The following is a 113,392-nucleotide window of genomic DNA, read 5'->3' on the forward strand; positions in this document are numbered from 1 at the left end:
GAGAATTGCTGAACCGCCGCGCGCGCAACCTGCCTCAATGATCAACGCTCCGCTCGGGGCGGTACGACGCACTACCTCAAGCAATTGATGAAGTTGACGATCAGTCGTGTAAGAAAGGTATTCGGCGCGCACCCTTGACCAAGCCTGTCGAACGGCCCTTGGGTAGGCGGTCCGACGGGCGCGTTCCAAAAGCGCGTTGAAGCGCCAACGCGCCCCACGCGCAACTCTATGTACTGCTTTCATAACGCATCTACCCGCAACAGCGTCCGCCTCGGCGAAGCCTTACTGAACTCCCTACGACGCCCCTTGGCGGGGGAATCGTGTCTTGCCCTTCTCATCGATGTACTCGTCGTTGGCAAAAGCTGATCTGTTTTCATGATACGATCATCTCTGATCCTCACTCGCATACCTTCAAAGCCTTGACGGATAACTCAGCGGTTCATCAGGACAAAGTAAGCCAAGAGGAGAGGTTTGCGGTCTTACATCCATTTCGGAAAAAAGATTGACCGTCATCTGCTGCGCGCGGCGTTTCGGGAGCCCATAATTTCAGAGCCTTCCGATGACGGTACGAAACCCGGCTTTCTGCAACGACCTATCGAGAAGCTTTATAGACCCTTAGTAGGTTTCCCTCAACGGCCAATTGGCCCGGCTTAGACCGCCTTTCGGCTACGTAGCGGGGCTATCACTGCCCGTTTGATTGCATCGGCGCGGCCATTCATCCTCCAATTGGGTCTGCTGATTGCTCTTCCTGTGAACTTCCCCCCATTTCGACCATACAGTCGGTATAAGCAGAAAGGCTCAAGCACAGGCTTGAGGACAGGCTTATGTCCAACAACACCTGTCGTCGGCAATTCCGAGAGTATATCCTACGACTTTCGCTCTACAGGCGGCATCCCTTGGACAAACGGGCGTGTTGCAGGGCCCAGGTGATGGCTGAGATGCGCGAGGTCGGCAAGATGCGCCGCATCCTGTACAAGGCTCGAAGCCGCAAGCGGTGGCTTTTTTCGACATCGCCGCATGGTGGTGCCAATGCTGGCCCCAAGCAGGAAGCCACGCACTGGACCGTTCGTGCAATGGCATAAGCCGCTGGGATCTCATGACCTGTTGATTTCCCAGGCGATGCCTCGGTGTCGCGCCGAAGATATGCTTCTGCTGGATTTAGGCTGAAGTACCCGCCCCACCTCATCAATAGTGATGAGGCAAAATAAACGATCTCCACCTTCCTCAAGGCGTCCCCAGACTGCACACTAGGGAAGCGGCTTCGGACTTGTCGTCCGGCGTGCGAACAGAATCAAGGCAGTTGGACCAGCATCCCTTTAAGGATGCTTTGCAGGCGAGATATATAAATGAATTCATCGCACCGCGCCCCCCACGTGTTCCTTCGCGCGACCTTTGTCATCGGTGCACTCGCATTTCTTGCCGGAGCTGCGTCGCCGGCTCTCGCCGATAGCGTCCCCTTGACTCCGCAAACGAAAATCCGCCTGACGATCGTCCAATGGATGCAGTCCAAAGGCCAATATGAACGCTGGGATGCGCTTGGCGGCGAATACACGGTCTCCGATGACGGCGCAGTCTTTCTGCCGTTTCTTGGATCCCTTTCGGTCAGTAATCTCGATAACACCGACCTCACAAGCGAGATTGCCAAGCGCCTGCAGGAAAAAATCGGATTGGTTCAGGCACCTGCGGTCACCATCGAAATTCTCGAATACCCGCCAATCTACGTCGTGGGAGACGTAACCAAGCCCGGGGAATACAAATTCCGCCCTGGACTGACCGTCCTGCAATCACTGGCACTGGGCGGCGGCCCGTTCCGCGCTACAAGTCTGCAGCAATCGCAGACGATCAAACTCGCAGGCGAATTGCGGGAAATCGACCACTCCCTGCTGCGCAGCACTGCCAAATTAGCACGGCTCCAAGCAGAGATGACCGGGGTAAAGGAGATAACGTTCGATCGGACGCTCGGCGTCGATCAGCAATACGCCGCGGGAATATACAACGAGGAACGGGTCATTTTTCAGGCTCGTGCAAATGCGCTGGACAGGCAGTCGAAGGCGCTCACGGAATTGCGTGATCTTTTGAACAGTGAAGTCGGCATGCTGGGCGAGAAGGTGCAAGGCTCGGAAGACAATATCAAATCGATCGAGGACCAGCTGACCAGCGTCAAAACGCTGGTCACGAAAGGCCTCACCGTTTCGTCGCGTCAATTGGATCTGGAACGGTTGCTCACCACCTACCGCTCCAATCGGCTCGACCTTGTCACCGCCATCATGCGGGGCCGTCAGGCGATCAGTGAGACAACGCGAAATCTCGAGGGGCTTTATGACACGCGGCGAAGCGAAGTCGCTTCCGAATTGCAGTCGGAACAGGCAAGGCTCGACCAGCTCAAATTGAAGCGCGAGATGACGCAAAAACTGCTTCTCGATGACCTCGCGGCAGGGGGAGGCTCGAATATCACAGACGAGGCGCTCCCGCTGACGTTTACGGTGAGCCGGCGAAGCGAAGGCCAAATCAGGCAGTTCCAGGCCTCCGAAACGACGGCACTGATCCCGGGTGATGTTGTGAGGGTTGTTCGAACCCCCATTGCGGATCGCGTGTCTCAGGCCGCACCTGCCGACCTGCCGCGTGAAACTGAAACACGCGCCAGTCAGGCAAGCCAGTGACCCGCGAAAAGCATGTATTGCAATCGAACTCGCAGCGGACGATTGACCAGCGCGGAGGCGCTCCGACTACCTGCGCGGAGAAATCTCTTGATACAAGCTGCCATAGAGCCGACCGGGTCTTGAATTCGCTTCCTGCCCTAACAGGAATGCCTGTGCCGCGTATCCCCGAAGCGGCGTTGGGCCATATGTCGGCGACGCGCGCCACAGCATAGCGGCTAAGGATAGTTGATGACTTTGCGCATGATCCCAGCCAGTGGGCAGACTTATACCCAGATCCTCAAGTCGACTATGTTGATGGGCGGTTCCTCCTTCGTGAACGTCGCTCTAAGCGTCATTCGTAACAAGGCCCTGGCCGTTCTGCTGGGCCAGAAGGCGTGGGGCTCTTTGATCCTGGCGGAAAGATGCCCGGCCCTTCGGGTTGGCTGAAACGGGCCGCCTGATCGACCGGCCGGCTTGGCCGTAGAGCTGGGCTACGACGCGGCCGGCCGGTCGATCATCCGACTCCGTTTGAGCCAACAGAATGCTGCAATCTGACCAGGAAAGGCTCTAACAAAAAATGGCCCTGCGGCACAACGAAGATTGCATCACGCAATCAAGACATCACACAAGAGCGATGTCCCGATCGTGCTGTGCGGCGGCGGGTATGCCGGCAGCCTCAGCCAATGAGCTTCGAAGTGCTTCGACAACCCTGACGATGTCGAGATCCGTCATCTGGGCATAAAGCGGCAGGACTATCGTTTGCCGCTGCGCGGCCACGCTTCGCTTCAGGCTTGTCGCAGCACGATGAGAACTATGGTCGGAATAGGCACCTTCTAGATGAATGTTCATCACACCGCGTCGGGTCGAGATCCCTTGATCGAGCAGTGCCTGCATGACCGCCCTTTGGTCGACAGCATCAGGCAATCTCACGCAAAAGCTCTGCCAATTGCTACGAGCCCAATGCGGCTCGACCGGTGAGAGCCCAGGGATCGAAGACAGGCGCTCACAATATTGCTCGGCGAGCCGCCTGCGCTGCGCAATCAGCCCCGGCAGCCGCCGCAACTGTTCCCTTCCGACGGCAGCCTGAAGGTCGGTCATACGGTAGTTGTAGCCCAATTCGTCATAGTCTTCGAAAATCACCTGTTTCGAGCCATGGCGAACAGCATCGGTAACGCTCATGCCATGCTGACGCCACAGCCGGAATTTTCGATCATATTCGGGATTGGCGGTGGTCAACATGCCACCATCACCTGTCGTGACGACCTTCCGGGGATGGAAGGAGAAACAGGCAATGTCGCCATGCGGCTTGCCGATCTTTTCCCAACGCCCGTCCCACTGGATTTCGCTTCCCGTCGCGCATGCCGCATCTTCGATGACCGGCAGCTGATGGCGCTTGCCGATCTCCACGATCGAACGGAGATCGCAAGGCATGCCAAGCTGATGCACACATAGGATTGCCTTGGTGCGGGGCGTGATGGCTGCTTCGATCAGGCTGGGGTCGATATTGTAACCATCTGCTTCGATGTCGACGAAGACGGGCACCGCATTGCAGTATCGAACAGCGTTCGCGGTGGCGATGAACGAATGGCTGACCGTGATGACTTCATCGCCGGCACCGACATCGACCGCCATCAAGGCGAGATGCAGTGCGGTCGTGCAGTTTGAAACGGCGCAGGCATGTGCAGCGCCGACAAAGGCTGCGAATTCGCCCTCGAAGGCCGCGACTTCCGGTCCCTGCGTTACCCATCCTGACAGAATAACGCGGCGCGCGGCCTCAGCCTCCTCTTCTCCGAGGACGGGCTTGGCGACCGGAATCGTTGATAGAGACGGGCTCATGCAGCTTGCCCTCCTGCCGCAGCGGTCTTCATCTGCCACCAGGCGACAAGATCACGAAGCCCTTGTTCCATCGATATTTCCGCTTTGAAGCCCAGGAGTTTCTCGGCCTTGCTGATATCGGCAAGACGACGGGTTACGCCGTTGACCGTGCGGGCTTCTTTGTGCTGCGGTTCGAGTGAGACCCCCATGATGCTGCTCAGCATCTGCGCAAGTTGCAGGAGGCTTATTTCCTCGCCGCTCGCGACATTGAATACTTCATCGGTGACATCGCTCTTCGCAGCCAGCAGGTTTGCCCGGGCGATGTCACGTGCATCGACGAAGTCCATCGTCTGGCTGCCGTCTCCATAGATGAGGGGTGGCATTCCGGTCGCCAGACGCTCCATCCAGCGGATCAACACTTCGGTATAGGCGCCGTAAACGTCCATTCGTGGCCCGTAGACGTTGAAATAGCGCAGCGCAACATAGCGCAGGCCGTACATTTCCGCGAAGCTGCGCAGCAGCCCCTCGTTGAACGTTTTCGCCGCGCCATATATCGTCCTGTTATTGTAGGGATGATGCGCTTCGGTGGTCGGAAAGCTCTCGGCCAAACCCAGAACAGAGGCTGAAGAAGCAGCGACGACCTTCGACACACCGGCCTTTACGGCAGCTTCGAGAACGTTGAACGTGCCCTCGGCCAGCACATCGAAGGCAAGCCGTGGGTCTTCCGCGCATTGCGTGATGCGGATGGCCGCCTGGTGAAAGACGATGTCTACGCCCTCGAAGGTTTTCGCCAGCAACGCTCTATCACGGATATCTCCCTCGATGATGTTGACGGACCCGCCACCTATTGCCGTGCTGAGATTGTCCCGGCGCCCGCGCACGAAGTTGTCGAGGATGATAATCTCGCGCGGCTTCTCCAATGCGACGAGATCGGCGATATGCGACCCGATCAGGCCGGCTCCGCCGGTAATGAGTACCCGTTGATCTCTCACGATCTTCCTCCATGCGATATATCTAGCACAGCATCGGCTTCCGTGCGCCAGCGTATGAACTTCGCCGGCACGCCCGCCACGACTGAAAACGGTTCGACATCGGAAACAACGACTGCGCCCGCTCCGACGATCGCCCCCTTCCCGATGCTCACGCCGGGAAGAATTGTTGCGTTCGTTCCAATATCGGCCCATGCGCCGATGCGGACCGGCTTGATTTCGAGATCCGTGCGAATGATCGGCACATCCACCGGCAGTGCCGTATGGGTCGACCCAAGCACTTTGGCGCCAGGACCCCAGCCGACACAATCCTCGATAACCAGGTCGCGTGCGTCGAAATAGGCCATCGGGCCGATCCAGACATTGTCGCCGATCACGCAAGTGCCGTCGAAGCGTCCCTGGATATAGGCCTGGGCGCCGATGAACACGCCATTGCCGATTTCAAACGTTTCCGGATGTTTGAAACCGGCGCCGCCCGCAACCTGCAGTCCCGTGCCGCAGCTCCGCGCGATCGCTTGCCAAATGGCTTTCCGCATCAGAGTGTCGACGACCCCGTCGCCTGTGGCGAAACGACCGTAGAGGTCTATCAGGCCAGCGCGCCCGTATGATTGCCTGAGCTCTTCGACCAACCCAGTTTGGTAGTCAGGATCTGCCGGTCTTTCATGGCGACCATGGACGGCCTGCACCAGTCGAGCCTCGCCTGGGCGGTTAACTGACATAGGCGTACTCCAGCGCGGCGGCCACCTGGTCAACGTGTCGTACAGGCATCTCTGGATAGATCGGCAGCGAGAGGACCTCCCGTGCGGCGGCTTCCGAAACAGGGAAGTCCCCGGCCTGGTAACCAAGGTCGGCATGGGCTTTCTGCAGATGAACAGGGATGGGATAATGGAGCCCGGACGGAATGCCTTCCGCGCTGAGCAGGCGTTGAAGCCCATCGCGATCACGGCTTCTTATGGCATAGACATGATAGACGTGACGCCGGTCGGCTGCTTCGACAGGGATTGTCAAATCCGTCAATCCGGCAAGCAGCGAGGAGTAGCGGCGCGCAAGACTGCGACGCGCCTCGGTCCAGTCTTCAAGGTGCCCGAGCTTGACACGCAGGATCGCGCCTTGAAGGGCGTCCATGCGATAGTTAAAGCCTTTCAGCAGATGGTGATAGCGTTGCTCCTGACCCCAGTCTCGCAGCATGCGCATCGTCTTGGCCTGATCATCGTCATTGGTAACGACTATACCCCCCTCGCCGCAGGCGCCGAGGTTTTTGCCCGGATAGAAGCTGAAGCAGCCGGATACGCCGATACTGCCGGCGCGGTGGCCTTTGTATTGCGCCCCATGGGCCTGGCAGGCGTCTTCGATGACCGGTATCCCGTGGCGGTCGGCAATTGCCTTGATCGCGTCCATATCGGCCATTTGACCGTAGAGATGGACGGGAACAATGGCCTTGGTCCGGGGCGTAATCTTTGCCTCGACCTCAGCCGGATCCATCGTGAGTGTCACGGGCTCAACATCGACGAATACGGGTTGTGCGCCCGTGTAGCAGATCGCCGACACGGTTGCGACGAACGTGAATGGCACCGTCATGACCTCATCGCCAGGGCCAACGCCGGCCGCAAGGAGGGCAAGATGCAAGGCGCTCGTTCCGGTGTTGACGGCTATCGCATGCTTGACGTTGCAATAGTCTGCGAATTCCTGCTCGAAATGCGCGACCTCGTCGCCCAATACGTACTGTCCCGAGGCGAGGACGCCGAGCACGGCGGCGTCGATCTCACCCTTGATTGATTGATATTGTGCCTTAATGTCCAGGAACGGGATCATGCGATGCGCCTTGCCTCTTCGAGCTCGATGATGCGACCGCGCTGGGCTAACGACCGGCTTGCTGCTTCCAGAATGCGAACGACGCGCAGGCCGGCATGGCCGTCCGTAATGGGCCGCGAATTCTGCTCGATGCACTCGACGAACTGATCCAGTTCGCGTTTCAGTGCTTCGGTCATATCGAGCTTGGGCGCCCACATGTCGCCGCTGCGGTAGCCGACCATCATCTGATGCACTTTCTCGCCATAAGCCTGAGAATTGGGGTTCAGCGTGATGCCCTTGTCGTAGACCTTGATTTTTTCGCTGGGCTCCAGATCGTCGTAGACGATCATCTTGTTGCTGCCGCCGATCAGCGTGCGGCGCACCTTGACCGGCGCCAGCCAATTGACGTGGATGTGTGCGATGAGCTTGCTTTCGAAGAAGAGCGTCAGATAGGCGATGTTTTCCGGCTCGCCGAGTACATGGCTCATGCCTGTCGCTGAAACAGCCACCGGCCTTTCCTGCACAACATGGTCCAGGATGGAGAGATCATGCACCGCGAGGTCCCAGATGACGCTGACATCATGCTGAAAGAGCCCCAAATTGACCCGAACCGAGTCATAGTAATACATGTCGCCCAAGCCGTTCTCGACCAGTTCGCGCATCTTGCGGACGGCGCCGGTGTGGACGAAGGTATGATCCACCGCCAGCACAAGGCGTCGGCGTGTGGCCTCTTCGACCATCCGCGAGGCTTCCTCCGTCGTCGATGCCATCGGCTTTTCGACGAAGACATGCTTTCCGGCCATCATAGCCTGCATTGCGAGCTTGAAATGGGTGAAGACCGGCGTCGCGATAGCGATGGCATCCACTCTTGGATCACGCAGCACTTCCTCGAAATCATCGGTGATCGTCACTGCGGGGTAGCGGCTTTTGACAGCCGCCAACCGTTCGACATTGAGATCACAGACTGAAATGAGCTGCGCGCCGGCCGCTTCCGAGATGTTACGAACCAGATTCGGACCCCAGTACCCATACCCAACAACGGCGATACCGATCATTGCACTTCTCCCAGCGCTTGCATGTTGACTGATCGGTCATGAACGCGACCGATGATCCTGGCCGGAACGCCGACAACAATGGCGCCGTCGGGCACATCCTTGGTTACAACCGCGCCGGCGCCGACCTGTGCGGCTTCTCCGATGATGACGCCAGGCAGAATGGTGGCGTTGCTGCCAATCGACGCGTGGCGCTTGACCAGAGTAGGGATGACAGCCCAGTCGGCTTCGGTCTGAAGGCTGCTATCCGGATTGACGGCGCGCGGATATATGTCGTTCGTAAACATGACCCCGTGGCCAATGAAAACGCCGTCTTCCAGCGTCACGCCCTCGCAGAGGAAGGAATGGCTGGAGATCTTGCAGCTTTTTCCGACCAGGACGTTTTTCTGAATCTCGACGAAGGTGCCGATGCGCGTTCCCGCGCCGATCGTGCAGCCGTAAAGATTTACAAGGTCTGGATGGTGGATAATGGTGCCGTCATCCAGCGTGACGTTTGTTGCAATCATCCCTGCAAAACCCCCTACTCTTGAACAGGTCCAGACTTTCAGTTGAAACAAACAATCGCTTGATTGCGCCCAAGGTTTCACACCGACAGGACTAATATTTTTCTACAGTTCAAAGAGAATTGTTTTCTGTATCTGAGTAAAGAAACAAAACGTTTAAGGTTATTCACCTAAAGGCGTATCTACTTATGACGACTTACGCCTTTAATCATACGGCGACCAACGTTGGTGGCGGGCTCCCCTGCCGAATCCGTGGCCGGCCCTACGCCGGAGACTGCGATTGTTTCCATGCATTTAGTGGCTCGTCGCAAACTACGGTGTAACGATGTAGTTTATCCTGTAAACTATCTAGTAACGCGCAAGACTACTTCAGATTTATCTTTCTATTTCCGACTTATTACGGAAGTTGCGCGCTACTTAGCCTATATTAGCTACTGTAACGTTCCGCGAATTGTGGTATTCGATTCCTACTTTAGAGTTTCCTAAAACCCCCGAATTGAGAGGGGTTGGTACTCGGGTCGTAGTTGAGCGTAACGTGTTAGGGGAGGGTGAAGCTGTGAATTCAGCACTTGTACCGAATTTGGACCTCAGGCAGGAGAACGTAGCTCTTCCCCTCAGGATAGATAATCCGAACACATCTGCCGTGCCGGGAAGACACACGCATTCTCTTGTCATTCTCGATAATCGTGAGCTCGATCGTCAATGCCTGGCGCAATGCATGGCTGCCCAGAAAGCGGATTTGCAGATTCTGGCTTTTGGATCAATTGAGGAGTGGAAGCAGAAGCGCGATGAATATCCTCCGCTTTCGGCAATCCTCTTGAACGTCGGCGGCAAAAAGATCGATGAACCGACCGTTTCGGAGCAAATCCGGAAGCTTTCGTCGGAATTCGCATCGACGCCACTCATCGTATTGGCCGATAGCGACGATTTCGGTCAAATCGTTAGGGCACTTGAGTACGGAGCCAAAGGGTTCATACCCGCCTCAGTCAGCGTCAGCGTCTGTATGGAGCTGATCGCGCTGTCGGTGGCAGGAGGAATTTTTGTGCCTGCAAGCGCCCTGTTCGCCATGCGTCACTTGCTGGACTCGAGCAATTCGACCGCACGCCCCCTATCCGGCATATTCACGGATCGTCAGGTCGAAGTCGTGGAAGCGCTCCGACGCGGAAAGGCAAACAAAATTATCGCTTATGAGCTCAACCTGCGAGAAAGCACCGTAAAGGTGCATGTTCGCAATATTATGAAAAAGGTCAAAGCGACGAACCGAACGGAAGTCGTATTCAAGCTCAACGATCTTTTTCTTTCGGGCAGTTCTGCGGCAAGCAGCCTGTGCTGATGCGGTCGGCCGATCAGATCTTGCATCGCATCACAAGCGCATTCTCGCTCTAAACATCCTCGGTGGCTGCACGGCAAATACGCCACCGAGTCCGCGATTGCATCTTCAGCCTCACCCGGGAAGTTTGTCATGCACGCCTCTCCAGGTGAGGCGGTCTGCATGTGCGATTTTCCCACAGCTAATTGCCGGTGCCCATAGGAAGCCTGGAAAGCGCCGTTCGGATCCTGCGCAACGGGCCTCTCTGCGAATGGGGGACCAGACCGCGCGCAAGATGCCAGAAATATCGGAATTCAGGCAGCGGCGGTACATTCGGCCGCAGGCCATTCAGGCGCAGTCTGACCATCAGGCCATCGACGCCTGAATATAGTCGCAGACGCCAACCAGCATCACGTTTGAAGTGTAGAAATGTTACTTTCTCGCCGGCGCCGCTTCCGCCGAAGGGAGCGTGACGAAGAACATTTGCAAGATCTGGCTGCTGACAGCGCTCAAGAATATCGGAGAACCATGCAAGCCACTCGGAATCGCTCCGATCGGGAATCTGATGAATGCTTTTTCGATCCTTGCCATACCGTCCCGACACGACTTCATCGCCTGAGCGACCGAATTGCGCGATGACGAGGCGCGCGCGCCTGAATTCGTCGTGGGATAGAGATGGATAGAAATCTTGCAGCCTCCGCGCCCGCTCAAACTGGCCTCTGCAGATCAAAGCGAGAAGGAAGTACGCCCACTCGACCGGATCCGGGTTGAGTGCCCCATATTCGGTCATGGTCACCTTGACCAGGTCCACCAGGAGGTCATAAGCGCGCTCGGCGTCGCCCTCCTGCAATGCACAGATGGCAAGGCGGAATTTGGCTTCGGGCAGGTAGGATACATAGTCCAGGCAGCGCGCGTAGCACTGCTTGGCCTCCTCCACCCTGCCCTGCTCGAGAAGCAAGTCGCCCTGCTTCAGCAAAGCGCGATCGCTCGCTTCCCCCACGACATGGACGCTCTCTTGCTTGGAGATCCGCTGGACCTTTGTAAGATCGCCGAAGGGACCGGACTGGATGATCTTTTCGCCGAACTGCAGGCCCTTGTTCAGCATGAACCACTGATATATTTGCGGCCTGTGGCTCAGTGTATGACACGAATGGATCAAACTGTAACCGGCTGTCGTGATACGCCGTATTTCGTCGGGATGGGCAAAAAGGTAATCCAGTCGCTCGACCACGTTGTGGCCGTCAACAAAGACACAGTTTTCCATGTCGACAAAGCCGGCTGCCTCTACTGCCGCCGTGCGTTCGGTCACGAGGCAGGCATTTGCCCCGGGAATCTCGAAGTGCTTGCGTACGACCTCGCCGCCCATAGTGCCGCATGTGGGGACGATGAGGCTCGCGTTGAGCGCGCGCGCATAAGCCTCTCCAGACAGGAGCTGGGAAGCCAGCTTGCTCTCATAGGCGTGTTGCGGCGAGACCAGGCAGGGGTAACGGTCGCGGATCATCGGAAAGACCGTCTGTCGCCAGGGATAAAGGCCGTAGGCCTGACCTGTGAGCATGGCCGGGATGACCTTATGCTGGCGATAGTCGTGGTAGACTTCGGGATCGATGAAATTTGGCCAGACGAACAGATTCTCCTTCACCGCCGGCATATATTCCGGAGCCATCGTTGCGATCGCGAAATACGCCTCGATGCCCCACTGCTCCATATCGGAAAGGAAGCCCGCGCGTCGATCGCACCATGCGTCGGCGTTATGAAGGCCAAGCTTCGGAACGGCGACATGGGTATTGGTGTTGGTGATTTTTATCCGACGCGACCCATGCGACCGATAACCGCTTTCAAACAGCGTCAGATCCGGCTCGTACCTGTCGCATATCTCTGCATAGTCGCAGTCACGGTTAATGACGACGACATCGAAATGTGTTGCGAGGCATTTGACCTGCTGCTGCATGTGCAGCAGCAGGTAACCGGCCGCGGTCGCATTGGGCTGATGGTCCCATTGAAAAAAAACGAGCCGCGGCTTTCGATCATTAACGTTGCTATTCATGTCCCTATCGAATGGCTTCAGGAGCAGTGAGCTCGACGTTCGCGGCCGCCAGATGCGGATAAGCCTCTTGCGAGGACTTGGCGCTGGGCCAGTTCCTTGCGCCGCCGGAAAGCTTCCACTCGAAATAAGCGATCGTTCTCTCAAGCCCCTCACGAAGGTTCACCTTCGGCTGCCAGCCCAGTTGTTGCGTTGCGCGGCTGATATCGGGCTTGCGCTGTGTCGGATCGTCAACTGGCAGATCCTTGAAGACGATGCCGGACTTCGATCCGGTCATTTCGACCACCATTTCTGCCAATTCTCGGACCTGGAATTCTCCGGGGTTGCCGAGATTGATGGGGCCTGTGACCCCAGCGGGCGCGCCCATCAAACGGATAAAGCCGTCGATCAGGTCGTCCACATAGCAGAAGGAGCGCGTTTGCGTGCCGTTGCCGAAGATGGTGATCGGCTCGTTTCGAAGCGCCTGAACGATGAAATTGGAGACGACGCGGCCGTCATTGGTCTGCATGCGCGGCCCATATGTGTTGAAGATCCGCGCCACCCGGATTTCCACGTTATACTGACGATGATAGTCGAAGAACAACGTTTCGGCACACCGCTTGCCTTCGTCATAACATGCCCGCGGGCCTATGGGATTGACACTGCCCCGATACTCCTCCGGCTGCGGGTGGACTGCCGGATCGCCATAAACTTCGCTCGTGGATGCCTGGAAGATCTTCGCCTTGGTGCGTTTAGCCAGGCCGAGCATATTGATGGCCCCGTGCACATTGGTCTTCACGGTCTGCACTGGATCGAATTGATAGTGGACCGGAGATGCTGGGCAGGCGAGGTTGTAGATCTCGTCGACCTCCACATAAAGCGGGAAGGTGATGTCGTGGCGAAGAATCTCAAAGCGGGGATCGTCGAGAAGGTGCAGTACATTGTCGCGCGAACCGGTGTAGTAATTGTCCACGCAGAGAACGTCATTGCCCTCTCGCAAAAGCCTTTCACACAGGAATGATCCCAGAAATCCGGTGCCGCCGGTTACCATAACTCGCTTTTGTCCGTGCATTGGTGTGCTCCGTTGTTGACGGTTGCCTCGCGGAAGCGAGGATGGTTAGTAGGCTCCCCTGCGCTTGAAGAGCGCAGGGATTGTGCTGAGAAGAATTTGGCAGTCGAACCACAGGGACCGGTTGTCGATGTAGAACTCGTCGAGTTGCTGCTGCAGCTCGATATCCGCATTGCTTCGTTCGGATATTTGCCAAAGGCCCGTGAGCCCCGGCGTGACGGAACGGCGCTTGGCTCGAAATTCGCCGTCCATAGCCAGGAGGTGATATTCAGGAAACGGACGCGGTCCGACGATGGCCATCTCACCCGCAATGATGTTTGCCAATTGCGGCAGCTCATCGATGCTCGAAGAGCGCAGCATATGTCCTATAACCGGAAGGACGCGCGGATCGTCTCTGAGCTTGAAGTGGCTCAACCACTCGGCGCGCATAGTCGGGTTGTCTTGGAACAGTGCTTCAAGGCGCTGTTCCGCATCCTGATACATCGTCCTCAATTTCAGAACGTGCACAGGCTTGCCGGACCGCCCTTCCCTGGTGTGCCGGAAGAAGACGGGGCCTGGATCAATGGCATAGATTGCGGCCGCTGCAAACGCGATGAATGGCGCGACCACGATCATTGCAGGGATGGCGATTGCGAGATCGAGGATCCGGCGAACCAGATCCGAGTTCACTGAATTCTCACCAGTGGCGAGGCGAATACCGATCTCTCCGCCGACATCCGCAGGTCGCAGTCCGCTTACCTTGAGGCTCGGCGTGTCGGACAGCAAGATGACTTCGGCAAACTTCCGACGCATCACCGCCAAATCGGGTATAAGCGAGCCTGTTTCGGCCGCAACCACGGCAATGGAAGGCCTGCCATCGGGCAATGTCTCCAAAGTATCGGGGAAAAAGGGCTCCGGCCTGATGCCATACTGCCAGTGGTCCTTGAAGTGGGTCACGAGAGCGGGAGTAAGGTTGTGTGCCCCTATGACAACCGCGCGCTCGCCCCAGACTCCAAGCTTCCAGCACAGGCCCCGTGCAAGCCAATGCACAAATGGCTGAACAATCAGCCCGAGAGCGAGGAACCCAATGACGGCAAGCAGCAGTCCTTCCCCCTCCGGCAGGATAATTGCTCCAAACGCCGCCAGGACAGCCACCTTGACGGCAGCTACACTGCGCCGCCGCAGATGTTCATGGTCATGCAACCGGTATCCAGGATAGAGGCCGGCCGATGCGTAAAGAATAATCGCGGCAAGTGCTGCGATCGTGAACGTACGCTCCGCTAGCGTGCCTTCCAAACCACTGGGGAGAAAGGACAGGAGAACAAAATAGGCAATCAAATAGCCCGCAATGTCGCCGGCGACCAGAAAGGACGAGGTTGCGAGCCGAGGAAGCCGACGCCGTAGTGCGACGGGCATATTCGGCCCTGCCCGGTCAAAGGGATCGGCGGCCTTAGCTGCTATGGGTGGCACAGAACCTGCCGGAATCGCCCGCGCCGTCATATCATTTGATGTGGCTGCCTTCGACGGACGCGGTGTCATTTCTGTCGACGCAAATAAGGACATGATGGCTACACCTTTACAGCTGCTGCTTTTGGCGCGCTTGATCCAAAAACCGCGTCTTCGATCGGAAACTTCCGAAGCCCCAGTCTCTGGAATGCCGTCAGTGAGATGAAGGTCGGCACGACGAGCGCATAGCGCCGCCACAGCCGTCGTGGCTCGCATAAAAGACGAAACGCCCATTCGAAGCCGCTTCTTTGAATGATCCTTGGAGCCTGCCGCTTGAGGCCGGCGTGGAAATCGAATGCGGCTCCGACTCCGATGAGCATCGATGCTTCCAGACGATCACGCATGCGCGCCATCCAGAGTTCCTGCTTGGGACTGCTCAGCCCGACCCAGATGATATCGGCGCCCGATCGATTGAGCCGGTCAGCGATTTCCGTTTCCTCCCACGTCGACAGGTTGCGAAAAGGGGGCGCATAGGAGCCGACGATCCGTGCTTGCGGAAATTTTGCGAGAAGGCGCGCCTGCAGCTGTTCGAGCGTTTCGGCCGTTGCGCCATAAAGGAAGTGGCGCAAGCCCTTGGAGCTGCCGGAATCGAAAACGGATAACATGAGATCCGGTCCATAGACCCTGTCGCTTTCGGCATGACCAGCACGCTTCAAGGCCCATACCAACGGCATGCCATCAGGAGTTACGAGGAAAGCCCGGTTATGTATCGACCGGAGCTCGGGATCATTTTGACATCGGACAACGCCGTGTGCGTCGCGAACGCACACATATTCCTTCCTGCCGTCTTCGATCGCTTTTTGAATAAATCCAGTCGCGCTTTTGAGATTAACTGCCGAAATGCGAACACCAAGTACATTAATCCATTCCAAAGAACTCGTTTGATTGAGAACTGAATCTTGGCTGCCGTCTGCTGATTGCTTTCTCATGACCTGCGCTTTCGCGATCTAAACTGTCATAAGAATATGCCGCCAGGACGATTGCCTCCATACTTGCGTCTCCAACTGTTGGACGTAGAAGAGACTTCATGTTTCTACGTCTTACGCCGAGATAGGTTACATATTCGAAGTAAGGCTATGTACCCCACGGCTTGCCACGTTGCTCTTTTTGATGAGCGCTGTCCCGAAAGAGCGGTTTGACCTCGGCAAGGCCGGACGCAGGTCGTCATCCCGCCAGAGCGCAACCGAAAAGTCCAGCGCGCCTACGATGCAAACCTCTACAAGGAACGCAATCGCATCGAGCGCTTCTTTGGCAAGCTCAAACAGTCTCGACGCGTCGCAACCCGATACGACAACCTGCTCGTGAACTTCAGGGGGTTCGTCAGGCTCGCCGCAATCGCAATATGGCTAAAATCGTCGATATGCTTCTTTACAACGCGGCGAGAAAACCCTGCGGGGCGGCCCGCTTATGCGATGAATATGGCGCATGCATCTTGCACACCGGATCGATCCAAGCCGGGTCAGCCAACGGAGCAAGCTGCGTCCCGAGGTCTCGCACCAGCGGTCGAACTTGGTCGCCCCGCTCAAACACGGTCTGGAGCGAGACATCGATACCACGCTCGGCAAGCAGACCGTCGACATAAGGCAGGCTCAGCAGAAACGGAAAGCGTAGTCACATCGCATGCGCGATGATCTCCGCGGGAAAGCGGTGGCGCATGAAATGCTGAGCAATGGGTTGGTCGAATCGATACGGTGGACCTCCCATTACCATCTCGATCAGCACCAATCGTAAGGCAATGCTGCCCAAAATTGCCGAATTCAGAAAAAAATGTCGATTCCGCATTTGGCGGGAGCAATCCAGCCACGCCCACCAGGTTTTTCTAAAGTTTTCAATGGATGCATGTCGCCCTGGTTGCAGAAAGAATAACTCGCGGCAAGCGAGATATTAATACTGCCACATTTTTGGCGACTCGAAATTCACCAAATATTTCAAAACGTAACTTTGGATCGATCCGGATATTGTGGCAGCAATAAGGCTATGCTTCTCAAGCACTTACTGTTGCGTTGCTGTTGCGCCCTCAAAAATGTCGCCCTATAACCTGCCGCCGTAACGCTGGATTAACCACAGATATTAACGGGCGGGGGTTGAGGAACAAGACCATGACAACATACTACGTAGCGACGACTGGCAGCAACGGCGGTAACGGCAGTGCCTCCTCTCCCTTCCGCACGATCAGCGAGGCGATGTCGGCGAACCTTAGGCCCGGCGACGAGGTCGTGGTGAAGGCGGGGACCTACAACGAAGCTATTAACATCGACAAAGACGGCTCGGCGGCAGCCGACATCACGCTGCGCTCGGAAGTGCCCGGCGGGGCGCTGATCCGGCCGCCCGCGGGCTCGTGGAACGCGATCAGTGTCAACGCCAACTACGTGACAATCGACGGCTTTGACATCGGCGGCGCCAAAGGCGACGGCATCGAAGCGAACAATGTCCACCACGTCTCAGTTCTCAACAACAAGGTCCACGACAGCGGGGAGTCGGGCATTCAGTTCAACTGGTCGGATTTCATCCGCATTGAAGGGAACGAGACCTACAATAATGCGTCGTCAGGCTGGTTCTCGGGCATTTCGATCTACCAAAACCGGAACATCACCGGCGATACCTCGACCGACGGCTACCGGACGATTGTGCGGGACAACATCTCGCACGACAACGTCACCAAGTCGGGTGAGCACACCGATGGCAACGGCATCATCATCGACGATTTCCAGAGCACGCAGACGAGCGGTCATCCGAACTACACGTTCAAGACCCTGGTCGACAATAACCTCGTCTACGAGAACGGCGGCAAAGGCATCCAAGTTACCTGGAGCGACTCCGTCACGGTGAAAAACAACACCGCATACCACAACAATCAGGACCCGCAGAACAGCGGCACCTGGCGCGGTGAGCTCAGCAACTCGCAGTCGAGCAACAACACCTGGGTCAACAACATCGCCGTAGCGGACCCATCGGTTAACAAGAACAACACTGCGATCGATAACACGTCGACCGGCGGCTATACCAACGACAACGTCGTCTGGGCCAACAACATCACCTACAACGGCACGGCCGGCCAGGCATCGGTCAAGACCGACGGCGGCAACGCTATGCCGAGCGCGGCGAACGGCAACAAGCTCGGCGTCGACCCGAAATTCTCGGGGGCAGCGAGCGACAACTTCCACCTCGGCTCCGGCTCGGCGGCGATCGACAGCGGAACCGCCAAGTACGGCGTCGGGTCGGTCGATCTCGACGGCCACGCTCGCGTCGTTGGAACTGTCGACATGGGTGCCTACGAATCGAGCTCCAGCGCGGCACCGGGAACGCCAACCACGCCGACTAATCCGGGGACGCCAACCACACCGACACAACCGGGAACGCCAACCACGCCGACGAACGCATACATCGGCACCAACGGCAACGACATCCTGCCACACACCGGTCAGTCCAACGGCGGCAACGAAACCTTCAAGGGTCTCGGCGGTAGTGACGTGTTGAAGGGCGGCGCCGGCGCGGACGTGCTCGACGGCGGTAATGGTACCGACACGGCCAGCTATGCGGGCTCCGGGGCGGTCAGCGTCAATTTGGCGACCAAGGCCGCATCGGGCGGGCAGGCCACCGGTGACAAGATCGCCAGCATCGAAAACTTGACTGGCTCCAGCTACAACGACGTGCTGACCGGCGGCAATGGCGGCAGCAACGTTCTCAATGGCGGGGCTGGCGCGGACAAACTCAGCGGCGGCGCCGGCGGGGACGTCATCAATGGTGGTGCCGACAACGACACGGCCGGCTATGTGGGCTCCGGCGCGGTCAACGTCAACTTGGCGACTGGGGCCGCAACGGGCGGGCATGCCGCCGGTGACAAGTTCGTCAGCATCGAAAACTTGACTGGCTCCAGCTACAACGACGTGCTGACCGGAAATAGCGGCAGCAACGTTCTCGATGGCGGGGCCGGCGCGGACAAGCTGAACGGCGGACTCGGCAACGACAAGCTGTTCGGAAAAGCCGGCGCGGACATTCTGACCGGCGGCGGCGGCGGCGATACCTTCGTCTTCAATGTGAAGCCCGACAATATCAGCGTCGACAAGATCCGGGATTTTTCCTCCGCGGCGGGCGACAAGCTGATGCTCGATCATTCGATTTTCACCACGCTCAGCCTATCCAAATTTTCGGACGAGAATTTCGTTCTGGGAACAAAAGCGCTGGAGGCTGATGACAAGCTGATCTACGATCAGAAGAGCGGCATTCTATCCTATGACGCGGATGGGAGCGCAGCGGGCGCGGCCGTCCATGTCGCGGATCTCGATAATTCCGCAGCACTTCACTTCAAAGATTTCCTGCTTGTCTAACCAGGTCGGCCCGTCGCCTTTCAGGCGGCGGGCCTACAGCGTCACGGGCAGTCGTGTCTCTCCTCTTGCCGGCACGAAAAACCCGGCCACATTCTCTGTTGACGCCACTCAGGCCGCAACGGAGAAGCCTTTGCCCTGGATCGCCTATCATCCATTTCATCGCCGCGGCATTTCTGACCAACGGCATTCCGCATTTCGTCAACGGGGTCAGCGGCAGGCGCTTCCGCATCCCCTTCGCGCAAGGGGCAAAGCTCGCCTCGCCGACGGCGAATGTCGTCTGGGGCTGGGCCAATTTCCTCATCGCCTTCCCAAGCCGCTCGGGCAGATCTCGCCAGTGACCACCGGAACGCCCCGGGAACACTGCTCGTCGCGGCGCCCTTTTGTTACTCGGGCGGCGCGACTACGCTTTCGGTGTCCGCCCCAGCCTTCTGAAGATCCTGTAAACTGCCAAATTCTCCCGAAGGCATGACACTCGGATGTATTCGGAAGCTCTTGTCGTTCAAATTGCCGGCGTAGCGGTTATGCGCGAACTGCACGTATCCAGGCCCATGGTCAGGAGCGTAGACATAGGCTGCAAGCCCGTTGCTACTGTCGATCGACACGATATTGCTCTCGATACGATTAGGACGTGCCCATGACGGACGCCAACCCCTGCCCGTACCGTCATCAACGCGAAAAGCCGCGCCCGATCCGTGCGTGATAACGTTTCCCGTCACCAAGTTGCTCCAGCCGCCGTTGATGCCGATCGCCGATATATTGTCCGACAGCGTATTTCCTTCGATGCGCACACCACTGGCCTTGCCATCGGTGTAGATCGCCCAACTGATGGGAGTCGGCCATTCATTGATATTTTCATAGCCGAAAGGCCAAAACGTCCCATCGGCCCTGTTCATAAGTTGACCTGTCCCGGTGATCAGATTGTAGCGGATGCTGCTGTTCAGGAGGTCAGCCTGCTCGCCCATCAGCTTGATGGCACCGCCATCTGCCGTCTGCTGATTGGCATTGCGGATCTCGTTATGTTCGATGACTGCGTCGTGGACTGCGTCTTGTGCTCCCCACAGTGAGCCGCCGGCGATACCGAACTGCGCAGTATTTTCGACCAGGTTATGGGCGATCCTGATGCTGTCTGTCGCCTGGAACCATATCCCCGCGGTTTCAAAGTAGACCCTTCCGATGTCATGAATATGGTTCGACAGGATTCTGGCACCGTCGGATCTGCCGAAGCTGCCATAGGTCGTGCCAACGTAAATACCGTTGCCAGCCACATCTCCAATCACGTTGCCGGCAATCAAGACATCTTTGCTCTCGGAAACATGGATGCCGACGCCGACATTGTCGATGGAGTTGCCAAGCAGCCGAACACCGTCCGAGTGATCGAGCCGTATGGCCCCAAAGCTTCTGGTGTCGGTACCGAACTTGCCGCTGCCCTGCGGATCCCCATCCCGAAACCGGAGCCCGGATATAACCATACCGTCGGCTCCATCCAGCCTGAAGAAGGTCGGCAGGATGCCGGCCACAACCGTAGAACTGGTTGGTAGCCCATCGGTCGGGATATAATCGAGTTGACCCTTGGTGCGGTCATACCACCACTCCCCGGGCGCATCGAGCAGCGCCGCCGCCCCGGCCAGAAAATAGCGGCTGCCTTCTGCGGTGAAGAAATAGCCGGTGCCTCGGGTATTTATCGCCCGGTTCGCGGCGTCGATTGAAACCACTGGGAGGGTGTCACTGCCCCACTGGCTGCCGGGGTGAAAACCACCGACGATGTGGGCGACAAGGCCTGCTGCATTTTTTGAGATCGGAAGATCGCCGGCATGGAAGCAAAAACGCGTGTTACCATGCCATAAGTCGTCGTCCTGCGTGCACTTAGCCGCGAAAAGCCACCCTTTGCGCGGGTCTCCATCGGGTGGAGCGTTGGGAAAGCGAGCCTGCGTCTGGCGCGCGCCGCTGACGAAAAGATCGCCCACATCCCGGCCCGCAGGCAGCTTCAGTGACGCCTTCCAGCGACCATCAGCCTGCGCCGTCCAATTGCGAACGATCGGGCCACCGTGCAGAACCGGCGCCTCGTTGCATCTCGCCGCGATGACCAGTCCCGCATCGCGAGCATCGAAGACTATCGGTTCAGCAAGATAGTAATCCCCATTGCCCATTGCGATCGTATTCTGGCCGCCCTTCTGGCGCGCAGCATCCCGCGCTCTTTCAATACTTGCAAAAGGACCGTCTGTACGCCGAGAATTTGCTTTAGGAAGGTGCCCGCTCCAGGTGTCTTTGCCCTCGGGAGAGACATAGAATACTGCCCGGGCCGCGGATGTTCCGGTCAATATGTTGCTCAGTGAAGTCCCCTTCAGCTTTTCCGAAAAGGTCGCCGGCGAAGCTTCCGCGCAGGTTGCATCCCTGACCGCCGTCCGCAGCCTGTCGGGCGCATCTGCGTCCGGGCTCACCGGGGCGAGCTTGCTCGGCTGCGGAAAGAGCATCGCAAGCGAAATGCTCAAGATCAGTGCGAAGCGCAGCCTCATGAGATTTGCAGCTCCGCCGTTGGGCTGCGGGCCGGCGCTCGCAATTGCCGGCCGGGGGCCGTCGAAACAACAACAGGCTTGTATAGAGAGAACATGATGATGGCCGTTGTGAACAGAATGAAAATGGCATCGTTCTGGATCAGGAAGATTGTCTCGGTCAGGTTCATCACCAAAATCACAACCGTGAAGACGTTCAGCCAGAGCCAGCCATAACGCGGGTCCCCGCATTGGAGGGCCGCCCCTTGGCGGAGTGCCTGCAAGAGCATCAGAGCGAACAAAGTCATTCCGCTTATTCCGAAGCTCAGCAGCGTATCGCGGAAACCATTATGGGCGTGGGGAGCCATCCATTGGATCTTTGCCCAGATAATCCAGGCTTCGGGGTTCGCCTCTGTCCAAAACGCCTGGTAGCCGAAGCCGAGCAGCAGATGATCGGCGATCTGACCATCGACCAGTTCCCACAAGGGCACTCGGCCCGTCAAAGTGGCATCCTTGCCAAGAGCCTCAAGGAATGGGACCAGGAATTCGCGAAGCAAAAGGAGGATCCCGACGAACATTTGAACAAAAAACAAGATGAAGACGATGCGACTGATGCCACGGAGTCGCTGCAACACGGAGTAGAACCCGATCAGGCAATATGCCGATACCGTCGCAATTGTCGCGGTCATCGATCCGGAAAGGAAGAGACAAGCCCCGCCCGCCATCAGCAAGATCAAAGCGGTTCGCCGCAAGCCTCGGTTACCGTCCATTATTACGGCGGTCGACACCAGTATCATCATGCCGGCGTACCAACCAAGACTGTTCTTGTGGATGAATATGCCGCGCACCGCGCTGTCTGTGGGCATGCGAGCGAGCCCCGGTGACACTAGAAAAATCAACAGGCTGAGGACGATACATGCACCGAAGGTCGCAAATGCAATGAGAAGTAACTGCCTCGGTGTAAAGCGTATCGCCAACACATAAGCCAGAAGAACGGTGAAGAGCAGACCGATGGCACGCCTGAAAGTCGTCGACGGGCCAACCGACCAGAAGACAGACATGAAGGGCATGGCGACCATCAGCGGGACAAGCCAATTTCGCTTGAGCGCTGTGATGAATTGCGGAAAATTTCGTGCCAGCATCAGCAATGTAAACCCGTATACGGGTAAACAAAGCAGACGCAATATAGACCTGGCATGATCGCTAAGGCCTCCGTCGGCATCCGCCAGCATGAGCGGGAAAAGCGCGCCTGTCTGAAGAAAAAGGCATAGGCCGGCGCCCCAGCATTCTATTGCCCGCCAACTGACAGTCGGCCCATTTGCTGTTCTAAGCGTGTACGCTCTCATTACCCGTCCCGACTTGCTTGGACATATGAGAGGTTGTTGATCGCGGCAATTTGGAAAGACATGCGTCCCCTTTCATAGCTGCGCTGCTTACCAACGAACAATCATCCCGCCACATCCCCGGTCAACCAACACAAACGAAGGCGGGGCTAAGCCTAACGTCCATACCCACCATCCAAGGACGTTGTTTGGATTAAGCTTACGGTCTACCCCTCCTCCAAAAGTTGGTGCTGGGGCCCACGACATTGCCCATAAGAGGAGATGTAACCTGTGACCAATCATCGGTAGCTTGACGATGAAAGCATACCGCGAAGCACGTCGCGCTGAGCCGCAGTTTCCGGTGAAGTGAGGCAATAATTCTGGCGCAGCCGGCTGTTGGCAGGTGACGCTTAGAAGGGTTGGGATTGCAATGGTTCTGCGTCATGGTCCTGGTTTTGTACGTTGTATAAAGGGAGCGTCACGCGTTGCGGCGTTGTCGGCGGTGACCCTACCGGCTCAAGGCGAAATCCTGATCGAGCAGAACTCCTTCCATCAATTCGCGCTGCCAAACGCGCGAGCGTTCGCAACTCCGGCGCACCGACGTGTCGCCCAGCGACGCGCTTGAGGGGTGTCATGGAGCGACCGACAATCAGCGTCCTTATCAATAACTACAACTACGGTCGCTTCGTTGCCCGGGCAATTGACAGCGCCTTGAGCCAACAGGCGTCCAATGTCGAGATAGTCATCGTCGACGACGGCTCGAGCGACCAGTCGCGCTCTGTTCTCGACGGCTATGACAAGCGGGTGAAGGTGCTCTTCCAGGAGAACCAGGGACAGGCCGCCGCCATAAATGCAGCTGTGAAGTTAAGCAGTGGCGACATCCTCTGTTTTCTTGATGCCGATGACTGGTGGGCGCCAGGCAAGCTGTCGGCAACAGCCGCTGCTTTCCACTCCAATCCTCAGGCATCGCTTGTTTATCACCGACTTCAGCCAACGCAGACCGATGGCTCGCCGGCCTTCAAGCCAATCCCTCGGACCCTGTGTTCAGGAAATTTGTCGCCACGGCTCGCCAGATCGGCTGGTTGGTGGCCCTTCCCGATGACATCAGCCGTCGCTGTAAGACGTAGCGCGTGGGATGCTGCAGGGGATATTCCCGAGCAGTTCCGCATGTCTGCCGATGCCTGGCTCACAGGCATCTATCCATTTCTGGGGGGCGTTGTCGCCTTGTCGGATCCACTGGGGTTCTATCGGATTCACAACAATAATTGGTATCGGCCAGTCGATGACGCCGCCATGCTGCGAAAGCGGATGGCCCATTGGCAGGCGACCGTTGAAGCGACGAACCGGTTTCTTTCCGCGCACGATCTGGCCGGAAGGCTGCGTCTGACTGATCACTATCCGTACCGGGTCGCCTCAGCCAAGCTGCAGGGCGCCGACACACGCACCCGGTTCAGCCTTGCTGTGGAAGGGCTCTTTTTCGCCGGAGAACCAAACTTGCTGAGGCGGACGCGTGATGCATTGCGCACCGCCTACGACTTGCCTCGACTTGGTCAGGATGTCGGCGTGTCGGAGTCAGCGGGATGAAGGCACTGCTGCTGGTTTCCGAACTGGAAGACTACACCATCTCCTTCGCTAGCGGCGTTGCGCGACATGCGCACGTCGTCCTAGCGGTTCCGCGCCGGCGCTACGCACACCTTGCTTCATGGATCGATCCGGCTGTCGATCTGCACCTCATGGACTGGCCAAGGCACCGCTCGCTCTCCAATCCCTGGTTCCTGCACCAACTCACGCGTCTTATCCGGCAAGAGCGGCCGAACGTCATTCACCTTCTGAGCAACTCGACGCTCTGGTTGAATTTTGCCGCGCCGTTCTGGCGCCCGATCCCGATCGTGACCACCGTCCATGACGTGGAAGTGCATCCCGGCGATTCCGACACCCGCACGCTGCCAGCCTGGGCTCCTCAATTGATGGTGCGGCAATCGGGTCATGTCGTCGTCCATGGCGAAGGGCTGAAACGAATGGTCCTCGAGCGATATTCAAAATCGCCTGATTGTGTCCATGTCCTGTCGCATCCCGCCATTCATCGCTACGCGGAGCTCGCTCGACGGCACCAGATGGCGCGGCGCGGCGCAGATGGAACTTTGCGCGTTCTGCTTTTCGGACGGATTTTTGCTTACAAGGGATTGGAGCATCTGATCCGTGCCGAGGCGATGCTCAAGGACCTGCTCCCCAATCTACGCATCACGGTCGCTGGCCGCGGCGATGATCCGTGGATCTTCCAGCCCCTTATGGGGGACGCCGGCCGCTATGATATTCGCAACCGCTTTATCGAGGACATGGAGGTCGCCCAGCTCTTTCTGGATGCCGACATCGTTGTCCTTCCCTATACGGAAGCCTCTCAAAGCGGCGTTCTCAATCTTGCCGCGGCATTTGGCAAACCGGTTATCGTGACTGATGTCGGCGAATTGCGAGCCACCGTTCTGCCAAACGGACTGGGAATGGTGGTTCCACCGGGAGATGTGGAACAGCTCGCGAGAGCCATCTGGACATTGGCGGAAAATAACGAACTCAGAAGCAGTTTCGGGACCAGCGCGCTTGCGTGGGCTACAGGTCCGAATTCGCCTCAACAGGTGGGAGCACAGGCTGCGGCCGTTTATCGTAAGGTGGTCGGGACATGCTGATGAACGCGCTCACGGATGGGAATCGCGTCGCGACGCGCAACGCAACCGCATCCGTCCGCCACTACGTCCCGGGTGGTTGCGAAAACGGTGGCGGAATTGGCAGGCTTGTCGGCTATATATCGAACACCGCGAAGGAGGCCGGCGAAACACACCTCGTCACTGACACCAGAGGGCCTCGGTGGTCCTCAGTTGCGTCGCCTGTGCGCCTGCTCGGCGCCGTCTTGATGATGGCGAAGGACCGGATAATTGCTCCGGCACGCATTCACCATATTCATGTCGCGGGTCGCGGCAGCACCGCAAGAAAACTGATCCTGACCGAGGCTGCCCGTGTCCTCGGGTGCTCTCATATATTGCACCTGCACGACTACGACTACGCGAGCGACTTTGCCGCACGCTCGCCACGTCAGCAAATGCTTGTACGCCGCATGTTCCAACATGCCGACCAGGTCGTGGCACTGGGCCAGCGCGACCGCATGACGCTAACGACGCTTCTCGGCGTGGAAGAGCGCCGCGTCGTCGTCATCCGCAATTGTGTTCCCGACCCCGGGCCGCGCAATGTTCATGTCGGCGAGATGCCGTTGATCATATTTCTCGGCCGGCTGAGCGAACGCAAAGGCGTTCCGGAGCTTCTGCTTGCCTTGAGTCATCCGATCATGAAAGAGCTCCGGTGGCGAGCCGTGCTGGCAGGCGACGGACCTGTGGAAGACTACCGGCGCCAGGCTGCCGCCATGGGACTTTCAGATCTGGTGAAAATGCCGGGCTGGCTTGGCGCCGACGAGGCGCAAGCCTTGTGTACACGGGCAGATATCCTGGTCTTACCTTCGCATGCCGAGGGCTTGGCAATGGCTGTGGTCGAAGGGCTTGCCCATGGGCTCGCCGTCGTCACCACGCGCGTCGGCGCGCATGGCGAAGTCATCTCCGACGGTGAAACCGGCGTCTTCGTACCTGTCGGAGACAAGGATGCCCTGGCTGCGGCGCTGGCTAAGCTCGTCACCGACCCGGACGTCCGCAACTATCTGTCGGCCAAGGCCCGCGCTCATTATCTCAACAATTTCAGTATGAAGGCTTACATGCGATCGCTGGACAAACTCTATGACGCTATCTCCGCGCAACCTCAAACAACGGCTGGTGAACAATGACTATTTCGACTGTGCCGCCAGACCGCAACACCTCGCTCTCGTCGATGCGCTACGATCCCCGGCTACAGGTAGAGACTCGTTCGGACGACCTTGATCTGACTTCAGGCCTGCGCCTTATCCGGCGACGGATGGTCATGATAATGGCCATCGTCATGCTACTTATGGCGGTTGCCGCAACCGTGATTTCGGGATTGAAGCCGACTTATCATGCCGAGTCCCGGCTGATCATCCACACGCCTCTGGCGACAAAGCTCGGCACCGACGAGTCCGGCCGCAACGATCCGCTGGACGCCACATCTGAGACCGAACGGCTTCTTTCCAGAAGCATCGCAGAGCGGGTAATCCGCGACCTGCGGCTCAATGAATGGCCGGAATTCAATCCGGCGCTGCAAGAAATCTCGCCTATCGACAAGATCCGATCAATGCTGCGCGGTTGGGTCGATAGTGAAAAACCGTCCTTGCCTATCCGGGACAGCATCGAGCCGATAATCCCGAAATACTACAAGGCCCTCCGCGTTTGGCGCGATGGCCAGGGTGACGTCATTCAGATCGGTTTCGATGCGGGCGACCCCGAACTGGCCGCCTCGGTCCCGAACCGGCTCATCAGCATCTACCTCGAAGAGCGGAAGGACAGTCTGCGCGGTCGAGTGGACGCAGCAGAAGAATGGCTTCTGCTGCGCATCGATGAACAGATGGGGCGCGCCAAGGCAGCACGCGATGCCGCCGACCTGTACCAGAAAACTACCGACGTTGCATCAAAAGACGACGATCAGGTTGAACAGATCAAGTCGATAATGGAGCTGGGAGAGCGGCGGACAAAAATCGAACAAAGCCGCGCTGAAGCGAGAGCAACGATATCCGCACTCGAAGCGGCCGACGACGCCTCGCTCGTCCTGCAGAGTATGGTCATTCCCGACAGTATTGTTGCAATGCAACGCGAGCTTCGTACGCAGGAGCAAGATCTCGAGCGCCTTCTCGAGACATATGGCAACACGGCCGAAGCCGTGGTCGACGCGCGCGCCAAGATCCTTAAATCCCGCACCGATCTCAGTCTTGCAACCGATCGATATCTCCAATCGATACACGCCAAGCTTGCGGCGCTCGATCATGAGGACGACGCAATCCGGTCGGCATTGGCGGTCGCTCATGAGAAACGCACTCGCTCTGCCCTGGCGCAAACCGAGTTGGCCCGACTCCAGCGCATGGCTGACAAAGAGCAAACGGCGCTGGACAAGCTCGAGGAGCAGCGCCGTGGCCTGGCTGCGCAAGCCATGTTGCCGGGCGCGGAACTGGAAGTCTTGTCACCGGCCGCGGTGCCGCTGGCGCCGAAGGGACGCGGGCGGCTTTTCTATTTGATCGGCGCCCTTTTGGCTTCGATATCGATCGCGGTGACGGCCGCATTCGTGGTCGAGATGTTGGACAACTCAGTCCGCAGCTTCGACCAGATGGCCGGAATGTCGCGCATCGTACCCGCCGGATTCATCCCGCACCTGAAACGGAAAGACCGGAGAGAGCCGTCGATGCTCTTCGGGAGCATGCAAGACGGGATGTTTGACGAAGCAATTCGCTCCGTCATGACTTCGCTCAAACAATCCAACGGCGGAAAGTTACCTAACAGTATCGTTGTGACGTCGGCTCACAGCGGAGAGGGCAAGTCGCTTGTCGCCAGATCCCTGGCAATCGATCTCGCCGCCAACGGAATTCCGGTGCTGCTTGTCGATGGCGATCTCAGACTCGGAAATCTCGACTCGCTTTTCAAATCGGAGCTAAAGCAGGGGTTGAACGAATTCCTGTGTGGACAGGCCGGAATGCGGGACATCATCCATCACCATCCAAGCGGCATCGACTTCATTCCGGCTGGCAATGCCAGTCTCCATCGGCGCGTTCGTTTGGCTGATGCGGCGGACATCGTCGCGATGGCCGGCTCACTCGGCCAGATCGTCATCTTCGACAGCGCGCCGGTGCTCGCCTCGGCTGATACGATGCATCTGACAGCGTTAGCAGAACGAACGCTGGTGGTCGTAAAATGGGGAAAGACGAGCCGTCGGGCCGTAGAGTTTTGCCTACATCAGCTGAAGACCGCGCGCAACGCAGAGGTTGCCGTTGCCATAAATAACGTCAATCCGAACAAACACGCCATGTACAACTTCAGTGATTCAGAACTGTTTGTGAGCTCACTGAGGAAGTACCACGAGTACACATGAGTTCGAACAGCATGTCTGCCCGATTCCGAAATAAATTACGGAGACCGCATTGAAAAACGAAAATAAAGTCGCGCTGGTTACGGGTATAACGGGTCAGGACGGTGCGTATTTGGCCGAATTGCTGCTGGAGAAGGGCTATATTGTTCACGGCCTCAAACGACGCTCATCGTCCTTCAACACCAGTCGCATCGAACATCTATACGAGGATCCCCATGTCGAAAATCCTCGCTTTATTCTGCATTACGGGGACATGACCGATTCAACGAACCTCATCCGCGTCGTTCAGGAAACGCAGCCGGACGAGATCTATAATCTCGCCGCACAGAGCCACGTTCAAGTCTCTTTCGAGACGCCGGAATATACAGCTAACGCCGATGGTACCGGCACCCTTCGGCTCCTCGAAGCAATTCGCCTCCTGGGACTGACCAAGAAGACCCGCTTCTATCAAGCATCGACCTCCGAGCTCTACGGCAAAGTTCAGGAAGTCCCGCAGAGCGAAACAACTCCCTTCTATCCCCGCTCACCCTACGCGGCTGCCAAGCTCTATGCCTATTGGATCGTGGTCAATTATCGCGAGGCATATGGCATGCACGCCTCGAACGGCATTTTGTTCAATCATGAGAGCCCGATCCGCGGCGAAACATTCGTGACGCGCAAGATCACCCGGGCGGCGGCTGCGATCCATCTTGGCCTGCAGGACCGGCTTTATCTCGGCAATCTGGATGCCAAGCGCGACTGGGGTCATGCAAAAGAATATGTCCGCGGCATGTGGCTCATGCTGCAACAGGATGAACCGGAGGACTATGTCCTTGCGACCGGCGAAACGCACTCGGTCCGTTCCTTTGTCGACAGGGCCTTTGCCAAGGTGGGCATGCCGATTGATTGGCGTGGGCACGGAGTTGAGGAAAAGGGATACGATAAGACATCCGGTCAGTGTGTGGTGGAGATCGATCCGGCTTACTTCCGTCCGACTGAAGTTGATCTTCTGATCGGCGATCCGACGAAGGCGCATACGAAGCTTGGCTGGAAACATGAGACCAGTCTTGATCAGCTGGTTGCGGAGATGGTTCGCGAGGATCTGAAAGTCATGGCACGAAATGTTCCGTCGGTCGGTGTAACCAAAGGTTTTGCCTATGCCTGAAGTGATCTACAGTCTTGCCGGAAAAAGGGTCTATGTCGCGGGCCACCGCGGCATGGTGGGTTCTGCGATCGTGCGGCGTCTCGCTTCCGAGGGTTGCGAGATTTTGACGGCCACCCGCGCCGAGGTCGATCTCAGACGGCAGGACCAGGTGGAGGCATGGATGAGTAAGCATCGTCCCGACGCTGTCTTCCTGGCTGCTGCAAGGGTCGGCGGTATTCTCGCGAACGCGACCTATCCGGCCGACTTCCTTTACGACAACTTGATTCTCCAAGCGAACGTCATCCACGCCGCCCATAGAACTCAAGTCGAAAAACTGATGTTTCTGGGCTCGTCCTGCATCTATCCGAAATTCGCCAATCAGCCGATCGTTGAGGACTCACTTCTGGCTGGATCGCTTGAGCCCACGAATGAATGGTATGCGATCGCCAAAATTGCCGGATTAAAGCTCTGCCAAGCCTATCGCAAACAGCACGGTAGAGATTTCATCTCGGCCATGCCGACCAATCTTTACGGTCCAGGCGACAATTTTGACCTCGGGTCAAGCCATGTCTTGCCGGCGCTCATACGCAAGACACATGAGGCCAAGGTCAACCGGCAACAAGAGATATGCGTCTGGGGTACCGGCACGCCGCGGCGCGAATTCCTGCATGTTGACGATTGCGCCGACGCCTGCGTCCATCTCATGAAGACCTATTCCGCCGAAAGTCATGTGAACGTAGGTTGTGGCGAAGACATTACCATCCTCGAATTGGCATACCTCGTCTCCGAGATCGTTGGTTTCGAAGGCAAGATCACGCGCGACCTCACCAAGCCAGATGGCACGCCACGTAAACTCCTGAGCGTCGACAAGCTTCGCACTCTCGGCTGGTCTCCTAAGATAGGTCTGAAGCAGGGCATCGCAGATGCCTACCGCTCCTTCCTTGACGGCCACCATCTCGAACGCAGCAACAGAGCTGTGTCCAGTGACTTGATTGGTCAAAGCGACATCAGTTTTGAGAAAACCAAGACTTCGGTGACGCACGCGGCCACGCTGTCGACCGTTGCGCATCATCCCTCGCCATAGGGAATTTGCACGAGGGATAACAGGGTTTTGTCTCGGGGGGACGCATATGCTGGGACGGCGCAAATAATGCAACCTGTAGAAATCAGGATTGCAGCGCTCATTTTCCTGATAGTCGTGTGGGTGATGATTATCGGTGCGGCAATGAATTTGTTTTCGGTCGAAATGCCGATATCGCTTGTCGCGCTATTAGGCAGATAGTCCACATCGGATGGCTCCACCGGGCCTTACCTTCGGCTGGACTTTCGGACGACAATCGCTACAGTAAAGTCGACAGGCGAAGAGAAGAGCCGGACGGAACCCGCCTCAGTTGATTGGCGGTTCCGCATCGATGTGGCTGGGCGGCAAGCTTGGCTGACCGAGCCCGAAGAACGCGCGCGCGGTCAAGCATGCGTCATCCCCTGGGACGCAGGCGCGGCAGACGTCAGGCCGAAGATCGTACACTTGGCAGGATGTCTCTGAACCGACGCGACCGACCAATGCGGAGCAGCGCGCACCGTCGCAACGCATTCCTTGCTGGTTCGCGGCTACGAATTGCGCCGGCAGCAAATCGAGAGCAGCGTCTGTTTCGGTGGAAAATCTGGGCCAGGTCGGCGAAAAGGAGCAGCAGGCTCCGCAGCCTTGGCAATCGAAATCGATCAATGATGTCATGGCCCGCTCCTACCACACAGCCCGCCAAGAGCAAAGCCTTCGCACGATTTACCGCCGCCGTTGAGGATAGGGCGGCTGGCGTTCTCCTGCAAGCCAGTCGCCGCACTCGTCGACTTTCCTGACGAGGCCGGGAATGCGGCGCGGCATTTCCAACAGGAGGCGCGACCTGTCAGCTGGCCTCGAGAATCATGTTGAGGGGCGTCTGGGCCGCACGCCGGATATGAGTGAAACCGCCTGAGCGGATCACCTCGGCCAATCGCCGCTCTCCCGCTTGCGCACCGAGTGCCAGCCCTGTCTCCTGCGCAAGCGAGGTCGGAACGCAGATCATCGTCGAGGCTGAGTAGTAGAGCCGTCCAACCGGATTAATGTTCTCCTCCAGCGTATCTCCGGCCATTGGTTCGACCACCATCCAGACGCCGCCCTCTTTTAACGCCTTTCGGATATGAGCCGCAGCGGCTTTCGGGTCGCCCATATCGTGCAAGCAGTCGAAGCAGGTGATCAAATCGAAATCCCGGCCGTCGAAGTCCTGCGCCCGGCCGACCTCGAAGTGCAGGTTCGTCAACCCGTGTGCCTGGGCGTGCGCGGACGCAGCGGCAATCGAGCCTGGATGGAAGTCGTAGCCGACGAACCGGGAATTCGGAAACGCCTGCGCCATCAGGATCGTCGATAGCCCGTGCCCACATCCGACGTCGGCCACCTTCGCACCCGTTTTCAACCTATCGGCGACACCCTCGAGCGCCGGCAGCCAGTCCTGCACAAGGGCGTTGACATAACCCGGGCGGAATAGTCGCGCGACGGCGCAGAACATGCAGCCGGCCTGATCGCCCCAGGCAACGCCTCGGCCGGTTTTGAAGGCGGACTGCACCTTCGGCTGGTTCTCGACCATCGCAGCAGCGGTATCGAACGCGCCAATCAGATTGACCGGGCTGTCCGGCTCGGCAAATACGAAGGCCTGTTCGGGCGTCAGCGAGAACAATCCTCGCTCATGGTGCACATAACCCGAGGCAGCCTGTGCCGCCAGCCACTCGCGGACATAACGAGGTGCGCATCCCGAGGCATCGGCAAGTTCGTCGGCCTTCACCGGCCCGATCTCCTTCAGCGTCCTGTACAGCCCGAGAGCATCTCCGATCCGGACCAGCGGTACGCTGACCGCTCCGCCGAGGTCGCCAAGGACGCGGCCCACGAGTTCATTGAGCGTTGTTTCGTTGATTTCCGTCATGTGAATTCCTCCCGGTCCTCGGATGGCGTCCTGCCATCCGCGATGCCAAGGATGAAGCTTGCCGTCTCGGCGAGCATGAGGCGGTTGTCCCGCGTCTGCGAAGAAATCCCGCTCCTTCGAGGGACACATGTCCCATCGGCATCGGAGGAGGTGCCTATCCACCTGCAGAAGCGGGACTATCGGGAGAGCGCGACGACGATCGCTTGCGAGCGGCTATGCACGCCGAGTTTGCTGAAGATCACCGACAGCTGGTTTCGCACGGTCTTTGCACTCTTGCCAAGCCGTTCGGCGATCGCGCGGTTATCTAGGCCCTCCGCGACAAGGTCGAGAAGGGCGGCCTCGGCGGGTGTCAGACCGGCCTCACTGACCGCACGCGGCCGCACCGACCGATCCTGCCCGAGAAAGGCGGCAAGTTCCGTTTGAAATACATTCCAAGCGGGCTCGTCCGGCAAGAGCACATGGTTCTTGCTCTCAAGCGGCACAAAGCTCGCGCCCGGAATCGCGGCGGCGAGCTTGCAACCCTGGTCAAACGGCACGCGCATGTCACCGCGGCTGTGTGCGATCAACGTCGGGACGCGCAGCATCGCCGCAAGGTCCAGCACGTCGATCCCCTGCATCTGCCAGAGCAGTTGTGCGGCGACGTCGGCCGATGCCGTTTGCCGCTCAAGATCGCCCCACCAGCGATGCTGTTCAGGCGTGCCGTCGGGGATAAAGAGATTGGTGAAGAACCGGCAAAACGCCGGATTATCGCGTCCCCAGCCGACGCGAACGAAATTGACAAGGGTCTCGGCTTCCAGCCGCTCCGCCTCGGTCTGAGCTCTGGCGCGGGCACCCTGACCGTAGGCGTTCAGAAGCACCAGATGCGATACTCGCTCGGGATACTTGAGGGCATATGCGATAGCGAGCGCGCCGCCCTGCGAAAGACCGAGGAGGACGAAGCGCGGCTCCTCGATCGACGCTGCCACGGCAGCAAGGTCTGCGTGCCACGCTTCGACCGAAAGGTCAAAGACATGCCGGTCCGACAGACCGCAGCCGCGCGGATCGTAGCGCACAAACCGGTTGTGGGCGGATAGCGCCTGGAGCCACGGCCGCCACACCGGGCTTTCGAGATCGTAATCGACATGGCTCAGCCAGTGCGCCGCCCGCAGGATCACCTGACCCTGCCCGCAAGACGCCATGGCGATACGGGTGCCGTCCTCGGCGGTAGCGAACCGTATGGTCTGACTGAGTTTCATCGGTCGAGAATATCGCAGCCGAAGATCGCATAACAGACCTATCTCCTACGGGATGATTCTCCGGGAAGACAGTGCAGCCTGGGAGGCTCGCTACGAAGCCTTTCGATCAGTTTCGCCCGCTTCGGGCCATATACTCGACCAGCGACCCGAACCCTCCCGCTAGCGCTTTAGCCAAAGCGAAGTCGCCGCGACCTCTGTTGACTGTCACTGAGCTCACGGTCTAGTGGCAAGAGCGAGGAGGCCATCGTAAAGCACGGTGGCAAGCGGGTCGGCGTCCGGTGCCTCCTGGTGGAGGCGGAAGGTCGTCGCAACCAGCTTACCGCGGCCGAGCCGCTTTTCGATGATGAAGGCAGCGGGTTTGTGAACCCAGCCGATGACGACGCCGGCGTGCACGCGACCATGGAATTCCCAGGGACGGAGGCCGGCCATCACCTGGTGCGGCGCGACGCCAGTGAAGGACAGGTCGAACAGCGGACTGCCTGGCACATGGGCGAAGACACCATCCCGGCGCAACCAGGAGAAGTTGCCGACCCAATCCCCGCGCCAGATCGATTTGTGACGATTGACGAGATTGTAGCCGGGAAAACTGAAGAACGGCCCGGAAACCATGCCGCCGGCACCCGGATCGATTTCAATCGACATCGGGCCATCGCGCGGCGGCGCGTCATCGCGCAGGCGGCCGGGGTCCTTGTCGACGATCTGCAGCACCCGCTGGCCGGAATGGATTGCCTCGACGCGATCGGCATCGATGTCCTTGGTGACGAAGACATCCGCCTCGTGCAGCGACACGCTGACATGGCCAAGGGCTGACAACCTCTCGGAAATCCCGTCGTCGTGCGAAGCAAAGCGAATGGGGGGTAGCGCATCCCGTTTGCAGTAGACTGCGAGTGTCTCGGAATTCTGAGACAGCACGCTTCCATCAGGCGCCACGACCTGCAACCGTGCCATTTGGATCTCAGGCACCGGCACCGCACCTGCTGTCGCGGTGATCGGCGTATTACGAACCTGCATCGGCGCAATAGCCGGCAGCGGTATCTCGCCTTTTTCAGCGCCAAATTCCCAGACGAGGCGACTGCCTTCGGGCAATGCTGTTCCGCCGCTCGACACCTTGATGTCGAAGCTGGCCGTCTGCCCCTCATAGACGGCGTGGCGGGCCGCGCCCGGCGCAATGACGATGTCGGAATTGACGGCCGGCAGCGCTTTGGCGAAGACGCGCGGATTGCGTGCCATGTCCATCAGCCCGTTGCCTTCCCAATGGACATCGGTGAGTTCGGTGATGACATAACCTCCGATCGGCGCGTGCGTTCGGATAACCTCGATCTCGTATTTCAGGTTCATGTATTGATACCACTGCACCTGCTCGATGAACTGGCCGAGATCGCCAAACACTTTCTCAAGAGCGAGTTCGCGGAAACGGGCTTCGATGCCCTGCGGCAGTGCCGTGCCATCCGCCCAGGTGGCACCATAGGCCATCCACCAGGGGTCGCGGCCGTTCTTTTCGCGCAGACGGGCAGGATCGGGTAAACCCCAGACGCCGAACTCGGAGAGGACAAGCGGTTCCTTCCTCGTGCGCACGGCTTCATTTTCGGTTGAGAAGGTCCAGTCGGCATTACCTGCGAATTCGCGGCAGAGCGTGTCCCATTCCTCGCGCCGATCCACCGCCGTTCGGTAGAAGTGGTAGTCGTTGATGTCGGTCTTGACGTGGACGTTCGGGAAGCAGGCGGAATTGTCGACAACGAGCCGTAGCGGGTCTTCGACACGCAGCCAGTCGACCATATCGGAAATCCATTGCCGCTGTTCGGCCGCTTCGCGTAGCCGAGTGCCCCAATCTTCATTGATCAGGGTCCAGATTACGATGGAGGGGTGATTGCCGTCACGGGCGAGAATACCTTCCATGGTCGTGCGCAGGCGCTCGGCGGAGGCCGGGGTGAAGGTCTCGATATTTGGAATTTCGCTCCAGATCAGCATGCCCAGCCGGTCGGCGACCTCGTAATAGCGCGGGTCCGGCACTTTGATGTGGCAGCGCAGGCAATTCAGTCCCATTGCCTTAGCCTTGCGCAACTGGTCTTCGAGCAGGTCGAGCGAAGGCGGCGCGCCGAAACCATCGGGATAGTAATCCTGATCGAGCGCGGCGCGCAGATAAAGCGGCTTGCCGTTCAGATGGAGGAAGCCGTCCTTGGCTTCGAAGCGGCGAAAGCCGAAATTTTCCTGCCGGCTGTCGATCTCGACACCGTCGGCGCTGAGGATCGTTGTGATCGTATAGAGGTTCGGGCTGTCCGGCGACCATGGTGCGACCGCGTCGAGCTGGATCGAATGTTCGAGGGTATCTCCGGCGGCCGGAATGTTTCCGGTAAAGACGGGCATGCCCTGCGGGCCGATGATCTCGATTTTCAGCGAGCCTGCAACCATGCTCGCAAAGCGGGCTTTTAGATCGAGCCTGGCTTCCGGCCAAATCGGGTAGAGACGAAGCGATGAGATGTGAGCGGGATCGCGGGCCTCGATGAGGACGGACTGCCAAATGCCGCCTTGCGGGCCATACCAGCTCTGCTTGCCATGCGGGATCTCCGCAAAATCGGCGCCACTCTCGTTGCGATGAGCATCCGGCAGGCGGGCTACGACCTCGACAGTGTTCTCCGCCTTCAAGAGAGCGGGTGGGATCACGAATTCGAAAGGAAGATAACCGCCTTCATGACGGCCGATCTCAGTGCCGTTGATGAAGACAGTGGCCAGATCGCTGACGGCACCGAAGCGGATGGCGATTTCCCGAGCCGACCATTCTGCAGGGAGCGTGAAGGTCCTGCGATAGGTTGCCGATCCGAAGCTGACGGCGAGATCCTCGAAACAAGCCTGCCAGTGCGCCGGCACCTTTGCATGCCGCCAAGCACGATCGGTCTCGTGGCGGAACTCCCAGGTCCCATCAAGGGAAAGCGTTTCGCGGAGCGGCGTGTTCGCTGGGGCGAGCGACTGGGAATAGGCGTTCATCGGTTGTCCTTGGAAGTCGGCTTTTCGATTGGGGTTCCGGGATACGCACGGCGCGGCGCGTATCCCGGCGGGAGACCAACCCCTCAAGAGGGGTTGGAGGAACTAGCGATTGCGACGCAGGACGCGCTCGACGCCGGCCTGCATCGCTACAAGCGTTGCCTGCGGATCGGTGCCGGTCAGCCACATCGCGTTCAAGTCGGTAATCATCGCGTTGTAGACCGCACGTTGGTTCTGGATCTGCGGCAGTGACGTGGCATTTTTGGCAGTGTCGGCAAACTCGGCGCGATGCGGCAGGGCCTTGAACTCTTCGGAATTCAGAACCGACTGGCGGGTCGACAAATGGCCGGTACGCGACCATTGGAAGTTGTTGTCGTTCAGAAACTTCAGGAAGGCGAGAGCGGCTTTCGTCTTGTCTTCGCTGCGATTGTCATCCTTCGGGATGACCCACATATGGCTGTCGGCCCAGACCGACGGCTTGGCGTAGAGTTGCGGCACATTGGCCACGCGATAGTCCTTGAGGGCCACTTTGCCGCTCTTGGCCTGGGTATCATAGTTGTCGACGCCCCAGGTGCCATTGAGCAGAATCCCGGTTTCGCCGTTGAGGAACGCCTGTTCGGAGCCGGGATAATCCAGCGCCGGATTGGCAAGACCGTCCGAGAATATCGATGAGATCAGCTTGGCTGCGTTCAGCCCTTCCGCTGTGTTGATGCTGGCCGTCTTGCCGTCGGCGGAGAGGACATCGACGCCCTGCTGCCAGAGAAGCGTGTCGAACAGGCGCACCATCATGCCTTCCGAACTCTGGGCTTCCGAACCGATGTAGTACTTGCCGGTCGCTTCCTTGAACTTCTTGCCCTGCTCGAGCAGTTCCTCGGGCGACTTCGGCAAGATCGGCGAGCCGTCTGCGTTGACAAGGCCCGCCTTCTTCATCAGGTCCATGTTGATATGGAAGAGCAGCGCATGAAGGTCGTATGGGAGGGCGTAAATTTCATTCTTGGCGGTAGCGTTCTTCAGCGCCGCTGGTACGAAGTCGTTTGTCTGGATACCGAGATCGGCAATCGGCTTGGTCAGCGGCGTCAGGAGATCCCGGTCGGAAAAATTCGGCATCACCGAGGCGTGCATGACGGCGACGTCAGGGATGTTGCCGGTGGAATAAGTCGCGGTCAGCAGGTCATAATAGGCACCCCATTCGGCCGTCTGGGTGACGACCTTGGCGCCGATGGTGTTTTCTGCGTTGAACTTGTTGGTGAGCGCGGTGATGATGCCGCATTCGCCATTGGCCTTGGTCACGTCTGTCACCTCGCCGTATTCGCCTTGGCAATCGCCGAAGAAGCGGAAGAACGAGATGTCGACTGCTTGGGCTGCTCCTCCCCAGAGCGCGGTCATCAGTGTCGTGGCGAGCGCCAGACGTTGCAGCATTTTCGTCTTGTGCATCATATCCTCCTTGCGATGCCGTTGCGAAAAACCCCTCCCGGCATGGCCGGTCGGGCCGGTGCCTATTTGCCGGCGCTCATGGCAACACCTGCCACGATGAAGCGCTGGAAGATCAGGAACAGAAGAACGATGGGCAGGCTGGCAAAGACCGCCGATGCCATGACAGCGCCGATGCCTTCCGAGAAAGCGAAGTTGGTCTGGATCGAGGCAAGGCCGACCGTGACGGTGTACATGTCGGCCTTGGTCGCCGAGACGAGCGGCCAGAGAAAGTCGTTCCAGGCGAAGATGAAGGTGAACAGACCGAGCGTGGTCAGTGCAGGCACGGAGAGCGGCAACATTATCTTCAGAAAGATCGTCAGCCGTGAGGCGTGATCAATGGCGGCTGCTTCCTCCAGTTCTTTCGGAACGCTGCGGAAGAACTGCATCATCAAAAACACACCGATCGGCACGGCGACGCGCGGCATGACCAGCGCGAAGTGGGTATTATGCAGTCCCCAGCCCGAGACCATCGTGTGCAGCGGAATGAACACTGCCTGCTCGGGCACCATCAGGCCGGCAATCACGAGCATGAACAGTGTCTTCTTGAAGGGGAATTCCAGGCGCGCGAACGCATAGCCGGCCATAGACGAGACGACCAGAACTAGAATTGTCATCGTTACCGAGACGATGAGACTGTGCATCAGCCAGCGCGGCACGGTATCGAGCTTCAGGAGACCGATATAATTATCGATCGTGAAGGGGACCGGCAGGAAGCCTGCCGTGGAACGCATCAGCTCGGTATTCGGCTTCAGCGACATGGCGACGACCCAGACGACGGGCAGAAGCCAGAGGATCGCAAAGGCGATGGTTGCGCCGAGGATGAGAACGTCCGTGGCGCGGCGTAGGCCGCTTGTGCGTGCGCTTGTCATCATTCATCCCCCCTGCGGCCGAGCCAGAGCTGCAGCATTGTGAAGCCAAGCATCAGGATGAAGAGCCCGAAGGACATGGCCGTGGCGTAACCGACTTGCCAGTCGCGGAAGCTCGTCTCGTAGATGTACTGAACCAGCGTACGCGTCCGATTGGCGGGACCGCCCTGTGTCATCAGGTGGGCCTGACCGAAAATCTGGAACTGGCCGACGATCTGCAGGACCAGAACCAGGAGCACGGTGTGACGGATCGACGGCAGGGTGATGTTTTTCAGGACGCTGAACCGACCGGCATGATCGAGTTCGGCCGCTTCGTAAAGTTCCGGCGGTATCTGGCTTAGTGCCGCCAGAAACAGCGCCATGGGGAGGCCGACACCCCACCAAAGCGTCGTCAACGCAATCGACGGCATGGCGAGCGTCGGGTGCCCGAGGAAATTGATGGGCTTGACGCCGATGAGATTGAAGAGCGGCACCAGCAGGCCATTGTCCGCAGACAGCACCATCGACCAGATCAGTGTCACGACCGATACCGAAAACACGCTCGACATGAAGAACACGGACCGCAGCACACCCTTGAGCCGCCCCTGCCCGAACACGGCAAGAGCCAGCACCAGGGCCAGTGCTGTCATGGTCGGAACGGTCATCGCGACGAAGGTCAGCGTGTTGCCCACGGTCTTCCAGAAGATCGTGTCGAACCACATGTCTTCGTAGTTGAGGAGGCCGATATATTTCCGGTAGCTGCCGGCAAGCTCCCAGTCGTGGAGACTGATCCACAAGCCCTTGAAGAAGGGGTAGACCAGGAACGTGGCGTAGATCACTGCGAAAGGTGCGAGGAAGATGTAAGCGGCGAGTGCATCGCGCCTGCGCGCGGCGGTCAGGCTGCTGGTGCTCATGCTCTACCCACTTCAGAATGCAGGGTGATCGAGACCTTGTTTGCATCGAAGACGTGGCGTGTGCCGGGGCCGATCGCAAAACGGGCGACGGAGCCGATCGAGGGCGCCGCGCCGCCGCGCAGTTCGGAGACGATGGTTGTGCCATCAGCAAGGGTTGCATGGACAAGTTGCAACGAGCCGAGCTGCTCAACGACATCAACGGTTCCGCTGAGGGCGCCTTCATCGGCCGGCGACAGGATTTCCGGCCTCAGGCCGATCGTCACCGTATCGCCTTTGGCGGGACTGGCACGGACCTTTGCAGTAAGCCGGGCATCTCCCGCACAGGCGAGTTCGACCGTTTCGCCGTCGACGGCAGTGACTGTTGCCGGGAGCAGATTGATGCGCGGCGCACCGAGGAAGCCAGCCACGAAGGCATTGGCGGGGCGCTGGTAAAGCTCGATCGGCGCGCCGACCTGTTCGATCTGCCCGTCCCTGAGGACCACGATACGGTCTGCCATGGTCATGGCTTCCGTCTGATCGTGAGTAACGTAGATCATGGTTGCGGCGAGGCGGTGGTGGAGCTTAGCGATCTCGGTGCGCATCGAGACGCGAAGAGCGGCATCGAGATTGGAGAGCGGCTCGTCAAACAGAAAGACATCCGGTTCGCGCATGATGGCGCGGCCGATCGCAACACGCTGACGCTGGCCGCCGGAAAGCGCCTTAGGCTTGCGGTCGAGGTAAGGCTCAAGCTGGAGAATGGCGGCGGCCTTATCGATGCGTAAGGCGATTTCGGCCTTCGGCGTACCAATATTGCGCAGGCCGAAGGCCATGTTCTCGCGAGCTGTCATGTGGGGGTACAGCGCGTAGTTCTGGAAGACCATCGCCACCCCGCGATCGCGGGCGGCCATGTCATTGACCCGGTTGCCACCGAGCAGGACGTCGCCGCCGGTGATGGTTTCGAAGCCGGCGATCATGCGCAGAAGCGTCGATTTCCCGCAGCCGGAAGGTCCGACGAAAACCAGGAACTCGCCATCGTTGATAGAAAGCGAAATGTCACGGATGACATTCACCGCGCCATAGCTTTTAGACACTCCAGCGAGCGTAACTCCTGCCATGCACTCCTCCCAGAGTGATTAGTTATAAATCACTGGTTATAACTAAAATTATTATCAGGCAAGCCCTCGCCGCTTTTGCGTTCGTAAAACTTCGTGCTAAGCGAATAGTCAGTCTTGCAAGGGGTTCGCGTGATCAAAAAGCCGACGATGTCCGACATCGCTGCCGCCTGCGGCGTCTCGCAGGCGACCGTGTCGCTTGTGCTCAACAATGCTCCGGGAACGCGCATATCGCCGGCAACGCGTGAGGCTGTTCTAAGTGCGGCGGCCAGGATGGGTTACAGGACGCAGCCTCGGCGCATCGACCGGCGTCCGCTGATTGCCATGCTCATCAACGAGGTGACAAGTTCGCCCCATGTCGCCGGCTTGATCGACGGAGCCGGAGAGGCGGCAAACGAGCTGGGCTATCTGCTCTCGGTGATGCCGACGGACGCCGACGAGGAGGCAGAGCAGGCCGCTCTCAGCCATCTCGCGACGCTGCCCGCTGCAGGCGTCATCTATGCGCGGCTGATCACACAGCAAGTGACGCTTGCTCCGCAGCTCGCGGAATGGCCGACCGTACTTTTGAACTGCTATACTGTCGACAAACCCCTTCCGAGCGTGGTGCCCGGAGACCTGTCGGCTGTCATGAAGGCAACGCTGTCGCTGATCGATGCCGGCCATACGCGCATTGCTTATATCGGTGGCGAGGACGCGATCGAAGCTTCTCGCGAGCGCATCAAGGGTTATCGCCGAGCTTTGACGATGCGCGACATTCCTGTCGACAACCATCTCATCATCAAGGGACGCTGGACGATTCAGGGAGGCTATGCAGCCTTCAAGCGCCTGCAAGCGCTCGATGACCGGCCCACGGCAATATGCTGTTTCTGCGACCGCATTGCCATGGGTGTCTATGAAGCCGCAAAGGAAGCCGGCCTCTCCATCCCGCGCGACCTTTCGGTGATCGGTTTCGACAATGAATCCTATTCCGGCGATATGCTGCCGCCGCTCACGACGATGCAACTGCCCCATGCCGACATGGCGCGCTATGCCGTCGAGAAACTTGCCGAGATGATCGCCGCGCCGCGGATGCGGCATGACAATCACAAGGTCAAGCTGGAGTGCGAAATGATCGTGCGCCAGTCGGTGGCGCCAATAGACGCCGTGTAGGCCGGGTGCCAGGGTGGATTCCCCAGACGGACCCCTACTATGGAAGTCGACCATGCTTCTTCGCTCCATGTTTGCCCAAAATTACCGCTCGTTACGCTCCATCCGCATGGATCTGGCCGGCATTAATGTGTTCATTGGCGAGAACGGCGTCGGCAAATCGAACCTCTACCGCGGCCTCCAGCTTGTGCAGGCGGCGGTGCGCGGCACGTTCGCGCATGAAATCGCGGCCGAAGGCGGAATGGCTTCGGCGTTGTGGACAGGCCCAAGGCGCGACGAGAAGAATTTTCGCATCAAGCTGGAGGTGGAGGTTCTCGACGAGGAGCGGGCTGTGACGTGGCGATATTGGGTCGAAGCCGGGCTCAGACCGCCGGCCGCCGCCGCTGGATTTGCCTTCGAGCCTCAGGTCAAGGCCGAAGAGCTTTGTTTTGAGGCCGGATCGCGCCCCGTTACGATGATGAAGCGCAGCGGGCCGGGGATCATGGTTCGCGGTGACCGCGGCCGCATGGAGGATTATCCCGAGCAGGCGATGACGTCGGAAACAGGAATCGCGATGCTCGGGGATGCTGGACATTATCCGGAAATTGCGGCCTTTCGCCGTCTCATCGACGGCTGGCGATTCTTCCATGGATTCAGGACCGATCGGGAGTAGGCGTTGCGGCGTCCCTGCCTGGCGGTCACGTCGACGCTGCTCGACCAAGACGGCGGAAACATGGCGGCAGTATTCGCAACGCTTGTGCATACTCGCGGGGACACGGTCGAGCTCGACCGGGCCATTTCCTCCGCCTTGGGCGGGGCAAAGTTGCACGTGCCGGAACCGGGGGAGCATGCGGAATTCGGACTGATCTTTCCGGATTTCCCGCGCCGGATTTTTCAGCCGCGCGAGCTTTCTGACGGACAGATCCGTTTCCTCGGGCTTGCAGCCGCGCTGATGTCCTATCGCCAGCCGCCGCTGATCGCATTGAACGAGCCGGAAGCAAGCCTGCATCAGGACATGCTGTCGCCGCTCGCCGACATGATCGCCGCGGCGGCACGATTTAGCCAGATCTGGATCGTCACCCATTCCCAACGTCTCGCCTCGGCCGTGGAAGAGCGCTGCGGGGTGCGGCCGAAGCGGGTGATCCGAAAGGATGGCGCCACCTGGATTCAGGGTATGAGGCTGACGGGGGCCGTCGAAGACGAGGGCGATGATTAGCTGCAATCGAGCCGTAGCTTTTCAAAAGCTGCGGCCCAGCAGTCATAGTGCCGCCACAGAATTCGGCCCAATCAAGCTTGTTCAACAAGCGGATGGCGACAAGATGAGATTGCTGGCTCTCGTGGCTGCGGCCTTTTTGCTAACGGTCTTTCAGACTCAAGCCCAGATCTATGGGCCGTATGATGGATATGACGACTTTGGTGGATACCGTTACGACGATCCCTACAGCCCCTATCCGCCACCACTCGATTACGATCCGGCGCCTCCCTATCAAGAGCCCCTGCATGATCGCAGGCAACCGCCGACAGGGCGTGCAAAAGGAACCATCGAAATCGTGACGAGCGAGCATACGCTCATTTACACCACCCCTTGGGGTGAGCAATTCGCTTACCCCATCGCGGTCGGCCGTGAGGGCAAGCAATGGTATGGATCTACGCGGGTCGTGTCGAAGCGAGCACATCCTGAATGGCGACCCACGGCCAGCATGCGGCAGAAGAACCCTCGGCTTCCAGCGGTCGTGAAGCCCGGCCCCGCCAATCCGCTTGGAACCCGCGCGATCTATCTCGCCGATGGCCTGCTGCGCATCCACGGCACCAACGACCCCTCGTCCATCGGCACTAACGCGTCGAGTGGGTGCTTTCGAATGTACCGTCAAGATGTCGAAGAGCTTTACGAGATCGTCCAGCCGGGAACAAAGGTTATTGTTCGACGCTAGCTATCAGCCGATCGATCGCTGATGGACCTCTGCGGATTGGCGTTGGGATATCTAACCGTCGATACGCAGCTTGCGCGCCAGAGCTTGAAGCTCCTTGAATCCTTCATAGCGCTTGTCATGAATACGAGGGATCTCCCCTTCTGATGGCAGGAATGTCGTTTCGACCGCCGAGAGTGTCGTCATTGCTTCGCGCACATCCGCAAACAACCGGCCGGCGACAGCGCCCAGGATGGCGGCCCCTAGGAGGACCGGTTCTTCTGCCTTAGTTGCAATGACCGGCTTGCCGCTCGCATCGGCGAGCAGTTGGCGAACGAAGTCGTGCTGGCCGGCGCCACCGCTGATGACGATGTTTTCGATGGTAACGCCCGCATCGGCCTGCGTCTCGATGATCTGCCTGAGGCCGTAACCGATACCGCAAAGCCCTGCGACGTAAAGAGAGACCAGGCTGCCGATATCGTCCTCCATCCCGAGACCGGCAATGATTGCGCGGGCATGCGGATCGGCAAAGGGCGCCCGGTTGCCGAGGAACTCGGGAACGACGTGCAGTCCGCTCGCAAGCGTGACAGCGTCGGATGAACGGCCCGCCTTTCGGGCGGCCATATCTGCAAGCAAAACCGGCAACGGAACGCCCGCCTTCTTCGAAAGCTCCCTCGCTTCCGCGGCAGCCGGATGGAAGGAGAGCAGCTGGTCGATCGCAGCGCCGGCGGCACTCTGGCCACCCTCGTTCAGCCAGAGTCCCGGCACCATGGCCGAATAATAAGGCCCCCAGACACCGGGCACGAACGACGGTTCAGCTGTCGATGTCATCGTGCAGGAGGAAGTGCCGAAGACATAGGCCAGGTTGGCTTGTGGACCGGCGCCCGTGCCAACGGTTCCGATTCCGCCCGCATGGGCATCGATCAGTCCGGCAGCCACAGGCGTTTCCGGCGTCAGGCCGAGCTCGCCGGCTGCAGCCGCGGTCAGGCCTCGACCGAGTGCCGAACCGGGCTCGACGATAGCCTGACCGATGCGGGCAAACTTTTCGTTGGCGAGAATGCCGAGGCCGATCTGGTGAAAATAATCTCTATCCCAGCGCTTTTCATGGGCGAGATAGGTCCATTTGCAGGTGACCGTGCAGGTCGAACGCGACAGATCGCCAGTCGCTCGCCAGGTCAGGAAATCTGCAAGGTCGAAGAATTGCCACGCGGCATCAAAGACCTCAGGGCGATTTTCCTTCAGCCAAAGGAGCTTGGGCGTTTCCATCTCAGGCGAGATACGGCCGCCGACGTAACGCAGGACGTCATGGCCGAGCGCATTGATGCGCTCCGCCTGCGGCACGGCGCGGTGGTCCATCCAGACGATAATGTCCCGGTTCGGATCTTCCGAAGGCCCGACGGGAAGCGGCTTGCCGCCTTCGCCGAGGACGACGAGCGAACAGGTGGCATCGAACCCAAGCCCCATGACGGATGCCGCATCGATCCCGGCCGAGGAAACCACCTCGCGCACAGCCGCGCAAACGGCCGCCCAGATCTCGGTGCTCGATTGCTCAACCATGGAACCCGGCTCGTGAAACAGGGTGATATTCCGCTTGGCGGAGGCAAGCATCCGGCCGGTCAGGTCGAACAAGGCGGCGCGGGCGCTGCCGGTGCCGACGTCGACGCCGATGACATGTTTGGCATCTTGCGTACGAGATGTGTCGCTCATGGTCTTTCCTTTGAAATCGGCAAGGATCAGGTTAATTGCAGTCTGGGCCGGTGTTTACAGATCCACGCTGTTCAGCAGAATCACCAGATCGCGGATCGTCACATTACGCGGCCGCGACAGGATGAAAAGGATGGCAGGCTGCCATTGGCCAGCGCCTCCTCCAGAATGGACGAAGGCCTGAACTGTGAACTTCGAGGCCGTGTAATCGGCTCCCACGCGACCGGCACGACGCCTGACGGCCGTCATTCCTGCGGAAACTGATGCTGCCACGCCATGAACGCTATTTCCACGTGCGCCTGCGCATTTGAGGAACTCTCCGGTCGCCCATTTGTTTTACATTTTGCACCGCCCGAAGTTTGCCCCCAGATGCAATCGGCGACAAGTGGAGCTGATCCATGGATATGACGCGCATCCGAGATCGCATGGTGGAGCACCACGTGACGCGTCGTGGCATTCGCGATCAAAGCGTCATCGAGGCCATGCGCATGGTACCGCGCGAAAAATTCGTTCCTCCGGGCTCCGAGGAATTCGCCTATGAGGATGCGCCGCTGTCGATCGGCGAAGGCCAGACAATTTCGCAGCCGTTCATCGTGGCTTTGATGCTCGAAAAGGCCAATCTGGATGCCGGCGACACAGTGCTCGAGGTCGGAACAGGCTCCGGCTACGCTTCAGCCCTCATGAGCCGGATAGCCAGGCATGTCTACTCCATCGAGCGCCACGAAAGGCTGGCGCTTGAGGCCAAGGAACGGTTCGAGAAACTGGGATACCGCAACATTGACGTTCGCGTCGGCGATGGCAGCAAGGGCTGGGCAGAAGCCGCCCCCTTCGATGCCATTGTCGTTTCTGCGAGCGCACCAGAGGTGCCAACCGCCTTGAAAGAACAGCTGGGGCTCGGAGGGCGGCTCATCATTCCGGTCGGCCGCGGTGAAGGGCAGCGCCTGAAACGCCTCACGCGCACGGGGGACGCCGCATTCGAGGAAGAAGATCTCGGCGGCGTGCTGTTCGTCCCCTTGATCGGGGAGGACGCCTGGACAGCTACCCATCCGATGTATACGGCGACGGCGCCCTCATTGCCGGGAACGGTTGCCTCCGAGCCAAGCTCTCGACATGACGGACAGGGAGCGGGCATGGGAAAAATAGACAAATTGCCCGCGTTGCCGGAAGGTGTGCTCGATCATAGCGAATTTCAGCAGCGGTTCTGGGCTGTTCAACGTTTTTCCTGGATCGTGTTCACGCTTCTTCTGGTGACCTGCTTGCTGGGTCTGCTTGGAAGAGGCGGCCCGTTTTCACGGCAAACACTTCAATTGCCCGATGGGTCCGTGGATTTTCCCGTCATCTCCCGATGGAATGCTCCCGAGGATATGACGGTGACCTTCACGCCATCACCCGAAGACAGGATCTTCACGATCGATCCCGCCTTTCTTCAAAGCTTTTCGGTCCAGGGGATCGATCCGCCCCAAAAGGCAACCTTCGCGCGCGACGGCCGGATAGGCTATGTGTTCCCCGCCGACCCGGGTGGGCCGACGCAGATCGTCTTCCGTCTGCAAACGCAACTCCCGGGTCCGCGTCCTACCATCATCGGCATGGGCGGAGAGACTCGCACCCAAACGACTTTCATCTTTCCATGAGGGCGGCACGGTGGATGCGGTATTACGCGGACTGGCAATTTATTTCACACTGCTCGTGATCATCCGTCTGTCGGGAAGACGGACATTGGCCCAGATGACGCCGTTCGATCTGGTGATCGTACTGGTGATCTCCGAAACCACCCAGCAGGCGATGCTAGGGGATGACTTCTCGATCACCAACGCCGTCATCTTGATCCTCACGCTGTTTACGACCGATATCGGCCTGTCCTACGTGAAGAGGTGGTGGCCTCGCGCAGCTCATATCATCGACGGCGTTCCAACCGTTCTGGTGACGGATGGCGTCTACGACGAACGCGCGCTCAAAGGCGCCCGGCTGCAGAAGGAAGATGTCATGCAAGCGGCTCGAAGCCAGGAAGGCATCGAGAGCGTGACGGAAATAAAATTTGCCATCCTCGAAGTGAGCGGCAACATCAGCATCATCAAGAAGCAGAAATCCGGCTGAGTCATTTCGAGCGGATAACCGCTTGGGGAAGCACTTCAGAAGGACAGATCGAGCACCCTGCCCTCGAACAGCCGGTCCCGAGAACCTTCGAGATGCGCCTTCATCAGTCTTTGTGCATCGTCTGGTCGGCCATCGGCGATCGCCTTGTAGATGGCGTTATGCTCTTCATAGACCTGTTCCAATCCTTGCCGAGGGCCGAGCAAAGAGAGGCCGTGGAGATGCATGCCAACGGCGATATGGGCCTTCAGCGCATCGATGGAGGCCGTGTAATAATGATTGTTGGCAGCCTCTGTCACCGCGCGGTGGAACAGAAAATCGGCGTCGGTCCGGTGAAGCTGATGGCTGGTCGCCTCGCGCAGATCCGCAAGCGCGCTGGCGATCTTCTGAATGGCCGATTCGTTGCGGCGTTTGGCGGCGAAATAGGCGGCCGCCGGCTCGATTGTCAGGCGGAATTCGTAGCAGCGCTGAATGTCGGCGATCGTCTTGACCGGCGAATAGGCAAGCTGCGTCGTTGGCGATCCATGCGCGCTGACGAAGGTGCCGGCGCCCTGCCGGGCATAGACCATGCCCTGATCGCGCAGGCGCGCCAGCGCATCGCGGACGATCGGCCGCGACACACCCAGCATCGAGGCAAGCTCATGCTCGCCGGGAAGGCGTGAATCCGGGGGATAGTTTCCGCCGCGGATACGCTCGAGCAACTGGTCGAAGACGCGATCGACCAGCTTGACGGCCTTGCCGCGTTCGGGCTTGCCCGGCGGGCCGGCTTCCGCGTTCAAAGATTCGCCATTCACTTCAGCCACGTCATTCTCCCCGGCGATATCTTACTATGCCGCCCGATTCCAAAGAACCAGTCTTAGCAAACTATCGGGATTGCCGAAGCCCCCCGACTTCACGGCGCACCGAAAATGCCGCCCGTCGGCTGCCGTGACATCGAACCACGGCACGCCTGCCTCGATTTCACCCTTCGGCGCCACCACTCTGACATCGAGCGCCTGGAAAACGGCAAGGGCCGTATCGCCGCCGCCGACCATCAGCATGTCAGGCCTGGTATCGTCGATGACCGATCTGACGCCTGCCGCAAAACGGCTGGCGACCAATGCTGCATCGGCTGCCATATCGCCGGTGCAGCGCAGCAGCGCAGGCAGCGCCATGCCCTCTCCGACTTCGACCTGCCCCATCGGCGCGTCCACCACCATGCGCAGGACACCCGAGGCTTCAAGCTGGTCCATCTGGGTAGCCGTAATCGGATCGCGTGATCCAAAGGCGAACAGGCTGCGTTGGGTCGCTACAAATTCCGGCATCGGCTGCCGCCCCATCTCGCCGAGATGGCGGGCAAGTGCAGCACCCAGACCCCGTGCGCCAACCGCTAGCGTCAGCCGCCAGTCATGATCGGCAACGATCTGGTCGAGATCACTATCGTCCTCCGCATCGGCAACAGCAACATTGCCCGCAAGGTCCTCGAACAGATCGGCGATCGGCAGTGGCTTGTCGACGCCGCGGCCGACAACACAGCCTCTGTAGGTCACACGCTCCTGATCGGGAATAGCGGGCGCCACCAGGATGGTCTCCAGGCCGAGCGCATCGGCCAGCGCCAGGCTTTCCGCCGCGACATTGCCCTTCAGCCGGGAGTCGATCTTCTTCATCACGACTGCGGGCTTCACACCGCAAAGCGCCTCGGTCGCCAAGCGCACCCTTTCGGCAGCTTCGCGCTCGCCGAGCGCGCGCGAGGCGGTATTGATAACGACAACGTCACAGCCGGTGGCGATCGCATCCTCTGCGGCCTCGACATCGACGGCGACCGCAACCGAAAGGCCGGCTTCGACGAAGGGCGTGCCGGTATCGAGCGCGCCCGTCAGATCATCGGCAATGATGGCGGCCTTCAACGTCATGCGGTCTGTCCGGTGTTGACGGCATGACAGGCGACGAGATGACCGGGCTTGGCCTCCTGCCATGCGGGAATGACCTTGCTGCAGACATCCATGGCAATCGGGCAGCGCGTGTGAAAGCGGCAGCCGGTCGGCGGGTTCAGCGGGCTCGGCACATCGCCCTGCAGGATCTGGCGCTGGCGGGTACGCTCATGCTCCGGATCGGTCTCCGGAACGGCCGACAGCAGCGCCCTGGTATAGGGATGCAGCGGATTGTCGAAAAGTTCCTCGCGCGTCGCGAGTTCGGCGAGCCGCCCGAGATACATGACGCCGACGCGGGTGCTGATATGGCGAACGACCGCGAGATCATGGGCGATGAAGAGATAGGTCAGCCCGTATTTTTCCTGAAGATCGAGCAACAAGTTGATGATCTGGGCCTGGATCGACACGTCGAGCGCCGAGATCGCCTCGTCGCAGACGATGAATTTCGGCTGGCAGGCGAGTGCCCGGGCAATGACGACGCGCTGGCGCTGGCCGCCGGAAAGCTCGTGCGGGTAACGCTGGGCAAACCGCGTCGGCAGGCCGACATCGGTGAGCAGCGTCGCCACCCTCTCCTTCAGTTCGGCCTTGGTGCAAAGCTTGTGAAAGAGGATCGGCTCGCCGATCGCCTCGCCCACCGTCATGCGCGGATTGAGCGTCGAATAAGGATCCTGGAAAACGATTTGCAGGTCGCGACGGAAGGGCCGCATCTGTTTTTCGTCGAGCGCCGCGAGATCCTGGCCTTTGTAGACAACCTTGCCGCTGGTCGCCTTGTAGAGGTTGAGGATGGTGAAGCCGGTCGTCGACTTGCCGCAGCCGGATTCGCCGACGAGGCTCAGCGTCTCGCCTTCCATGATGTCGAGGTTGACATTGTCGAGTGCATAGACGGTCGCCGAACGCTCACCGAAGGCGCCGAGCTTGACGTGGAAATGCTTGACCAGGTTTTCGATCTTGAGCAGCGGTTGAGCACCCATCATGCGGCTTCCTGCATTCTCTGGACGACGAAACAGGCGGCGCGGTGATTGGCGCTGCCGCTCAACGGTTCGAGCTGTGGTACCTTCTCGTGACAGATGTTCTCGGCAAGCGGGCAGCGCGGCGCAAATGGGCAACCCTTCGGCCGGCGGCCAGGCTCCGGCGGCGTGCCGCCGATCGAGCTCAGCCGGCTTGCCGGCGGGTCCGAGAGCTTCGGGATCGATGACAGCAGGCCGCGCGTATAGGGATGGCTCGGGCGGGCATAGAGCTCGTCGACCGGCGCATCCTCGACCACCGTGCCAGCATAGAGCACGGCGACGCGATCGACCAGGCCGGCGATCAGCGCCAGATCATGGGTGATCCAGACGACCGACATGCCAAGCTTGGCCCTGAGATCCTTCACCAGATCGACAATCTGGGCCTGGATGGTGACGTCCAGCGCCGTTGTCGGCTCGTCGGCAATTAAAAGCTTCGGATTGCAGGCAAGGCCGATCGCGATCATCACGCGCTGGCGCATACCGCCGGAAAGCTCGTGCGGATAGGCTTGCAGGCGCTCTTCCGGGCCGGGAATGCCGACAAGGCGCAGAAGCTCGACGGCACGGGCGCGGGCCTCCGTCTTCTTCATTCCGCGGTGATAGATCAGCGGCTCGCAGATCTGGGCACCGACGCGCATCACCGGATTGAGCGAGGTCATCGGATCCTGGAAGACGAAGCCGATATCGCCGCCGCGCACCTTGCGCAGTTCTCTATTTGACATCGTCTGCAGGTCGCGGCCGTCAAATGTCGCCGATCCCTTGGTGACTTTGATCTTGTTCGGCAGGAGCCGCATCAGGCTCAGCATGGTCAGGCTCTTGCCGCAGCCGGATTCACCGACGACGCCAAGGGTCTCGCCCCTGTCGACATGGAGATCGATGCCGTCGACGACAATGGCGGGGCCGTTGCGGCCGTCGACTTCGACAGTGAGGTTCCTGACATCGAGCAGGCGGTTGGTGCCTTTCGTATCCATCATTTGCTGCCCCGCGGATTGAGCGCGTCGTTGAGGCCGTCGCCGAGGAAACTGAAGGCAACCGAGGCAAGGCCGAGCACGGCCGCCGGAGCGGCGAGAAGATGCGGATAATGCTGCCAGACGCGCAGGCCGTCCGAGATCATGTTGCCCCAGCTCGGCGTTGGCGGATTGACCCCGACGCCAAGGAAGCTGAAGGCGCTTTCCAGTACCATCGCCGTGCCAAGACCGGCGCTGACCGAGACGATCAGCGGGCCCAACGCATTCGGAATGACATAACGCTTGATGATGATCCAGTTCGAAAGCCCGAGCGCCTGGGCCGCGGTGATATAGGGTCGACTGCGGATCGACAGCACCTGGGCGCGCACGAGCCGAGCATATGGCGGCCAGGAGATCAGCGCCATAGACCCGAAGACGAGGGCGAAATCCACCCACATGGTTTCGCGATAGAAGGGATTGAGGGTCTCGAGATAACGCGCTTCCATCCATTTGCTGATCGGCGATTTCAGCGAGGCGTTGATGACGACGACGAGCAGCAGGTTGGGAACCGACATCGTCACGTCGGTCAGCCACATGATGATGCGATCGAATGGATTGCCGAAGAAACCAGCGACGGCGCCGAGCACGAGACCGATCACCACGGCGAAGACGGTGACGATGACGGCGACGAGGAAAGCGGTGCGCGTTCCGAAGACCACGCGGCTGAAGACGTCGCGACCGAGATCATCGGTTCCGAAGAGGTGGCTCATCGACGGCGATACATTGCGGGCGTTGAGGTCCTGGCTCAAATAGTCATAAGGCGTAAGGTAAGGCCCGAAGATCGCCGTGAAGCCGAGGATCAAGACGATCACGAGACCGAAGACGGCGAGCTTGTTGCGCTTCAGCCGATACCACGCGTCGCGCCACAGGCTGACCGGCTCTTCGACGGTTTCGATGGTGGAAAGAGGGATTGCGGACATGGTCAGCGGCTCCTTCTTGAATCATTGGCGCGCGGATCCAGCAGCGGATAGAGCACATCGACCAAAAGGTTCGACGCCATCACCAGAAACGATCCGATCAGCGTGATCGCCAGAATGACCGGATAATCGGAATTGATCAGCGCCTGCACCGTCAACCGGCCGAGGCCCGGCAGGCCGAAAACGAGTTCGACGAAGATCGCGCCATTGACGATGGTGATCATGATCAGGCCGAGCTGCGTGACGACGGGCGTCAGCACCGGCCGCAGGATATGGCGGAGCGCCACGATGATCTCCGGCACGCCCTTGGCGCGGGCAGTGCGGACGAAATCCTCCGACAGCACCTCGACGACGGCAGCCCGCGTCTGGCGCACGATCAGCGCGATCGGCTGGAACGAAAGGACGAGCAGCGGCAGCAGGATACGGACATCGAAGATGCCGCCCCAGCCATAGGGCACGCTCGCACCCGGCAGCAGCACGATGAGGCCGACCATCAGCAACGGGCCGGCGACATAGGCCGGGATCGCCCAGAGGAAGAGCGCGGAGCCCAGAATGGCATAGTCGATGCGCGAATTCTGGTTGAGCGCGGCGATCATGCCGAGCGGGATCGCGACGACGGCCGTCAGGATGATGGAACAGAGGGCAAGCTGGAAAGAGACGGGTGCCGCGGCTGAGACCATCGCCCAGACGGAGCGGCCCGAGGTTAGCGAATTGCCGAACTGGCCGTGCAGCAGGTTCCAGATGTAAAGGCCGAACTGCACGATGAAGGGTTTGTTGAGGCCGGCACTTTCGCGAATGGCTTCGATGCGCTGCGGATTATAGGCGACGTCGCCCGGCGCGCGCAGGAAGATCAGCTTGATCGGATCGCCGGCGCCATAGAAGGCCAGCGCGTAGACCGCCAGCATCACCACCAGAACGGACGGAATCCAGATGGCAAATCGGGTTAGCACGTAGCGCAGCAAGGGCCACCTCCCACCTGTTGTTCGATACGTTCCCGCTTTTGGGTGCGATCGCATCTCTTCTTCTTGAAACTTGCGCGAAGACCTTGCGGCCTTCGCGCGTTTATTGCCAAGAACTATTGTTCCGGATCAACCGATGGAAATGTTCCAGGGTTCGACGACCTGCCAGTCAAGGTTCTTTTCCAGCCCCTTGACCTCCTTGGTGGCCCAACGCGACATCGCCTGAGAATACCATGGGATGAAGGCCCAATCCTCGCGGAACGCCTTCTGGGCTTCCTGGGCGAGAGCGATGCGCTGCGGATCATCCGCAGCCTTGGTCGTGGCCTCGGCAAGGGCACTGTCGACCTTGTCGTTCTTGTATCCGCCAAGCTTGTTCTGGGCGTTCGACGAGGTCGAGGCGATGCTTCCCGCCAGATAGGAGACGGCATCCGGCACGCGGGTGCCGACGTCGTCGCGGAAGATCTGGACCGAGTTTTGATCCGGACCCGCATAGGAATCCTGCTGCGGCTTCATATCGACGGCAGTGATGCCGAGATTCTGGCGCCACTGCTCGGCGATGAACTGGGCGGCAGCTTGAATGGCCGGCCCCGAGATGCCGACGAAGAGGATCTTCGGCAGGCGCTCCGGGCCGCCGTAGGTCGATTCCGCAAGCAGCTTCTTGGCAGCCTCCGGATCATAGGGATAGGGCTCGAAGCCGGAATTCTCCGCACCCGGGACTGCATTGAGGATCTGATCCGCCTTCTTATGCGGCCCGTCGGGATAGGACGCCTTGAACAGGCCATCGCGATCGACGGCCATGATCAGTGCCTGGCGGACCTTCGGATCGTCCATCGGCGCGCGGGAGATGTTGAACCAGAAGTGCTGGCTGGTCGGGATCAGCGGGCCGGCCGAGAATTCCGGGCCGAGATCCTGGATAATGGTCGAGGTGATGAGTTCGGTATGGGCATTGAACTCTCCCGACTTGATCAGCGACGTCGCGCTGACATTGTCCTCGATCGAGGTGATGTCGATGCGCGCAAGCTTCGGCTTCGGCCCGAAGAAATTCTCGTTCGGCTCGAAAGAAAGCTTGCCGGCGTCGATATCGAGGCTCGTCAGCTTGAAGGGACCGGAGAAGACCGGCTTATTGTCCGGCTTGTACCAGTCGATGATCTCCTCGCCGTCGCTGCCGCGCGACTGCGATGCCTTGGTGATCGGCGCGATATGGTTTGCCAGGCGCATGAAGAAGATCGGATCCGCAGCAGCCAGCGTCACGACGACCGTTCCCTCGTCGGGTGTCGCGACACCCGTCAGCTCGTTGCCGGAGCCGGCGGCGATTTCGGCGTAACCCTTGACCTTGCTCAGCACCTGGTCGGCGCGCTGGCTCTTGGTGTTCGGCATCGAGGCGACTTCCCACGATCCCTTGACGTCGGCCGAGGTAATCTTGCTGCCGTCGGAGAAGACGGCCTTGGGGTCGATCTTGAAGGTCCAGACGGTGTTGTCGGCCGATTCCCAGTTGGTGAAGACGTAGGGCTTGATATTGCCTTGGCTGTCGAAATACATCGGCGATGCCCACCAGATCGAATTCCAGCGGAACGTCCTGCCGCCGCCGCGCAGAGGCGACCAGTCCTGGTCGAAGGCCGGATGCGCGACCTTCAGCACCTGGCCTTCATCGGCCAGAACGATGCGCGCATTCATCCCGAACACGGTGAGGCCGACGCCGGCCGCAAGCCCGAGCTTCAGCGCGTTGCGGCGCGATAGATTGGTTTTATCCGATTGATCAAAAGACATGGCATTCCCTCCCACAGTGAATTCGGCAGCGCTCTCCCTGCACCTGCCAGGCGCAGCACAATCCGTTCCGTATCGTTCTCTCGTTATTGTAAATATGTCAACAAAAAATCGCGATTTCAATTCGAACAAAATTTTCTTCTGAAAATATATGATATATAACAGATAGATAACTTTTCGCAACGGCGTCACAGCATTTTGTCTTCTTGACAAAAGCGCGGCAATGGAAAAGTTCTTTGCACTCCATCGCGACAGACGAATGACATTGCATGCGTAGCCGGGCGGTTCGAACACGGATCCAGCCAGACAGGACGCGCCGAGGAGGGCGAAATGAGCCATCACAGGATTACCGGCGTTTTCAGCGCCTCCGCAACGCCACTGACGGCGGACAACAGGCCGGATTTCGCCCTTTTCACCGATCATTGCAGACAGTTGCTGGCCGACGGATGCCATGGCGTGGCGCTGCTTGGTACGACGGGCGAGGCCAATTCCTTCTCCGGCGCCGAGCGACGCGCCATTCTGGAAGCAGCACTGAAGGCCGGCATTCCTGCCGACAGACTGTTGCCGGGCACCGGAGTCGTCGCCATTCCCGAGACTGTGGAACTCACCCGGCACGCACTGTCGCTTGGCGTCACCAAGGTGGTGATGCTGCCGCCATTCTATTACAAAGGCGTCTCCGACGATGGTCTCTTCGCCGCCTATTCGCAGGTGCTGGAGAAGGTCGCCGACACGCGCCTGCAGGTCATCCTCTATCATATTCCGCAGGTCTCAGGCGTTCCGCTATCCATTCCGCTGATCGGGCGGCTGATTGCGGCCTTCCCCGAAACGGTCGTCGGCATCAAGGAATCTGCCGGCGATTTCAACAACATGCAGGCGATCATCGCCGCCTATCCAGGCTTCTCGGTGCTCGCGGGCGCTGATCCGCTGCTGCTGCCGCTCTTGAAGGCGGGTGGTGCCGGCTGCATCACCGCCACCTCCAATCTCGTGGCGAATTCGCTGCGCACCGTCTACGACCATGTCCATGACGAGGCGCGCGCCGCGGATGTCGAGGCGGCGCAGGCCCGCATCAACGCCTATCGCACGCTTTCCAATTCCTACGTCCAGATCCCGACCATCAAGGCGATGGTGGGACTGAAGACCGGCAATCCCGCCTGGAAGCGCACACGTGCGCCGCTGATGCCGCTCAGCGATGCCGACTATGCCGCACTCGCCCAAAGCTATGCCAAGCTGCCTTGAGGAGATCCGTCATGAGTTTTACCGGCCTACCTCCGGAAGCCGTTCCGGCCCTGATGACCGGAGCCATCACCCCTCACCCCACCATCGAGGCTCGTGCGGCCAGCTATCTGCCCTCCCCCTGCATCCAGAACCACGCCGCAAATCTCGCCTTTCTGCCCGACGGCACGCTGACCTGCGTCTGGTTCGGCGGCACGATGGAGGGCATGGGCGATATCTCGATTTACATGTCGCGCCTGGCGCCGGGCTCTGAGCGTTGGTCCGTACCGGAAAAGATGAGCGACGATCCGGCGAAATCCGAACAAAATCCATTAATTTTCAACGCTCCCGACGGAAAAGTGTGGCTGCTCTATACCTCGCAGACTTCGGGCAACCAGGACGGCTCTGTTGTCAAATGCCGGATTTCGGGCGATGGCGGCCAGACCTTCGGCCCAGTCCAAATGCTCTGCGATAGTCCCGGCACCTTCGTTCGCCAGCAGATCGTCGTCAACGGCAAAGGCGAATGGTTGCTTCCGGTGTTCCGCTGCGTCGGCCTGAACGGCCAGCGCTGGAGCGGCGATGCCGATACGGCTGCGGTGCTGATATCGCGTGATGGCGGCGCGAGCTGGCAGATGCGCGATATTCCAGACAGTATCGGCGCGGTTCACATGAACATCCTGCCGCTTGGCGGCGACGAGATGATCGCCTTCTATCGCAACCGTTTCGCCGAAAATATCCTCTCCAGCCGATCATCCGACGGCGGCGAGACATGGAGCGCGCCAGAGCCCACCGAATTGCCGAACAATAACTCCTCGATCCAGGCCACGATCCTGAATGATGGAGCAATCGCAATGGTTTACAACCATTCGAATGCCGCCATGTCGGATGCGCGGCGCCAGTCTCTCTATGACGAAATCGAGGGTGGCGAGCCTGGAGAGACCGCCGTCGCTGCCGATAGCAGCGCACGCAAGGCCGTCTGGGGCGTTCCGCGTGCGCCGCTGAGCCTGGCGATATCGAGGGATGGCGGCAAGAGCTTTCCGCATCGCATCGATCTCGATACCGGCGACGGCTTCTGCCTCAGCAACAATTCGAAGGATTCGCTGAATCGCGAATTCTCCTATCCCTCGATCGTCCAGGGCGGCGACGGCACGCTCCATATCGCCTACACCTACTACCGGCGCGCCATCAAATATGTGCGCCTCGCCCCGCAATCCCTGCCGTAAACAAAGCCGCGGCGGGAAAATTGTCATTCTGCATCCGCTCGCATGCGAAAGGATGCGGGATGACAGCGGGTGTGGGTTGATTGACGAAAAAATGACAACATGGTTTGATTATTCACCGCCACCGCAAAGAGACGGCAAGCTGGTGTCTGACATGTCGTTTCATCACCACAGATTTAATAACATACTGATATATTTATCGATATTAACACGGCAACGTCGCCTGAAGCACACCCGATCGCCCATCAGATGATAAAAAACTGCCCTCGCTGGAATGTTGGCTTGACATTGATCTTACAACTTTACATTAAAGAGGCGACGATCTTGCAGGGAGGACTGGTTCATGGCCAGCTTAGGTTCGCCGATCACGATAGTTCGGCCGCATCTGATCGAATTCGGCGTCGGCACGGCGGGAAAGCTCGGCAAATGGGCAGCCGAAAAGGGCTATCGGCGCACGCTCATCATTTCCGATGCCTTCAATGCCTCACGCATCGACCTGCTGGAGCTGAAGGGTGAGGTGACGGTTTTTTCCGAAGTGACCCCCGAACCGGATACGGCCAATCTCGAAAAGGTCCTGGCGGCGGCGAACTTCGCCGATGCCGAGCTGATTGTCGGCTTCGGCGGCGGCAGCGCCATGGACCTGGCAAAACTTGCCGCCGTGCTTGCCGGCTCCGCCCAGACGCTGCACGAGGTCGTGGGTCCGAACAAGGTGCATGGGCCGCGCAAGGTGGCGCTCGCCCAGGTGCCGACAACATCGGGCACCGGCAGCGAGGCCGGCATCCGCGCGCTCGTCACCGATCCCACCACTATGGCCAAGCTTGCGGTGGAAAGCCTGCATATGCTGGCCGACATTGCCGTCATCGATCCTGCTTTGACCTTCAGCGTCCCTGCCCGCACCACGGCGCCCACCGGCGTCGATGCAATGGCCCATTGCGTCGAGGCCTTCACCAACCGCAAGGCCCATCCGATGGTCGACATTTATGCGATCGAGGGAACGCGCCTCGTCGGCAAATATCTCGCCCGCGCCGTCAAGGACGGTAATGACGCCGAGGCGCGCGCCGGCCTCTCGCTCGCCTCGCTTTACGGCGGCTTTTGCCTCGGCCCGGTCAACACCGCCGGCGGCCACGCGCTTGCCTATCCCCTCGGCACGCGCTGGCATGTGGCCCATGGCGCGGCAAATGCGTTGATTTTTCCGCATGTTCTCGCCTTCAATACACCGTCCGCGCCTGAGAAAACCAAGGCGGTGATGGAAGCGCTTGGGCGTGAAACCTCCGGGAACGTCACCTCCGTCTTCGATGCGGCTTACGCTTTCTGCGCCGAACTCGGTATCGAGATGAAACTTTCCAGTCTCGGCGTGCCGGAAAGCGATCTCGACGCCATGGTCGACGACGCCTTTGCCATTCGCCGTCTGCTCGATAACAATCCGCGCGATCTCACGCGCGCCGACATTCGCTCGATTTATGCGGCCGCGTTCTAGGCGACAAAGTTTTCAGAAGGAATTCGATCGATGGACAGGAATGCAAAAGTCGCCGTGACGCTCGGTGATCCCTCTGGCGTCGGCCCCGAGGTAATCGTCAAGGCCTTGGCAGCTCTGCCCAAGGGAGAGCGCCGCGATTTCGTCATTGTCGGCAATGTCGAAGCGCTGGAGCGCGCCGACCGCGTCACCGGCACCGGACTGCGGTTCGGGCCTGCCGATGCCCCCGGTGACGACAGGATCGCCGTCGACGAAGTCGCGCTCGGCGCCGCCCTTCCCGAAATCGGCAAGGTCAGCCCCATCGCCGGCGATGCCTCGGTGCGCTATATCACCCGCGCCGTCGATCTCGCCATGTCTGGTCAAGCCGACGTCATCGTCACCGCGCCGATCAACAAGGAGGCGATGAACCTCGCCGGCCATCACCATGACGGCCATACCGGGCTGCTCGCGCATCTCACCGGCTCGAAGAGTTCCTTCATGCTCCTTGCCTCCGAGCGGCTGAACACCATCCACGTCTCCACCCATATCTCGCTGAAGGGCGCGATCGAGCGCGCCAAGACCGAGCGCGTGCTCGCCACCATCGAAGCTGGCCATCGCCACTTCCTGCGCCTGGGCAAGACAGCGCGCATCGCTGTGGCCGGCCTCAATCCCCATTGCGGCGAAAACGGCCTGTTCGGCACCGAGGACATGGAGTTTCTGGCGCCCGCCGTCGAGCAAGCGCAGGCAAAGGGCATCGACGTGGTCGGGCCGATCTCGGCCGATACGGTGTTTGCCCGCGCCTATAACGGCGCCTTCGATCTCGTCATCGCCCAGTATCACGACCAGGGCCATATCCCGATCAAGCTCGTCGCCTTCGACACGGCGGTCAACGTCTCGCTCGGCCTGCCGATCGACCGCGTCTCGGTCGATCACGGCACCGCCTTCGACATTGCCGGCACCGGCAAGGCCAACCATGTCAACATGCTCTCGGCTATCGCCTATGCCAGGCTGATGGCCCGCTCGCCACGGCAGAGAGCCTGATCGCGGCCCGACTGGCCCCGATCGCCGACACAACGATTTCGAACTTCGTTATGACACCTAATAGCAGAACCGGACTCTGCCGTTCAGGAACGTCCCCCCGTTGACGCATCAGCATTCCGCGCATATAGCTAGACAGTCTAGCCAGGAGCAGAATCGATGGAATGGCAACTGCAGGACGCCAAGAACCAATTTTCGAAGGTCGTGCAGAAGGCCCGACAAGAAGGGCCGCAGGTGGTTACTGTGCGTGGCGAGCGCGCGGCCGTCGTTCTGTCCGCCCGCGACTACGACGCCCTGCGCGCCGGCAGGCCGACGCTCGTCGACGACCTGCTCGGCGGCCCCGCCTGGGACGATGAGTTCGCCGATGCGGTCGAAGCACGCAACAAGACTCCAAGCCGCGACGTTGCCTTCTGATGTATCTGGTCGACACCAACATCGTCTCGGAGGCGCGACGCGGCACGCCGCAGGCGGTCTCCTGGCTGCGCTCCGTCGATCCGCTCACCATCCACCTGAGCGCGCTGACGCTTGGCGAGATCATGCGCGGCATTGCCCTCAAACAGAAATCGGATCCCAAGACCGCGGCGCATCTCACCGAGTGGCTGCGCAAGCTGCGTTATGATCATGGCGACCGGATCCTGCCGGTGACCGACGAGATCGCCGTCGAATGGGGCCGTATCGCTGCCATCCGGCCGCGTGGCGATATCGACGGGCTGATCGCCGCAACCGCAATCGTTCATGATCTGATTGTCGTCACTCGCAACGTTGGCGATTTCGACGACACCGGCGCAGCGGTGATAAATCCATGGGAGATGGGCGCGTGAGCAGTCGAGGCAGCCACCTCCTCGTTTAAAATGGCCTCCTGTGCCTTTGGATAAGGGCCTTGGTTAGGTCGGGCCGAGAGCTCTTATCGGTGCGTTTGGTGGCAGCATCATGATCTGCTGACCAAGCCTCATCTGGCCGGCGTTTTGGTTCTGCTCTGCGGAAACGTTGATTGCACCGCCAACCCATCACATGCCGAACAAACGGCGATCCCAGAAAACCAGTTGGTGAAGGCTTGTCGTGATCGACGGGAATTCCGGGTGGGCCGGGTTGATCAATATGTTGCGGTCGACGCGGGCGACGACGCTTGGGACCAGCAGGATGGCGCTGCGCTTTTCCTGGCACCAGCGTTCGCCGAAAGCCTTGCTGACGTGTGCCGGCATGCTGTCCCAGCCGGGCAGCGCGGGCTCGGAGAAAACCTCGTAGCTTAGCCCCCGCGGTAGGGTGACCGTGACATAGTGCTGATTGGGCGGTAGCCTTCCGCTGCCGTGGACGAGCTTTTCGAGCAGTGCGGTCGAATAATGCTCGCTCGTATAGATGATCGGGCTGCCCGACGTGTTCCACCGGCCAGGCGCGATGGTCGAGCCGGTGGCGTCGAAGATCGGATAGGTTCCATGGGGGTCTCCGATGCGGACGGATGTCAGTGTGCGGTCAAGAACCTGTGCGCTCACGCAGCGCTGCCGTATTTCAGGCTTCCAAGAATATCGAGCACGAGCTCGCCGCCGATCTCGCTCTGGATGACCACGTCGATCGGCCGCCTGTCCTCAAGCATTGCATGCGGCCGAAACAGGAAATCGCGGGCCTCGATCTCGGTCTGCCAGACATCGAGCGCCTGCCCCCAGACACGCGCGAGACGGGCAAGCTTTATGCCTTCATCTGAGGAGAGCCGATGCTTGGACTTGCGCCGTTCATAGGTGGCCTTCGGAACCAGCCGGTATTTGAACTGGGCGTCATCAGGCGCCAGAAGCAGCGCCATGCGGTCGAGCGCCTTGACCGGCAATCCTTCCTCGATGCTGGAGAGCAGGCCGAAGGCCGAACGCGATACCGGCTCCCTGGCGGGCAGCCCGAGAACATCGGCGATACCGGCAAATCCCATCATGGTAACGGCTCCTTTTCACTTGAGGCTATATTTAGTCTCAAGTGATCCTGTTATCAAGTGCACCGTTCCGGTTTTTGATCCTCACCAGCCGAGCAACGGATTGCCGCAGGCGCACTAGATCGCTATCTTCCCCGAAGGCACACGAACAGCAAAGGAGGTTGCCTATGTCACCGCGGGACGCCTGATACAGCAATATCAACACTTCTGCCTTTCCAAGGGCATCGATTTCATACGGATCGAATCCGTACAGCCGCATGATGCTACCACGCTCTTCTGCAGCGCCGGAATGCAGCAGTACAAGCCCCTCTTCTCCGATCCCTCCCATAGTGGAACCGTCGCAAACAGCCAGGCTTGCCTGCGCATGGGCGACCTCGACGAGATCGGCGACGGAACCCACCTTCTCCACTTCACCATGCTCGGCCTTTTCTCCTTCAGGGAAATGACCGTCGGCAACGCCATCGATTTCTGGCTCGAGTTTCTGGGAACGCTCGGACTTATGCCGGATCATGTGACGATCCATCCCGACCGTCTGGTGGAATGGACGCCGCTCTATGGCGGGTGCGTGCCCATCGTGCCGGATCCGGAATGCATATGGAGCGATGGCAGCATCAGCGGATACTGCACCGAGTTCTATAAGGATGGCGTCGAGATCGGAAACATCGTCAATCCGCTCGGAACCTGCATCGACGTCGGCTTCGGTCTCGAGCGTCTCGACATGATCATCAACGGCACGCCGCAAGACGATGCGCTTGGGACGCTGTGCGAGACGGTCATGACCATCGTGGAAAGCGGCTACCGGCCGGCCAACAAGGAGCAAGGATACGTCTTGCGGAAACTGCTCCGTCGCATCCACAAGATGGGCGGCACGCTCGATCACCCCTTCTTCGCGGAAGAGGTCGAACGCCAGAAGCGGCTGCGCGCCAAATATCTGCGTCTGCGTGACCGCCATTCCGAGATGAGTCCCGACTGGTGGTTCGACACCCACGGCATCGATCTCTCCGACATCCGTGAAAGCACGGAGGAGTAGCAACAGGCAAGGCCTCCCGCAGATAACATCGGGGGGCCTTGTCATATCCTGGAAAGCGTCAGCGTTTCGGCGCCCGTATTGAAAGTTTTCAGCTCTGCCCCGGCTGCAGCCGACGGAAAATCCGCTCGATCTGGGCAACAGCGGCAAAAAAGACGATGCCGGAGAAAGAGGCGAGCACGACGGCGGCAAAGAGCCTTTCCGCCTGATAGTTGAATGTCGACTGGATGATGACGGCGCCCAGCCCCTGGTTCGAACCGATCCACTCCCCGACGATCGCGCCGATCACACAGGTGGTTGCCGAAATGCGCAGCGACGCAAAGAGCAAGGGGACAGACCTTGGGGCGCGCAGGCGCCAGAACGTCTCCCACCCGCTTGCCGAAAGCACATGCATCAGGTCAAGCTCGCTCGCAGTCGCCAGATTGAGGCCCCGGGCGGTATTCACCAGGGTTGGGAAGAAGCAGATGAGAGCGGCGATGATGACCTTCGGGAGCATGCCGAGGCCGAAAATGAGGATGATGATCGGTGCAAGCGCCAGCACCGGGATGGTGTTGAAGAGCAGGACAACGGGAAAATAGGCGGCCTGGAAGCGCGGATTATAGACAAAGGCAATCGCCATGATCACGGCGAGACTATTGCCTAAAAGGAAGCCGAGGCCCGCCTCACCCCATGTCGGGATCGCATTCGACAGAAGGAAGCGCCATTCGATGCCAAGCGTGCGCAAGATCGCCAGCGGCGTTGGAACGATATAGGCCGGAATACCGAGCGCCGGCACCAACCACTGCCAAGCGAGAAGCAGCGAAAGGGCGCCGATGACAGGAAGGCCGATTGCCTCGGAGAGTGACAACGGACGATGCGTCATGCAGCCGAACTCCCCTGCTGCAGCAATTGGCGCAGATGGGCTGCGGCCTCCTGAACATCGAGGCTCTCGCGCCGACAGAGGCCGCGCTCGTCTTTCAGCGGTGCAAGGTCGATCAGTGCCTGAACGCGGCCTGGGTTGGCCGCCAGGACCAGCACACGTCCGCCGAGATAGATCGCCTCGATGACGCTGTGGGTCACGAACAGGATGGTCGTGCCGGTTCGGCGCCAGACGTCCAGAAGCTCGTCGTTCAGGCGTTCGCGGGTGATCTCGTCGAGCGCACCGAAGGGCTCGTCCATGAGCAGGATATCCGGCTCGCATTGAAGCGCACGCGCTATGGCGACGCGCTGGCGCTGACCCCCGGACAATTGATGCGGATACCGGTCGGCCAGATGCGACAGGCCGACCAGCTCGATCCAATGGTCGGGCCGCGGATCGACCGATCGCGAGACGCTTTTCTTCCCCACCTGCAGCGGCAGCGCGACATTCTCCCTCACGGTCCGCCAAGGCAGCAGCGTTGCGTCCTGGAAGACGAAGGCGACTTCGCGCCGCCGGCGCGCCTCCGAGGCTGTCCTGCCGAGCACCGACAACCGCCCGTCAAGCGGCAGAAGAAGATCCGCAACAGCACGCAGCAAGGTCGACTTGCCGCAGCCGGAAGGACCGAGAATGGTCAGAAACTCACCCCTGCCGACGCTGAGGTCGACGCCGGACAGAATGCGGGTCGTCTCGCCAGCGCCGGCATAACCGACAGCCAGATCCTTGGTTTCGATGGCCGCTGCTTCAGGCAAATTCGCTCTCACGCAATCTTCGGGCGGTCGTCCGCCGTCATGTCGAGTATCTCAGTCGTATAGCAGTCCTCCAGCTTCGGCGCGCCGCTCTTGAACTGGCCGATTTTGTCGTAGACGGAAATCTGCTCGGCAAGAGCGGCCGGATCGAAGCTGCCCCAGCCATCCTTGCCTGTTGTCGCATCGAAGCTCAGTGACAATATGCGCGGCACCGTCGTCAATTCCACGGCAAGATCGAGCTGCGGATAGGCCTCCACCGTCAATTTGACTGCCTCTTCAGGGTGTTCATGCGTCCAGGCCCAGCCCTTGGCGACCGCACGCAGCACCTTTGCCAGTGTCTCGGCATGGCCGCTCACGGCATCGTCGGTGGCGAAATAGACATTGGCGTAAGACGGCAGGCCCGTGTCCTTCATCATCAGATCGATGCGGTCGGGACCGATGATGGAAAGGGCCTGCGTGTTGGTGATCCATCCGGTCACGGCATCGACCTGGCCGGTCGTCAGCGGCGTCATGTCGAAGCCGATATTGGTGATGGTCAGGCTCGATGGATCGATATCGTTCTTCAACAGAATGGCATCGAGCACATAACGGGCCGTCGGCTGGATGCCGATACGCTTGCCGACCATATCCTTGACAGTGCGGATCGGCGCCTTGGGCAGCGAATAGAAGGCGAAAGGCGCCATGCGGAAACCGCAGGCGAAGATCTTGATCGGCACGCCGGATGACCTGGCAAGAAGAAGCTGGGCCGAATCCGAGAATTGGCCGAGCTGCGCATCACCCGTGATCACGGGCGGCACCGTTGCTGAATTGGGACCGCCAGGTGAAAACTCGACGTCGAGACCCTCGGCCTCGAACAGGCCTTGCTTGACTGCGACGATATCGCCGATCTGTCCGTTGCTCATCAACCAGTCGTATTTGATAACGACCTTGGATGCGGCGGCATTCGAGTGACGCGGTACGAACACGCTGATCCCTGCCGTCGCTGCAGCAAGGGCAAAGGCTCCGCCCTTCAGGACGGTACGCCTGTCGACCACGATTTGCTTGTCATCCCTGTTCATTTGCTTGCCTTTCCCCTTGTTGGATTGTTGGACGACCGGCCGATTGCGCTCGCTATTGCGGGTCGATGTCACCGATCGGGCCGCCGGCGGACCACGCATAGATTTCCCAGAGATTGTCGTCAGGATCGGCGAAATAGACGCATCGCGCGTTCCAGACATAGTCCTGCGGCGGCGCGTGGAAGAGCACGCCCGCAGCTTTCAGCTCCGCATAGGCAGCATCGACCTGCTCTGGCGAGGCGAGCTCGATGGCGGCGCAGGCCTTGTGCGCACCTGGAGGCGCACGGCGGTTTGAGACACCGGTATTTTCGGCGATATGCTCGATCTCCCACAGCGCCAGCGTCACGCCCGCCCCTTTGAAATCGGCAAAGCCGGGAGCACGGCGGCGAGGTTTGAAGCCAAGTCGCTCGACATAGAAGGCCGATGCTTTGTCGATATCCTCGACCAAGAAGCAAATGTCGGTAATCGGATTGGTTTGGGCAAAAGCGGTCATACGGGCCTCCTGATGGGAAAAGCCTGGCAGACCGCAGCCTCAAAAGATTTCAAATTCGTGCGGTTGTCTTTCGCAAAGCTGCTGATCTGTCATCAGCAAGAGCCGGATCAAAGACGGACCGAACGTTGGTATTCCTTCGGGGTCGCCCCCATCAGACGGCGAAAGACGTTGGAGAAATGTGCCTGGCTGGAAAAGCCGGTGGCATAAGCGATGTTTGCAAGCGTCTCCTTGCCGTCGGCGAGGTAAAGCCGTGCTCGCTCGATCCTGCGTTCGAGAACGAAGCGATGCGGCGCCAAACCGGCCGCCCGTTTGAATTCCCGGCTGAAGTGAAAGGGGCTCATATGGGCCACCCCGGCCAGTTCCTCGACACTCAGATCGGATTTGCCAAGCAGGTTCTCGATGTAATCGATCACACGCCGGAGATTGTCCGATGTCAGCGGACGATCGCCGGCTTCGGGTTTGGCGCCCAGCAGCTTTACAACGCAGCAGGCGAGCGCCATCCCCAGATGCTGCATCAAAAGCGGGTCGTCGCGACCGGTCTTGTCGGCGGCAAATGCAAGGGAGAGCGCGACCTGCAGCGTTGTCGGATCAGTCGTCGCGCTAAGCGCGTCGCTATCCCAATGCTCGGGATCGAAGCGAGAGCCGCCGATGCTGCTGTAGAGCGCCGGTGACTGGAAGATCGAGATATAATCCGCCGCATCGCCATCGACTTCGAGGACCGTGGCGGCCGGTTGAAATCCCAGGGTGAACGGCGGCCTCTCAACTTTCCGGAACGCCCCGCTTCCAAGCCGATAGGCGTACCTGCCGTGCGCCGTGCGGTTGATCGAAATTCTATGAAGGGAGCCCCTCGAAACCATTTGCCCCGCGGCGCTACGGTAGGTCTCGACGATCATGTCGCGTTGAACGAAGGCCTTGTACCCTCCGAGGGATGGTCGGCTTATTGAGAAAATCTGCGGGTCGATGTCGGGCATTGTTTCATTCTCCCTAGCAGGGGAGAGGCAAGTTGCGCGCCAAGTGGAGCGAAGCTTCGCGCTGGATATCAACGTTGCAGCATAAAACCCGACGGTGCCCGTTAAATCGTGATTTTACGCCTGCTGCCGCGCCACACGGCACCACGGCCCGGCAGGAGTTGACCCTCGGTAAGTTTGGTCGCATGCGCAAGAATTATGCAATGCATGCTTCTTCTTGATCGGCCCGCTCGCGGGAAACCGCAGCCAGGAATGAGTGTTCTCTCCGTCCACTCTTTTCATCGGAGAGCGTCATTTTGGAAATTCCTTTCTCCCCATTCTCATTAGTCTACTTAATTTATAGACATAACTGAATTGGAGAGAATGGTAATGAGCATCGAAAAGTCCGGAAGCGGTCTCGGAAGACGAGATCTGTTGAAACTGTCTGCCGCGGCCGGGGCCGTCGTCGCGGGTGCTGCGCTGGTCGGGCAGCAGCCGGTTTTCGCGGCCGACGCAGAACTGTCACTGAAAGGCAAGCGCATCGCCATCAGCGCAACCGGCACCGACCACTTCTTCGACCTGCAGGCCTATAATGCCCAGATCGAAGAGGTAAAGCGCCTCGGTGGCGAGCCGATCGCCGTCGATGCTGGACGCAACGACGGCAAGCTGGTCTCGCAATTGCAGACGCTGATTGCCCAGAAGCCGGATGCCATCGTTCAAATCCTCGGCACGCTCAGCGTCATCGATCCCTGGCTGAAGAAGGCACGTGATGCCGGGATCCCGGTTCTGACCGTCGACGTCGGTTCGACCAATTCGATCAACAACACCACCTCCGACAACTGGGGCATCGGCAAGGACCTGGCACTGCAGCTCGTCTCCGATATCGGCGGCGAAGGTAATATCGTCGTCTTCAACGGCTTCTACGGCGTAACCCCCTGCGCGATCCGCTACGACCAACTGGTCAATGTCGTCAAATATTTCCCGAAGGTGAAAATCCTCCAGCCGGAACTGCGCGACGTCATCCCGAATACCGTGCAGGACGCCTTCACGCAGATCACGGCGATCCTCAACAAATATCCGGAAAAGGGTTCAATCAAGGCGATCTGGTCAGCCTGGGACATCCCGCAGCTTGGCGCGACCCAGGCTTTGGCGGCCGCCGGGCGAACCGAGATCCGCACCTACGGCGTCGATGGCAGCCCGGAAGTGCTGCAACTCATCGCCGATGCGAATTCGCCGGCTGGCGCCGATGTCGCCCAGCAGCCGGCGGAAATCGGCCGCACCGCCATTCGTAACGTCGCCAAGCTGCTCGCCGGCCAGACACTGCCGCGCGAGACCTATGTTCCGGCACTGCTCGCCAACAAGACCAATGTCGGCGAAGTCACCAAGAAGCTCGGCATCGGCTGACATTGAACCCGAGCGATCCGGCCATGTCGGATCGCTCGGAATCTGCCCGCCAGGAGAGATCGACATGACGGCCATTTCGTTGAAGCAGCCGGTGACGGCACGCGACGACATCATCCGCTTTGAAGGGATCGTCAAACATTTTGGCGGCGCGCAGGCGCTTGCCGGTGCGTCGCTGATCGTCAGGCGCGGCACCATCCACGGTCTCGTCGGTCAGAACGGCGCCGGCAAGTCGACGCTGATCAAGCTGCTGGCCGGTCTTCACCAGCCTGATGGCGGACGGATCGAGATCGAAGGACGAACGTTCGACAGGCTGACGCCGCATCTTGCCGAAGAGCTCGGCATCCACTTCATTCACCAGGATCGACTGCTGGTGCCGACTTTCACTGTCGGCGAAGCCCTGTTCCTCGGCCGGGAACCACGCATCGCGGGCACGCCGTTCCTCGACCGGCGACTGATGCAGCGCCGCGCGTCTGACATTCTCAACGACTATTTCGGTATCCGGTTGCCGAACGCCGCCTTGATCAGCGAATTGTCGACTGCCGAAAAACAGATCGTGCAAATCACCCGCGCGCTCCTCAATCAGCCGAAGGTGCTGGTCTTCGACGAGCCGACGGCCGCATTGGTGCGCCGCGAGGCCGATATCCTCTTCCGGTTGATCCGCCGTCTGCGCGACGAAGGCGTCACGATCATCTATATCTCGCATTACCTGAACGAAATCGAAGAGCTCTGCGACCACGTCACCGTGCTGCGCAATGGGCTGGACGTCGCCTCCCTGCCGATCGGGGAGACTTCGGCCGGGGCGATTGCCCGGCTGATGGTCGAGCGCGACATCAAGGAGATGTTCCCGAAGCCGCAGGTGACGCCAGGCGAAGAAATCCTCAAAGTCGAGCAGTTGTCGGCGCCGGGGAAATATAGCGACATCAGCTTCACGCTTCGCCGCGGCGAGGTGCTCGGCCTCACCGGCCTGCTCGGTTCCGGTGCGAAGGAGGTGGTCCGCGCTCTCTTTGGTCTGGAGACTCCGGCTTCCGGCCATATCGAGATCAGCGGCAAGGCTGCCCGTTTCACGAATCCCGCCCAGGCAGCCGGCCGCGAGATCGCGCTGGTGCCGGAAGATCGGCGTCGCCACGGCGTCGCGCTCGACCTCAGCGTCGCGGAAAATATCAGCCTTTCGAGCCTTGGCCGCTTCACGCGTTTCGGCTTTCTCGATCGCAGACGCGAACAGAGAGAAGTGGACGCTCTGATAGCGCGGCTGCAGGTGAAGACCAATGGGCGCGACGCCCTGCTGCGCACGCTTTCGGGCGGCAACCAGCAGAAGATCGCCATCGCCAAGTGGCTGAGCCGCCGTTCCGAGGTCTATCTGCTCGACGAGCCGACTGTTGGCGTCGATATCGGCTCCAAGGTCGAGATCTATACGCTGATCGGCGAACTCGCGGCGCGCGGCGCCGGCGTCATCGTGCTGTCTTCGGATCTGCCCGAACTCGTCGGCATCACCGATCGCATCCTGGTGCTCTTCCGCGGCCGCGTGGTGCGGGAGTTCATATCGTCGGAGACCACGGCGGATGCGGTGCTCGCTCAATCGACCGGATCATCCGAAGGACAACGCCATGTCGGCTGAAGTGGAATTCGCGCCTTCCGGTTTTTCCGCTGCGGAACCGCCTCCCCGGCCGGCCGGCCATATTGCGGCTGCGGCATTGCGCTTCGGATCGCTGATCACTTTCGCCGCCATCCTGATCATCTTCTCGCTGACAGCACCCTATTTCCTCAGCATCGGCAATATCGGCAACGTGCTTGGCCAATCAACCATCTCCGGCGTGCTTGCCATCGGGTTGACGATCGTGCTGATCGCCGGCGGCTCCAATGTCGTCACCGGCGGCATCGACCTGTCGCTCGCTGCCAATATGGGTCTCAGCGCCGCCGTCTATGCGAGCCTGACGCAACTCGGCTACGGCGATGCGACGGCGATTGCCGCGACAATCTTGACCGGCGCCCTGATCGGCACGGTCAATGCCATTGCCGTCGTCTATGCCGGCATCGTGCCGCTGCTGGCCACGCTTGCCGTCATGAATGTCGTCGCCGGCCTGGAGTTGGTCCTGACCGGCAATACCGTCCTGCCGGCCTCGACGCCTTTCCTGTCGGCGCTTTCCGCCTCGGATCCTTTCGGCATTCCGGTTCTTGCCTATGTGCTCCTCGGCTTCACGGCGATCACCACGGCGATCGTGCAATATACCCCGCTCGGCCTGCGTCTCTACGCCGTCGGTGAGTTCCCGGATGCGGCGCGTGCCGCCGGTCTGCCGCTTCGTCGGCTGCTCGCCGGCGCCTTCGTCGCCAGCGGCGTCTCCGGCGGCATCGCCGGCATCCTGTCGGTTTCCTACCTGAGCGGCAGCACGACCGGCGCCGGCGAGATGCTGTTGCCCGTCGTCGTGACGGCCCTGCTCGGCTCGGTCTTTTCGCGCCGGCTGGTTCCGACGATCACCGGGACGCTGCTTTCGGCCCTTTTGGTCGGCTTCCTGGTCAATGGTTTCCAGCTGCTGAACATTTCGAGCACGCTGGTCAGCGGCGTCCAGGGTGTTCTCATTCTCATCGTCGTTTCCGCGACCACGCTGCTGCGCCGACAGGAGGCCTGACATGTCGCTCCAGACCCCTCCCCTCGCCACCATTGGCTTGCCGCGTCTTATCGCCGGCGGCATGGTGCGTTATGGCTTGATCCTCGCCCTGGTTGCGGTGTTTGCCGCCTTTTCCGTGGCAACGCCGACATTCCTGACGCCTGCGAACCTGCAGAGCATCCTGGTCAACAATTTCACGCTGCTTGCCATCGTCTCCGTCGCCATGACCTTCGCCGTCGCCTCGGGCGGCATCGATCTTTCGGTGGGAACGGCGATGGATTTCGCCAGTTTCGCCTTCGTTTCGCTCGTCCTCGCCGGGCAGCCGGTGGCAGTCGCGGCACTCGCGGGACTGGCCGCCGGAGCGTTCGTCGGTGCCTTCAACGCGCTGCTGATTTCAGGGATCGGCGTGTCGCCGTTCCTCGCCACGCTCGGCACGCTGTTTATCGGCCGCAGCGTTCAGCAGCTGCTGACCAATGGCGGCAATCCGGTCTATCTGCCGCCGAACGGCGTGCCGGAAGCCTTCCGTTTCCTCGGCCATGGCACGATCGCCGGCTTCCCGGTGCCGCTTGCCGCTGCCATTGTCGTCATCGCGGCTGCTGCCGTCGTTTTTGCCCGGACGCGTTTCGGCCGCGTCATCCTGTCGATCGGCATCCAGCCGGGCGTCGTGCGCTATTCCGGCATCGCCGCGCCAGCCCATATCGCGGTGACTTTCATCCTGGTCGGGTTGATCGCGGCAATCGCCGGCCTGATCTTGACCGCAACCGTCACCACCTACATCCCCTCCTCGGGCAATGCCTTCCTGCTGAATGCGATCGGCGCGACCTTCATCGGCACGACGCTCAGCCCACTCGGACGGCCGAATGTCGGCGGGACCGTTCTCGGCGCGCTGCTGCTCAGCATCGTCGCCAATGGGCTGCTGCTGACCGATCTGAACTTCTATTGGCAGCAGGTCGGTACGGGAACGCTGATCTTCGCCGTGCTCGCCCTGAGCTTCATAAACCGAAAGGCCGCCGGCGCCGCTTAAGAGAAGTTGCCACTGCGGTGGTATCCTCGGAAGCGGTTCTATCCCACCGAGGCGTCCGAGATCATCCTGGACACGGCATTCTTCCAGCCGATGATCTTGCCCTGCCGCTCGGTCTCATCCATCGAAGGGCTGAAGCGGCGGTCGCAGGCCCAGGCCTGCGCAAAATCCCGCTTGCCTGGCCAGATGCCGGCTTTCGAGCCGGCAAGCCAAGCTGCGCCCAGCGCCGTCGTCTCGCGGATCGCCGAGCGGTCGACAGGGTTTCCGGTCATGTCGGCCAGGCACTGCATCGTCCAATCCGATGCCGCCATGCCGCCATCGACGCGCAACACCGTTTCCAGCTGGTTGACGCCCCAGTCCTTCTTCATCGCCACCAGCAGGTCGAGCGTCTGGTAGGCCACGGATTCAAGCACGGCGCGGGCAAATTCCGCCGGGCCGCTGTTTCGCGTCAGACCGAAGATCGCTCCGCGCGCCGCCGGATCCCAGTAGGGCGCGCCGAGGCCGGTGAAGGCCGGAACGATATAGACCTGCTGTCCGGGATCGGCCTTGGCGGCAAGCACTCCTGCCTCGGATGCCTGGCCGATGATGCCGAGGCCGTCGCGCAGCCATTGCACGGCAGCACCGGCGATGAAGATCGAGCCCTCGAGCGCATAGGTCGTCTCGCCGTCGAGCCGGCAGGCGATCGTCGTCAGCATCCGATTGGAGGAGGAAACACGATCCCGGCCAGTGTTCAACAGGGCAAAGCAGCCGGTGCCATAAGTGGATTTCATCATGCCGGGCTCGAAGCAGGCATTGCCCACAGCCGCTGCCTGCTGGTCGCCGGCGACCCCGAGGATCGGAAGTTCCGCGCCGAACAGCGCCTTGTCGACGCGGCCGAAATCATCGGCGCATTCCCTGACGTCAGGAAGCATGGCGGCTGGAATGCGGAGAATGCCGAGAAGCTCCTCGTCCCAGGCACCGTTATCGATATTGTAGAGCAGAGTCCTCGATGCATTGGTCGCATCGGTGGCATGCACGCGCCCATCAGTCAGATTGTAGATCAGCCAGCTGTCGATCGTGCCGAAGCAGGCATCGCCCACTTCCGCCTTCTCACGCAGGCCATCGACGTTGTCGAGCAGCCAGCGCAGCTTCGTTCCGGAGAAATAGGGGTCGAGCAGCAGCCCGGTCTTGGCGCTGAACAGCTTCTCATAGCCATCAGCCTTCAGGCTCTCGCACATTTCTGCGGTGCGCCTGTCCTGCCAGACGATCGCGCGGTGAAGCGGTTTTCCCGACCTGCGGTCCCAGACGACCGCCGTCTCGCGCTGGTTGGTAATGCCGATCGCGGTAATGTCGACCGCATCAAGTCCAGCATCGACAATCGCCCCACGCACTGTGTCGACGACGGACTGCCAGATTTCGGCGGCGTCGTGCTCCACCCATCCAGGCTGCGGATAATATTGGGTGATCTCCGCCTGCGCCGAGCCGGCCATTTTCATGTCGCCATCGAAGATGATGGCGCGCGACGATGTCGTGCCCTGGTCGATTGAAAGAATATAGCCGCTCATATCCGTCTCCGGCTCGCACGAAACCGCTCCGCCTGCAGAGGACGGCAGGACGCGGACGTTTCATGAGAGAAAGATTGTGGGTGCCACCGGCTTGCTGCCGGTGGCAGGAAGTGATGGCCGGAAGCCTCGTCGCCTCCGGCCGGATCCGCCTTACTTCTTCTGCCAGCTCTTGACGAGTTCGTCGTAGTTGACAGTGACCGGCTTATCCTTTTCGTTCTCGATCTTCAGCTGCGGGGCAAGGTTGCCGTTCTTCACCGCATCCGCGTTCCAATAGGCGAGATCATGCTCCTCGGCGAGCTTGGGGCCGATGTCGCCCTGGACCTTGGCGCGTTCCAGACGCTGCAGCACCTTCTCCTGCTCGGAGCAAAGCGAGTCCATCGCTTCCTGCGCCGTCTTGGCGCCGGAAGAGGCATCACCAATCGCCTGCCACCAAAGCTGAGCGAGCTTCGGATAGTCAGGAACGTTCGTACCGGTCGGCGACCACTGCAGGCGGGCCGGCGAACGATAGAATTCGATCAGGCCGCCGAGCTTCGGCGCACGATCGGTGAAGGACTTATGATCTAGCGTCGACTGGCGAATGAAGGTCAGACCCATGTGGCTCTTCTTCACGTCGACAGTTTTAGAGGTGACGAACTGGGCATAGAGCCAGGCCGCCTTGGCGCGGTCGTCAGGCGTGGACTTCATCAGCGTCCACGAACCGGCGTCCTGATAGCCGAGCTTCATGCCGTCCTTCCAGTAGACGCCATGCGGGCTCGGTGCGAAACGCCATTTCGGCGTGCCGTCCGCATTGACGACCGGCAGGCCTTCCTTGACGAAGTCGGCGGTGAAGGCCGTGTAGGTGAACATCTGCTGGGCGACTTCGCCCTGCGACGGGACCGGGCCGGATTCGGAGAAGGTCATGCCTTGGGCGGCAGCCGGTGCATAGGCCTTCATCCAGTCCAGATATTTCTGGATGGAATAGACCGCAGCAGGGCCGTTGGTATCGCCGCCGCGTGCGACGCAGGAGCCGACCGGACGTGAGTTCTCGTCGACCTTGATGCCCCATTCATCGACGGGCTTGCCGTTCGGGATGCCCTTATCGCCGTTGCCGGCCATCGACAGCCAGGCATCGGTGAAGCGCCATCCGAGCGATGGGTCCTTCTTGCCGTAGTCCATATGGCCGAAGACCTTCTTGCCATCGATCTCGCGGCCGGTGAAGAACTCGGCAATATCCTCATAGGCCGACCAGTTGACCGGCACGCCGAGATCGTAGCCGTACTTCGCCTTGAAGTCCGCCTTGTTCTTCTCGTCGTTGAACCAGTCGTAGCGGAACCAGTAGAGGTTCGCGAACTGCTGGTCAGGCAGCTGGTAGAGTTTGCCGTCAGGCGCCGTGGTGAAGGACTTGCCGATGAAGTCGTCGATGTCGAGGCCGGGATTGGTGACATCCTTGCCTTCGTTGGCCATCCAGTCGGTCAGCGAGCGGGCCTGCTGATAGCGCCAATGGGTGCCGATCAGGTCGCTATCGTTGATATAGGCGTCATAGATGTTTTCGCCGGACTGCATCTGCGTCTGCAGCTTTTCGACCACGTCGCCTTCGCCGATGAGGTCGTGAGTGATTTTGATGCCGGTGATCGCCGTGAAGGCGGGCGCCAGCACCTTCGATTCGTATTCATGGGTCGTGATCGTTTCGGACACGACCTTGATGTCCATGCCGGCGAAAGGCTTCGCAGCGTCAACGAACCACTGCATTTCCTTTTCCTGGTCGGCGCGCGGAAGCGTCGAGAGGTCGCCGACTTCCTTGTCGAGGAACGTCTTGGCCTCGTCCATGCCGGCATAGGCCGATGCTGTCATTGCCAGCAGCAAGCCTGCTGTCGTCGTCAATAAGTGCCTTCGCATAATATCCTCCCAGGGTTTGCGATTGCAGTCACGTCTCAGGCGGCCAGTACCCCCGGCCATCTGTCTTCTCCTTGCCGTCACACGTAGCGGAAGACGCCGATGGCGTAGACCACGGAGATGGCAAGAGCCCACCACAGGTTGGGCCCACCGAGCCCAAGCCATGCAAGATGAATGAAAGCGCTGCCCAGCAGCGAAATGAAGAGCCGGTCGCCGCGCGTCGTCTCGAAACGCAGCACGCCCGTGCGCGGCGAGCCGCCCGGCGAAAAATATTCCCAGACACTCATGGCGATCAGAAGCGCCAGGATCGTCAGGAAGAACAGCGTCGTCGGCAGCGTCCAGGCCATCCAGGAAAAATTCATGACCGTCTCCTCCTCAAACGCGCCCGAGCGCGAAGCCCTTGGCGATGTAGTTGCGGACGAAATAGATGACGAGCGCGCCCGGAATGATGGTGAGCACGCCGGCAGCCGCCAGCACGCCCCAGTCCATGCCCGAAGCGGAGACCGTTCGCGTCATGATCGCCGAGATCGGCTTTGCCGCCGTCGTCGTCAGCGTGCGAGCCAGCAGCAGCTCGACCCACGAGAACATGAAGCAGAAGAAGCCCGCGACGCCGACGCCGCTGGCAATCAGCGGAATGAAGATCTTGATGAAGAAACGCGGGAAGGAATAACCGTCGATATAGGCGGTTTCGTCGATCTCCTTCGGCACACCGGACATGAAACCTTCGAGGATCCAGACGGCGAGCGGCACGTTGAACAGGCAGTGGGCAAGCGCCACGGCGATGTGCGTGTCGATCAGGCCGAAGGCCGAATAGAGCTGGAAGAACGGCAGCGCGAAGACCGCCGGCGGCGCCATGCGGTTGGTCAGCAGCCAGAAGAACAGGTGCTTGTCGCCGAGGAAACGGTAGCGCGAGAAGGCGTACGCCGCCGGCAGCGCCGCCGCGACAGAGATCACCGTGTTCATCACCACATAGATGATCGAGTTGATATAGCCGTTATACCAGGACGGATCGGTGAAGATGACTGTGTAGTTACGCAGCGTCGGGTTCGTCGGCCAGAGCGAGAAGGCGCCGGTGATCTCCGAATTCTCCTTGAAGCTCATATTGACGAGCCAGTAGATCGGCAGGATCAGGAAGATGATATAGATCGTCGGAACGAGCCAGGAGAGGCTGCCTGCAGGTTTGTATTTGTTGGTCATATCTCGCCCTCCCTTAGCTCGCGTCGCTGCTGGTCATCACGGTGTAGAACACCCATGAGAGCAGCAGGATGATGAGGAAGTAGATGATCGACATCGCCGCCGCCGGGCCAAGATCGAACTGGCCGACGGCCATCTTCACGAGGTCGATGGAGAGGAAGGTCGTCGAGTTGCCAGGTCCGCCCCCGGTGACCACGAAAGGCTCGGTATAGATCATGAAACTGTCCATGAAGCGTAGGAGCACGGCGATCAGCAGCACCCGCTTCATCTTCGGCAGCTGAATGTAGCGGAAGACGGACCAGCGCGAGGCGCCGTCGATTTTGGCGGCCTGATAATAGGCATCGGGGATCGAGACCAGGCCGGCATAGCAAAGCAGCACGACAAGGCTTGTCCAGTGCCAGACGTCCATGACGATAACGGTCACCCATGCATCGATCGGATCGCGGACATAATTATAGTCGAGGCCGATCGCTTCGAGCGTGTGGCCGAGCAGGCCGATATCGACGCGTCCGAAAACCTGCCAGATGGTGCCGACGACGTTCCACGGAATGAGCAGCGGCAACGCCATCAACACCAGGCAGACGGGAACGCCCGGTCCTGATTTCGGCATGTTGAGCGCGATGAAGATGCCGAGCGGTATCTCCAGTGCCAGGATGATGAAGGAGAAGAGCAGATTGCGCTCGAGCGATTCCCAGAAGCGGTCGGAATGCAGGGTCTGGACGAACCAGTCGGTACCGGCCCAGAAGAATTCGTTGTTGCCGAACGTATCCTGCACTGAATAGTTGACGACGGTCATCAGCGGGATGACGGCCGAAAACGCCACGAGCAGCAGCACCGGCAGGACCAGAAACCAGGCTTTGTTATTCCACGTCTTCTGCATGGCTCAGGCCTCCCTGCCGACACGCCAACTGTCGGCGTAGATGCTGATGGCGGACGGATCGAAGGTGACGCGGGCATCCGCGGGAATGTCGGCGTCTTCAGGCACGACGATGGCGATCGGCTGGCCGGCAAAGCGGGCGCGCACGATCTTTTGCCGACCGATATCCTCGACCTTGCTGACGGTGACCGGCATGCCCTCCCGTCCGAGGCGAATGAATTCGGGACGGATTCCGAGTTCGGTTTTGGCCGTGCCTGCCGTCTTCGGCGCGTAATCGAGCGTCAGCGTCTCGTCTCCGACCGCCACAGTGCTGCCCTCGATCCTGGCTGGCATGAAATTCATGCCCGGCGAACCGATGAAATAACCGACGAAGGTATGGCTCGGCCGTTCGAAGAGCTCGGCCGGCGTGCCGATCTGGACGATCTGGCCGTCATACATGACGACGACCTTCTCGGCGAAGGTCAGCGCTTCCGTCTGGTCGTGGGTAACATAGACCATGGTGAAGCCGAACTGCTTGTGCAGCCGCTTCAGCTGCGAGCGCAGCACCCATTTCATATGCGGGTCGATGACGGTCAGCGGCTCGTCGAACAGGATGGCATTGACGTCGTTGCGCACCAGTCCGCGGCCGAGCGAGATCTTCTGCTTCTGGTCGGCGGTCAGCCCCTGCGCCTTGCGCCTGGCCCAGCCGGCAAGATCGATCATTTCGAGGATATCGCGGACACGCCGGTCGACATCAGCCTCGGCCACGCCGCGGTTGCGCAGGGGAAAGGCGAGATTGTCGTAGACGGTCATCGTGTCGTAGATGACGGGAAACTGGAAGACCTGGGCGATGTTGCGGCTCTGCGTCGAAAGGTTCGTGACATCATTGCCGTCGAACAGGATGCGGCCGTGCGAGGGCTGCAACAGGCCGGAGATGATGTTGAGCAGCGTGGTCTTGCCGCAGCCGGAGGGGCCAAGCAGCGCATAGGCGCCGCCATCGTTCCATTCGTGGTCGACTTCCTTCAGCGAATAATCCTTGTCGGACTTCGGATTGGCGCCGTAGGCGTGGCGAATATGGTCGAGCGTGATGCGTGCCATTGTGCTCTCCTATACCTTTCCGGCCGCAGCGATGGCGCGGCCGTCGCTGCCGAAGGCCATCAGGTGGCGGGTGTCGAGAAAAGCTTCGACTTCCATGTCGGGATCGATGTCGTGAATGCCATGCGCCAGCATCACCCAGCGCACACCGTCATATTCCAGGTGAACGAAGCTCTCCGAGCCGGTGATCTCGGAAACCAGCGTGCGCGCCTGCAGGCGGGCCGCGTCGCCGGTCTGCGACGCAAGGCCGAGATGGTGCGGGTGAAAGGCGATAGTGACGGGACCATCCGGCACGACGGCCAGATGCGAGGGAACAGGAATCGTGACCCCGCTCGGACGCGTGAAGACATTGCCTGATTTCGTGACGTCGAGGGTGTTCAGCGGCGGATCGGCGAAAATGCCGGCGGTGGCGAGATTGACGGGTCGGCGATAGACCTCGATCGTCGGCCCGAACTGGGTCACCCGGCCCTGGTTCAGCGTTGCCGTGTTGCCGCCAAGCAGCAGCGCCTCGGAAGGCTCGGTCGTCGCATAGACGAAGATCGCGCCGGATTGGGCAAAGATCTTCGGCAGTTCCTCGCGCAGTTCCTCGCGCAGCTTGTAATCGAGATTGGCGAGCGGCTCGTCCATCAGCACGAGGCTGGCATTCTTGACGAGTGCGCGCGCAAGCGCGGTGCGCTGCTGCTGGCCGCCGGACAGATTGAGCGGGGTGCGGTCGAGATAGGGCGTGAGCTTCAGCAGCTCGGCCGCCTTGCGCACCTCACTGTCGATCGTGGCACCATCCTTGCCCGATATGCGCATCGGCGAGGCGATGTTGTCGTAGACGGTCAGCGCCGGATAGTTGATGAACTGCTGGTAGACCATGGCGACGTTGCGCTTCTGCACCGGCATGCCGGTGACGTCGGCGCCGTCGAAATGGATGGAGCCGCCGGTCGGCCGGTCAAGCCCCGCCATCAGCCGCATCAGGGACGTTTTACCCGCGAGCGTCGGCCCGAGCAGGACGTTCAGCGTGCCCCGCTCGAGAACCAGATCGGTCGGATAGATATGATAGTCCGCGCCCACCATCTTGGCGGCGTTTCGCAGTTCCAGCATTCCGATTCCCGTGCCTCCACGCATCGGGGACCACATGACTCCTATCCGGCCATCGCCGGCATGGCAGCCATGTACTCCTCCAGTGACTGGGCCTGCTCCTTCGAAAGGCGCAGACCATCCTTTGTTCTCCTCCACAGCACGTCTTCGGCGTGCCGGGCCCATTCATGTTCGACGAGATAGGTGACCTCCGCCTCGTAGAGATCGCCGCCGAAAAGCCGTCCGAGATCGTCGATGTCGCTGGCATTGCCAAGCAACAGCTCCGCCTTGGTGCCGTAGCGGCGCACCAGGCGGCGGGCAAGCGGATCGGCGAGGAACGAATAACGCCGCCTCAGCTTGTCAACCTGTGCCTCGTAACCGCGGACCGGGAAGTCGCCGCCCGGCAGATGGCTTTTGGCCGTCCACGGGGCTCCTTTGGCGCCGATCGCAGCACCGATCTTGTCCAGCGCATGTTCGGAAAGCCGACGATAGGTGGTGAGCTTGCCGCCGAAGATGTTGAGCAGCGGCGCAGCATTGCCTTCGCCTTCCAGCTTCAGCACATAGTCGCGCGTCGCCTCCTGCGCCTTGGAGGCGCCGTCGTCATAAAGCGGCCTGACCGCAGAATAGGTCCAGACGATATCCTCCGGCCTGACCGGCTCCTTGAAATACTCCGACGCCGCATTGCAGAGGTAGACCGTCTCCTCCTCCGAAATCCTGACGTCCCTGGGATCGGCGGTGTAGTCGCGATCCGTGGTGCCGATCAGGGTAAAGTCGCCCTCGTAGGGGATGGCGAAGATGATGCGGTTGTCGGGGTTCTGAAAGAAATAGGCTCTCACATCGTCGAACTTCTTCTTCACGACGATATGGCTGCCCTGGACGAGGCGGACATGGTGGGCTTCGTTCTGGCCGAAGGCGGAACGAATGACATGGTCGACCCAGGGACCGGCGGCATTGACCAGCATGCGGGCCTGATGGCTGTCATTGCGACCGGTGACGGTATCGGTGGTCTCGATATGCCACAGGCCATTCTCGCGCCTTGCCGACACCACCTTGGTGCGCGGCATGATCAGCGCACCCTTGTCGGCGGCATCGCGGGCGTTCAGCACCACCATGCGGGCATCGTCGACCCAGCCGTCGGAATATTCGAAGGCCTTGGAAAACAGCGCCTTCAGCGGCTTGCCGGCCGGATCGCGGCGCATGTCGAGCACCGATGTCGGCGGTAGCAGCTTGCGGCCGCCGAGATGGTCGTAGAGGAAGAGGCCGAGCCGGATCAGCCAGGCCGGGCGGATGCCGCCCTTGTGGTAGGGCAATACGAAACGCAGCGGCCAGATGATGTGCGGCGCCATCGCCCAGAGGATCTCGCGCTCCATCAGCGATTCCCGCACTAGGCGGAATTCATAATGCTCGAGGTAACGCAGGCCGCCATGGATCAGCTTGGTGGCGCCCGACGAGGTACCCGAGGCGAAATCGTTCATCTCCGCCAGCGCCACCGAATAGCCACGCCCGACGGCATCGCGCGCAATGCCGCAGCCGTTGATGCCGCCACCGATGACGAATATGTCGTGAATATTTCGGCCCAATTCCCCCTCCGAGCCCGCCGCCGATTTCGCATCGCACAAAACTTGCGCAATTGCGAAAGCAACATCAGTTAAAACGAAAGGAATACGAATGTCAAACGAATGTTTGTGAGGGTCTGTTGCCTAGCGAAATCTGCCGTTCGTTTCGATCAGTTTCACATTGTTTTCGAGGCAGAGATTGCGGATCGAAGGCACCGGACAGCGATCGGTGATGAAGGTATGAACCTGGGAAAGCTGGCCGATCCTGACCGGTGCGGTGCGTTCGAACTTCGTCGAATCGGCAACGAGAATGACATGCCGGGCGTTAGCGATGATCGCCTGGGCGACCTTCACTTCGCGAAAATCATAGTCGAGAAGCGCGCCGTCGATATCGATCGCCGAAGCACCGATCACGGCGTAGTCGACCTTGAACTGGCGGATGAAATCGACGGCCGCCTCGCCGACGATCCCGCCGTCCGAACCGCGCACGACCCCGCCTGCGATCACCACCTCGATTGCTGGCAGCAGCCGTAACCTGTTGGCAACGTTGATATTATTGGTGATAACCATCAGCTCGTGATGGTTGGCGAGCGCCTCGCCCACCGCCTCGGTAGTCGTTCCGATATTGATGAAGAGCGAGGCCCCGCTCGGAATCAGCTCGACCGCGGCAATGCCGATCGCCTGCTTCTCGGAAGCGGCGATCTGACGGCGCGCTTCGTATTTGACGTTCTCGGTCCCGCTCGGGAATGTGGCGCCGCCATGGATGCGTGTCAGCACCTGCGCATCGCAGAGATCGTTGAGGTCCTTGCGGATCGTCTGCGGCGTCACCGAAAAGCGGGAGGCGAGCTCCTCGACCAGCACCCTGCCGCTCGATTTCGCAATCGCCACGATTTCAATTTGCCGGTCGGTCAAGAACATGAGCGTGCGCCTTTCGATCTGCTTTCGTTTTAAAGAAAGCGAACGGCGGCGCAATGCCTAACTGTTACCAGGCCGCCTTCACGGCCTGAATTCGACGCTACCGCTTCCGCATCACGTTGACGACGAGCACGCCGAGGATTGCCATCACGCCGCCGACCGCGCCCAACGCCGTCGGCGTCTCGCCCAGCCAGACGAACCCGATCAGCGTGGCGACCGGCGGAACGCCGTAGAGGAAATTCGAGGCACGGGCGGCCGTCAGCCGCTTCAGGGCGATTGCCCAGGTGAGATAGCCGATCGCGGTCGGGAAGATAACGAGATAGGCAACGCCCCAGTTCGCCTCCGCCGGTGCGGCAGCCAGCGCCTGAATCGTCGCCGGGATGGCCGGAAACAGTGGCACGGAACCGATGAGCAGGATCCAGGCAGTGACGGCAAGCGCAGACAACCGCCCGAGCAGCGGCTTCTGCAGCACGCTGGCGATCGCCGAGCAGAGCGCTGCGCCAAGGATGAGGACGGCATTCGGATCGAGCTTGAAGCCGCTGTCGGAGGCGACCGCAATCAGCGCCACGCCGCCGAAGGAAACGGCGGTGCCCATCCAGCCCCAGCGGCCGAAGCGCTCGCCGAGCGCGAATGTGGCAATGAGGGCGGTGAAGACGGGCATGGTGTTGATGATGAAGCTCGCCGGTCCTGCCGCAACGGTCTGCTCGCCGGTGTTCAGCAGAACCGCATAGGCGGCGATGAAGAGCACGGCGGCAACGGAGAGGCGGAAAAAATCGCGTTTTTCCGGCATCGGCCGATAGATGACGAGATAGACGAGGGCGATGGCGCCGGCTGCCACATAGCGCGCCGTCGCCAGTTCGATCGGCGTCAGTGGTCCGAGACAGATGCGAATCACCACGAAGGAGGAAGCCCAGGAGAGGATGGTGACGACGATCGCCGCAAAGGCCACCAGATCGAACCCGCCTTGCTGTTTCGTCGAAACCGGTACGCTTGCCGCCATGCTCATTTTCGCCTCCATATGTTCATGCGACAGTGATTAGGCCTTCGATGCGTGCTTGAAAAGCATCGCAATCGATGATCAAATGTGCGCATGGTTCACAGCTCGCCAGTGCTTCCACCGCTCGATACGCTCGAGACCTTTGCCCGCGCCGCCCGGCTCGGATCGTTTTCGGCTGCAGCCGAGGAAAGCGGCATCACCCACGGCGCGGTGTCACGGCAGGTCTCGCGCCTGGAGCGCTGGATGGGCGTTCGCCTGTTTGCGCGCGAAGCCCGAGGCGTTCGCCTGACGCCGGAAGGCATGCGGTTTTTCGCGCGGGCGGAAGAAGCACTTGCGCTGCTCGGCAATAGCGGCGAACGCTGGCTGCCTCGCCGCAACAAGGCGGTGGTGCGCCTTTCGGTGACGCCCTCTGTCGCCTCTCTATGGCTGTTTCAACGCCTGCCGGAGCTCGAAGGAAACGAGCTACATGTCGAGCTGACGCTCGAACACCGGCTGGCGGATTTCGGCGAAGGCACGGATCTTGCCATTCGCTGCGGCAAGGGACCGTGGGCCGGCGTGCGCGCCCTGCCGCTCTGGCAGGAGAAATCGTTTCCGATCGCCGCCCCGGCGCTGGCGGAGCGGCTCAGGCACCGCTCTGATGCCTTGTCGCTGCTCGATCTGCCGATCCTGCACGATTCGAATATTGAAGGCTGGCGGCGCTGGCTCTCTCGTGAGGGCGTCGACTATATACCGCGCGGCCATGACCGGCGCTTCGAGGACTACAATCTGGTGATCGATGCCTGCGCCCAGGGCCTCGGGATCGCGCTCGCGCGGCCGCCGCTGTCGGATGCCGCGCTGGCCACCGGGCGCGTCGTCACTGTCTCGGAGCGGACGCTCGATTACCATGTGGCCTTTCACCTGATTAGACCGGACGAGGCCCTTAGAAGCCCTGCCATCGAATTCGCCAGCCGCTTCCTGCGCGAGGCCGGCCATGACGAGACGACGATCGCTACTTTTATCGCACCCGGCCGAGCGAAAGTTTAGGCGGAAAGCTCGGCGGCGGCTTCGACGATCGCCGGTCGCTACTCCGCCGTAAACTTCAGGCGCATTTCCTTCGCCAGTTCGAAACCGGCAGCCCGATAGACAGGTTCGCCGGCATCCGAGGCATGGATGACTGCGGTCGTGCAGCCGATCGATTTCAGATGGTCGACGGCCTTGTTGGTCAACGCCAGTGCGATGCCGCGCCGGCGGAAGGCGTCGGCAACATAGACGGACCAGATGTAACCGTGCAGCCGCTGTTCCGGCCGGATGACCTCCGGAAACGGCGACTGGTGCAGCTGGCAGGATGCGGAACCGGCGATGTCGCCGTTGACGATGGCAAGGAACGAGGTCCGGCGGCGCTCTTCGCGACCGCTTCTGATGAATGACAAGATCCGCGCCGCCGCATCAGGCCTGTAGTGTTCCGGTGGTGTGCCGTAGCTGTCCCAGATCTTCAGATAATGCCCAACCAGGATCTCGTCCTCGCCGGGCGTTGCCATTCGAATATCCATCATGTCGTGATCCGGCTTGGGCATGCGAGGGTGCGAAATCGCGCCTCAGATGAGATAACGTCCCCTGCCGCGACGTGGCAGGGGACGTCAAAAAGGCCATATCAATTCGCTGATGTGAGCGTCATCGAGGCGCTGCCGGCCGCAACGTTGAGGCCGAGCTGACCGGTCAGGCTGACCGTCTGCAGATGGATCGAACCGGAGGTGCCGCCAACCAGGAGATTGGCGCCGACACCGGCGCCGAGCGTAGCTTCGGCGGTAGCGCCGACATAGAGGCCGGCGAGCGATCCGCGGTGATAGCCGGCCGTCGGCGCGAACACGGCCCAGATCAGGCGGCTACGCGTCGTGAAGCCAAGGTCGATGCCGAGCTTTCTCATTTCACCCGTATAACGATCCGAAAGTTCGTTGCCGACGGTCGACTGGAAGATGCAGTCGGCCTCTTTGGAGGAACCGAGCACGTAACCCGTGCCGCCGCCGATATCGCAGGTGAGGTAACCGATCTTCACGCCATTGCGCAGGTCCGGCTCTTCATATGTCCTGGTGCCGAGATCGGCGGCATTGACCGCCCCAGCGCCGACAAACGTCAACGTTACCGCGGCAAACGCCGTCGCAAGAATTTTGTTCATAAGTCTCTCCTTCTCAAATCGTGACGGGAGCATACCCGGCTACTCGCCACCAGATTCGGCAACAGATAACGGACGGAACCGCAAAACGATCCCGAACCGGCATCATTTACGCATCGCATGTCAAAGCGCCTGGGAGGGCGCAAGCGACAAACACGCTTACGGTTCAGCTCCCATTGGGACATTTCGAAGGCACATTTTCGCGTCATCCGGTTATTTCACGATGTTGTCAGGGATGGTTGCTGGAAAGGCACGATCCCGATCGCCGTTAACTCTCAACGAGCGGCATCATGCAAATCGCAGGCGCCCTATTTGGATAGGCGATCGATGATCGCGCAGGTTGCCATGCCGTATAGATAGCTGTACTGTTTGAAGATACTCTCCATGCCACACTGCAACTGGAGAGGAAACGGCATGATTGCTTGGCATTGCCGCAGAATTTCCGTTTGCTTTCCGGAATTCTGCTTCTGTTCGAACAGAAACTAAGTCTGAATTTGAGAAATATAATCAGGCGATATTTTCGCGGGGGGCCGAACAATCGTACGCCCGCCGATCTCTATTGGAGATAACGGGTAATTTATCGGGAGGGAAAGATGCGCATACGCAGGACAAACATCATACTGGCGGGATGCCTTGCCGTCTCCGCCTGCCAGTCCGGTCCGCCGTCGCAGGCCGTCTCGGATCGTAATTCCGAATTCGGCTGCATCGCGGGAACCGTCGGCGGCGCGATTGTCGGTGGCTTGATCGGCAGCACGATCGGCGCCGGAACCGGGCAGGTGCTCGCTGTCGGCGCCGGCATCGGCGGCGGCGGTTACGTCGGCAACCGTCTGGCTTGCCGCTAATTGGGGAGGGATATCAAGCGATGAAGACCTTGGCTTTGGTGACCACATTCATACTGTGCCAATTCGTTGGAGCAGTGGCGCAACAACCGCAACAGCCCGGATCGATGTATCAGGGCCAGATGGATCGGCTTGACGCAAATACCAGCAAGACCGTCGACCGTTCGGAATACGAGACCTTCATGGGCACGGCTTTCGGAAGTCTCGACAAGAACGGGGACGGCAGCCTGCAGTCCGACGAGACGGTGCAGATCCTGACTGTCGAGCAATTCACTTTGACCGACGCGAACCACAATGGCCGCATCAGCCGAAGCGAATTCATGCAGCGTGTGATGGCGGATTTCGCGACAGCCGACCACGACAGGGACGGAAACCTTCAGTGATGGAGACATCAAACCGACTGTAGAAATAAAGAAAAACCCGGCAATGTGTTTCGCCGGGTTTTTATACTTTAATATGTCCGCACTATACTTTTCGCATCAGTCGCATGACGAGCGATACGACGAACAGCACCAGGAAAATGAAGAACAGAACCTGGGCAATGGAAGCTGAAGCCCCTGCGATGCCGCCAAATCCGAGGACGCCGGCAATCAAGGCCACGACGAGAAACACCAGAGCGTAGTAAAGCATCGCAATCTCCTTTTACGTTGCTGCGGAGATAACGGAGGCCGCCCCATTTGGTTCCCGTCCGTCTCACGGCCGGGACATGCAGCATCGCATCAGCTCCCTTCAGCCGACGTGAAAGACGCCGCTGTACATCCGGTCGCCTTCAGTCGGCTCGGGAGGTTCGGCTGCGTCGAGATAGGCCTTGAGCGGCCCGGTCAGGACGAACCAGATGCTGGCTCCCAGCATGAAATAGGCTCCCACCGGATCGTCGATGCGGGCGATGAACGGAAGGCAGGCCGATGCGAAGAGGACGATGATCCGCACCGACCACTCAGCCTCACGTTTGGCGATGGCGCGCGCTCTCAGCGACTTGTACTCCCGGGCGCCGTAACCGGCTCCCCTCGCCTTTGCCACCGAAAGCAGTTTTCGCGCGGACGGCAGCGCCAGCATGACCAGCCCGGCAACACTGAGCGCCAAACTCTTGCCGGCCATGACCTGCCCGCTTGCGATCAGGAGAAAGGAGAGCACAACGAGATTCCAAGTCGGCTCCAGCAGCTCCGGCGGTTGCCGCGTGCGGAGATGCCAACTCCGCAGCAAACCCGCCGCGCCGTGCAGTAGCGGCTGATCGATATAACGATTGATCCAGTCCATGCCGATGCGCCCGTCCCCGATTGCATGAAGAGGCCCCCGAACACCACGGAATTTGGTCATCATCGTGGCAATAGCCGCCGAATCCATTCTTCGCACAGATGAAGTGGCTTGCAGAGACGCGTCGATGGGGTCGAAGACGCGGACCCGCTCGTCTCACGCCCCCTAAATATCAAGGCAACCTCAGAGCGCGCGACACCCTCCTAGCGCAATTCTTGCGCAACTTCCCAGACATGGCCCGACGGATCCGCAAAGGCCGCGGTGCGGCGGCCCCATGGACGATCGATCGGACCATTGAGCAGCGTGACCCCGAGTTCGCGCAGTTCTGCACAAACCGCATCGATGTCATCGACCTTGATCGTCAGCAGCATGCGTGCGCCCGAACCGGGCGCTGACACTGCGACCGGCTCGACCAGCTGAGGCGCCTGCGCTGCATCGAGCAGGTTGATCATCGTTCCCGAGAATTTCAGGACCGCCGATACGGAGTCCTGATAGACGACGTCGGGCGCAAAGACCTTTTGGTAGAACGCTTTGGCCGCGTCGATATCATCGACGAACAGGGTGACCACCTCGATCCGATCCAACAGCATGGGCATTTTCTCCTCCGTTGCTTCGACCAGCCAACCGATATCGCTGGCCGGCTCTCCGCTGGTCGCTTCGACGCTGACGGTTTCGACATGCCGCGCAAAGATAATCGTCAGCTTCGCAGGCCGGGCGCCTCGTGGCCGGTGCGCGCCACATATTCGGTATAGCCGCCGCCATATTGATGGATGCCCTCGGGCGTCAGCTCCAGCACCCGGTTGGAGAGTGCAGCCAGGAAATGCCGATCGTGCGAAACGAACAGCATGGTGCCCTCATATTGCGACAGCGCCTTGATCAGCATTTCCTTGGTGTCGAGGTCGAGATGGTTCGTCGGCTCGTCGAGCACCAGCAGGTTCGGCGGGTCGAACAGCATCATTGCCATCACCAGCCGCGCCTTCTCACCGCCTGACAGCACCCGGCACCGCTTCTCGATATCGTCGCCGGAGAAGCCGAAACATCCGGCCAGCGCACGCAAAGGCCCCTGCCCTGCCTGAGGAAAACGGTGTTCCAACGATTGGAAGACGGTGTGCTCGCCGTCGAGAATATCCATGGCGTGCTGGGCGAAATAGCCCATCTTGACGCTGGCGCCGAGAGCGACGCTGCCTTCGTCAGGCTCGGCGGCGCCCGTCACCAGTTTCAACAGCGTCGACTTGCCGGCGCCGTTGATGCCCATGATGCACCAGCGTTCCCGGCGCCGCACCATGAAATCCAGCCCTTCATAGATGCTTCGGCTGCCGTATTTCTTGTGAACGTTCTTCAGGCTGACCACGTCCTCGCCGGAGCGCGGTGCGGGCTGGAAGTCGAAGGAGACGGCCTGACGGCGCTTGGGCGGCTCCACCCGGTCGATCTTCTCCAGCTTCTTGACGCGGCTCTGCACCTGCGAGGCATGCGAGGCGCGCGCCTTGAACCGCTCGATGAACTTGATTTCCTTGGCGAGCATCGCCTGCTGGCGCTCGAACTGGGCCTGCTGCTGTTTCTCGTTCTGCGCCCGCTGCTGCTCGTAGAATTCATAGTCGCCGGAATAGGTCGTCAACGTGCCACCGTCGATCTCGATGATCTTGGTGACGATGCGGTTCATGAACTCGCGGTCGTGCGAGGTCATCAGCAGCGCGCCTTCATAACCCTTCAGGAATTCCTCCAGCCAGATCAGGCTTTCCAGATCCAGATGGTTGCTCGGCTCGTCGAGCAGCATGACATCCGGGCGCATGAGCAGGATGCGGGCAAGCGCCACGCGCATCTTCCAGCCGCCCGACAGCGCGCCGACATCGCCATCCATCATCTCCTGGCTGAAGCTCAGGCCCGCGAGCACTTCGCGCGCCCGTCCCTCGAGCGCGTAACCGTCCAGTTCCTCGTAGCGCGCCTGTACCTCGCCGTAGCGCTCGATGATCTCTTCCATGTTGTTGGCCTGCTCGGGATCGGCCATGGCCGCCTCCAGATCACGCAATTCGCCGGCAACAATGCTGACAGGCCCGGCGCCGTTCATCACCTCGGCGACGGCGCTGTGGCCGGCCATCTCGCCGACGTCCTGATTGAAATAGCCGATGGTAACGCCCTTCTCGCAGGAGACCTGGCCTTCATCGGGCTGCTCTTCGCCATTGATCATCCGGAAGATCGTCGTCTTACCGGCACCGTTCGGGCCGACGAGACCGATCTTCTCACCTCTGTTGAGCGCTGCGGACGCCTCGATGAAGAGGATGCGGTGGCTGAGCTGCTTGCTGATATTTTCGATACGGATCATGGTTTGCGCGGCGCCTGGAGAAGGAGATTTTGGCGCGCTTATGCCATGCGGGGAAACCGCAGGATAGCCCTGTTCCCACCCTCTCGATCAAGAGTATCATGCCGAAAGGCGCGAGCGGTTTTCGAACGACATCATGCTCACCTTCTTTAATTTGGAACAGGATTGGATAATATCGCGGCTCACGCCAACGGAGACCTGTGCCAATGAGCGTTCGTCCGCCACAGTCCTTCAGACAATCCGAGCAGGATAGAAACGGCTTCAACGTTCTCGAATACGAGCTGATGTCGGAACGAGCGGATTCTCTCGGACGTCACGGGCTGAAGGTGGAGGCGGCGCTTGCCGCTCTGACGGCATGGACTCCCGACCGCCAAAGCGCCGAAGACCGCGAGAAGCTTCTCAACGAAGCGTCCGATGCCGTCTGGGCGTTCTTCATCCAGCGTGAGATCTGCGGCTTGCGGAACAACCGCGACGCCATCCAGCGCTACGGCATCCCGAACGAAGTGATCGCGAGATTGGGCGCAATGCGGAAATAACGAGGGCGATGGCTGATGTGGCCGCCGGCACGCCCTCTATTGGGTGGAAATCCCCGGTTCGGAACGATATGGCTTGCTGCCGAACCAATGCGAAAGGAAACGCGATGCCAATCTCCATCCGGATCGGGAACCAGGATCTCACCGTCGATGTCTCCTCCCTCGGCGCCGAGATGCAGGCGCTCACGTCAAGCGACGGACGCTCTTGGTTATGGACCGGCGATGCAACCTTCTGGACCGGGCGGTCGCCGATCCTGTTTCCGATCGTCGGCAAGGCCCCGGACGACAAGATAGCGATCGACGGCACGGTCTATCCGATGGCCCAGCATGGCTTTGCCCGCCGCAGCGAATTCGTGCTTGCGGCCTCCACGGAAACGATGTGCCGATTCGAACTGGTCGCCTCGGATGCGACGCGGGCGGTGTATCCTTTCGATTTTCAGTTGGCCGTGGTGCATGCGGTCGAGGGCCGCGCGTTGACTGTCACGGCGGAGGTTACCAATCGCGACCAGAAGGCGATGCCGTTCGGCCTCGGATTTCATTCGGCCTTCGCCTGGCCATTGCCAGGCGCTTCCGGACGCGACCATATCGTAACGCTCGACAATAAAGGCGAGCCGGGTCTTGTGCGGCTGGAAGGCGGTCTCATCAACCCAGCGGTCCTGCCCTCGCCGTTTAATGCCGGCCGGCTGGTGCTCGATCACGCCATGTTCGAGCAGGATGCGATGATTTTCCCGAGCGGTGCGGGCGAAGGTTTGAGTTACGGCGCCGAAGGCCGGCCGGCCATGCAGTTCCATTTCGAAAACCTGCCCAACCTTGCGCTATGGACCAAACCGGGCGCGCCCTTCCTCTGCATCGAGCCCTGGCACGGGACGGCTGCGGAAGCCGGGGGCTCAAGCGAGCTTTCGAAGAGGCCGTCTACCACGATACTGGCGCCGGGCGCGGTGGCGCGCTTCGCCTTCACGGTCAAGATTCCGGAATAGGGACAGACAGAAAGCGCTCGCCGGGAAAGCCGGGCGAGCGTTAGAGCAATTCCAGCAAAAGTGTGCAGCGGTTTTGCGTCCGGAATTGCGTAAAAACACAGGGATAGAGCATTTCCGTGATTCGAAGAAAAACGGAAATGCTCTAGCGTTTCAATGAGCGCCGGCGCCACCACCGGCCCGCGGTTTTTGGGTGAGCAGCAGGGCGACGGCTGCAACGGCAAGAACCACGCCGATGACGGCGAAGGTATCGGCAAAACCGAGGATCAGGGCCTGGCGTTTGACGACCTGGCCAAGCGCCACGACGGCCTTCTGGGCTGCGACGGCATGGTCGGAGACACCATGCTGCAGGAAGTAGCCTGTCAATTGGTCGAGACGGGTGCGGACTTCGTCGCGGCCGAGCGTCACCGACTGGCCGATGATGTTCGAGTGGAACTGCTCGCGTTTGGTCAGCACCGTGCCGAGCATCGCCGTGCCGACGGCGCCGCCGAGATTGCGCAGCATGTTGGTCAGGCCCGAGGCAGCGGCCGCATCTGAAGGCGCGATGCCGGCGGTGGTGATGGCGGTGATCGGCGTCAGCACCAGGGCCTGGCCGATGGCGCGGATGATGTTCGGAATCCAGAACTGGTCGCCTGCGGTATCGGCTGACAACGTGATGTTCATGAAGCAGCTGATCGCAAAGATCGAGATGCCGAGGAAGCCGATATACCGCGCATCGAAGCGCTTCATCATCATCGGGACAAGCGGGATCAAAAGCAGCTGTGGCAGGCCGGTCCAGGCGAGCACGTTGCCGATCTGCTCGGCATTGTAGCGCTGCACCTGGCCGAGATATTGCGGCAGGATGTAGACGGTGCCGAAGAGGGCGACGCCGACCAACACGTTGACGGCAACGCCGATGCCGAAATTGCGCTGCCTCAGCAGGCTGAGCTTGACCAGCGGCTTCTTCACCGTCAGCTCGATCCAGATGAAGGCAACGAGGAAGGCAAAGGCGAGGATACTGAGCTTGACGATGAAGGGCGAGGAGAACCAGTCCTCCTTATTGCCTTCCTCGAGCACCGTCTGCAGCGCCGACAGGCCGATGGCCATGGTGAAGATCCCCGCCCAGTCGCCTTCCCTCAGCAGGCCGAGCTGCATCGGCTGCTTGTCGAGCGTCAGGGCAAGGGCGACCGCCATAATGGCGCTCGGGACGGCATTGATGAAGAAGATCGTCTGCCAGCCGTAATTTTCGGTGAGGTAGCCGCCGATGGTCGGGCCGATCGCCGGTGCGAAAGTCACCGAGAGCGCGAAAATCGCCAGGCCGAGCGGCTGCTGCGACTTCGGCAGCTTGGTCAGCACCATGGTGAAAGCCATCGGGATCAGCACCCCGCCGGCAAACCCCTGCAGGCCACGCAGCACGATCATCGTGCCGAGATCGTGCGCGAAGGCGCAGGCGATCGAAAACAGCGGAAAGAGGATGGAATTGACGAGGATATAACGGCGGAACGAGAAGACGTTGCTGAAATAGGCGGTCAGCGGGATGACGACGATCTCGCCAATCAGATAGGAAGTGGAGATCCAGGCGCCGTTGTCGACGCCTGTTCCGATGCCGCCCTCGATGTCAAGAAGCGAGGCATTGGTGATCTGGATGTTGAGGATCGCCATGAAGGCGCCGATCATGCCGGCGAGAACGGCGATCCATTCTCTGGTGCTGGCGCCGGTTTTCGGCTGCGGAACGGCGATGGCTGTTGCTGCGATGGTGGACATGACACGAACTCCTCGTCCCCCCGGCTCTAGCTGCGGTCGTTCTTGGTATCGATGCTCGGCTGGACGGACATGCCGGGACGTAGGTCGCCGTTTGCGGCGGCGTCACCGTCGAGCACGATCTTCACGGGAATGCGCTGGACGACCTTGGTGAAGTTTCCGGTTGCGTTGTCAGGCGGCAGTAGCGCGAATTCCTGGCCGCTTGCCGGCGCGAGGCTGTCGACATGACCGTGGTAGATGCGGCCCGGGAACATATCGACCTCGATATCCACCGGCTGGCCGGCCTGGACGTCGGTGAGTTGCGTTTCCTTGTAGTTGGCGATGACATAGGCAGCCCTCGTCGGTACGACCGACATCAGCTGAGTGCCGGCCTGGACATATTGCCCGACGCGCAGCGTCCGGTTGCCGACGGTGCCGTCGACAGGGGCGGTGATCGTTGCATAGGAAAGGTTGAGCTCGGCCTGATGCTGGACGGCCTGGCTGCGTGCAAGGGCGGCCTTTGCCTGGGCCAGTTCGGCGTTCAGCAGATCGACCTGCTTGACGGCGGCGTCGAGTGAGGCGGTGTCACGGATGATGGTGGCCTGGGCGGCAGCGATCTGCGAGGCGGCCTGCTGCGCTGTCTGAACCGGGGCATATCCGCTGGTGGCAAGGTTCGCATAACGCTTGTTGTTCTGCTCGGCAAAGGTCTCGTTGGCGCGGTCGACATCGACGGTCGCGCGGGCCGCAGCAATCGTCGACTGCTGGATATCGAGCGAAGCCTGCTTGGCGTTGACGGTGGCTTCCGCGGCGGCGACATCGGCCTCGGCCTGATCGAGAGCCGCCTTGAAATCGCGGTCGTCGATGCGGGCGAGCGGCTGTCCGGCCTTCACCGTCTCGTTATCCATGACGAGAACCTCGGCGAGATAGCCGGAAACCTTGGGGGCGATGGTGCTGTTGTCGGCCTTCACATAGGCATCGTCTGTCGAGATATGGAAGCGGCCGACCGTCCAGTAATCATGGCCGTAATAGGCGCCGGCGGCGATCAGCACGAGCGCGGTAGCGCCGAGAAGCAGGGAGCGACCGCCGCGCCTGCGGGCGGGCGTTTCCTCGGCAACGGTGGCGGCAGCTTCCGCGACGCGCGGCGGCTGGCCGGCGTCCAGGCTTGCCGGTGCGGCTTCGGCAGTGTCTTCGAGCGCAGTATTGTTGTTCAAGGCATGCAGCGTCTTGATGGTCATTGTCTTTCTCCTGATGACGGTCGCCGTCACTTGGGCTGCGGCCTCTGAATTCGAATGAAATGCACTTTAGGAAACTTGATGTTTTCCAAAATATGTATTAGAAAAGGGATGTCAATAAAAATTTGGAAAATTCTGATGGTCCAAAATCACGAAATCGAGAAAAGGCCGCGAGGACGACCGCAAGTCCGCTGCGACGAGGATACGAGAAGCGTGATCATCGAGGCGGCGAACAGGCAGTTCCACGAGAATGGTTATGCCGCGGCAAGCATCGCTGCGATCGCACAGGAGGCCGGTGTTTCCACAAAGACGCTCTACCGCCTGTTTCCGACGAAAGGAGATCTCTTTTCAGAGATGATCACGGAGCGTACCGAGCGTTTTTTGTTGGCGCTCGATCCCGGCACACTCGCCGTGGCCGATCTCAGGCAGGGGTTGGAACGCATGCTGATGGCCTATGGCATGCTGACGCTCTCGATCGATACCATCGCCATGACCCGGCTTGTCATCAGCGAGTCTGACCGGTTCCCCGAGATCGCCAACGCCTTCTATGAAAGGGCGGTCGTCAGAACCAATACACTGATGGAGAACTGGCTGCACAAGCAGATCGATCGTGGACTGATTGCGCTTGATGATCCGCATGCGGCCTGCGGCATGCTGCGCGGGATGATGATCATGGAGCCGCAGCGTGCTGCGATGCTGCGCCAGGAGCCGCCGCCGAAGATCGACACGATAGCGGCTCGGGCGAAGATGTGCACCGATCTATTCTTGAAAGGTTGCGCGCTCTGAAGCATCGCTCGGGCTTCAGGGCGCCATGATTTTCGTTAGAGCAATTCCAGCAAAAATGCGCGGGAGTTTTGCGTCCATCCTCAGTTCGGCGGAGCGCCCAGCGCATGCAGGATGCCGCGCAGTTCGGCGAGGCCGCGCATGCGGCCGATGGCCGGATAGCCTGGCGTGACGACCTTGTCGAGATCGTCGAGCATGCGATGGCCATGGTCCGATCGGAACACGATGGTGTCTTCGGGACTGCGGCGGCGGTCTTCCGCGACCAGTTCGCTGAGAACGGCGACCATATCGACGTCGCCTTCCAGATGCGCGCTTTCATGGAATGTCCGGCCGTCACCCTCGCGCGTCGTGGCGCGCAGATGGGCAAAATGGATGCGCGAGGCAAAGCGTCGGGCGATCGCCGGCAGGTCGTTTTCGGCCCGCACGCCGAGGCTGCCGGTGCAGTAACACATGCCGTTCGCCACCGACGGCACCGCATCGAACAGAGCGGCATAGTCGTCCCCCGTCGAGGCGATGCGCGGCAGGCCGAACAGCGAACGCGGCGGATCGTCTGGATGCAGCGTCAGCTTGACACCGCGCGCTTCGGCAGCCGGCGTCACCGCCTCCAGGAATTCTATCAAGTGCCGACGCAATCTTGCGGCATCGATACCACTATAGGCGACGAGCTTTTCCCGGAAGGCCGGAATGGTCAGCGGTTCGGTGGTCGATCCCGGCAGAGCCGAGGTGATAATGCGGGTGATGTCGGCGACCTCGTCGTCCGTCATCGCCTCGAAGACGATCCGCGCCCGTTCGCGGTCTTCGCTGGAATAGTGCTGCGCCGCATCCGGCCGTTCCAGGATGAAGAGATCGAAGGCTGCGAAGCGTTCATGATCGAAGCGCATGGCGGTGGCACCCGTCGGTGTCACGAAATCGAGTTCGGTGCGGGTCCAGTCCACCACCGGCATGAAATTATAGCAGACGATCGGAATGTCACAGGCGGCGACCGCTTCGAGGCTGGCGATCCACGCCTCGATTTCGGCCTTCGCCTCGCCGCCTTTGCGCTTGACGGCGTCGGGGATCGGGATGCTCTCGACGACCGACCAGACGAGCGGCGAGCGGTCGCCGGGCGTCGTCTCGATCAGAGACTGGCGCTCGCGCACTTCCTTCTCCGTCCAGGCCCTGCCGATCGGCACCTGATGCAGTGAAGAGACGATATTCGTCGCACCCGTCTGGCGGACATCATCCAGCGTCACCGGCGCTTCCGGTCCGAACCATCTCCAACCCTGTCGCATCCTTCTTCCTTCCCTCGCTTTTCGTTTCGTGTTGGCCTGCCGTCAGCAGAAATAATCAGGGTAACGCGCGCGCAACTCGTCGACATCGGGAATGACGGCACTCAGATGATGGGTCATCGCGCTGCGTGCCGCCGCCGCATCATGAGCGGCGAGCGCATCGCGAATGATCATGTGTTCCTGCACGACATTATCCGTGCGCCCAAGGACCGGCAACGTCAGGCGCCGTGCCCGGTCGATCTGCACCTTGACCGTTTTCAGGATTGCCCAGATGCCGGGATAACCCGATATCTGGGTGATCGCCTCATGGAAGGCCTCGTCCTCCTCATGGAAGCTCGAGGCATTGCCGGTCGCAGCATGCGCCCGCTGCCTTGCAATGATGGTATCGAGACGGGCGACATCGGCGGCGGTCGCGGTCAGAGCCGCAGCCTCGACGGTCGTGCCTTCGAGCGCCTTGCGCACGACGACCGCCTCAGGGATCGCCGAGACCGGCACCCGCGACACGACAGTGCCCGACTGCGGGTAGATATCGACCAGTCCGCCTTCAGAAAGCCGGAGCAGCGCCTCGCGCACCGGCGTGCGGCTGACGCCGAAATCATCGGCGATCCGTTTTTCCTGCAGCAGCATGCCGGGTGGCATCCGCAGCGACACGATGTCGGCATAGAGGTGATCGTAGATGGCGCCGGCCGTGGTGATACGGCGCAGCCTGCCCCCGACCTCCCGCGACGTCGGGGCTACCACTTCAGCTTCTGATGCCTGGCGCATGACATACCGGGACGTTAAATGTTTCTGGCATACTAGTATATCAATTTTATCGCCCTGCCAAGACACGCCGCAGCCGAGTGATGTTATGAGATCGCATCTGGAGATTCAGCGCATGGGACGGGCATTACGGTGTAAGCGCTGATGAACGGCATAGGCCTCGCGGAATCGGAAGCCCGAGGCGCTCTTTATTTGGAACTTAGATCGGCCAAGTTGGTTGAGATCCGCAAGGAGACCCTGATGAAGAAGCCAGCACGACGCAAGACAAGCGAAAATACGGCTGACGGCGGCCGGCCGGAAGCTCTACCCACTGCGGACACAGGCGCACGGAAGATGGCTCGGCGAGCCGCAAACGAAATCGACAGGCAGAGCGGCGGGTTGCCAGCAGCCGCCCGCGAGGAGGAGATCCGACAAAGGGCATATTCCCTGTGGGAGAAGGAAGGGAGACCGGAGGGCAAGCACGGGCATCACTGGACCCTGGCTGAACATGAACTCGATGCACAGCAGGATGAAGGTGACAATCCTCCAAACCTCGCAGCACTGCGAGAGGCCTCGCGCCAACATACCGATGCATTCCTCGTCAAGACAGATCTTGAGGACGCCGATCAACGCGAAGCCTCCCCCGGCACGCGCGAGCAGGATTGAACCTTCCGCCTCGCGCCAATCTCAGAGCTCGTTTCATTCAGAAAGGTCCCCGACATGACCGACAAACAGAACTTGAACGCCGGATTCACCGGAACGCCCACTGAGCAGCCGGAGGGATTGACTAAGGTCGCGAAGTCGGCAGCCAAAGAGATGAAACGTGAGGCTTATGCCGTCGCCCTCGGTGCTAGACAGCACCCGCGCACCGCAAGCGCATTGCTGCTCACCACCGGCATTGTCGCATTCGGGCTGGGATATCTCCTCGGTCGATCATCGGCGGAAGGTTCGACACGCCCATATTGGCGATAGCCGCCGCCGCTCACTTCAACGAGGCGCATGCATCGCTTCTTCGACTGCCCGTGCGGATCCCGATGCGATGTTGCCGCTTCTCTCCGGCGGCACGCCCGTCGGCCGTTGAACGAGCAAACCTTCAAATCAAAGCCCGCACCTCAGACGTGTTTTCTGTTGAAGTTGGCCTTACCGGCGCACCCATTTGCCACCTATCATCGAACAGAACCACGTCTGTCCGGGCGCCTGTTGCCGGAATACCACGTCGAATAAAGCCATAGATTGCACGCTCATCACAGCTTGACAGCTGTGATGACGATCCTTAGCGAGGCAGCATCGACACGGTCAGGACCGGCAAAGTGAATTATTTCAGACAACTCAAGATGGCAGTGCTTCATCGGGGGGATGAGGCCGGAAGCGCACTCGACCGAAACAACCGCGTTGCCGTCTTCCTCTTTGCAATCCTTCCAGGGCTTTCGCCGAACTTTAATTCCTTCATCCTCCTCGCGTCCATGGTGTGGGGCATCTACTGTCTGGCGACGGGCCGCCTCGCCTTGGACCTGTCGAAATCCGACCGGCTGGTTGCCATTGGCATGTCGATCTACCCGTTGGTGATGATCGCCAGCATCTTCATCAATCCGCCTTACTCCGAAGTACCGGACTGGATATTCCGGCTCCTGCCTTTCTTTTCGGTCTGGCTGATATTGCCGCGAATGCGCCAATCTCCCGATGGCCGTCTCGTGCCGCTCTTTATCCTCGGCGCGGGCATCGGCATGATCGTCACCTTTCTTTTCAGTCTCCTACAGATCATGTTTCTGATGGAGAGGGCAGAGGCTGGGACGTCGAACGCTGCACTCCTGGGCGTGATAGGTATTCTGTTCGGCGGCATTGCGCTTCTCAACATTCAATCTCCCAGAAGCGTCGAGCAAAGAATTGCGATATTGGGATATGCCGCGGGTCTAGGCTGCGTCCTGCTTTCCGGAACGCGCTCGGCCTGGCTGGTCATTCCCATCCATATCGTCATCTTCCTCTGGTATTTTCGCAAACACAGCTTCCATCTGAGTTTGCGCAGCCTCGCCATTACCAGCTCCTTGCTGTTGGCGGGACTTGTCACCCTGGGCAGCGGCCAGATCCTCCATCGCATTCAGGCGCTTCAGGAAAATCTGACATCGCTCGAACGCACCGACGGCGAGATCACGTCGCTCAGTGCGCGGTTCGCCTTGTACAAAGGCGCACTATCGGCAATCAGTAAGGACCCGTTGACTGGTTATGGCCCGCAGAACCGGATGGCTTCGGTTTTGGCAGAGCTGCCCGATAACATAAGGCCGCAGCTGCCTTACTCGCATGTCCACAACGGCTTCCTGACCGCGGGAATCGACGCCGGCGTTTTCGGCATTGCGGCACTTTCGCTGATGCTGCTGACGCCCGTGATAGGCGCGTTGAGAAAAGAAGCGGGACCGGGCCGGGATTTAGCTATTGCGCTCGCTCTTTTGCTTGTCAGCAGCTACGTCATAACGGGCAGCTTTGGCATCATGTTCAATCAGAAAGCTTTGGATCCGATCTTCGCCTACATGGTCGCCCTTATTTGTGCGGATCGCGGCAGCACGGGCTTTGCGCCCGTCGTTCGGAGCTGACGTCCGGCACCCCTTGAGCCTGCAACCCTACAGCGTGCTTTGAATTGTCTGAGGTAGCCGTATTGGCTCGGCGCCGGTGAAAGCCAGGTCCGAGACCTCACCCGTTGACGAATAGCCGGAAACAAGCTCCGCCAATGTCGCACGTGCAGCGATCATATCGTTCCGGTCCAATGCCGCGTTGAGCGCGTTGAGCCTTCGCGACAACTCTGGCCAGGACAGGAAATCCTCGCGCGCCTTCATAATCCGAGGATGTTCGGTTGTTTCTGGATTATCCCCGATCAACAGCTCTTCAAAGAGCTTCTCGCCGGGCCGAAGTCCGGTAACGGACAGCTCGATATCGCCTTCGGGATTGTCTTCGTCGCGGACGGCCAGCCCGGAAAGCTCCACCATCTTGCGGGCGAGATCGGCGATGCGAACCGGCTCTCCCATGTCGAGCAGGAAGACATCTCCGCCCTCGGCCATCGCGCCGGCCTGTATGACAAGTTGAGAAGCCTCCGAAATGGTCATGAAATAGCGGGTTATGTCAGGATGTGTCAGTGTCACCGGACCGCCTTCCTTGATCTGCTGCCGGAAAAGCGGCACGACGGATCCGGAGGAGCCGAGGACGTTTCCGAAACGGACCATGGAGAAATTCGTTCGGATTCTGTCGACAGCCGATTCCGCCGCAAGCGCCTGCAGAACCATCTCCGCCAGCCTCTTGCTGGCGCCCATCACATTTGTCGGACGCACGGCTTTGTCTGTGCTGATCAGCACGAAATTCGAGACGCCGCATTTACTGGCCGCACGTGCCGCGACCAGCGTACCCATCACATTATTTTTGATGCCTTCCACGGCATTGTGTTCGACAAGGGGAACATGCTTGTAAGCGGCGGCATGATAGAGCGTCTGAGGTCGCCAGCTCTGCATGACATGTTCCATGCGATCTTGATCGCGGACGGAACAGAGGATCGGGACGATCTGCATATTTTCATGCTTGTACAGTTCGGCGAGTTTCTGCAATTCGGCATGGATATTATAAAGCGCAAACTCGTTCTGATCGATGAGGATGAGGCTGGAAGGCCCGGTGCGCAAAATCTGACGACATAACTCGCCGCCGATCGAGCCGCCGGCACCGGTGACCATCACCACCTTGTTGCGCATCGACTTGTCGAGTAGCTCCTGGCGCGGCGCGACCGCTTCTCTTCCCAGCAGATCTTCGATCTCCAGCTCTCGGATGTCGGAGACGGCGACGCGTCCCTGAGCCAGGGCAGTGAGATCCGGCAACGTGCGAACATTGACCCTGGCTTTACGGATGTGCTCCAGGATTTCATTGCGACGCTGCCGCGATGCGGAGGGAAGAGCAAGAAGCACGTTGTGCACGCCGAGAGATTCGGCAAGCACCGGAAGATCCGAGGGGTCGTAGATCGGCAAACCGCCCATGACGCCGCCCTTGAGACGCGGATCATCATCCAGATAGCCGACGACATTGAGTTCGGCACTGTTGATCAAGGCGCCGGCCAGTTGCCGCCCGGCCGTCCCTGCCCCGTAGATCAGCACCTTGGCGAGCATATTCTTGTGAAGGATGCGCTGGTAGGCATCCCCGAGCCAGTAGCGGATACTCAACCTCGACAGCCCGATCGCAATCAACAGAAGGAAGGGCTGGAGGATGCCGACGGTTCTCGGAACACCGGGGACGCTGAGTGCTGTAAATATCGTCATGAAGGCGACGCCGTAGATTGCAATCGCCTTCAGAACAGTAATGAAAGCAGCCATATTGGCATAACGGAAGATCGCCCGATACATGCCCATGACGATGAAGATGGGAAGGGCCATGCACAGCGAAACGAAGACCGGCAACCACTGGACGCCGGTCAGCACCGTCCATTCGTTTAGGCGGAAACAATAGGCCAGCCAGATCGTCAGAACACAAAAGCTGGAATCCAGCAGCAAGGCCAGAGCGCGTTTGGCAACCCGCGGCATCGCCAGCAGAGGGGCGACGAGCGCTTGCATCGGCATTAAGAACCATCCTGAGCGCGGCGTCTCAGTGGGAGTATTTTCAGGCATTGCTAACCAGCGTCTCGCAGATCAATAGACAACCACCTTCTTGTCGCTTTCTGCAACGAGCGCAACTGAAATAATCGAAAATCAAGGTCTTCCGCACCGACTTATCTATCAGAAGTAGGTAACTTAATGCCGTATGCCCTTACGGCGGATGACCTTCTCTGCGGTCAGAAACAGGATGCGTATGTCGAAGCCGAACGAGCGCCGCTCGAGGTATTCGACATCGAATTTCACCTTCTCCGGAATCGGCAATTCGTCCCGGCCATTAATTTGCGCCCATCCCGTCAGTCCAGGCAGGAGCTTGTCGACACCATGGGCCGTCCGCAATTCTATCAGATCATATTGATTGTAGAGTGCCGGCCGTGGGCCGACGAAACTCATTTTCCCCTCGAGAATGCACCAGAGCTGCGGCAGTTCGTCGAGGCTCGATTTGCGCAGAAACGAACCGATGGGTGTCAGAAATCGATCCGGATTTTCGAGCAGATGTGTGGCAACGGTCGGTGTGTCGACCCGCATGCTACGAAATTTCGGCATCAGGAAGATCTGATTGAAGCGGCCGACACGTTTTGACCAATAGAGGATCGGTCCCGGCGAGGTAAGGCGAACACAAAGAGCAACGACAAGGATTGGAACGAGCAGGATCGCTGACGCAGTCAAAGCCAAGAAAAAATCCACCGCCCGTTTCAAACCCATGCTCCGCAGTTCTTCCGCCTTACCGACCGACCATCCGCCATTCGCGCTATCGCGTTGCCGTATCGTCAAAAAGCGTTTCGCGTCAACTACGAGGACGTGGTGTTCTCCATCGACCGGCGTGGACGCCCACCCACTTGCAGATGCCGCATCGCCTCTCAGGCTTTTGTCAGGTTCCCTAACCCACTGATCCAAAAGCAAGAAGACACCAGTCAGAAGTTATCTCGGCGTTCATTTCCGTTACACTCCGTTAACCATACAAACGCGCGTCAGGCAGACCACGATGTGAATTTCATCCTGTCTTCCCCCTTATCGGCGAATTGCTGCGGGCAAGGGCCATCAACATCGGTCCGATGGCGAATTCCCCTTTCTCGGCGCGTCGTGTCAGATCGCGCAGATAACCGCCGGCGGAGTTGATGTGCCCTGCCCTTTCGAGGACACAGGCCATGACAGTGGCCGCATTTTCAGGTCCCATGATCTCGCAGGCCTGCTCGTAGGCCGATGGGCTGACGCCGAGCATCGAACGAACGACCACAGCCGCGGCCATCAGCTCGCGCCATGTGCCGACCGAGCCCTGCGGACCATAGGCTGCGATTTCCGGGCAGGCCTGCAGCACCAACCCGAGCGGGAAGGATTTGAGCGCACCTTTGGCAGCGGAGGCAGAACTTGCGGCCGGCACACGCCCATTCTTCTCTTCATCTTTCTGTATTCGGACTGTCGGTTCGGCTCGATCTGCCGATCGATCATCCGCCGTTGCGGCCTGCTTCATTTCAGAAGCTGGTTCAAGTTCAGTGATGGATTGTGGATTTGAATTCTGTATGTGCCGCTCATCATGTTGGGCATTGCCGCTTTGATTTTGAACTTTAACCTGCATTTCCAACTGATTGGTGATTTCTTCGCGCAGCAGATCCAATTCGTCGAGTGCGTCGGCGACCTGTTCGGCGGAAGGCGACCGTGGCAGCCGCTCGACGACACTGCGAAAATGCAAGTGAACCCGGCTCCAATCGCCAGTGGCGCCCTCCTCCAATGCCATCTCGATGAGCTTGGCGATATCGCGCCGGCAAAGCGTCAGGCGTTCTCTGAGCCGCTGCAGATGCAACCGTTCCGCAACCACCTGCGCCGCCAACCGCTCGATCTCCTCAGCGCGCACAAGCAGCGGGGCCAGCGAAAAACCGAATGCCTCGCGGATCTCCCCACCCTGCTCCTTGCGGGCGTAGCGCTTGCCGTTCGGGCTGTCCTTGCGGATCAGCAGCCCGGCTTCGATCAGGGTCGCCAGATGGCGACGGATCGTCTGCTCCGCCATTCCATGCGCGCGTAGCGAGAGCTGTGCATTGGAAGGGAACACAACGAGCCCGTTTTCCTCAGAGATCTCCCCCTTAGGATAAAAGCTCAGCAAGGCGTTCAGGATAGCGAGCGCCCGATCGGTGATGCCGAGCAGCGGCTTGGCCTCGCACAGGGCACGATAGAGTTTCCACTTGTCGATAGATTGGCCGGGCTCGATTTCTCGAGCAGCCGCCTGGCTTGCTAACATGCCAAGCGTCATCGGCCGCCGCCCGAAGGGCGTCGTCACATTTCCGCTTTCCATTTTCTTCGCCTTCTTCAAGGCAAAAGATCACGGCTCACCAAATTCGGTGCCAAAGACTCTTGACTATGATTCGCGGAAATGTGATTCTCTGGGTGTCTAGATCAGAGAGGGCTTCCGCGACGGCAACGTTCGGGGGCCTTTTCTTTTGCTTATTGATCTCCGTTCTTCGTCAAATCCTGTGTCTTCTCGAACGCCTCGTAGAGACGATCCAGATTGCTGGCGATGTAGGCTCCAAAGGCAGACGCCTTCTCCGCCTTCAGCGCGATGGTGAACTGTTTCCCGTCATCCTTGATCTTCGCCTTGACCGCACCGTCCTTGTGCTGCCAGGCGTGAGCGGCGGGCTGAAGCGCCGCTATCGATGAGGCCTGTTGTTGCCTCCTGCTGATGAAGGCAACCAGCATATCGAAACGGGCATCCGGCTCCGCTGTCCCGAATTCCGCCGATCTGGTGAACTCGATCGCTCGTGCGGCAATATTTTCGGTCTCGAATTTCACGGACAGATCGTGCCAACGATCACGGCCGGTGGTCTTGGCCGCACCGATGGCGGTCAGGACTTCGGCTGGGATCCGCTTGGTGACGGACAGCATCTTGGAAACCGTCGTCTTGTCGGCGCTGAGCGCAGATATGATCGTTTCCCTGTCGAAGCCCAACGTGTCGAGCTTGTCGGCAAACATCGTCCTCTCGATGAAGGAGAGATCGGCGCGTGCCGAATTCTCCTGGCCCTGCGCAATGACATGGTCTCGATCGTCAAGTTTCTTGACCACGGCACGGACAGGTCGACCGAGTTCCTTGGCGGCCCGGGCGCGACGGTGGCCGAAGGCGATCTGATATCGGCCGTCCTTCTCAGGATGCGGACGGACGAGGATCGGCGAATCCTGACCGCGCAGCCGGATCGCCTCGACCAATTCGCGAAACTGTTCGTCGGTATGCGCCAGCCGGTCCGTCACGAAGGAATCTTCGATCAGGGCAGGGTCGAGATCAATCACCGTCTCACCGGTCGCCAGCTTCTCCTCGATCGCTTTGGCCGCATCGGCCTTGGCAGCCAGCGCATCAATACTGCGCGTCACGGCACCTAGAGCGCCGATCCCCTTATAGGTGATCTGCTGCTTCTCGTCCCTGTGGGGCGGTTCGTCCTCATTGTTTACCGCAGTAAACTTCTTGGAATCGTCCATCAGGCCCGAGAGGAGATTCTTACGCGCCATAAGCCAGCTCCTCGTCCCAGTTTACCGCAGTAAACTTCTCGGTCATTTCCGCCCCCAAGCCTTGTGGATGAGATCGGCGATCTCGGTGTTGACGGCATCCATCGCCTCCATGGCGCGGTCATAGGTCGCGCGGGTAAACTGGTTCCGCTCGACTTCGTAAAGCGTCTGGTTGGTCATCGCCGCATCGGAGATCGCGACGCTGCGCAACATCGGATTGGTAAGCACATGGTTCTTGAACATCGAGCGCATGAAGGCGACCATTTGCGTCTGCGGCCCGTCCTGCGGATCGTAGCGAGTGACGAGATAACGCAACCAGTCGAGATTCATATTGCCACCGGCGCCTTTCAGTGTGTTCAGCACCTCGCCGAGCATCTGCAGGAATTGGCACATCGACATGACGTCGAGCATCTGAGGATGAACGGTGATCAGAACTGCCGTTGCACCGCAAATGGCGCTCATGGTCAAAAAGCCGAGCTGGGGAGGGCAGTCGATGATGACGACGTCGTAATCGTCAGCGACTGAAGACAGCGCCTCGTCCAGCCGCGCGAAGAAGACGCGTCCATAGTCACCCGCCTTGCCCTGAGCAAGGACGCGCGGCGTATCATGCTCGAATTCCATCAGTTCGAGATTGCCCGGCACCAGATGAAGATTCGGGAAATTCGTCGGCCGGATGATCTCCCTTAGCGGCCGCCGCTGATCGTCATAGCGAATGGCGGCGTAGAGCGTCTCATTCTCGTTGACATCGAACTCCGGCTGAAAGCCGTGAATGGCGGAGAGAGAGGCCTGCGGATCGAGGTCGACGGCAAGGACACGGTGACCCGTCAGGGCAAGGTGCTGGGCAAGGTGTGCTGCACTCGTCGTCTTGCCGCTGCCACCCTTGAAGTTGACGACCGCAACGACCTGCAGATGTTCGTTGCCGCGGCGATGACGGATATAATGCGTTCCGGCGCGGGCATTGTGCTCCAGGAAGCTGCGCATCTCTTCCATTTGGTCCGCCGTATAGGATCGACGGCCCGACGGCGTGACCTGGGGAAGGGCGCCTTTGCCTTCCAGAGATAGGTTGCGAAGATAGCCGCTGGTGACACCGAGGAAACGCGCCGCCTCGGCAAGCTGAAATTCCCTCAGGCCCTTCAATGCACGCGGCGGAAACATCTCGAGCCGATGCTGCTTCAGCTTGTCGGACAGTTCCTGCGCCTGACCAATAATCAGCTGGTCGACATCGGAAATTGCTTTTTCTATCTGCGGTGCCATATTCATGGAAATCTCGAAAATGCGATTTAAAAGCCCTACGTGCTGTGAAACCGCATTTAGCGCCGATTCTGGAGGAGTGGCAAGGCAAATAGGGTTAACAAGACCCTACGGCCAGGTTGTCCAATCTTTTTCAAAGGCTTGAACACGCCGCCCGGGCGGCCGCTGTCGGAGCAGCAATCGCGCATTCGCTGGCCGAATCGCAAGAGCAAGGCCGCGCAACCGGCATCATAGCCGATCGGATACGTCGGAATCGAGATGTCGTGCGTGCATAGTTCTTTGAAACACCGCGATGGGCAAACCACCTGGACAGTCCGTGACTGTTCAGTGCCGCGTGGCGGAGAACCGTCCTGATTTTCTGCCTGGGGGAGGGGACACGCCGTTACTGTCGAGGTCCTGCAGCAGAGCGCAGAGGCAAGATCCAGGCGATAGGCGGCGAATTCAGCGCCCAGCTCCGCGCCGTCCTTCGAATAGCGATCCGGCAAATGCCAAATCGCAAGCAGACCCTTTCGGGAAATGCCACTGATTGTCCGGTCGGCTCGCCAGGCGCAACGCTGCGATACTCGCCTATTCTCCGCGCGGAAGGGTGATATCCGCTACGGAAGCTCCCAATGTCAGACCGCGACTTTCCGCCTGCGCCATCGCCTTCACCAGCGCGATGACCGTTTCGCGGATATTGCTATCGGCGATCTTTAGAAAGGCGCGGTTGAGCACCAATCCCTCTTTCGTTCGCAGGAATTCGGCGACCGGATCCATATTCGCGGATAGATCCAGCCCTTGTAGCGTCAAAGGCTCGGAATTCTCCTGTTCGAAGAAGAAGCTCGGCGACGTGTGTAGCACCTCGGCGATCCGCTGCAGCCGGCTCGCGCCGATGCGGTTGATGCCCTTCTCGTATTTCTGAACCTGCTGAAAGGTCACGCCGATCTGCTCGGCAAGCCGTTCCTGGCTCATCCCGAGCAACTGCCGGCGCATTCTGATGCGCGCTCCGACGTAGCTGTCTATTGCATTCGCTGTCTTGACATTCATCGCGTGTGTTCAGCCTCGATCGCATTTTCAATCGGCGCAGCTGTAGTATCCCCCGCACCAGTTTTCCATGGTTGTTTTCATATAGCATAGTGGATATGCGACGATCGCGACTGACTGTGATATGAAAGCCCCCGTCCGGAACGACGTGAAATCACGCAGAAATCACTCGGCGGAAACGCAAATCGGACAAAAGCCGTACCAATACGGATAAAACTGGGCTGTAATTGCGTGGCGGCTTACGCTAAATGCAGTTCAGCGACCGTCGCACGAGAGTCTTCCCAGCCCCGATCGCCCGAAAATCCATCGAACAAAAGCGACGTCGCACGGCACCGGCTGTGCCTGTGCAGGAGAACTATTGATGGCAACCGTTGCCGAGCGCGCGCCCCGTTTCGAAAAAACAACGATGTCTATCCTGATGGCGGTCAGCTTCTGCCACATGCTGAACGACATCATGCAGTCGCTGCTCGCCTCACTCTACCCGCTGTTCAAGGCGAACTACGATCTCGATTTCGTGCAGATCGGTCTCCTCACCATGACGTTCCAGGTCACGGCTTCGCTGCTGCAGCCGCTCGTCGGCATCGTCACCGACCGCTGGCCGATGCCCTATTCGCTGCCGGTCGGCATGGCGAGCACCTTTTGCGGCCTCATTCTACTCGGCAATGCCGGCAGTTTCGCCTTGTTGCTGGTTGCCGCAAGCCTGATCGGCTTCGGCTCGGCGGTCTTCCACCCGGAATCTTCGCGCGTTGCCCGTCTTGCCTCCGGCGGTCGCCACGGTTTCGCGCAATCCTTCTTCCAGGTCGGCGGCAATGCCGGCCAGGCGATCGGTCCGTTGCTCGCCGCCTTCATCGTGCTGCCGCTCGGTCAGCACAGCGTCTCCTGGTTCGCCGCCATCGCCATGGTCGGCATGGTGGTGCTGAGTTGGGTCGGCAACTGGTACATCAGCCACAGGCGTCAGAATGCCAGCAAACCGGCAATAAGCCGAACCCTGCCGCTGCCGCAGAACCGGGTTGTCTGGGCGCTGCTGATTCTCGTGCTGCTGACGGCGACGAAGAATGTCTACATGGCCAGCGTGTCGAGCTACTTCACCTTCTATGTCATCGACAAGTTTGCCCTCAGCGTGCAGCAGGCACAGCTGATGCTCTTCCTGTTCCTCGGCTCGGTCGCCGTCGGCACCTTCCTCGGTGGCCCGATCGGCGATCGCTTCGGTGCCCGTTTCGTCATCTGGTTCTCGATCCTCGGCGTCATTCCCTTCGCGCTCTTGCTTCCCTATGCGAACCTCTTCTGGACGGGTGTGCTCAGCGTCGTCATCGGCCTGATCTTCGCGTCGGCCTTCTCGGCAATCGTCGTCTTCGCGCAGGAACTGGTGCCCGGGCGCGTCGGGCTGATTGCCGGGGTCTTCTTTGGCTTCGCATTCGGGGCAGGGGGGCTTGGTGCAGCACTGCTCGGGAGTTTCGCCGATACCCATGGCATCGATTTCGTCTACCGCATCTGCTCCTATCTGCCGCTGCTCGGTCTCCTGACGGTCTTCCTGCCGCGTATTCCCAAGCAGAAACCAGTTTGAGGCGACATCGCTTATCGACAATCGATCGAGCCGGAATGTCACCGACACTCCGGCTCGATGCGTCATTCAGTTTCACACGTCGCCATCCCCACAGGCCCGAACGTATTTTTCTCCTCCTATGGAGAAGAGGGATCACCATTCCTTTAATCCACTATTTTTATAGATAATATTCGTCCAATAATAACGTCGGTCTCGGCACGATATTGGAAGGAAATGGCATGTCTGCTCCCAAACTGGTCGGCCTTGCGGGTAGTTTCAACCGCCCCTCGAAAACCTTTGCGCTTGTCGAAAACATTGCCGGTCTCGCCGGCGAGAAATACGGCTTCGACAACACGATCTACGATTTGACCGATGTCGGCCCCTCGCTTGGCCAGGCGCTGCGCCGTGACGATCTCGACAGTCGCGCTAAGGAAGTCATCGACGACATCGTCAATGCCGATGTGCTGGTCATCGGAGCTCCGACTTACAAGGGCAGTTATCCCGGCCTCTTCAAGCATCTGATCGACTTGATCGCCCCGCATGAGCTGCGCGCCAAGCCGATCATCATCACCGCGACCGGCGGTGGCGACCGGCATGCGCTGATGGTCGAGCACCAGCTCCGCCCGCTCTTCGGTTTTTTCATGTCTCACACGCTGCCGACAGCGGTTTACGCGTCCGACCGTGACTTCAGCAATTACCGTGTCTCGTCCGAACCACTTTCCAAGCGGATCGGGGAGGTCATCGGCGAGCTCGCGGCCTTCTTTCCCAGCCGCAATCAGGCACTTATCGCTGCCGAGTGAAGAGCGTCGGGATAAGCTTGAAACGGCGCCACGGAGGCGCCGTTTGCATTTTGCAACATGCTCACGAGCCGCAATTAATCCACAAAATTGATGGAAATTTATCCTGCCGATATCGATGGCAGGGCAAGAGTTTTTCCGGCCCTTCCTCCACATCAGACATTCGTGCTTCGCTCGCGATCCGCGCATTTGCCATGATCAGCCTGCTCGGGGCGTTCGGCCTCATTCAGTCAGACGGGATATACAATGACCAAGAACAAAAATCTTCACGGCTTCCACCTTTCACGCCGGGCGGCTCTTGCCGCCGTCGCCGTTTCGGCGGCCGCAGTCTTTGCCTTTGCAGCACCTACTCCTTCCCATGCCGAGGACAAGTCGATCAAGGTCGGCATCATGGCCGGCGAGGAGGAGGACATTTGGCGCGTGGTCGCGAGCGAGGCGGGCAAGAAGGGTCTCAAGATCGAGACCGTCACCTTCAACGACTACACCCAGCCGAATGAAGCGCTGGAGCGCGGCGAAATCGACGCCAACGCCTTCCAGCACCAGCCCTATCTCGACAACCAGATCAAGCAGCACGGCTATCACATCGTCCGCGTTGGTTATACCGGGGTCTGGCCGATTGGCCTTTACACCAAGAAATACAAATCCGTCGCCGAGATCCCGGAAGGTGCCGTCATCGGCGTGCCGAACGATCCCTCGAACGAAGGCCGCGCGCTGCGCGTTCTCCAGAGCGAAGGCCTGATCAAACTGAAGGACGACACCGGCATTCTCGCAACCGTCGCCGACGTCACCGACAATCCGAAGAAGATCGAGATCAAGGAACTCGACGCCGGCATCGTCGGCCGCTCGATCGACGATCTGGATGCCGGTATCGTCAACACCGATTGGGCGTTGAAAAGCGGTCTTTCGCCGGCCGAACGCATCGCCCAAGAGCCGGTCGACGACAATCCGTACCGCAACTTCATCGCCGTCAAGGACGACAACAAGGATGCCGACTGGGTCAAGACCCTTGTTTCTTCTTATCAGAACGACACCGTCAAGGCCGAGTTCGACAAGGTCTACAAGGGAACGGGTCTCAGCGCCTATTGATCCGGGGCAGGGCTGGGGGTTAGAGCCTTACCGGGTTAGATTGCAGCATTCTGCCGGAGCAGGTTTTCGTCAGGGCAGAGGCGATTGGCGACGGGCATACCCCTTGGTACGTCCGAGCCGATCGCCTCTGCCCTGACGGAAAGATGCACGGCCCACCGGCCGCACCGCTTCGCCATGGCGAAGCGATAGGTGCGCCCGCCGATTTTAAAGTCTTGCAGATTTGCCAGGCAAATCTGCGGGAGGGTTGGCTGAAACGGGCCGCCTGATCGACCGGCCGGCTTGGCCGTAGAACTGGGCTACGACGCGCGCCGGCCGGTCGACCATCCGACTCCGTTTGAGCCAACAGAATGCTGCAATCTAACCCGGAAAGGCTCTAAGGCCTGCCGACAGGCGGTCCGGGCGTTCTTGCCCAGGCCGCCTTCAGTATTTGTAAGGAAAAGCACATGAATTCCTTTGTTTCCACCACGGCGATCGAGACGCAGCCGCAAGCGGCGACCGAAGAGGTGGTGAGGCTGACCGACGTGAAGCGGCGGTTCGGCGCCACCGCAGCCCTTGACGGTGTTTCGCTGACGGTGAAGAGAGGCGAGATCCTCGGCATCATCGGCCGCAGCGGCGCCGGCAAATCGACGCTGATCCGCTGCCTGAACGGCCTGGAGCGCGCCGATAGCGGCGAGATCCTCATCGAAGGCCGAGAGATCACCGGCCTTTCAGAACAGGAACTGCAGCCGCTGCGCCGTCGCATCGGCATGATCTTCCAACATTTCAATCTGCTTTCCGCCAAAACCGTCGAAGAAAACGTCGCGCTGCCGCTAAAGATCGAGGGTCTTGCAAAGAGCGAGCGCCTGAAACGGGCGCATGAACTGCTCGACCTCGTCGGCCTTGCAGACAAGGCCAAGGCCTATCCCTCATCGCTGTCCGGCGGCCAGAAACAACGCGTCGGCATCGCCCGGGCACTCGCGGCACGCCCGGCGCTGCTGCTGTCCGACGAGGCGACATCGGCGCTCGATCCGGAAACGACCCGGTCGATCCTGGCACTGCTGAAGGACATCAATCGTAAGCTCGGACTGACCATTCTGCTCATCACCCACGAGATGGAAGTGGTACGCGGCATTGCCGATCGCGTCGCGGTCATCGATGCCGGGCGGATCGTCGAGGAAGGGCAGGTCTGGTCGGTCTTCGCCAACCCGCAGGCTGATATCACCGGGAGCCTGCTCGGCGGCATCCGCCCGCAGCTTCCTGAGCATATCGCCGGCCGGCTATCGGCGACGGCGGGCAGCGAAGCGATCCTCAGCGTCGATCTCGCCGGGCCGCAGGCGCAGGGCGCGCTGTTTGCCGAACTCTCGGCAGCATTGCCGCATTCCTTCCGCCTCGTCCATGGCGGCATCGACCATATCCAGAACCAGCCGGTGGCGCGGTTCTTCATCGCCGTTCCAGCGCGCGACCCCGCGCTTGCCGGAAAGGTCGAACAATTCCTGACGGCCCGGTCCGCCCGGGTGGAGGTGCTTGGTTATGACACCGATCATGCTTGAACTGCTCATTCGCTCCCTTTGGGAGACGATCCTGATGACCCTAGCCTCGGGATTGATTTCGCTCGTCGCCGGCCTGCCGCTCGGCCTTGCCCTGGTCGCGACGGCGCGCGGCGGCATCGCCGAAAACCTCTGGATCAATCGTGTGCTCGGCGCGGTCATCAACGGCTTTCGCTCAGTGCCGTTCATCATCCTGCTGGTGGCGCTAATCCCGCTGACGCGGCTGATCGTCGGCACCGCGCTCGGCACCTGGGCGGCCATCGTGCCGCTCTCCATCGCCGCAACGCCCTATTACGCCCGC

101 protein-coding genes and 5 pseudogenes (1 of these 106 cut by a window edge) are annotated in these 113,392 nt (G+C 59.9%); 44 read left to right on the forward strand and 62 right to left on the reverse strand.

The genetic code is table 11. The features are described 5' to 3' along the window. Positions 1 to 938 precede the first annotated feature (938 nt). The 3 genes and pseudogenes from OIU37_RS32260 to OIU37_RS32270 form a co-directional block, all read left to right on the forward strand. Positions 939 to 1,082: a hypothetical protein gene (locus OIU37_RS32260; protein ID WP_264259856.1), complete on the forward strand. Its 144-nt coding sequence runs from the start codon at positions 939 to 941 to the stop codon at positions 1,080 to 1,082. Positions 1,083 to 1,346: 264 nt separating this feature from the next. Then, on the forward strand, positions 1,347 to 2,660 hold the full coding sequence (locus tag OIU37_RS32265; protein WP_171605285.1) for a polysaccharide biosynthesis/export family protein: 1,314 nt from the start codon (positions 1,347 to 1,349) through the stop codon (positions 2,658 to 2,660). A 228-nt stretch (positions 2,661 to 2,888) separates the two neighbouring features. Further along, positions 2,889 to 3,043 (forward strand): annotated as a pseudogene (locus OIU37_RS32270) (O-antigen translocase); the annotation flags it as partial. A 217-nt stretch (positions 3,044 to 3,260) separates the two neighbouring features. Here OIU37_RS32270 and OIU37_RS32275 read toward each other — a convergent pair. Genes OIU37_RS32275 through OIU37_RS32300 form a run of 6 tightly spaced genes read right to left on the reverse strand, consistent with a single transcriptional unit; the run spans position 3,261 to position 8,792 of the window. After that, entirely contained in the window at positions 3,261 to 4,475 is a 1,215-nt protein-coding gene (locus tag OIU37_RS32275; protein ID WP_264259857.1) for a DegT/DnrJ/EryC1/StrS aminotransferase family protein, read from the reverse strand. Beyond that, complete coding sequence (locus OIU37_RS32280) at positions 4,472 to 5,446, reverse strand: NAD-dependent epimerase/dehydratase family protein (protein WP_062941749.1); 975 nt, start codon at positions 5,444 to 5,446, stop codon at positions 4,472 to 4,474. Before OIU37_RS32280 ends, OIU37_RS32275 begins: the two co-directional genes overlap by 4 nt. Then, positions 5,443 to 6,162: a DapH/DapD/GlmU-related protein gene (locus OIU37_RS32285; RefSeq protein WP_171605079.1), complete on the reverse strand. Its 720-nt coding sequence runs from the start codon at positions 6,160 to 6,162 to the stop codon at positions 5,443 to 5,445. Before OIU37_RS32285 ends, OIU37_RS32280 begins: the two co-directional genes overlap by 4 nt. Beyond that, positions 6,152 to 7,255 carry a DegT/DnrJ/EryC1/StrS aminotransferase family protein gene (locus OIU37_RS32290; RefSeq protein WP_180695643.1) on the reverse strand — a complete coding sequence of 368 codons (1,104 nt, stop codon included), beginning with the start codon at positions 7,253 to 7,255 and terminating at the stop codon, positions 6,152 to 6,154. The genes OIU37_RS32285 and OIU37_RS32290 overlap by 11 nt, the downstream gene beginning before the upstream one ends. After that, positions 7,252 to 8,289, reverse strand: a complete 1,038-nt coding sequence (locus tag OIU37_RS32295; protein WP_171605081.1) for a Gfo/Idh/MocA family protein — start codon at positions 8,287 to 8,289, stop codon at positions 7,252 to 7,254. Before OIU37_RS32295 ends, OIU37_RS32290 begins: the two co-directional genes overlap by 4 nt. Then, entirely contained in the window at positions 8,286 to 8,792 is a 507-nt protein-coding gene (locus OIU37_RS32300; protein WP_264259980.1) for an acyltransferase, read from the reverse strand. Before OIU37_RS32300 ends, OIU37_RS32295 begins: the two co-directional genes overlap by 4 nt. Before the next feature lie 553 nt (positions 8,793 to 9,345). Here OIU37_RS32300 and OIU37_RS32305 point away from each other — a divergent pair. Next, positions 9,346 to 10,122 carry a response regulator transcription factor gene (locus OIU37_RS32305; RefSeq protein ID WP_171605082.1) on the forward strand — a complete coding sequence of 259 codons (777 nt, stop codon included), beginning with the start codon at positions 9,346 to 9,348 and terminating at the stop codon, positions 10,120 to 10,122. 178 nt (positions 10,123 to 10,300) lie between these two features. Here the strand turns inward: OIU37_RS32305 and OIU37_RS32310 are convergent, their stop codons facing one another. The 4 genes from OIU37_RS32310 to OIU37_RS32325 are packed head-to-tail and all read right to left on the reverse strand — an operon-like array spanning position 10,301 to position 15,601. Continuing rightward, positions 10,301 to 12,142 (reverse strand): glycosyltransferase, encoded by a 1,842-nt coding sequence (locus tag OIU37_RS32310; RefSeq protein ID WP_264259858.1) that lies wholly within the window; start codon positions 12,140 to 12,142, stop codon positions 10,301 to 10,303. 4 nt (positions 12,143 to 12,146) lie between these two features. Continuing rightward, positions 12,147 to 13,190: a UDP-glucuronic acid decarboxylase family protein gene (locus OIU37_RS32315; protein WP_264259859.1), complete on the reverse strand. Its 1,044-nt coding sequence runs from the start codon at positions 13,188 to 13,190 to the stop codon at positions 12,147 to 12,149. Between the two features lie 45 nt (positions 13,191 to 13,235). Then, positions 13,236 to 14,729 carry a sugar transferase gene (locus OIU37_RS32320; protein ID WP_171605085.1) on the reverse strand — a complete coding sequence of 498 codons (1,494 nt, stop codon included), beginning with the start codon at positions 14,727 to 14,729 and terminating at the stop codon, positions 13,236 to 13,238. 5 nt (positions 14,730 to 14,734) lie between these two features. Continuing rightward, entirely contained in the window at positions 14,735 to 15,601 is an 867-nt protein-coding gene (locus OIU37_RS32325; RefSeq protein WP_180695640.1) for a WecB/TagA/CpsF family glycosyltransferase, read from the reverse strand. A 225-nt stretch (positions 15,602 to 15,826) separates the two neighbouring features. Here OIU37_RS32325 and OIU37_RS32330 point away from each other — a divergent pair. The 4 genes and pseudogenes from OIU37_RS32330 to OIU37_RS32345 all read left to right on the forward strand — a co-directional run. Beyond that, a pseudogene (locus OIU37_RS32330) lies at positions 15,827 to 16,024 on the forward strand (transposase); the annotation flags it as partial. Between the two features lie 73 nt (positions 16,025 to 16,097). Further along, positions 16,098 to 16,283 carry a hypothetical protein gene (locus OIU37_RS32335; RefSeq protein WP_180695639.1) on the forward strand — a complete coding sequence of 62 codons (186 nt, stop codon included), beginning with the start codon at positions 16,098 to 16,100 and terminating at the stop codon, positions 16,281 to 16,283. A gap of 488 nt (positions 16,284 to 16,771) precedes the next feature. Further along, on the forward strand, positions 16,772 to 19,000 hold the full coding sequence (locus OIU37_RS32340) for a right-handed parallel beta-helix repeat-containing protein (protein WP_264259860.1): 2,229 nt from the start codon (positions 16,772 to 16,774) through the stop codon (positions 18,998 to 19,000). Between the two features lie 130 nt (positions 19,001 to 19,130). After that, positions 19,131 to 19,432, forward strand: a pseudogene (locus tag OIU37_RS32345) (hypothetical protein). Here OIU37_RS32345 and OIU37_RS32350 read toward each other — a convergent pair. Together OIU37_RS32350 and OIU37_RS32355 are read right to left on the reverse strand one after the other, a co-directional pair. Then, positions 19,384 to 21,513 carry a right-handed parallel beta-helix repeat-containing protein gene (locus OIU37_RS32350; protein ID WP_264259861.1) on the reverse strand — a complete coding sequence of 710 codons (2,130 nt, stop codon included), beginning with the start codon at positions 21,511 to 21,513 and terminating at the stop codon, positions 19,384 to 19,386. The pseudogene OIU37_RS32345 and the gene OIU37_RS32350 sit on opposite strands and share 49 nt — an antisense overlap. Then, positions 21,510 to 22,835: an O-antigen ligase gene (locus tag OIU37_RS32355; RefSeq protein ID WP_264259862.1), complete on the reverse strand. Its 1,326-nt coding sequence runs from the start codon at positions 22,833 to 22,835 to the stop codon at positions 21,510 to 21,512. Before OIU37_RS32355 ends, OIU37_RS32350 begins: the two co-directional genes overlap by 4 nt. A gap of 609 nt (positions 22,836 to 23,444) precedes the next feature. On the opposite strand from OIU37_RS32355, the gene OIU37_RS32360 reads away from it, so the two are divergent. Genes OIU37_RS32360 through OIU37_RS32385 form a run of 6 tightly spaced genes read left to right on the forward strand, consistent with a single transcriptional unit; the run spans position 23,445 to position 31,039 of the window. Beyond that, positions 23,445 to 24,395: a glycosyltransferase gene (locus tag OIU37_RS32360; RefSeq protein ID WP_180695635.1), complete on the forward strand. Its 951-nt coding sequence runs from the start codon at positions 23,445 to 23,447 to the stop codon at positions 24,393 to 24,395. Beyond that, positions 24,392 to 25,492 carry a glycosyltransferase family 4 protein gene (locus OIU37_RS32365; RefSeq protein ID WP_171605092.1) on the forward strand — a complete coding sequence of 367 codons (1,101 nt, stop codon included), beginning with the start codon at positions 24,392 to 24,394 and terminating at the stop codon, positions 25,490 to 25,492. The genes OIU37_RS32360 and OIU37_RS32365 overlap by 4 nt, the downstream gene beginning before the upstream one ends. Next, positions 25,486 to 26,631, forward strand: a complete 1,146-nt coding sequence (locus OIU37_RS32370) for a glycosyltransferase family 4 protein (protein WP_180695634.1) — start codon at positions 25,486 to 25,488, stop codon at positions 26,629 to 26,631. Before OIU37_RS32365 ends, OIU37_RS32370 begins: the two co-directional genes overlap by 7 nt. Then, positions 26,628 to 28,835 carry a polysaccharide biosynthesis tyrosine autokinase gene (locus OIU37_RS32375; RefSeq protein ID WP_171605094.1) on the forward strand — a complete coding sequence of 736 codons (2,208 nt, stop codon included), beginning with the start codon at positions 26,628 to 26,630 and terminating at the stop codon, positions 28,833 to 28,835. The genes OIU37_RS32370 and OIU37_RS32375 overlap by 4 nt, the downstream gene beginning before the upstream one ends. A 49-nt stretch (positions 28,836 to 28,884) precedes the next feature. Continuing rightward, the gene (gene gmd, locus OIU37_RS32380; RefSeq protein ID WP_180695633.1) at positions 28,885 to 29,976 is read left to right on the forward strand and encodes a GDP-mannose 4,6-dehydratase; all 1,092 of its coding nucleotides are present in this window, start codon (positions 28,885 to 28,887) and stop codon (positions 29,974 to 29,976) included. After that, the gene (locus OIU37_RS32385; RefSeq protein WP_264259863.1) at positions 29,969 to 31,039 is read left to right on the forward strand and encodes a GDP-L-fucose synthase; all 1,071 of its coding nucleotides are present in this window, start codon (positions 29,969 to 29,971) and stop codon (positions 31,037 to 31,039) included. Before gmd ends, OIU37_RS32385 begins: the two co-directional genes overlap by 8 nt. A 303-nt stretch (positions 31,040 to 31,342) precedes the next feature. On the opposite strand, the gene OIU37_RS32390 is transcribed toward OIU37_RS32385, so the two are convergent. The 8 genes from OIU37_RS32390 to OIU37_RS32425 all read right to left on the reverse strand — a co-directional run bounded on the left by OIU37_RS32390 (position 31,343) and on the right by OIU37_RS32425 (position 41,446). Beyond that, a complete protein-coding gene (locus tag OIU37_RS32390; protein WP_027667015.1) occupies positions 31,343 to 31,687 on the reverse strand; it encodes a YkgJ family cysteine cluster protein in 345 nt (114 codons plus the stop codon). A 169-nt stretch (positions 31,688 to 31,856) separates the two neighbouring features. Next, positions 31,857 to 32,906, reverse strand: coding sequence for a class I SAM-dependent methyltransferase (locus tag OIU37_RS32395; protein WP_264259864.1), 1,050 nt, complete (start codon positions 32,904 to 32,906; stop codon positions 31,857 to 31,859). Positions 32,907 to 33,082: 176 nt separating this feature from the next. Further along, entirely contained in the window at positions 33,083 to 34,141 is a 1,059-nt protein-coding gene (locus OIU37_RS32400; protein WP_264259865.1) for an alpha/beta fold hydrolase, read from the reverse strand. Positions 34,142 to 34,354: 213 nt separating this feature from the next. Beyond that, positions 34,355 to 37,123, reverse strand: coding sequence for a glycoside hydrolase family 2 protein (locus tag OIU37_RS32405; RefSeq protein WP_264259866.1), 2,769 nt, complete (start codon positions 37,121 to 37,123; stop codon positions 34,355 to 34,357). A 102-nt stretch (positions 37,124 to 37,225) separates the two neighbouring features. Then, the gene (locus OIU37_RS32410) at positions 37,226 to 38,554 is read right to left on the reverse strand and encodes an extracellular solute-binding protein (protein WP_264259867.1); all 1,329 of its coding nucleotides are present in this window, start codon (positions 38,552 to 38,554) and stop codon (positions 37,226 to 37,228) included. A gap of 62 nt (positions 38,555 to 38,616) precedes the next feature. Beyond that, positions 38,617 to 39,465 carry a carbohydrate ABC transporter permease gene (locus OIU37_RS32415; protein ID WP_171605100.1) on the reverse strand — a complete coding sequence of 283 codons (849 nt, stop codon included), beginning with the start codon at positions 39,463 to 39,465 and terminating at the stop codon, positions 38,617 to 38,619. After that, a complete protein-coding gene (locus OIU37_RS32420) occupies positions 39,462 to 40,352 on the reverse strand; it encodes a carbohydrate ABC transporter permease (RefSeq protein WP_131709893.1) in 891 nt (296 codons plus the stop codon). Before OIU37_RS32420 ends, OIU37_RS32415 begins: the two co-directional genes overlap by 4 nt. Further along, positions 40,349 to 41,446, reverse strand: a complete 1,098-nt coding sequence (locus tag OIU37_RS32425) for an ABC transporter ATP-binding protein (RefSeq protein WP_264259868.1) — start codon at positions 41,444 to 41,446, stop codon at positions 40,349 to 40,351. The genes OIU37_RS32420 and OIU37_RS32425 overlap by 4 nt, the downstream gene beginning before the upstream one ends. A gap of 129 nt (positions 41,447 to 41,575) precedes the next feature. Between OIU37_RS32425 and OIU37_RS32430 the strand changes: the two genes are divergently transcribed. From OIU37_RS32430 to OIU37_RS32440, 3 genes and pseudogenes are all read left to right on the forward strand, one after another. Beyond that, positions 41,576 to 42,592, forward strand: a complete 1,017-nt coding sequence (locus OIU37_RS32430) for a LacI family DNA-binding transcriptional regulator (protein WP_264259869.1) — start codon at positions 41,576 to 41,578, stop codon at positions 42,590 to 42,592. Between the two features lie 52 nt (positions 42,593 to 42,644). Next, positions 42,645 to 43,784, forward strand: a pseudogene (locus OIU37_RS32435) (AAA family ATPase). Positions 43,785 to 43,887: 103 nt separating this feature from the next. Then, the gene (locus OIU37_RS32440; protein WP_264259981.1) at positions 43,888 to 44,499 is read left to right on the forward strand and encodes a L,D-transpeptidase; all 612 of its coding nucleotides are present in this window, start codon (positions 43,888 to 43,890) and stop codon (positions 44,497 to 44,499) included. Between the two features lie 51 nt (positions 44,500 to 44,550). Here OIU37_RS32440 and OIU37_RS32445 read toward each other — a convergent pair whose 3' ends face one another. Together OIU37_RS32445 and OIU37_RS32450 are read right to left on the reverse strand one after the other, a co-directional pair. Beyond that, positions 44,551 to 46,182, reverse strand: a complete 1,632-nt coding sequence (locus OIU37_RS32445; protein WP_264259870.1) for an FGGY-family carbohydrate kinase — start codon at positions 46,180 to 46,182, stop codon at positions 44,551 to 44,553. 54 nt (positions 46,183 to 46,236) lie between these two features. Next, a pseudogene (locus OIU37_RS32450) lies at positions 46,237 to 46,418 on the reverse strand (glucose dehydrogenase); the annotation flags it as partial. A 159-nt stretch (positions 46,419 to 46,577) separates the two neighbouring features. On the opposite strand from OIU37_RS32450, the gene OIU37_RS32455 reads away from it, so the two are divergent. Next, entirely contained in the window at positions 46,578 to 47,810 is a 1,233-nt protein-coding gene (locus OIU37_RS32455) for a protein-L-isoaspartate(D-aspartate) O-methyltransferase (protein WP_240604870.1), read from the forward strand. Positions 47,811 to 47,820: 10 nt separating this feature from the next. Continuing rightward, positions 47,821 to 48,273: a DUF421 domain-containing protein gene (locus OIU37_RS32460; RefSeq protein ID WP_064248489.1), complete on the forward strand. Its 453-nt coding sequence runs from the start codon at positions 47,821 to 47,823 to the stop codon at positions 48,271 to 48,273. Between the two features lie 35 nt (positions 48,274 to 48,308). Here OIU37_RS32460 and OIU37_RS32465 read toward each other — a convergent pair whose 3' ends face one another. The 7 genes from OIU37_RS32465 to OIU37_RS32495 form a co-directional block, all read right to left on the reverse strand. Then, positions 48,309 to 49,073 (reverse strand): FadR/GntR family transcriptional regulator, encoded by a 765-nt coding sequence (locus tag OIU37_RS32465; RefSeq protein WP_027687225.1) that lies wholly within the window; start codon positions 49,071 to 49,073, stop codon positions 48,309 to 48,311. Positions 49,074 to 49,097: 24 nt separating this feature from the next. Beyond that, positions 49,098 to 50,162, reverse strand: coding sequence for a four-carbon acid sugar kinase family protein (locus OIU37_RS32470; protein WP_264259871.1), 1,065 nt, complete (start codon positions 50,160 to 50,162; stop codon positions 49,098 to 49,100). Then, positions 50,159 to 51,151: an ABC transporter ATP-binding protein gene (locus OIU37_RS32475; protein ID WP_168308094.1), complete on the reverse strand. Its 993-nt coding sequence runs from the start codon at positions 51,149 to 51,151 to the stop codon at positions 50,159 to 50,161. The genes OIU37_RS32470 and OIU37_RS32475 overlap by 4 nt, the downstream gene beginning before the upstream one ends. Further along, positions 51,151 to 52,158 (reverse strand): ABC transporter ATP-binding protein, encoded by a 1,008-nt coding sequence (locus tag OIU37_RS32480; protein WP_264259872.1) that lies wholly within the window; start codon positions 52,156 to 52,158, stop codon positions 51,151 to 51,153. The genes OIU37_RS32475 and OIU37_RS32480 overlap by 1 nt, the downstream gene beginning before the upstream one ends. Beyond that, positions 52,155 to 53,111 carry an ABC transporter permease gene (locus tag OIU37_RS32485; RefSeq protein WP_171605110.1) on the reverse strand — a complete coding sequence of 319 codons (957 nt, stop codon included), beginning with the start codon at positions 53,109 to 53,111 and terminating at the stop codon, positions 52,155 to 52,157. Before OIU37_RS32485 ends, OIU37_RS32480 begins: the two co-directional genes overlap by 4 nt. Before the next feature lie 2 nt (positions 53,112 to 53,113). Next, positions 53,114 to 54,070: an ABC transporter permease gene (locus OIU37_RS32490; RefSeq protein ID WP_182210555.1), complete on the reverse strand. Its 957-nt coding sequence runs from the start codon at positions 54,068 to 54,070 to the stop codon at positions 53,114 to 53,116. Between the two features lie 126 nt (positions 54,071 to 54,196). Next, on the reverse strand, positions 54,197 to 55,834 hold the full coding sequence (locus OIU37_RS32495; RefSeq protein WP_171605112.1) for an ABC transporter substrate-binding protein: 1,638 nt from the start codon (positions 55,832 to 55,834) through the stop codon (positions 54,197 to 54,199). A 327-nt stretch (positions 55,835 to 56,161) separates the two neighbouring features. On the opposite strand from OIU37_RS32495, the gene OIU37_RS32500 reads away from it, so the two are divergent. From OIU37_RS32500 to OIU37_RS32525, 6 genes are all read left to right on the forward strand, one after another. Then, on the forward strand, positions 56,162 to 57,067 hold the full coding sequence (locus tag OIU37_RS32500; RefSeq protein WP_171605113.1) for a dihydrodipicolinate synthase family protein: 906 nt from the start codon (positions 56,162 to 56,164) through the stop codon (positions 57,065 to 57,067). 11 nt (positions 57,068 to 57,078) lie between these two features. After that, entirely contained in the window at positions 57,079 to 58,266 is a 1,188-nt protein-coding gene (locus OIU37_RS32505; RefSeq protein WP_264259873.1) for an exo-alpha-sialidase, read from the forward strand. Between the two features lie 340 nt (positions 58,267 to 58,606). Next, positions 58,607 to 59,740 (forward strand): iron-containing alcohol dehydrogenase, encoded by a 1,134-nt coding sequence (locus OIU37_RS32510; RefSeq protein ID WP_264259874.1) that lies wholly within the window; start codon positions 58,607 to 58,609, stop codon positions 59,738 to 59,740. A 30-nt stretch (positions 59,741 to 59,770) separates the two neighbouring features. Next, positions 59,771 to 60,757: a 4-hydroxythreonine-4-phosphate dehydrogenase PdxA gene (pdxA, locus tag OIU37_RS32515; protein WP_264259875.1), complete on the forward strand. Its 987-nt coding sequence runs from the start codon at positions 59,771 to 59,773 to the stop codon at positions 60,755 to 60,757. 156 nt (positions 60,758 to 60,913) lie between these two features. Further along, positions 60,914 to 61,168, forward strand: coding sequence for a type II toxin-antitoxin system Phd/YefM family antitoxin (locus OIU37_RS32520; protein ID WP_164024517.1), 255 nt, complete (start codon positions 60,914 to 60,916; stop codon positions 61,166 to 61,168). Continuing rightward, positions 61,168 to 61,575: a type II toxin-antitoxin system VapC family toxin gene (locus tag OIU37_RS32525; protein ID WP_264259876.1), complete on the forward strand. Its 408-nt coding sequence runs from the start codon at positions 61,168 to 61,170 to the stop codon at positions 61,573 to 61,575. The genes OIU37_RS32520 and OIU37_RS32525 overlap by 1 nt, the downstream gene beginning before the upstream one ends. A 186-nt stretch (positions 61,576 to 61,761) precedes the next feature. On the opposite strand, the gene OIU37_RS32530 is transcribed toward OIU37_RS32525, so the two are convergent. Beyond that, positions 61,762 to 62,244 carry an RES family NAD+ phosphorylase gene (locus tag OIU37_RS32530; RefSeq protein ID WP_240604861.1) on the reverse strand — a complete coding sequence of 161 codons (483 nt, stop codon included), beginning with the start codon at positions 62,242 to 62,244 and terminating at the stop codon, positions 61,762 to 61,764. Beyond that, positions 62,241 to 62,672, reverse strand: a complete 432-nt coding sequence (locus tag OIU37_RS32535; protein WP_003552236.1) for an antitoxin Xre-like helix-turn-helix domain-containing protein — start codon at positions 62,670 to 62,672, stop codon at positions 62,241 to 62,243. The genes OIU37_RS32530 and OIU37_RS32535 overlap by 4 nt, the downstream gene beginning before the upstream one ends. A gap of 124 nt (positions 62,673 to 62,796) precedes the next feature. Here OIU37_RS32535 and OIU37_RS32540 point away from each other — a divergent pair, with 124 nt between their 5' ends. Beyond that, positions 62,797 to 63,699, forward strand: coding sequence for an alanine--tRNA ligase-related protein (locus OIU37_RS32540; RefSeq protein ID WP_264259982.1), 903 nt, complete (start codon positions 62,797 to 62,799; stop codon positions 63,697 to 63,699). Positions 63,700 to 63,787: 88 nt separating this feature from the next. On the opposite strand, the gene OIU37_RS32545 is transcribed toward OIU37_RS32540, so the two are convergent. From OIU37_RS32545 to OIU37_RS32565, 5 genes are all read right to left on the reverse strand, one after another. Then, entirely contained in the window at positions 63,788 to 64,558 is a 771-nt protein-coding gene (locus OIU37_RS32545; protein ID WP_264259877.1) for an ABC transporter permease, read from the reverse strand. Beyond that, positions 64,555 to 65,343 carry an ABC transporter ATP-binding protein gene (locus tag OIU37_RS32550; protein ID WP_264259878.1) on the reverse strand — a complete coding sequence of 263 codons (789 nt, stop codon included), beginning with the start codon at positions 65,341 to 65,343 and terminating at the stop codon, positions 64,555 to 64,557. The genes OIU37_RS32545 and OIU37_RS32550 overlap by 4 nt, the downstream gene beginning before the upstream one ends. An 8-nt stretch (positions 65,344 to 65,351) precedes the next feature. After that, a complete protein-coding gene (locus OIU37_RS32555; protein ID WP_264259879.1) occupies positions 65,352 to 66,398 on the reverse strand; it encodes an ABC transporter substrate-binding protein in 1,047 nt (348 codons plus the stop codon). 52 nt (positions 66,399 to 66,450) lie between these two features. Then, entirely contained in the window at positions 66,451 to 66,888 is a 438-nt protein-coding gene (locus OIU37_RS32560) for a VOC family protein (RefSeq protein ID WP_168307663.1), read from the reverse strand. Between the two features lie 107 nt (positions 66,889 to 66,995). Continuing rightward, the gene (locus tag OIU37_RS32565) at positions 66,996 to 67,859 is read right to left on the reverse strand and encodes an AraC family transcriptional regulator (RefSeq protein WP_264259880.1); all 864 of its coding nucleotides are present in this window, start codon (positions 67,857 to 67,859) and stop codon (positions 66,996 to 66,998) included. A gap of 366 nt (positions 67,860 to 68,225) precedes the next feature. Between OIU37_RS32565 and OIU37_RS32570 the strand changes: the two genes are divergently transcribed. The 4 genes from OIU37_RS32570 to OIU37_RS32585 all read left to right on the forward strand — a co-directional run bounded on the left by OIU37_RS32570 (position 68,226) and on the right by OIU37_RS32585 (position 72,866). Further along, the gene (locus tag OIU37_RS32570) at positions 68,226 to 69,239 is read left to right on the forward strand and encodes a sugar ABC transporter substrate-binding protein (protein ID WP_264259881.1); all 1,014 of its coding nucleotides are present in this window, start codon (positions 68,226 to 68,228) and stop codon (positions 69,237 to 69,239) included. Positions 69,240 to 69,303: 64 nt separating this feature from the next. After that, positions 69,304 to 70,854, forward strand: coding sequence for a sugar ABC transporter ATP-binding protein (locus OIU37_RS32575; protein ID WP_240604855.1), 1,551 nt, complete (start codon positions 69,304 to 69,306; stop codon positions 70,852 to 70,854). Next, positions 70,844 to 71,863: an ABC transporter permease gene (locus OIU37_RS32580; protein ID WP_264259882.1), complete on the forward strand. Its 1,020-nt coding sequence runs from the start codon at positions 70,844 to 70,846 to the stop codon at positions 71,861 to 71,863. Before OIU37_RS32575 ends, OIU37_RS32580 begins: the two co-directional genes overlap by 11 nt. Position 71,864: 1 nt before the next feature. Next, positions 71,865 to 72,866, forward strand: coding sequence for an ABC transporter permease (locus OIU37_RS32585; RefSeq protein ID WP_264259883.1), 1,002 nt, complete (start codon positions 71,865 to 71,867; stop codon positions 72,864 to 72,866). A gap of 38 nt (positions 72,867 to 72,904) precedes the next feature. Here OIU37_RS32585 and glpK read toward each other — a convergent pair whose 3' ends face one another. The 10 genes from glpK to OIU37_RS32635 all read right to left on the reverse strand — a co-directional run bounded on the left by glpK (position 72,905) and on the right by OIU37_RS32635 (position 83,978). Beyond that, entirely contained in the window at positions 72,905 to 74,407 is a 1,503-nt protein-coding gene (gene glpK / locus OIU37_RS32590; protein WP_264259884.1) for a glycerol kinase GlpK, read from the reverse strand. A gap of 150 nt (positions 74,408 to 74,557) precedes the next feature. After that, on the reverse strand, positions 74,558 to 76,282 hold the full coding sequence (locus OIU37_RS32595) for an ABC transporter substrate-binding protein (protein ID WP_011649612.1): 1,725 nt from the start codon (positions 76,280 to 76,282) through the stop codon (positions 74,558 to 74,560). Positions 76,283 to 76,359: 77 nt separating this feature from the next. Further along, entirely contained in the window at positions 76,360 to 76,641 is a 282-nt protein-coding gene (locus OIU37_RS32600; protein ID WP_003549529.1) for a DUF2160 domain-containing protein, read from the reverse strand. A 13-nt stretch (positions 76,642 to 76,654) separates the two neighbouring features. Beyond that, positions 76,655 to 77,476, reverse strand: coding sequence for a carbohydrate ABC transporter permease (locus OIU37_RS32605; protein WP_131629873.1), 822 nt, complete (start codon positions 77,474 to 77,476; stop codon positions 76,655 to 76,657). Positions 77,477 to 77,489: 13 nt separating this feature from the next. Beyond that, on the reverse strand, positions 77,490 to 78,353 hold the full coding sequence (locus tag OIU37_RS32610; RefSeq protein WP_168307653.1) for a carbohydrate ABC transporter permease: 864 nt from the start codon (positions 78,351 to 78,353) through the stop codon (positions 77,490 to 77,492). A gap of 3 nt (positions 78,354 to 78,356) precedes the next feature. Then, complete coding sequence (locus OIU37_RS32615) at positions 78,357 to 79,427, reverse strand: ABC transporter ATP-binding protein (protein WP_240604852.1); 1,071 nt, start codon at positions 79,425 to 79,427, stop codon at positions 78,357 to 78,359. A 9-nt stretch (positions 79,428 to 79,436) separates the two neighbouring features. Beyond that, a complete protein-coding gene (locus OIU37_RS32620) occupies positions 79,437 to 80,513 on the reverse strand; it encodes an ABC transporter ATP-binding protein (RefSeq protein WP_264259885.1) in 1,077 nt (358 codons plus the stop codon). Positions 80,514 to 80,554: 41 nt separating this feature from the next. Next, positions 80,555 to 82,069: a glycerol-3-phosphate dehydrogenase gene (gene glpD / locus OIU37_RS32625; protein WP_264259886.1), complete on the reverse strand. Its 1,515-nt coding sequence runs from the start codon at positions 82,067 to 82,069 to the stop codon at positions 80,555 to 80,557. 120 nt (positions 82,070 to 82,189) lie between these two features. Next, positions 82,190 to 82,963, reverse strand: a complete 774-nt coding sequence (locus OIU37_RS32630) for a DeoR/GlpR family DNA-binding transcription regulator (protein WP_020047586.1) — start codon at positions 82,961 to 82,963, stop codon at positions 82,190 to 82,192. 97 nt (positions 82,964 to 83,060) lie between these two features. Next, complete coding sequence (locus OIU37_RS32635; protein ID WP_264259887.1) at positions 83,061 to 83,978, reverse strand: DMT family transporter; 918 nt, start codon at positions 83,976 to 83,978, stop codon at positions 83,061 to 83,063. 72 nt (positions 83,979 to 84,050) lie between these two features. On the opposite strand from OIU37_RS32635, the gene OIU37_RS32640 reads away from it, so the two are divergent. Continuing rightward, positions 84,051 to 84,980 carry a LysR family transcriptional regulator gene (locus OIU37_RS32640; RefSeq protein ID WP_171605134.1) on the forward strand — a complete coding sequence of 310 codons (930 nt, stop codon included), beginning with the start codon at positions 84,051 to 84,053 and terminating at the stop codon, positions 84,978 to 84,980. A gap of 38 nt (positions 84,981 to 85,018) precedes the next feature. Here the strand turns inward: OIU37_RS32640 and OIU37_RS32645 are convergent, their stop codons facing one another. Further along, entirely contained in the window at positions 85,019 to 85,486 is a 468-nt protein-coding gene (locus OIU37_RS32645) for a GNAT family N-acetyltransferase (RefSeq protein WP_246813017.1), read from the reverse strand. 101 nt (positions 85,487 to 85,587) lie between these two features. Next, positions 85,588 to 86,109 carry a DUF992 domain-containing protein gene (locus tag OIU37_RS32650; protein ID WP_171605136.1) on the reverse strand — a complete coding sequence of 174 codons (522 nt, stop codon included), beginning with the start codon at positions 86,107 to 86,109 and terminating at the stop codon, positions 85,588 to 85,590. Positions 86,110 to 86,699: 590 nt separating this feature from the next. Between OIU37_RS32650 and OIU37_RS32655 the strand changes: the two genes are divergently transcribed. Then, the gene (locus OIU37_RS32655; RefSeq protein ID WP_129416938.1) at positions 86,700 to 86,948 is read left to right on the forward strand and encodes a hypothetical protein; all 249 of its coding nucleotides are present in this window, start codon (positions 86,700 to 86,702) and stop codon (positions 86,946 to 86,948) included. 20 nt (positions 86,949 to 86,968) lie between these two features. Further along, entirely contained in the window at positions 86,969 to 87,328 is a 360-nt protein-coding gene (locus OIU37_RS32660) for an EF-hand domain-containing protein (protein ID WP_264259888.1), read from the forward strand. A gap of 82 nt (positions 87,329 to 87,410) precedes the next feature. Here the strand turns inward: OIU37_RS32660 and OIU37_RS32665 are convergent, their stop codons facing one another. From OIU37_RS32665 to OIU37_RS32680, 4 genes are all read right to left on the reverse strand, one after another. Beyond that, positions 87,411 to 87,575 (reverse strand): DUF1328 domain-containing protein, encoded by a 165-nt coding sequence (locus tag OIU37_RS32665; protein WP_003549551.1) that lies wholly within the window; start codon positions 87,573 to 87,575, stop codon positions 87,411 to 87,413. A gap of 99 nt (positions 87,576 to 87,674) precedes the next feature. After that, the gene (locus OIU37_RS32670) at positions 87,675 to 88,265 is read right to left on the reverse strand and encodes a hypothetical protein (RefSeq protein WP_180695600.1); all 591 of its coding nucleotides are present in this window, start codon (positions 88,263 to 88,265) and stop codon (positions 87,675 to 87,677) included. A 137-nt stretch (positions 88,266 to 88,402) separates the two neighbouring features. After that, a complete protein-coding gene (locus tag OIU37_RS32675; RefSeq protein ID WP_180695599.1) occupies positions 88,403 to 88,795 on the reverse strand; it encodes a VOC family protein in 393 nt (130 codons plus the stop codon). A 101-nt stretch (positions 88,796 to 88,896) separates the two neighbouring features. Next, positions 88,897 to 90,519, reverse strand: coding sequence for an ABC-F family ATP-binding cassette domain-containing protein (locus OIU37_RS32680; protein ID WP_180695598.1), 1,623 nt, complete (start codon positions 90,517 to 90,519; stop codon positions 88,897 to 88,899). 203 nt (positions 90,520 to 90,722) lie between these two features. Between OIU37_RS32680 and OIU37_RS32685 the strand changes: the two genes are divergently transcribed. Continuing rightward, on the forward strand, positions 90,723 to 91,052 hold the full coding sequence (locus tag OIU37_RS32685; protein WP_129416943.1) for a DUF6665 family protein: 330 nt from the start codon (positions 90,723 to 90,725) through the stop codon (positions 91,050 to 91,052). Positions 91,053 to 91,156: 104 nt separating this feature from the next. Continuing rightward, a complete protein-coding gene (locus OIU37_RS32690) occupies positions 91,157 to 92,026 on the forward strand; it encodes an aldose 1-epimerase family protein (RefSeq protein ID WP_180695597.1) in 870 nt (289 codons plus the stop codon). A 150-nt stretch (positions 92,027 to 92,176) separates the two neighbouring features. On the opposite strand, the gene OIU37_RS32695 is transcribed toward OIU37_RS32690, so the two are convergent. Both OIU37_RS32695 and OIU37_RS32700 read right to left on the reverse strand, forming a co-directional pair. Beyond that, positions 92,177 to 93,766 carry a DHA2 family efflux MFS transporter permease subunit gene (locus OIU37_RS32695; protein WP_180695596.1) on the reverse strand — a complete coding sequence of 530 codons (1,590 nt, stop codon included), beginning with the start codon at positions 93,764 to 93,766 and terminating at the stop codon, positions 92,177 to 92,179. Positions 93,767 to 93,792: 26 nt separating this feature from the next. Continuing rightward, positions 93,793 to 94,977, reverse strand: coding sequence for an HlyD family secretion protein (locus tag OIU37_RS32700; protein WP_171605142.1), 1,185 nt, complete (start codon positions 94,975 to 94,977; stop codon positions 93,793 to 93,795). Between the two features lie 135 nt (positions 94,978 to 95,112). Between OIU37_RS32700 and OIU37_RS32705 the strand changes: the two genes are divergently transcribed. Beyond that, positions 95,113 to 95,760 (forward strand): TetR/AcrR family transcriptional regulator, encoded by a 648-nt coding sequence (locus OIU37_RS32705; protein WP_171605143.1) that lies wholly within the window; start codon positions 95,113 to 95,115, stop codon positions 95,758 to 95,760. 80 nt (positions 95,761 to 95,840) lie between these two features. Here OIU37_RS32705 and uxuA read toward each other — a convergent pair whose 3' ends face one another. Both uxuA and OIU37_RS32715 read right to left on the reverse strand, forming a co-directional pair. Continuing rightward, complete coding sequence (uxuA, locus tag OIU37_RS32710) at positions 95,841 to 97,028, reverse strand: mannonate dehydratase (RefSeq protein ID WP_180695595.1); 1,188 nt, start codon at positions 97,026 to 97,028, stop codon at positions 95,841 to 95,843. A gap of 42 nt (positions 97,029 to 97,070) precedes the next feature. After that, entirely contained in the window at positions 97,071 to 97,790 is a 720-nt protein-coding gene (locus tag OIU37_RS32715) for a GntR family transcriptional regulator (RefSeq protein ID WP_180695594.1), read from the reverse strand. Between the two features lie 237 nt (positions 97,791 to 98,027). Here OIU37_RS32715 and OIU37_RS32720 point away from each other — a divergent pair, with 237 nt between their 5' ends. The 3 genes from OIU37_RS32720 to OIU37_RS32730 all read left to right on the forward strand — a co-directional run bounded on the left by OIU37_RS32720 (position 98,028) and on the right by OIU37_RS32730 (position 100,351). After that, entirely contained in the window at positions 98,028 to 98,432 is a 405-nt protein-coding gene (locus OIU37_RS32720) for a DUF2934 domain-containing protein (protein ID WP_180695593.1), read from the forward strand. 54 nt (positions 98,433 to 98,486) lie between these two features. After that, the gene (locus OIU37_RS32725; RefSeq protein WP_171605147.1) at positions 98,487 to 98,738 is read left to right on the forward strand and encodes a hypothetical protein; all 252 of its coding nucleotides are present in this window, start codon (positions 98,487 to 98,489) and stop codon (positions 98,736 to 98,738) included. A gap of 338 nt (positions 98,739 to 99,076) precedes the next feature. Continuing rightward, on the forward strand, positions 99,077 to 100,351 hold the full coding sequence (locus OIU37_RS32730) for an O-antigen ligase (RefSeq protein WP_171605148.1): 1,275 nt from the start codon (positions 99,077 to 99,079) through the stop codon (positions 100,349 to 100,351). Positions 100,352 to 100,378: 27 nt separating this feature from the next. Here OIU37_RS32730 and OIU37_RS32735 read toward each other — a convergent pair whose 3' ends face one another. The 6 genes from OIU37_RS32735 to OIU37_RS32760 form a co-directional block, all read right to left on the reverse strand. Further along, complete coding sequence (locus tag OIU37_RS32735; RefSeq protein ID WP_171605149.1) at positions 100,379 to 102,394, reverse strand: nucleoside-diphosphate sugar epimerase/dehydratase; 2,016 nt, start codon at positions 102,392 to 102,394, stop codon at positions 100,379 to 100,381. Positions 102,395 to 102,517: 123 nt separating this feature from the next. Then, positions 102,518 to 103,084, reverse strand: coding sequence for a sugar transferase (locus OIU37_RS32740; RefSeq protein WP_168307632.1), 567 nt, complete (start codon positions 103,082 to 103,084; stop codon positions 102,518 to 102,520). Between the two features lie 289 nt (positions 103,085 to 103,373). Further along, a complete protein-coding gene (repC, locus tag OIU37_RS32745) occupies positions 103,374 to 104,666 on the reverse strand; it encodes a plasmid replication protein RepC (RefSeq protein ID WP_168307631.1) in 1,293 nt (430 codons plus the stop codon). A gap of 149 nt (positions 104,667 to 104,815) precedes the next feature. Next, complete coding sequence (gene repB / locus OIU37_RS32750) at positions 104,816 to 105,868, reverse strand: plasmid partitioning protein RepB (RefSeq protein WP_264259889.1); 1,053 nt, start codon at positions 105,866 to 105,868, stop codon at positions 104,816 to 104,818. Between the two features lie 42 nt (positions 105,869 to 105,910). Further along, positions 105,911 to 107,125 carry a plasmid partitioning protein RepA gene (gene repA, locus OIU37_RS32755; RefSeq protein WP_168307629.1) on the reverse strand — a complete coding sequence of 405 codons (1,215 nt, stop codon included), beginning with the start codon at positions 107,123 to 107,125 and terminating at the stop codon, positions 105,911 to 105,913. A 558-nt stretch (positions 107,126 to 107,683) separates the two neighbouring features. Then, complete coding sequence (locus OIU37_RS32760) at positions 107,684 to 108,142, reverse strand: helix-turn-helix domain-containing protein (RefSeq protein ID WP_168307628.1); 459 nt, start codon at positions 108,140 to 108,142, stop codon at positions 107,684 to 107,686. A gap of 358 nt (positions 108,143 to 108,500) precedes the next feature. Here OIU37_RS32760 and OIU37_RS32765 point away from each other — a divergent pair, with 358 nt between their 5' ends. The 5 genes from OIU37_RS32765 to OIU37_RS32785 form a co-directional block, all read left to right on the forward strand. Next, the gene (locus OIU37_RS32765) at positions 108,501 to 109,703 is read left to right on the forward strand and encodes an MFS transporter (protein ID WP_168307627.1); all 1,203 of its coding nucleotides are present in this window, start codon (positions 108,501 to 108,503) and stop codon (positions 109,701 to 109,703) included. A 218-nt stretch (positions 109,704 to 109,921) separates the two neighbouring features. Further along, entirely contained in the window at positions 109,922 to 110,482 is a 561-nt protein-coding gene (gene msuE / locus OIU37_RS32770; RefSeq protein ID WP_168307626.1) for an FMN reductase, read from the forward strand. Between the two features lie 243 nt (positions 110,483 to 110,725). Then, positions 110,726 to 111,565 carry a MetQ/NlpA family lipoprotein gene (locus OIU37_RS32775; protein ID WP_168307625.1) on the forward strand — a complete coding sequence of 280 codons (840 nt, stop codon included), beginning with the start codon at positions 110,726 to 110,728 and terminating at the stop codon, positions 111,563 to 111,565. Positions 111,566 to 112,008: 443 nt separating this feature from the next. Next, positions 112,009 to 113,094, forward strand: a complete 1,086-nt coding sequence (locus OIU37_RS32780) for a methionine ABC transporter ATP-binding protein (protein ID WP_264259890.1) — start codon at positions 112,009 to 112,011, stop codon at positions 113,092 to 113,094. Further along, a protein-coding gene (locus OIU37_RS32785; protein ID WP_168307838.1) for a methionine ABC transporter permease crosses the window boundary here: on the forward strand, positions 113,075 to 113,392 show its 5' end (the start). Its footprint extends 336 nt past the window's final position; the window shows 318 of its 654 coding nt (coding positions 1-318); it begins with the start codon at positions 113,075 to 113,077; its stop codon lies beyond the right edge, outside the window. Before OIU37_RS32780 ends, OIU37_RS32785 begins: the two co-directional genes overlap by 20 nt.

The sequence above is a fragment of the Rhizobium sp. BT-226 genome (assembly GCF_025847085.2).
Lineage (GTDB): Bacteria > Pseudomonadota > Alphaproteobacteria > Rhizobiales > Rhizobiaceae > Rhizobium > Rhizobium sophorae.

What these genes read in the sequence shown, in the direction of transcription:
- OIU37_RS32260 (WP_264259856.1), top strand. Translation starts at nt 939, where the DNA reads ATGCGCGAGGTCGGCAAGATGCGCCGCATCCTGTACAAGGCTCGAAGC.
- OIU37_RS32265 (WP_171605285.1), top strand. Translation starts at nt 1,347, where the DNA reads ATGAATTCATCGCACCGCGCCCCCCACGTGTTCCTTCGCGCGACCTTT.
- OIU37_RS32275 (WP_264259857.1), bottom strand. Translation starts at nt 4,475, where the DNA reads ATGAGCCCGTCTCTATCAACGATTCCGGTCGCCAAGCCCGTCCTCGGA.
- OIU37_RS32285 (WP_171605079.1), bottom strand. Translation starts at nt 6,162, where the DNA reads ATGTCAGTTAACCGCCCAGGCGAGGCTCGACTGGTGCAGGCCGTCCAT.
- OIU37_RS32290 (WP_180695643.1), bottom strand. Translation starts at nt 7,255, where the DNA reads ATGATCCCGTTCCTGGACATTAAGGCACAATATCAATCAATCAAGGGT.
- OIU37_RS32295 (WP_171605081.1), bottom strand. Translation starts at nt 8,289, where the DNA reads ATGATCGGTATCGCCGTTGTTGGGTATGGGTACTGGGGTCCGAATCTG.
- OIU37_RS32300 (WP_264259980.1), bottom strand. Translation starts at nt 8,792, where the DNA reads ATGATTGCAACAAACGTCACGCTGGATGACGGCACCATTATCCACCAT.
- OIU37_RS32310 (WP_264259858.1), bottom strand. Translation starts at nt 12,142, where the DNA reads ATGAATAGCAACGTTAATGATCGAAAGCCGCGGCTCGTTTTTTTTCAA.
- OIU37_RS32315 (WP_264259859.1), bottom strand. Translation starts at nt 13,190, where the DNA reads ATGCACGGACAAAAGCGAGTTATGGTAACCGGCGGCACCGGATTTCTG.
- OIU37_RS32320 (WP_171605085.1), bottom strand. Translation starts at nt 14,729, where the DNA reads ATGTCCTTATTTGCGTCGACAGAAATGACACCGCGTCCGTCGAAGGCA.
- OIU37_RS32325 (WP_180695640.1), bottom strand. Translation starts at nt 15,601, where the DNA reads ATGAGAAAGCAATCAGCAGACGGCAGCCAAGATTCAGTTCTCAATCAA.
- OIU37_RS32335 (WP_180695639.1), top strand. Translation starts at nt 16,098, where the DNA reads ATGCATCTTGCACACCGGATCGATCCAAGCCGGGTCAGCCAACGGAGC.
- OIU37_RS32340 (WP_264259860.1), top strand. Translation starts at nt 16,772, where the DNA reads ATGACAACATACTACGTAGCGACGACTGGCAGCAACGGCGGTAACGGC.
- OIU37_RS32350 (WP_264259861.1), bottom strand. Translation starts at nt 21,513, where the DNA reads ATGAGGCTGCGCTTCGCACTGATCTTGAGCATTTCGCTTGCGATGCTC.
- OIU37_RS32355 (WP_264259862.1), bottom strand. Translation starts at nt 22,835, where the DNA reads ATGAGAGCGTACACGCTTAGAACAGCAAATGGGCCGACTGTCAGTTGG.
- OIU37_RS32360 (WP_180695635.1), top strand. Translation starts at nt 23,445, where the DNA reads ATGGAGCGACCGACAATCAGCGTCCTTATCAATAACTACAACTACGGT.
- OIU37_RS32365 (WP_171605092.1), top strand. Translation starts at nt 24,392, where the DNA reads ATGAAGGCACTGCTGCTGGTTTCCGAACTGGAAGACTACACCATCTCC.
- OIU37_RS32370 (WP_180695634.1), top strand. Translation starts at nt 25,486, where the DNA reads ATGCTGATGAACGCGCTCACGGATGGGAATCGCGTCGCGACGCGCAAC.
- OIU37_RS32375 (WP_171605094.1), top strand. Translation starts at nt 26,628, where the DNA reads ATGACTATTTCGACTGTGCCGCCAGACCGCAACACCTCGCTCTCGTCG.
- OIU37_RS32385 (WP_264259863.1), top strand. Translation starts at nt 29,969, where the DNA reads ATGCCTGAAGTGATCTACAGTCTTGCCGGAAAAAGGGTCTATGTCGCG.
- OIU37_RS32390 (WP_027667015.1), bottom strand. Translation starts at nt 31,687, where the DNA reads ATGACATCATTGATCGATTTCGATTGCCAAGGCTGCGGAGCCTGCTGC.
- OIU37_RS32395 (WP_264259864.1), bottom strand. Translation starts at nt 32,906, where the DNA reads ATGACGGAAATCAACGAAACAACGCTCAATGAACTCGTGGGCCGCGTC.
- OIU37_RS32400 (WP_264259865.1), bottom strand. Translation starts at nt 34,141, where the DNA reads ATGAAACTCAGTCAGACCATACGGTTCGCTACCGCCGAGGACGGCACC.
- OIU37_RS32405 (WP_264259866.1), bottom strand. Translation starts at nt 37,123, where the DNA reads ATGAACGCCTATTCCCAGTCGCTCGCCCCAGCGAACACGCCGCTCCGC.
- OIU37_RS32410 (WP_264259867.1), bottom strand. Translation starts at nt 38,554, where the DNA reads ATGCACAAGACGAAAATGCTGCAACGTCTGGCGCTCGCCACGACACTG.
- OIU37_RS32415 (WP_171605100.1), bottom strand. Translation starts at nt 39,465, where the DNA reads ATGATGACAAGCGCACGCACAAGCGGCCTACGCCGCGCCACGGACGTT.
- OIU37_RS32420 (WP_131709893.1), bottom strand. Translation starts at nt 40,352, where the DNA reads ATGAGCACCAGCAGCCTGACCGCCGCGCGCAGGCGCGATGCACTCGCC.
- OIU37_RS32425 (WP_264259868.1), bottom strand. Translation starts at nt 41,446, where the DNA reads ATGGCAGGAGTTACGCTCGCTGGAGTGTCTAAAAGCTATGGCGCGGTG.
- OIU37_RS32440 (WP_264259981.1), top strand. Translation starts at nt 43,888, where the DNA reads ATGAGATTGCTGGCTCTCGTGGCTGCGGCCTTTTTGCTAACGGTCTTT.
- OIU37_RS32445 (WP_264259870.1), bottom strand. Translation starts at nt 46,182, where the DNA reads ATGAGCGACACATCTCGTACGCAAGATGCCAAACATGTCATCGGCGTC.
- OIU37_RS32455 (WP_240604870.1), top strand. Translation starts at nt 46,578, where the DNA reads ATGGATATGACGCGCATCCGAGATCGCATGGTGGAGCACCACGTGACG.
- OIU37_RS32470 (WP_264259871.1), bottom strand. Translation starts at nt 50,162, where the DNA reads ATGACGTTGAAGGCCGCCATCATTGCCGATGATCTGACGGGCGCGCTC.
- OIU37_RS32475 (WP_168308094.1), bottom strand. Translation starts at nt 51,151, where the DNA reads ATGGGTGCTCAACCGCTGCTCAAGATCGAAAACCTGGTCAAGCATTTC.
- OIU37_RS32480 (WP_264259872.1), bottom strand. Translation starts at nt 52,158, where the DNA reads ATGATGGATACGAAAGGCACCAACCGCCTGCTCGATGTCAGGAACCTC.
- OIU37_RS32485 (WP_171605110.1), bottom strand. Translation starts at nt 53,111, where the DNA reads ATGTCCGCAATCCCTCTTTCCACCATCGAAACCGTCGAAGAGCCGGTC.
- OIU37_RS32495 (WP_171605112.1), bottom strand. Translation starts at nt 55,834, where the DNA reads ATGTCTTTTGATCAATCGGATAAAACCAATCTATCGCGCCGCAACGCG.
- OIU37_RS32500 (WP_171605113.1), top strand. Translation starts at nt 56,162, where the DNA reads ATGAGCCATCACAGGATTACCGGCGTTTTCAGCGCCTCCGCAACGCCA.
- OIU37_RS32505 (WP_264259873.1), top strand. Translation starts at nt 57,079, where the DNA reads ATGAGTTTTACCGGCCTACCTCCGGAAGCCGTTCCGGCCCTGATGACC.
- OIU37_RS32510 (WP_264259874.1), top strand. Translation starts at nt 58,607, where the DNA reads ATGGCCAGCTTAGGTTCGCCGATCACGATAGTTCGGCCGCATCTGATC.
- pdxA (WP_264259875.1), top strand. Translation starts at nt 59,771, where the DNA reads ATGGACAGGAATGCAAAAGTCGCCGTGACGCTCGGTGATCCCTCTGGC.
- OIU37_RS32520 (WP_164024517.1), top strand. Translation starts at nt 60,914, where the DNA reads ATGGAATGGCAACTGCAGGACGCCAAGAACCAATTTTCGAAGGTCGTG.
- OIU37_RS32525 (WP_264259876.1), top strand. Translation starts at nt 61,168, where the DNA reads ATGTATCTGGTCGACACCAACATCGTCTCGGAGGCGCGACGCGGCACG.
- OIU37_RS32535 (WP_003552236.1), bottom strand. Translation starts at nt 62,672, where the DNA reads ATGATGGGATTTGCCGGTATCGCCGATGTTCTCGGGCTGCCCGCCAGG.
- OIU37_RS32545 (WP_264259877.1), bottom strand. Translation starts at nt 64,558, where the DNA reads ATGACGCATCGTCCGTTGTCACTCTCCGAGGCAATCGGCCTTCCTGTC.
- OIU37_RS32555 (WP_264259879.1), bottom strand. Translation starts at nt 66,398, where the DNA reads ATGAACAGGGATGACAAGCAAATCGTGGTCGACAGGCGTACCGTCCTG.
- OIU37_RS32560 (WP_168307663.1), bottom strand. Translation starts at nt 66,888, where the DNA reads ATGACCGCTTTTGCCCAAACCAATCCGATTACCGACATTTGCTTCTTG.
- OIU37_RS32565 (WP_264259880.1), bottom strand. Translation starts at nt 67,859, where the DNA reads ATGCCCGACATCGACCCGCAGATTTTCTCAATAAGCCGACCATCCCTC.
- OIU37_RS32570 (WP_264259881.1), top strand. Translation starts at nt 68,226, where the DNA reads ATGAGCATCGAAAAGTCCGGAAGCGGTCTCGGAAGACGAGATCTGTTG.
- OIU37_RS32575 (WP_240604855.1), top strand. Translation starts at nt 69,304, where the DNA reads ATGACGGCCATTTCGTTGAAGCAGCCGGTGACGGCACGCGACGACATC.
- OIU37_RS32580 (WP_264259882.1), top strand. Translation starts at nt 70,844, where the DNA reads ATGTCGGCTGAAGTGGAATTCGCGCCTTCCGGTTTTTCCGCTGCGGAA.
- OIU37_RS32585 (WP_264259883.1), top strand. Translation starts at nt 71,865, where the DNA reads ATGTCGCTCCAGACCCCTCCCCTCGCCACCATTGGCTTGCCGCGTCTT.
- glpK (WP_264259884.1), bottom strand. Translation starts at nt 74,407, where the DNA reads ATGAGCGGCTATATTCTTTCAATCGACCAGGGCACGACATCGTCGCGC.
- OIU37_RS32595 (WP_011649612.1), bottom strand. Translation starts at nt 76,282, where the DNA reads ATGCGAAGGCACTTATTGACGACGACAGCAGGCTTGCTGCTGGCAATG.
- OIU37_RS32600 (WP_003549529.1), bottom strand. Translation starts at nt 76,641, where the DNA reads ATGAATTTTTCCTGGATGGCCTGGACGCTGCCGACGACGCTGTTCTTC.
- OIU37_RS32605 (WP_131629873.1), bottom strand. Translation starts at nt 77,476, where the DNA reads ATGACCAACAAATACAAACCTGCAGGCAGCCTCTCCTGGCTCGTTCCG.
- OIU37_RS32610 (WP_168307653.1), bottom strand. Translation starts at nt 78,353, where the DNA reads ATGCAGAAGACGTGGAATAACAAAGCCTGGTTTCTGGTCCTGCCGGTG.
- OIU37_RS32615 (WP_240604852.1), bottom strand. Translation starts at nt 79,427, where the DNA reads ATGGCACGCATCACGCTCGACCATATTCGCCACGCCTACGGCGCCAAT.
- OIU37_RS32620 (WP_264259885.1), bottom strand. Translation starts at nt 80,513, where the DNA reads ATGCTGGAACTGCGAAACGCCGCCAAGATGGTGGGCGCGGACTATCAT.
- OIU37_RS32630 (WP_020047586.1), bottom strand. Translation starts at nt 82,963, where the DNA reads ATGTTCTTGACCGACCGGCAAATTGAAATCGTGGCGATTGCGAAATCG.
- OIU37_RS32635 (WP_264259887.1), bottom strand. Translation starts at nt 83,978, where the DNA reads ATGGAGGCGAAAATGAGCATGGCGGCAAGCGTACCGGTTTCGACGAAA.
- OIU37_RS32640 (WP_171605134.1), top strand. Translation starts at nt 84,051, where the DNA reads ATGGTTCACAGCTCGCCAGTGCTTCCACCGCTCGATACGCTCGAGACC.
- OIU37_RS32645 (WP_246813017.1), bottom strand. Translation starts at nt 85,486, where the DNA reads ATGGATATTCGAATGGCAACGCCCGGCGAGGACGAGATCCTGGTTGGG.
- OIU37_RS32650 (WP_171605136.1), bottom strand. Translation starts at nt 86,109, where the DNA reads ATGAACAAAATTCTTGCGACGGCGTTTGCCGCGGTAACGTTGACGTTT.
- OIU37_RS32655 (WP_129416938.1), top strand. Translation starts at nt 86,700, where the DNA reads ATGCGCATACGCAGGACAAACATCATACTGGCGGGATGCCTTGCCGTC.
- OIU37_RS32660 (WP_264259888.1), top strand. Translation starts at nt 86,969, where the DNA reads ATGAAGACCTTGGCTTTGGTGACCACATTCATACTGTGCCAATTCGTT.
- OIU37_RS32665 (WP_003549551.1), bottom strand. Translation starts at nt 87,575, where the DNA reads ATGCTTTACTACGCTCTGGTGTTTCTCGTCGTGGCCTTGATTGCCGGC.
- OIU37_RS32670 (WP_180695600.1), bottom strand. Translation starts at nt 88,265, where the DNA reads ATGATGACCAAATTCCGTGGTGTTCGGGGGCCTCTTCATGCAATCGGG.
- OIU37_RS32675 (WP_180695599.1), bottom strand. Translation starts at nt 88,795, where the DNA reads ATGCCCATGCTGTTGGATCGGATCGAGGTGGTCACCCTGTTCGTCGAT.
- OIU37_RS32680 (WP_180695598.1), bottom strand. Translation starts at nt 90,519, where the DNA reads ATGATCCGTATCGAAAATATCAGCAAGCAGCTCAGCCACCGCATCCTC.
- OIU37_RS32685 (WP_129416943.1), top strand. Translation starts at nt 90,723, where the DNA reads ATGAGCGTTCGTCCGCCACAGTCCTTCAGACAATCCGAGCAGGATAGA.
- OIU37_RS32690 (WP_180695597.1), top strand. Translation starts at nt 91,157, where the DNA reads ATGCCAATCTCCATCCGGATCGGGAACCAGGATCTCACCGTCGATGTC.
- OIU37_RS32695 (WP_180695596.1), bottom strand. Translation starts at nt 93,766, where the DNA reads ATGTCCACCATCGCAGCAACAGCCATCGCCGTTCCGCAGCCGAAAACC.
- OIU37_RS32700 (WP_171605142.1), bottom strand. Translation starts at nt 94,977, where the DNA reads ATGACCATCAAGACGCTGCATGCCTTGAACAACAATACTGCGCTCGAA.
- OIU37_RS32705 (WP_171605143.1), top strand. Translation starts at nt 95,113, where the DNA reads ATGGTCCAAAATCACGAAATCGAGAAAAGGCCGCGAGGACGACCGCAA.
- uxuA (WP_180695595.1), bottom strand. Translation starts at nt 97,028, where the DNA reads ATGCGACAGGGTTGGAGATGGTTCGGACCGGAAGCGCCGGTGACGCTG.
- OIU37_RS32715 (WP_180695594.1), bottom strand. Translation starts at nt 97,790, where the DNA reads ATGCGCCAGGCATCAGAAGCTGAAGTGGTAGCCCCGACGTCGCGGGAG.
- OIU37_RS32720 (WP_180695593.1), top strand. Translation starts at nt 98,028, where the DNA reads ATGAAGAAGCCAGCACGACGCAAGACAAGCGAAAATACGGCTGACGGC.
- OIU37_RS32725 (WP_171605147.1), top strand. Translation starts at nt 98,487, where the DNA reads ATGACCGACAAACAGAACTTGAACGCCGGATTCACCGGAACGCCCACT.
- OIU37_RS32735 (WP_171605149.1), bottom strand. Translation starts at nt 102,394, where the DNA reads ATGCCTGAAAATACTCCCACTGAGACGCCGCGCTCAGGATGGTTCTTA.
- OIU37_RS32740 (WP_168307632.1), bottom strand. Translation starts at nt 103,084, where the DNA reads ATGGGTTTGAAACGGGCGGTGGATTTTTTCTTGGCTTTGACTGCGTCA.
- repC (WP_168307631.1), bottom strand. Translation starts at nt 104,666, where the DNA reads ATGGAAAGCGGAAATGTGACGACGCCCTTCGGGCGGCGGCCGATGACG.
- repB (WP_264259889.1), bottom strand. Translation starts at nt 105,868, where the DNA reads ATGGCGCGTAAGAATCTCCTCTCGGGCCTGATGGACGATTCCAAGAAG.
- repA (WP_168307629.1), bottom strand. Translation starts at nt 107,125, where the DNA reads ATGAATATGGCACCGCAGATAGAAAAAGCAATTTCCGATGTCGACCAG.
- OIU37_RS32760 (WP_168307628.1), bottom strand. Translation starts at nt 108,142, where the DNA reads ATGAATGTCAAGACAGCGAATGCAATAGACAGCTACGTCGGAGCGCGC.
- OIU37_RS32765 (WP_168307627.1), top strand. Translation starts at nt 108,501, where the DNA reads ATGGCAACCGTTGCCGAGCGCGCGCCCCGTTTCGAAAAAACAACGATG.
- msuE (WP_168307626.1), top strand. Translation starts at nt 109,922, where the DNA reads ATGTCTGCTCCCAAACTGGTCGGCCTTGCGGGTAGTTTCAACCGCCCC.
- OIU37_RS32775 (WP_168307625.1), top strand. Translation starts at nt 110,726, where the DNA reads ATGACCAAGAACAAAAATCTTCACGGCTTCCACCTTTCACGCCGGGCG.
- OIU37_RS32780 (WP_264259890.1), top strand. Translation starts at nt 112,009, where the DNA reads ATGAATTCCTTTGTTTCCACCACGGCGATCGAGACGCAGCCGCAAGCG.